Source organism: Leptospira licerasiae serovar Varillal str. VAR 010 (assembly GCF_000244755.1).
Lineage (GTDB): Bacteria > Spirochaetota > Leptospiria > Leptospirales > Leptospiraceae > Leptospira_B > Leptospira_B licerasiae.
Genome location: NZ_AHOO02000005.1, coordinates 1,492,189 through 1,607,500 on the forward strand (window position 1 = coordinate 1,492,189; position 115,312 = coordinate 1,607,500).

A 115,312-nucleotide genomic window follows, 5' to 3' on the forward strand; every position below is an offset into this window, starting at 1 on the left:
GGAATACCCTGGCTATAACCGCTAAGTTGATCAGAATATATCCGAGTATGATCGCTTTCGAAGCTTTAATCGGTCTGCCTGTATGGCCAAGAGAAACTCTTGTGATCATCCCATATACGAAAACACCTATCCCTCCTACGGTGAAGATGTGAAAAGCCGAAGAAGTAGGAAAAAAACCTAGATGCGAAAGCCCATAAGCTAAGAATCCGGAACACAACCAAAAATAACCGAAATGTAAGATCCAAAGGATAGGCACCTTTCTTGATTTCCAGGGTTCCCAGAAGAGCCAACGGGAGTAGTTTAACATTCCGAAAGCAAGACAATATAATCCCGCAAATGGAATAATCTGAGGAAGCCAGAACGCAAAAGTTTCTAACGCTAAAAACAGAAATCCTCCATATCTTATTATACTTTCCAGTTTCAGGAATCTTTTAGGATTCGACCCGGGAATGGCGGCAGATGAGAAGAAAGGCATAATCCTTCCGCCTATCAGGATCACAAATTGAAGAATTACAAAAAGAGAAAGATGAATGAAATGTAAACTCCATCCTTCCGGTAAAATACTTAGAAATGAAAATGCAGTCAGTACATGAAGTATGAAAAGAAGAAAGTAGGTTATCACTACAACACGATTATGTTCTTGTCCTTTTGAAAATAGGGGAGGAGCGAGATAGAATAGGACCAATAGATCGCAGTAAAGATCTGCAGTAAGCGCAATATAGGAAAGATACTGACTGGATAAGAACCCGAATCTTCCTAGAAACCAGAGCCCGAATAGAAGTGCTAAATATCCTTCTTTAGCTAGTACTTTTTTTGTCCAATTCTGACCTGCGGTAAAAAGGAATCCGATGATTGCCCCTCTTCCAAAACCGAAAACCATCTCATACGAATGGATCTGAATTCCTCCGGTTAAAAAAGGAGAGGGAATGATTGAAAACAAGATTAAGATCCACACAAGGACTGCAAATATCGCATGGAATGAACTAACTAAAAAAAATGGACGAAAGGCAACCGACCAGATCGCAGAACGAAAATCCAGAAGTGATTTCATCCTTCTTATGATAAACTAATTCGTTCTTTTGTCTTTGATCTGGATCAAAGATAGGGGATCAATTTACAGCTTGGAATAGACCATCGCTACAAATGCTGTTAGCAGCTGCGGGACTAACTGGATTTGATGAATTCGAATAAGTTGTTCGAGTTACAAATTCATAATTCCAAAAAGAAATAAATTTAAATGTAGTGCATCTTCCAGATACAGTGAGCCCCGGATTTCTTTGAGCACAGGTTTGTGTTGAACTCCAGGTGCCATCGCTATCATCACATATGTCTGCTGTCATAAGTGTACCAACAACATGATCAGTACAACCGTAATAGTCAAAAAGAGAACCAACGTTATTGCAGCTTCCTCCACCAGATACGGATGTGTTTTTTGCCTGGATTGTGAACGAAAGCGGAGGGGAACCGGCATTCGCAAGTAGAATTTCATAATCTCCAGTTACCTTAGGATAATGGATCGAATTCCTAGGGGCTATATAGTCTCCTCTACTCATGGCTTTATTTTTCATTAAATCAGATCCATTCGTATTTGGAGGATATAGAGAAGCATAAATATAATCTATCTTGTCCAAGGTAATGCCGACTATAAAATCTTTATATGTTGCTCCTACATTTAGTTTAAAAAGTTTTTCATCTGTCGCAGAATCGATTGAGCCGCTTAGAGCGGGGCCATTCATTACTAAAGAAGAAGCAATTGAATGAGTAATTACACTTTCCAAAGGTTTTGACTTGGCTATAATTTGATTATTTACCATAAGAGCAAATTGGTAATTCCCATAAGGCCAAGAAATGGAATTAAAGTAGCTAGTGAAATTTCCGATATCTTGAGTCTTGTACCAATTGTTTGAAGTATCACTCATTGATACGCAATATCCCGTACAATTATTAGAATCTGTAAGTATGAAATCGATTGGTCCTGTCCAATCTCCCGTTCCTACTTGAGAAATCTCATAATCGACAGTAACTAAATCTCCAGGCTTATAATTTTCCGGGCTTACGGAGAGAATTTGGATCTTTGGAGCTTCATTTGGTAGTTCGATTTGTTTGCCTGTAGAAGAAAAACTGGTGATCCCTGCAATTGTAGCAAGTTGTTCATATTGGGGATTGCCTGAAGATCGGAAACAGGATACGAATATTGCAAAAAGGAATATAAGAGAGATTAAAAGTTGATACATTATCCGAAATTCCAACAAACTTGCTTTTGACGTCTTTGAATATAGAATTTTTTGGGAGGTGTTGGGACAACAAAATTAAAATCTTCCGGAAGTGCGAAATAATCCAAATAGGTTATTACCGTCTCGATATGCCGGAATCGTTCAAGCGGATCCGTAACCTTCATGATAAGATCCACAAATGAATCGAAAACGATCTCTTTATTTACTCATTCTAATTATTTTAGTGGCTTTATTGGGTAGTCAGCTCTCTTATCCAGAAGAATATTTCAAAAACCAAATCCAAGAAAGCGTAAATTTTAATTACAACCTGCGAGTAGAGCTGGCCAAAGATCCTATGGATTTATCTCAAAGAGGGATACAAATGATCATCCCGAATGTACCGGCTCAGGATGAAATTCTGTTACAAGAAGAACTGGGAAGAGCGTTCGTTTCTTCCATGGACGGTTTTATTTGGATCTTGGATTTAAAACAAAACAAGGCAGAACCTTTTGTAAAAACTCCTTTAATGCCTGCAGGCATTGTGGCTCACCCAAAAAATCCTGATCTACTTTATTTTTGTATGTCTAGAGGGAGAAAGGAAGATCCTATTCATCCGAGCGGGCCCGGGATCTACGAATTAAAAATTTCGGACAAATCTATTCGTCAGATAAGTGTCCGTGTTCCGAAAACACCTTCGGATCAAAATATGAATACGATTAGTACATTAGGAAAACTTTATCCAACTCACAGACAGTCTGCCATTCATATTTCGGAGATGGACGATTCCAATAGCCGACATATAGAGAAGGCGGATGATCTTGCGATCAGTTCGGACGGAGAAAGGATCTATTTTACGGAACCATATGATCATCCCGGTGCAATTTTAGGAGTAAGCGATCAATCTAGAAACGAAGCCTTGAGTTTAGGAAAGAACGGGAATGTCTGGAAGATAGATCTAAAAAATAATACTACTTCTTTGGTTGCTCATAATTATTCTTATGTAGACGGTATCTTACTGGAATATTTGCCCGGACAAAAAGAAGAAGTTTCCATTTTGTTAAACGAAGTTTCTCGGTTCAGATTGATACGTATGCACCTATCCGGGAAAAATTCCGGAAAGGACGAAGTAGTGATCGATGGACTGCCTGGCTTTCCGGACGGAATGGATCGAGATCCTCAAGGAAGGGTTTGGGTGGCCTTGGTGATCGAAAGGTCCAAACTCGTTACTTGGTTACACAATCATCCGTTTTGGAAACGTTTAGTATTATATATTCCGCAAAAATTCCAACCTGTGTCAAAGAGAACTGGACTCCTTGTTCTTTCTAAAGATGGAAAAACTCCTTTGTATTACGGAATTCATGATGGATCAAAATTTTCCACTTTGATCGTAGTGATCCCTGGAAAAGAGAAAGTCTATTTGTCTATTTATGAGAAAGACTATAAAGGTATCAACGTTTTGCCTTATCCTATCTAAAACTCCTTTCAACTTTTCTTCTTGATCTCCATCTTTTTGTATGGAGAATCGTTCAGCTTGTCTCTTTGAGACAGGAAGGACGAGTTACAATCATAGATGGATTTTACAAGCAGAGGAATTCTATATCTATGGAATGGTCGTGTGATGTTTGCCACAAATTCCATGCAGACAGATTTTCACTCCCATTATGCTGCGACCTTAGCGATTTCCTTACAGGATAATATCCGTATCGAGACTGAAAAAGGAAAACAAGAATATCGTGTGGCATTGGTCGGGCCTAATACCTATCATAAGACTGTTTCTCCCGGAGTGGAGATGATCGCATTATTGATCGACCCGGAAACCTATGAATATTCATCCATCTCGGAGTTTGTAAAAGTAGGAGAAGTTAGAAAATTGGAAATTTCCACATTCCTACCTCTGATTGATAAACTATGGGATCTATATTACGGAAAGCTAAATGATAAGGAAGCCTGGGAATTACACCTCGATCTACTTAGGTCCGTATATCCGTTCCAAAAATTGGAAAAGGTAATGGATGATAGGATCATCCAGATAGCAAATATGATCCGTAACGAAATGCCGGACAGTATTCGGATGAAAGAGATAGGTAAGAATTTTTCCGTCTCGGAGGACAGGTTAATCCGCCTATTCAAGGAAAATTTAGGGATCCCGATGCGTAGATACTTATTATGGGTTCGGATCTTAGAGGCGGCAAAACTTTTGAAAGAAGGAAAAAGCCTTACGGAAGCCGCACATTATGCAGGTTTCTCCGACTCCGCTCATTTCACTCGGACCTTTAAGGAAAATTTCGGATTTGTGCCTTCTCTATTTTTCGGACATCTAAAAGCGATCGAAGTTCGATTTTGTGAATCTGGAGATCTGATCTAATTAAAATTCATATCCATACCGGAATCGTTCAAGCAGGACTCTCCGTTTTCTGTTACTCTTCTTTCATCCGAACTTAGAGAAACTAATATGCCAATAGAAAGAAGAAGAGGACTTTTGTCCAAACTCTCCTCCAAAATTTCCAGATACACTTCCAAATCGATCCATGCTCCTACCCAAGAAGAGAAGGAAGGCTTTTTAAAAGCACAAAGATTGGCCTACCAATGTGTTACCGAGACTGAAAAGGAAATGCAAGAAGGCTGGACCGAGCTCCAAGCAGTTAAACGAATGGAAACATTCTTAAAAGATCATGGAGTTAAAGTATTCCTGCATCGTCCGTTTGCTTGGTTCGGAGAACATGCGAGATTTGACGGCTACAAAAGATTCACTCAGTTCCATCCAAGTAAGAGAAGATTGCAGGCATCCGAATCTTTCATATTAGATGTTTCTCCTGTAGTGGACGGATATATAGGAGACATAGGATATTCTTCTTCTCTATTAAAAAATCCGGAGTTGGATAATGGGATGAGATATCTATTAAAACTAAGATCGGAACTCCCAAAATTGTTTTCTTCTTCTATGAGTTCGTCCGAGATCTGGCATAAGATAGATCAGGATTCCAAACGGAATGGATTTGATAATGTTCATTCTTTATATCCATTCGCAGTCCTCGGACATAGAGTATATAAAGTCCATCTGCCTAATATTTCATTTCCAATATTGCCGGTTAGCTTTGCGAGTTGGTTTAGCCTGCAAGGATCTTTCGAGTTTCTGAGCCATAAGGTGCTTCCCGAACTTTTGACACCCGACCATGAAGGAGAGAAGATCGGCCTTTGGGCAATCGAGCCACATTTGGGAAGAAGAAAGACCGGTTTTAAGTTCGAAGAGATCTTAGTGGTGGAAAAAGATAAAGCCTATTGGTTGGACGAAGAAGTCCCACACGTAAAAAAATACGGAAAATTATCGGAAGCGGTATGAATAAAAATTATAAAATCATAATATTATTTACTCTTTATTTTGTCGGAGCTTGTAATCCTTCCGGAATTAAAATAGGAGAAGCCTACAGATTTGGGGATGTGCCTTCTGCCATTTTGGAAGTGCAAGACAAACAGGACCCTTTTCTAAATGGGCTTAAAGTGGAGATGACGGATTTACCTGGTCATGACGATCTGATTTTCGATCCTGCGAAAGGATTCGGATACGCGTCTGGAATGGACGGTTGGATCTGGAGACTAAATTTTAAAATAGGAAAGGCGGAACAATGGGTGAAACCACCCGTTAATCCGGCAGGAATGCAATACAGCGACGAAAAAAAGGACAAAATATTGTTTTGCGCTTCCAGGCTCGGAGGGGAAATCTACGAAGAGAAAAATAAAGTAGGCCTTTACGAAGTTGATATAGAAACTAAAAAGATAGTTCCTATCATTTTAGATCTTCCTAAATTAGAAAAAGAAGAATTCGAAAAAGTATATTCTTTTTCCGATATGCCCACCTTATCCCTGCAAGATCTGGACTCTTCCAATTCGAGACCTTTCTCTTTATGCAATGATCTGGCGGTATCCGAGGACAAAGATCGTATCTATATCACTGAACCTTTTGAAAGAGGGGACGCAGCAATGGGGAGCGGTGCAGTCCCGGAAGCGATAGGTCTTTATCCACATGGAAAACTTTGGATGTTGGATCGAAAAAAGAATACGATCTCACTTGTGTTGAACGGATTTACTTTCGTGGATGGGATCCTTCTCGAAAAAGGCGCGGACGGAAAAGAAGAGTCGGTCGTATTTACGGAAACCACTAAGTTTAGGCTACTCCGAGCTTTTATATCCGGAAAGAATCGAGGGAGTTCCGAAATACTATTCGAAAATCTTCCAGGCCTTGCCGACGGATTGGAAAGAGATCAAAGCGGAAGGATCTGGACGGGAATTATCAAAAAAAGATCCGGTCTTGTTAATATTATACATCGGAATCCTTGGCTTAAGAAAGTGATCCTATCATTGCCTCAGAAAATTCTACCTATTTCTCATAATACCGGAATACTTTTGATCGATCAGAGCGGCAAAAAGCCTCTCTATTATTCTATGCATGATGGTTCTAAGGTTAGAGATATTTCAGTTTCTGTGCCTTTCGAGGACAGAGTATATTTTCCTTCTTTCGATAAAACTTCCAGAGGATTGTATTCTTTGCCTGTGTCCTCTTTCAAAATGAAAGAGTAACGCTGGATGATCCCTCGAGACTTTCGGGCCGGACTACTCCGGCTTTGTCCATCCGGAAACAATGGACTTCGTATCCGTATCACATTCTAAAAAATTAATGAACTTCCACTGCAAGAAGTGTGACGTCGTCTTGGAGCCCTCTCGGACCCACAAAAATTTGCAGTTCAGAGATCAGATCTTCCGCAACTTCCTGGATGCTTGTATTTCTACTCAAAATAGATAGGACTCGACTCTCTCCGAATTCTTCTTTTTCCTGATCGAATTCTTCGAAAATCCCGTCTGAAAAAAAGAAGATCCTATTCCCAGGAAGAAGAGGAACGGTAACGTTCTTATAAGTGGCTTCTTTTTTAAGACCTATGATAGGTCCTCTGGAATACAGATAATCCGCTCCTTCTTGTTTTTGTTTCAAGACCTGGGGAGGATGTCCTGCGGAAGAATAATACAGAACGTTATTATTCAAGTCTATATCAGCCAAAACCGCTGAGAAGATTATGTTGATACTTCTGTATTTTTGGCAACAAGCTTCATTTAATAATTCTAATATATGAGAAGGTTTGTCCTTTACGAATTTAATACTTTCGAATTCCGCCTTAATGGTCATTGTAAGAAGAGCAGCTTGCACCCCATGGCCTGTGGCATCCACTAGGAATAAACGGAAATAGCCGGGTTCCAATTCGAAAATGTCGTAGTAATCTCCTCCTATCTCGGACATAGGAAGATAATAAGGATGAATGGATACGTTCTTTCCGTTTAGATTTAGAGTGGGTAAGGTCTTCTGTTGTAACTTTTTCGCAAGAGAGAGGTCTCCTTTCAAAAGTTTTAAAGACTCGTTCAAATTTTCCGTTCTTTCGATTACGATCTGTTCCAGATTCACATTTAGTTTTTTGAGTTCTTCTCCAAGATCTTCCGCAAGAACGAAACCTTTCGAAAATCTAGAAGCAAGTAGTACGCATTGCGATAGAACAAGCGCCAAAACACCGTACGGGACCATGTAGAAAGAATCTATAAACTTATTCAAATATAGAACGTCATTTGCAACGGTGATCAGATTTACTACGAGACTAAAGAAGCAAATTCGCGCTCCTTCCACCTTTTTTACGGACATGAATGCTAATCTGAAAAATAAATAGGTCAAAATTCCCAACATCAGCATTTCTAATGAATTAATAAAAAAAGACATGGTATACAATTTTGTGGGGAAAAGAGCGGCAGAGAGAACTAAAAGAATACTTAAGTAAAATATAATATTAAATACTTTGTCCTTTTTAAATTGTTCTTTGAATATGGATTGGACATATAGGATTGTTCCAGGTAAAAGTAAAAATAGGAATAGTATCTCTCCTCTTACGGAAAATTCATAGTTCTGGAAAATCGGTAAGACATTGTAAAAGATCCTTTCTCCGTAAAACGCAACCCTAAGGGCTATGCACATGCAGAGCACCGCAAAGAATAATGCGGAAGGATCTCTTCTTCTCATTAAATAAAACGTAAAATGATATAATGACATCACGAACAATGTCCCGAATGTAATTGAATCCAGCATCGTGGCTCTTAATGAAATCCGCTGGATATCGGATGTGTTTCCTAATCGGATCGGATTCCAGATCCCGGAACCGTTCGAATATTTAAAATTCGAAACATGGATCAAGATTTCGAGCTCTGGTTTGTCGGAGATAAAACTAAAAACTCCCGGTTTATAGCCGGGGGAATATTCGGATTCTAATTTAGCTACATTTCCTCCTCTGGAGATCTCTTTTCCGTTAACGAACAACGTGTAAGAAGAGCTGATAGAGGAGATCTTAAGGCTAAGTTGTGTATTTGCTTCCGGCAATAATACTTTTGCCTTATAAGTCGCGAAGCCATGGCTCGGATATTTATGGGAGACGTTACGTCCTTTGTCCCATTTTGCGGGAACTTTTATATAAGAGATCGAGGAAGGCCGCGCTTTGGTTTTGTGATCGATAAGAAGCTCATTCCAATAAAATTCCCAGTCTCCATCTAGACTAATATTGCCGTCCGTTTGGAAATTCCATTGCCTTAAATCCAAGATCCCTTGTATGACTTTAGGGTTTTCCTTTCCTGGCTGGCAGCCCCAAAAAAAGAAGAATAGTATAGATCCAAAGAGCCAATGTGGTATTCTATTCTTGCCCAAAATCCGGATTTTCCTGTTGAGAAATTTCAATAGGCTTATGCTCGGTATAGATTTCTGATAGCTAAAAATAATCGGATCGGATTTTTTTTAGGAACAGAAACGCGGGTTAAACTCTTCGTTTTTCGTCGAATGCCTGATGCGATCCAGTATTTTAATTATAGAAGACAGGGAAGAAGAATACAAATGGATCCGAACTCTATTAGGAGGTATCGAATCCTTTACTCCTAACTGTGTCCGAGCCTTAGACTTTCGAGAGGCATTGGATAAGCTTAAGACCGAATTTTTTGGCGTTATATTATTCCAATTCAATTCCCAAAAAAATTTAGAAGTTCTGGAGAAGTCCAAGATACTTCCCCCTCTTATCGCCATTGCAGAAGATCGGGAAAGTAAGGAAGTCCTTAAAAAGTCTAAGATCCACTTTGCGGATCTGTTGCTGAAAGAGAATGTAAGCGCGGATCTTCTGGATCGATCTTTACGCCTAATACTACAAGCAAGAATAACGGAAGAAAATCTAAATCTTCTTAAGATAGGGATTGAAAAGTCCAAAGATATTTTTCTGATCACGGAAGCTTCTCCTATAGACGAACCCGGGCCGAAGATCGTATACGTGAATGGAGCTTTTGAAAGACTTACAGGGTATAAAAGAGAGGAGGTATTAGGAAAAACTCCTAGAATTCTACAAGGCCCTAAAACGGATCGAGTTGTCCTGGATCGTATCCGAAAAGCGATCTCTGAGGCAAAACCTTGTTTCGAAGAGATTATCAATTACGACAAAGACGGAAAAGAATATTGGATCGAGATGGATATCTTTCCCATCGTCAACGAGCAAGGAATCGTTACACATTTGATGGGGATAGAAAGAGATATTACGGAAAGGCGAAATTCCGAAGAAAGGATAAGGCATTCCCAAAAGATGGAGGCAGTGGGTCAGCTTGCAGGTGGAATGGCGCATGACTTTAATAATTTATTAAATGTAATATTAGCCAATCTGGATCTTCTCGAAATGAAGTTGAAAGATTCCGAAGATCTGATGAAAAGGGTTCGGTCCGCCCAAGACGCCATACAAAGAGGAGTAGAGGTCAACAAAAGACTTTTGGCTTTTTCCAGGAAACAGGCCTTAAATCCCGAATCGTGCGACGTAAACCGCGTATTGAGGGAATTTACTCCCATTCTAGATCGGATCAGGACTGATAAAATAGAAATAGAATACGAGATCTCCGACGAAAAAACGGTTTGCGACATAGAAAAGACCGGACTTGAGAACGCGGTGCTCAATCTTGCATTGAATGCAAGAGATGCTATGCCGGAAGGAGGTAAAATATTTATTTCTACCGGGTTTGTGAGTAACGGAGACACAAAAGGGCCTAAAATTTCCGGTTTGGAGGCAAAGGATTATTTTTTGGTTACCGTTACCGACACAGGGACTGGCATGGACGATGCTACCAAGGCACGCATTTTTGATCCTTTTTTTTCGACCAAGGGAGGAGGAAAAGGAACCGGTTTGGGATTGACCATGGTTTACGGTTTTGTAAAACAATCGAACGGTTTTTTAAAGGTTATCACCGCGCCGGAATACGGTTCCAGTTTTCTAATATTTCTGCCGGTACATGAGCAGGAAAAGAGCGAGCAACTTATCCCGGCCAAAAAGAAAATTTTGGTCATGGAAGAAAATCGGGAAACCGCTGAATTGGCCTCTGTATATTTGAGAGAACTTGGTTACGAACCTCATATGAGCTCGGATATGAAACGATTGGCAAAATTTTTCTCAGGCGACCCGGAGATCTCATTCGTATTGTTGGACCTCCAACTAGCGAATTCTAAGGGGATAGATCTGAAAAAAGAACTGGAAAGATTCGGCTCAGGAAAAATAATCGCTACCTCTTCGAGTCGGGGAGAAAGTTTAGAACTTCCTAATACTATTCCTCTGGTCCGAAAACCATATACAAAAACCTCATTGAAAGAAGCTGTTCGCAACATCGGAGAAATTCTTCCATGACGGATGTAAGAAATTCTAAAAAACTTCTGATCCTCGACGACGAAGAAGAGATCGCAAAAATCTTGGGAGAGATCGCAGCAGACTGCGGCTTCTCCGTTTCTTTATCTCATACAGCTCCCGATTTCTTGGACAAACTAGATCCGAGTTTCGATTGTGTTATCTTGGATCTTATGATCCCGGGTATGGATGGAGTAGACGTGATCCGCTTCTTGTCCGAAAAAGATGTTCATCCCGATGTGATCTTGATCTCAGGTGCAGACAGGAGAACTCTTCATAGTGCGGAAACATTAGCCGGAGAATACGGACTGCATATCGCAGCCGTCATGGAAAAACCCATCCGAGTTTCCGATATTAGAAATATATTATCTGCGATTGCCGAAAAAGAATCGGATATCTCTTCCCGAACTAAAACGGGTGGAAAGGGAAATTTGGGTCCTACATTCGAGAAGGAAGAAGTTTTAGAAGCGGTTCGTTCCGATCAGTTCATATTATTTTATCAGCCCAAGTTCGATCTCAAAACAGGAAGAGTGGATGGTTTCGAGGCACTAGTGAGATGGAACCATCCCAAATTAGGACTAGTATTCCCTGATTCCTTTTTGCCTTTGATGGAAAAGGAAACTTCTATCCTAAATCTAATGACGGAGAAGATTATAGATCTCGCATTAGATGAGACAAGGATCTGGCACGCAAACGGACGAAAGCTTCGTGTGGCAGTTAACGTGTCTCCCGTTACTTTGACTGAATTGGACTTTCCGGAAAGGATACTCGCTAAAATTACGAACAAAGGTATACCTCAAAGTCAATTCCAAATGGAGATCACCGAAACCGGATTTTTGGAGAACATCCGTTTTACTCAAGATATTTTGACCAGGCTTCGGATACGGGGGATCGGTCTTTCGATTGATGATTTTGGCACCGGTTATTCTTCCCTGAAACAATTACATAGATTTCCATTCACCGAACTGAAGATAGATAAATCCTTCGTTATGGATTCCCCAAGGGATAGGGAATCATTGTTTATTTGCCAGGCTTCGATCGATTTAGGGCATAAGTTAGGAATGAACGTCGTAGCAGAAGGAATCGAGACTGCCGAAGTGGAAAGATTGATGAAGGAAGCCGGTTGTGATGTAGGCCAGGGCTATTATTATTCTAGACCGATTCATCCGGAAAAAATCCCAGAAATTCTTTCCAAATTCGGTTAACAATAATACCCTTGGTAGAATGTCTTCGGGAAAGAGTAATAAACTATCGGAGCAAGGGGTTCCGGGACAAACTCCCGAAATAAACAAAGAAACAAACTTAGCATTAGATCATATTCCTGACGCGTTTATATTAGCTGACCTGGATTGGAACCTAACGTATGTAAATGAAAAAGCGGAAGAAGTTTTACGTAGACCGAAAGAATCCTTGATCGGTAAAAATATTCTTACGGATTTTCCGAGAACATTCGGAACGGATTTCGAAACACAATACAGAAAAGCAAAGGAAACGGGAAATCCGTGTATATTCGAGACGTTTTACGAACCGTTTAATTCTTGGATAGAAGCCAGGATCTATCCAAGGTCTGACGGATTCTTAGTTTATTACCTGGATATCACCCAAAGGAAAAAGAAAGAAATCTCCTGGGCAATCGGAGAAAGTTTACTCTGGGACATTTCCACCTCCGACACTTTAAGTTCCGCATTCGAAAAAGTTCTTAAAACATTAATTAAAAATACTGCATGGACTTACGGACAGATCTGGAGGTCCAAAGATAATGCGGTTTATATAAATGAGGAGGATCCGTACGTTTACGACTCCGATCTTCAACTTCTATTCAGAAAGGAATCCATAAACAGATTTTTCAGCACCAAAGAAGGAATACTAAAGAAAGTAAGCGAATCTGGAGAATTGTATTTTATTCCGGACCTGACGGTCGATACGGAACTTAAAAGAAGAGATGCAGCATTGGCGGCAGGTTTTCGCTCATGGTTGGGCATTCCCATACTCTCTCACGGAAGATTTTATGAGATAGAACTTCTTTCCGAAAGAGTTCTAAATCCGGAAGAAGCATACTTGGATCTGTTAGGCGTTGTTTCTAAAAGATTCGCAGAGATCGTTAGTAGAAGGGTAGCCGACGAGGAACGAAAGACCCTAATAGACCTTTCTTCCGAGATTATACTTAGTTTAGACTCAAATTACGTGATCCGAAAAACGAATTCCGCTTTCCAAAGGATCTTAGGTTACGAAAGAAAAAATATCAAAAACAAAAATTTGTTGGAGTTCCTACATCCGGACGATGTCGAGTTTACAAAACTAAAAATTTCCTCGGGTTCTAAAGAAGGATTCGAAAATCGTTATATAACGAAGGATAGGAAAGTCCGTTATATGAGATGGAATACCGTCCGACTTCCCGATTCTGAGACGATCTTTTGTATCGGAAGAGATATCACGGAAGAAAAAGAATGGAATGATTCTCTTAGACAACTCCAAAAAATGGAGGCGGTAGGCCAGCTCGCAGGAGGAATGGCCCATGACTTTAATAATCTACTAAATATCATTCTAGCTAATTTGGACCTTTTAGAATTAAATTTAAGAGAAACTCCAGAATTATTGAAGAGAGTATTCTCCGCCCAAGACGCTGTCAGGAGAGGCGCCGAACTCAATAGAAGATTATTGGCATTCGCACGTAAACAGGCATTAAATCCGGAGCAAGCGGACGTAAGTCATGTGATCTCGGATTTTGCGGACATACTCACTCGGATCAGAAATGATATTGTCAGCATAGAATTTTGTCTCGAAGAATTTCCGATGGTTTGTTCATTCGAGAAGAATGGCTTAGAAAACGCACTCTTAAATCTTTGTTTAAACTCGAGAGATGCGATGCCTCAAGGCGGGAGAATATTAGTAAGCACCGGATTTTCTCCGGCCGGGAAAGAACATAGATCCATGATCCCAGGATTTGTAGATATGGAAGACGCATGCGTCATTTCGGTTCGAGACGAAGGTTCGGGAATGGATGCAGGAGTATTAGAAAGACTATTCGAGCCGTTCTTTACGACAAAACAATCCGGAAAAGGGACCGGCCTTGGAATGCCTATGGTTTACGGATTTGTAAAGCAGTCTAACGGAATGGTTCATGTATACAGTGAAGTCGGTAAGGGAACCTGCGTGGAAATATTCCTTCCATTGAGCAGAAATCCTGAGATCGTCCATGAGGATAGAAACGAAAAGATCTTAGTATTAGAAAGGAATTTAAAAGATCAGACGTATTTAGTCGCTTTGTTAAAAAGATTAGGTTTTGAAATCTTACCCGTAAACGATCTGAAGGAAATAAAGACCATTTCAGAAAATTTTCCTGAAATGTATGCGATTATAGCAGAAGAAGAGATTTTATCCGAAAACTCCGAGTGGGAAAAGTTTAAGAATATGGATCGAATGATCGTAGTTTCAGAATGGAATTCTAAGACGGACTTTGGTCCTCGTCTGAAAGTTTTGAAAAGGCCTTATACTTTGACTAAGTTGAAAAAGTTAACTTAAAGAAAATATAAAGTATTTTAACTCCTGCCTTCAGACTTCCGACCAAGTTTCCGCTGATTTTGGACTTTCCACCGTTTCTTTTTCGATAATGAACCGGAACCTCTTTGATCTTAAATCCGTTCCGGACCGCTTTAATCTGCATTTCCAAGTTCCAACCCCAAGTAAGGTCTTGTAGGTTTAATTGTAATAAGGATTGCCATCTTAATATACGAAATGGACCTAGATCGGTGAATACTACTCCGTAAAAAGTTCGGATTAAAAAGCAAGATAGCCGGTTACCGAATTTTTGCAGGAAAGATAATGAGCCAGGTTCTGCATTTCCTAAAGTCCTGGAACCTATCACAAAATTCGTATTCGGATCTTGAGAGAATGCAAAGAATAAATCGTTTAAGTTTCCGAGGTCGTCCGAACCATCCGCATCCATGAATACGATAAATTCCGGAGAAATTTTTCTTTCCTGAAGATAACGGATGCCTGCTAAACACGCGGCGCCGTATCCTCTTGTCGGTTCTTGTATTAAGATCACTCCAGCATCGATTGCGATCTGCGGAGTGGAGTCTTTGGAACCGTTGTCTAAGATCAAAATTTGTCCAGGTAGGATACCGATGTCGAAAAGAGAATCCAAAACTTTAGGCAAGGATTCTTCTTCGTTCAAGGCAGGGATCAAAAATTTGGAATTTGCCCAGGGAGCTGACAAAGGGTTTATTCTCCTCTTCTGTTTTTAGAAATCCTGAAAAGTTCCTCTGGAGTATAGAACCTAGTTTTTCCGGAGAGTAAATCTACGTCTTCTTTATGGACTAAAGTGGAGAAAGGATAATATTTTTCTATTTCAGAGATCTTTTTGCGAAGATCCGGGTGAACATTCGCACTATTCTTTCTCATATGTTCCGCATTGGATTCTTTCAATCGAGTATGATAAATTTCGAATACGATCTTGGAATGCACTTTTTCGATCCCAATAAACCGGTCCTTCCAAATTTTGGTTTCTCCGGGAAGAATCCGAGTATCAGCAACTAGTTTTGCCTTAGGATACCATTCCCATTCTTGTCCAAATTTGATTTCCTTCGTTGCAAGATATTTTCCTTTAGGATCCAATAACGAAATTTTCAGAAGAAGGAACCTTTCCGGATCTCCCGTAGGAATATTGTGAGCCGCTTTTTCATTCGTAAAAGAAACAGAATATTCCAAATCGTTTCCTTTATTCTTTAATTGGAGCGGTTCGATTTTTAGCCCTGTTGTATATCCGCCAGAGATCTGTTTATCGTAGAGTTCGAACTTTTTCGGAATCCCGCCTCCGATAAAGGAATGTTTATGAGAAGTTCGTATGGGAGTATTCAATTCCGGTCTGACCAACTTGCGCGGCAATTCTCCCATATGGCAGGAACCGCAGGCGACGTTTCCATGTGAATTTCCTTTTTGCTCCAGTTCAATTCCTGTTTTGAAAGCGCATACCAATTGGTCGTCCAGGACGTAATTCGCATTGTGACAGTCCAGACATCTATTCCTAAGTTGGTCCGGAATGATTTTCACAGGATGAGGAGGTTTCGTGTTTCCGTTTGCACCTAATACGTAGGAGTTCCCATCCTTATCCAAACGAACATGACAAACAGCACAGGTAACTCCTTCCGCTTTCATCTTGGGATCAAAGTTAGGATTCGGTTCTTCTATTGGAGTTCTATAATCTCCGCTATTTAGATAGTTTACCAGGGTTTCTCTCTGGTTTGCAACCGGAGTATGACAGTTTAAACAAAGCCAACGAGGAGAGGAAGATTTGGAAAGTTCAGATTGGAACTGAAGATCCGAAAGTGCGTTTGCATGAGTGGAAGTTTTCCACTCCGCATAAATTTCCACATGGCATTTACCGCAATTTTCAGCGCGAACTTCTCCCACTCCTAAAAGAGGAGGCAGATGCGGTAAAGGTCTGGACCAGGGAGCCTGCGAAAAAACTTCGTCCACAGGGATCGGTCTATCTTTCGGTTTCTTAAAAATATAATAGGATAAAGTAACGGTTAAAAATAAGGAGAGGACCGCGAATATTAGACTTATTCTTTTATTTAATAACATTATAAAAATATTATCTAGTTACTAAGGGATGATTTTGATCCGATTTAGAGGACCATTCCCACATGGATCCCGCATAATTTTTTGCATTATAACCCAAGGAAACCAAAACGGATGTCATCCAACCGGATCTGACTCCACCTGTACAATAAGAGATTACCGTCTTATCTTTGGAAATCCCTAATTCATAGAGTTTAGAAACAATTTTAGACTCGCTTAATAGATATCCTTCCTTGTCCAAAAATTGTTTGTAATAGATCCATTTCGCTCCAGGAAGATGTCCTCCTCTGGATTCTCCATAAGGGGTTTGTCCTAAAAATTCTCTTTCTTCTCTAGTATCTATAAAAGCGAATTTTTTATCGGAAAGTCCCGATTGGATCAGTTTGGAATCTGCAGACCAATTTTTATTTTCCAAAGCAGAGGCATTTACTTTAGCCAGGATTTCAGGATGATTTGGAATAGGAGAGTTAGAAGCCTTCTGCAGAGCGTTTATCCCTCCATCTACGATAAAAGATTTAGAAAAACCTAATGTACGTAGTGACCATACGATCCTACCTTCTTCTCCCCATCCTCCAATAGGATCTCCGAATACTAATATGATCTTATCTAAATCCAATCCTTTTTTGCGTATTAGCTCTTTCGCTTGGGGAACCTGGACTAAATTTCCTTGGTTGGGAAATTCTTTTTGAGAGATCTCCTGCCAACCTAATTGAACAGATTTGGAGAATGTGGATAGTTTGATCCCCTCTCTTGCGTCTACGAGCACTGCGCCTTGTTGGTGTAAGTATAACGCTTCTGGCGCACTGATAAACCATCCCTTGATCCCGGAAAGTTTTTCGGAGGCAAAAAGAGAGGAAGAAATTAGAAAAACGAATGCAAAAGAAATTTGGAGTTTCATTTGCATTAACTTGGAAAGAAGGGTAGAATGCGTCAATAAATAATAAAATAATTCTCATATAACAGAATATTTTTAATATTACAGACGAAGGTCTCATATTTTTAATGACATTTAATGGGCAGAAGGGAATAAGCTTGGGATTAGAAGGGAATCAGAAAAGAGTAAGTCGGATTCTAAACCGGTCCGACCTGATTTGGATCCTAGCTTTTTTGGCTTATCTAGCCATCTTTCTATTCTGGGAGTCCAAGAACCGCGACAGAAGTTTAACAGGAAGTTTATATATTCTCGGTTTTTGCGGACTAAGCGTCGTATACGGATTTCTATTCTTTTCTAAAATATTCGAATCTTCCGGAAAACTAAGTTTTGTTTTAGGACTTCTTGTTCGCGGTGTTTTGCTCTTTGCGACTCCTATCTTCGAAGATGATTGGGCTCGTTATCTTTGGGATGGATGGATCAGTTCGGAAAGAGGAAGTCCTTATGGGATTACTCCGGAATCCTATTTTGGAGAATTGGATCCGACTAGGACCGAAATACTTTCCAGGATCAATCATCCGGACTGGCCAACCATCTATGGTCCGATACTTGAGATCTATTTTTATCTAATACATCTTATGTTTCCCTGGAAACTCTGGGCTATCAAACTTTTTCTTTTGGTCCCGGACATTCTTCTCTTCTTCTTGATCAAAACTAAATATGGGGTTCGATCTTCCGCTTTATACTTCTGGAATCCTATCCTTATCAAAGAGGTCTTTATAAATTCTCATCCTGATATTATTGGGATATTTCTTTTGTTTTATTCCTTTTATTTAGCGGGGAAGTATAGGTTTCGTTCGGCCTTTTTTATATGGGGATTGAGTTTAGTAGTAAAAGGATTCGGATTATTCCTTTTTCCTTTTCTATTAAGGTTACATTGGGATAAAAATCGTAATTCTAAGAAGGCGCTGATAGATGCGAGCTTTGCGGCTATGGGGATCGTTTTGGCGTATTCTCCTTTTCTCTTCTTTTCCAACGAAACTGATTTTACCGCTCTGAGCAGATTTATGGAAAGTTTTACATTCTTTCCTTTGGGTTATAATATTTTTTACACATTCTTCGAAGAATTCGCTCGAATTTTCTGGGTCCTGCCCTCGATTTTAAGTATATTATTCTTTTTGAATGAAAGATATTCTCATCAATTGAATACCGAGGAGAAGATAGGGATTACATTCTTCTTATTCTTCTACTTTTCTCCCGTCGTAAATGCTTGGTATCTGCTCTGGATGTTTCCGTTTTTACTCAAGTTTCCGAAGCCCTTTTGGCCTTCTTGGTTTTTTTTATTCTTAGGACAGGTCTCATATTTGAATTATGCAAACCTGGGAGATTGGAAATCCGTATTGGAAAAAGGTTACTATGCACATCCTAACTGGCTGTTGTTTCCGATCCGTTTGCTCTTCTGTCTCATTTTTCTTTTCCGGTTTCGAGTCCGATTTTCTTCAAAAATCATTCATTCCTCTGAAAAATCTTTCTTTTTAAGCTAAATAAGATTTTTTTCTCCTTTGAAAGAATTTTGATTGTTATTTTGGATACTATTTCTAATAAGTTGGATAAATTCTTATTATAACTGTTCGGAATAAATAGAGTTCCGGCTCAGTGGGGAGAACCAAGTATGCCAACGATCGATCCGATTGAAAGAGGTTTGATCCAATCTATTGGGACCTTGGTTCGCAAGAGAAGGCAAGAGTTGGGTCTTTCTCTTGGAAAACTTGCCGAATTATCTCAGGTAAGCCGAGGGATGTTAAGCCTTGTGGAATCCGGAAAGGCTGCACCTTCTATCGCTTTATTATGGAAAATTTCTAAGGCAATTCGTTTACCTTTGTCCAGTCTTATGGAATTTTCAAAGGAAGAATTTCCTAAAATTTATAGGAAAGAAGACTCTAACGGAAATTCCGTAGAAGAGAACCAGTTTGTGATCCGTCCTCTTCTTCATGAAGAAACTAGATTTCAAACTAGACTATTTGAGGTTAGACTTCTTCCCGGAGTTGCCAAAACATTTATTACAAAAGTGCAATCCAAACAAAGACAGAATTTGTTCCTACAGTCAGGAGCGCTTCGTTTGAAAGTAGGAGGCAAATGGTTCGACTTGCAAGAAGGAGATAGCATGACTTTTTTAGGAAAAGATCTGCAAGAACTTGCAAATTTAGGAGAGAAGGACTCTTATTTAATTTGGTCCTCGTCTCTTTCTGACGACTGAAATAGCCTTTGTCTCACCTTTTGTTAATTGCAATTCTTAAGGGGCTTTAGAGTATAATCCGTACTTTTCATATAATGAAAAGTATATGGTTAGATGGAAGCCCTCAGAAAAATCCAAGAATGTTTCTCTAAACGAAAAAAATTGGTTTTATCCTTACTGATAGGACTCGTATCCATTTTTTTCTTAAAGGAAGCTTCTTACTTTTTTGATCTTCTATTTCAACGGAATAGAATGGAATGAAAGAAGATTGGATACCGCTCAGTCTTTGGGTTTTGCGCGATGGTATTCTATGCATACGAAACATCTTTTGCTCACTTTAGTTTCCTTTTGGAATGGCTTGCTATTCTTGTTTCTTGAGAATCTAATACGTAAACATATCTCAATCCTGCTGGTGTGTTTTGGCGCGCTTTTTGTCACATTCTATACTGCAGACAGTACTAGGGTATTTTCCCACTTATTCTATCCGGCTTGGATAGCCCTCTGGCTCATCCGTTCTCGAAAAGGGTTTTCTAACCGGGAAAAATGGGTCTTAAGTTTTGGGTTGGTCTTGGGACTAGCGTATCTCTTGACATTTGATCCATTCTATAAATGGGGAGGGGATCTGATCCATTTAGGGCCTAGAGTCTATTTTTGAGTCAGACACTTTATAAAAAGGTAATTTTCGATTTTTGAATATTCTGCTTTAGCAGAATATAAAGTATTCTTTGGATTCACAAAATTCATTTTCACCATTCATTTTGTTTCCTATTTTTTAGAGTTTACTCCGTTTTGTTTAAAAAATTAGTCGCTTATTATAATATATTGTTCAATTAATTGGACAATATATTCGTTATATTGAAATATATTTGGTAAAAACGAAGCCTTATCTCGACTTTGTGCTTAGAGTCCGCAGTGGAATAAACATGAGGGAACCCCGTCCGGACCAGCAAAGGAGAATAAAATGAAAAATACGCTCATAAATTCGAGCCTCCTGGCAATTGCGCTGGGATTACTCGGGAATTGTGGAGAAGGCTCTTCGGATAGTTCCGCCGCAGCCTTGGCTGCTCTCGGAGGAGGAACCTCAAGTGTAAAAGTTGCAAGCGCTTCCGATCTGTCGATCGAATCTGCAGACGATTATAACGACAACCAATTCGGACTGATCACTGCGGCTACTTTGAGAACTTGGGTAAACGATTGGGCAAACAATAAGCCTGCAGGTATTACCGGAAATTTGGTGATCTTCCAAGCAAACAAAGTGGGAGCCGACTCGAACAAAAGTTTGATCCTTCCTACAACCGGAGTGAAAGTTTTTGTCTCCGTTGCCGGAAACAACACTGCACTTTATTCTTGGAAAACTTTTAGAGAGACCAGATACAACGGTTTGATCTCTATTCCTGGTGGAACTGCAACCACTGGTGGAAACGGTCTTTTAAGCGGAGCAAGCGTCGACGAATGGTTCCAAACTTATGGAGTAGATCCTACTAAGGACCTGATAGTATTCGCGAGCGGTAACGGAGACAACTACGGATCCATCGGTCACCAACATTATACATTAAGATATTGGGGTGTAGCTCACCAACATCTTGCTATCCTGAACGGAAGTATCAAAGGGCAATTTCCGGAAGCGGAATTAGGTAACGATACTGACGAGTCTGTTCCTCCTTTGAACGGGACTTTCTCAGTTAAACAACTGAAGAATGTAGATAACAGAATTCTAACATTAAGTATCGAGGATACGATAGAAGTAGCTAAGAACAACGGACATCATAGCGTTAAAGGACTTTCTTCTACCGTTTTAATATCCGACAACAGAACAGCGAACAATAACAACGATATCAGCGTGTATACCTCTAGTGCCGGATGGCAGGAGTATAACGGTGGAGAGAATACTACCGGAACTACTAAGTCCGGTGGAGGAGCTGTCGCTTTCGAAGGTCACTTGAAAGGTGCCGTTTTTGTTCCTCACTACAACCTAGTGGATCGTTCTTCGTTGGATAATACTTATGCGTATGGAGCTTCCGCTGCAGGAACTTTCAACACTGTAAAGTTCAAATCCAAAGCGGACGTTAAGGACATCTGGGACACTTACGGAACCACGGGTGGACCTAACTCTGGAGCTCCTGCATACGAAGAAGGTCAGACGATTCTTCAATACTGCAGAACCAATACAAGAACTCAAACAAGCGGTATTTCCACTCAGTTGATCTTGGGACGTCCTTCCGTGTTCTTAGAGGACGGATGGAGTATCTTCGGATTTTTAGCAGGGAATTTCCCGCCTGCGAACTTCAACGACGATGTGACTGCTGGAGCTTCTTCTTATCCTTCCGTTCCGGTTAAATTTGCCGCTGATGTTCAAGGTGCGATCGAGTCAGGTGTTAGAGGATCCGGAGATGGACCACATTACAACACGGGTGTGAAAAAATCCACTGTGGATTATTTTCAGATCAACTCTTCTGCGACTACAACCAAACAAGCATTCATAGAGGATTGGAATTACAAAAACCAATAACCGCTACATAACAACTGGGCGGGGAAATCCCGCCCTTTCAATTCTGTAACATAAAATAAAAAGAGGGAGTTACTGCTTTATGAAAATATTATATATCTACGCGCTCGTTGGCGCATTATTTTTCTCTTCTTTGGACATAGTTTTGGCCTCCGGTGGATTCGGCGGCGGCGGGGTGGCCGGCCAGGCGCTTCGTGGAAAAGAAAGGGAAAAGTTCAATCTAGGTAAGGCTATCTATAACGGAGAAGTCGCCTTAGATACAAAAAAAGACGATCTAACAAAATCCCAAAAAAACCGCTTGGAATACCTACAAGGCTCTTTGCCTAACTCTGAAAAAGGAAGGGTAAATCTGGAGGATTTAGCTGGAAAATTATCCGAAGAACAGATCTCAGCTTTGGAATTTTTCGTAAGTATCCGCTTCAACGTGAAGTTGGAGGAAAAGAAGGATTAATCAGGGAACTTCTATATAATGAAATTATTATTTAAGAAGGGAGTTTTTCTTTCCCTTCTATTTTTGGCCCAACCTTTTTTTATCGGAGAATTATTCTCTCAAACGGTTTGGGCTCCTTACCAAAGACAATTATGGGTTAGGACAACTGCAGTGAATTCTGTCTACGATTCAGCTTATGTGGGAAAATACCATACCACTTACGACGACGATGTTCGGATCAACGTAGGAGCTCTCGCTTTCGAGTATGGAGTTACGGATCGTCTTACTGTGGATTTGCAGACAGGTTTTGGTAAATTGGGAAGGACTCAGCTAATCGATCGTTATTTCGGGACCTTAACTTCTCCTGAGCAACCGGATAAGTATGGGATCATAGATTCTAGAGCGGGTCTACGTTATAAGGTCTTGGATGAGTATGATTATGATTCCATCTGGGTCCCTACGATCAGCGTAAGGATCGGTGGGATTAAAAAGGGAGACTATGATAGAAATCCTCAGGCTTTAGGAGACGGAGCAAACGGTGCGGAAGTAAATATCTACTTAGGCAAAGACTTCAACGTTTGGGGGCTTGGTGCTTTAGGCGAGTGGAGTTACAGAAGAAGAGAGAAACCTGTGCCTGATGATATTCTTTATTATGGAGCATTATACAAACGTTTCTTGGATTCATTCATTTTTATTGTCGGAAGTAGGGGGCAGATCGGCCAGGGAGGATATACGTTTACAGATCCAAGAGGAACTCCTCCTTTAAACTTGATCCAAGTAGATCCTCCTTCAATAGCTCCTTTCGGGCAGGATTGGTACAATTATTATCTAGAACATGAAAGACCGGCCTGGGGAAGAAAGGAAGTCTATCATAACTTGGAAGTGAGTTTAGGTTATACGGATAAATACGGGAATTATTATAACTTCTTCTATTCTCATACCTATTCCGGGTATAACACCGCAATCTTAAGGACTTTCGGGTTCCTGGTCAATTTTCCATTTAACTTATAGTCCGTTCCAAGACTTAAGTTATCGATATGTGTTTGATTCCGGGCTTCAATAGTCTGGAATTTTTGGGACAGACTCTAATAGATCGGAGGGAAATATGTTCGGTTTGAAAATTAAAAATTTAGGAATTCGTTTATTACTAATTCCTTTTTTAGGAGCCTGTGATGCACCGGAGTATCTTACTCCGTACCAAAAACTTGCGCTCGTCACTCCAGTGCAGGTATTTGAAACATCTCAACTTCTGTCGGTATCTAACGACGATTACAATAGTAATACCTATGGACTCGTTACCGCGTCTACTTTGGAATCTTGGAGGTCGAATTGGGCAGCGAACCATCCGTCCGCTATCGATGGAAGATTGATCATCTTTCAGATCAGCGGAGGATCACTTTCTGGGTCTTATGTAAGGCCGGAGACAGGCGTGAGAGTTTATGGGATTAGCGCTAGTTCGACCGATTATACTTTTTTCGGTCAGACTAGATTTAACGGTCTGATGGATACCGAAACAATCGTTCCGGAGGGCAAGAATATAGACGCATTCTTAAAACGTTTCGGCGTGAATCCTGCAACCGATCTGATCGTTCTGGCCCAGGATATTCCAAGCGACGGGAATCTAATGATGACTCTTCGTTCCTGGTATACACTGTATTATTGGGGAGTGGAAAAATCACATCTCGCAGTTTTGAACGGAGCAGTTTCCACTAAGATCGCCGCTTCTCAACTTACTGGGGGGTCTTCCTACACTGTTCCTACAAATAATGGTGCGGGTACTGTCGGAAGTTTATATAGGGATCATACGATCTTACAGGCGACTCTTGCGGATGTATTTAACGCTGTGCAAGGAATTACTGATCCGACTTTCACAGGTTCCACTCCTGCGCCCTCGGGCGGAAGTTTCATTTTAGATGCAAGATCCGTTTCGGAATATGATGGAACCGGAACTACAATAGGACCTTCCAATTATACCTGTGCGGATACTCCAAGTTGTTATACTTCTTTCGAAGGTCATATCAAGGGTGCAAAAAACATTTGGTTCGCGAATTTCATCAATGCGAATAAGGAGTTCTTACCAAAATCGGATCTCCAAAATTTACTCGCATCCAACGGATATACGGAAGGACAAACTGTTCTCACATATTGCAGAACGAATGTAAGATCTTCTATCACGGGGTTTGCTACGCTTGCAATCCTTGGATATCCTACCAGATTTTATGACGGCTCTTGGGTAGAATGGGGATCTCTTGCTTACGATTCAAACGGGGCCTGGTCCAACTTGAGTGCGGTATCTGCCTGGAGAACGGATCGTTCTTCCGTGACTGAATTAATTACATATAACGTTGGAAAGTCCGGCATAGATGCATCAAATATTTCTAATTTAGGGACTTATTTCACACCGGAACGCAGCTTTGCGAAAGATACGAACGATATCATAGACCAGGATAAAAAATATCTTTCAGGTTCTGCCTCTTCCGGTGCCGGGGGAGGTGGAGGCGGTTCAGGAGGAGGCGGAGGAGGGAATCCTTGCGGAGGATAAACTCCTCATTCTTCTTCGCGGCAATTTTTGCGGCGGCCTTCTTCTTATTATTTTGTAAAGGAGAAGGGTTTCACCAAAGGCATTGGGCATTCCCCCTCGAATCCCAAGGCTCGATTACAGTAGATCCGAACCCGGCCTCTTGCGGGAGCTGCCATTTACAACAGTTCGGTTCCTGGAAGTCGACTCTTCACTCCCGGGCCACCGGCCCGGGCTTTCTTTGGCAATTACCTCGGATCGGAAAGCACGGATCCGAAAATTGTATGAACTGTCATAGCCCGAATCCTGAGGTAAAAAGTTTGCTAATGTCACGCTTAGGTTGGGGAGAAGTTTCCGGCTCCGATTGGAAATCGGGTTCGGAAGAGAATGGAGTTCAGTGCGCAAGTTGTCATCTCCGAAAAGGAAAAGTATACGGGCCGTTCCCGAAAGATGGAGGCAACGGTAGAATATTTCAAAATTTGAATATTCCCCACCAAGGTTTTATCCCCAAAAAGGAATTCGAAGAATCCGAGTTTTGTAAAAACTGCCACCAATCACCGGAGACTTCGAAACAGGTGAATGGAAAATTCCTAATGGACACTTATGGACAATGGAGAAGATCCGAATTTGCAAGATCAAATGTACAATGCCAGAATTGCCATATGCCAGACAGAAAACATGAATGGAAAGGTATCTCCGATCCGGAAATGGTAAAACGCGGGGTCCAAACTTCTCTACAAGTTGTGACGAAAAAAGAGGAAGCCGAAATTATCGCAGAACTAAAAAATTCAGGAGTAGGGCATTCTTTCCCAAGTTATTCCGTTCCAAAAGTGTATTTGGAGATCTGGACAGAAACCATCAAAGGTGAGAAAAGGAAAATCTCCGAAAAGACTTTAGGCTGGATGCTGGATCTGGAATTGCAGAGAGAAATTTTTGATACTAGACTTCCTCAGGGAGGATCCGCTCTTCTGCAGGTTCATTTATCGAAGGAAGAGTTTTCCAAACTCAAACGAGTCGAGTTTATCGTAATAGTGGATCCAAAAGAATATTATAAAAGAATGTTCCAAGACAATTGGGATTATAGAGATAGTTTCCAAGAAGAAACAAAACCTTGGGTTCTTCCAAATCTCCGAAAAGCGCTCGAAGAAGCGAATTCCGCAAGGTATGAATTAGTTCGTAGTGAATGGAAAAATGTAGGAATTCCTACATCGAATCCATGAAATAATCCACTTGAATAGAATCAAATTTTGTGATAGCACCTTCCGGGTACCACCGCACCGGCCCCCACCCTGAGCGGGCGGGGAAAACTTAAATATACGATGGAACTCCTACATCGCGTTATCTACGCGCCTTAATCTCTCTCCACGTGCGAAAACCTTTGAGTCTAATCGCAAAAACTAGTTTCCTAATTCACAGTGGAGCCCCAAATTCATCCGAGTATGGGATCTTTATTAGAGGAACCGGAATTTCCTAAATTAATAAGCGCTTATAGAGAGGCCTTAAAAAGAAGATATTCCAAAAATAATCTTTCCCAATATCCTAAGTTCTCTTCCATCCCGGAGGAGAAAGTGGAACTTTTGGTTCGTTACTTTTTGGAACTACTCTATCCTGAATACGAGGGCAGAAAAAAATTGGACGGAGCATTCGAGTCTTTAGCAGGATTCGTGCATTCTCCTCCAAAAGTATTGGGGCTTTTAGGCCAATTGAGCTTAGCTGTATTCAAATTGGGCCGTCATTTAAGATCAGCATTCCAGGCGGGATTTGCAGCATTACATTCTTACATAACCGCTCATAGATTCGAAGAGATCATGTTCTCCAAAGCAAAAGAATTGTTAAACGAAGGTAAAGATCTCCAGAACAAATCCAATTTCAATCAGGTGCTTGCTTCGGTTTCCAAAAAAGACGCGGACCAGTTTAGAGAAGATATCTTAAAATTATTTGCGACACTTTCGGACAGGGAACTTCTTTCTAAGATCAAACAACTTATGGACGCGGTTGTTAAAACGATGAAGTCCAAACCTAAAACTTATACTCAAGAAGAAGTGGAAGGTATTATGCTCGGTGCAGGAATTCTTACAAAGGGAGAAGAACTATTTTCGGGAATGACTCGAGAAGAAATGGACCTGATCTTAGAAGCGATTGATCAAGTGGAGAAGGATTCGTTTGAAGAAGCGATTGCTTCTGTAGGTAAATAACCCTGCCGACGGTCGGAGTCGAACCGACACGAGGTTGCCCTCGCTGGATTTTGAATCCAGTGCGTCTACCAATTCCACCACATCGGCGGGTTTTATAATTCCGTATTGGATCAGGAATCGAGTTCGATGTACTTGCCCTTACCGCGGGCTACAATTTTACCGATCTCGTTCTCTATTTCGGCCCTGTTTTCGATCACTTTTTTGTTCTTTTTAACGAACCAGCCACGTAAATGCAGAGGTTGATTTACTTGTGCAGGCTGTAAGAAGCGGATCGTCAACTCGCCAGTTGTTGTTTTAAAATTCATCGCTTCATTGATTTTGGCCATAATTTCGTCCAAAATAGTTGCGATGATTCCGGGATGGATCACGTCCGGGGACCCTTGGAACTTTTCAGGAACCGTGTAGTCACCGTAAGCGGTTTTAGTGTCCTCATCAAAGGTGATCTTTAATTGAAGACCGTCCGGATTGTCAGGACTAGACCCGAAGCTCAGGTTTTCCCGAACCGTTGATTTCATATATGTCAAGTTATTACTTAACATTCATGGTGTCAATCCGAAAAAGCTACTGATTGCTGTTTAAGAACGATGTAATACTCTGTCGAAAATAATAGGTAAGAATCTTTTAAATGACTGCACTTCTTTTATTATTGGGACTTCTTTCTGCAGGAGCAGGAGCGTACACTTTATTCAGAGATCCGAATAGATCTTCCGGAAGTTCTGCGCCTTCTCCTGGTGGTGGGCGTTCCGGTGGAAGCGGCGGTCCAGGGTCGGGTGGAGGAGGTGCAGGAACTCCTGCTCCAGCTGATCGAGGAAAACTAGTCAACGTAGGAGACCAAGAACCTCCTAGTTCTTCTGCTCCTTCTCCATCTTCTTCACAGCCGCAAAAAGGCGGCGGGCAACCAACAGCAGAAAAGCCTAAGGAAGAATGGAGTCCTCCTTCTCCCGGCGGAGAAACTCCTAACTATCCCGGATTAAAGAAGAAGGATAAATTACAACTTCCTCATGCAACCGACGATATCATTCGGAATAACTCCCGTTATGCGCATCATAGAAGACCTCTTTTACATTCGGAAGCGTTAGTAGATAAGGAAAATTTCTTAGGTGCGTTGGAGATCTTAAAGAGAACTAACGCTAGGATCCCCGATTCGGATATTAATGAAAAAATTGATAATAATATCCAAGCGATAGAGGATCATATCAACTCTCCTCCTGAAGAAGAGACTTATACTCCAGATGATCCGAATTATACAGGGCCTCCCATTCCGATGGGAGACTTGGTCAAGGCTATCAAAGAGATCAGCCAAGCTCTTGGGAACAGTATGTCCCAAGGATTCTCAAATCCGATTCAGATCCAGGCTCCTCCCGGAACAGAGGCGCCTAAACTTCCTGCAGAACTTCCACCAGGACCAGTTTCTTATCAAATTATTTCTTATGCTCCTTCTTCCGGGCCAATACCCCCACCACCACCGGGCGCTCCTATTTCTTATAGTGCAGGTGTTCCTTCACCTCCAGGAGGATTTCCTCCTGGTCCGGGTGGTTCCCCTTCAAACGATGGGCCAGGTCCTGTAAGTCCGGAAGATTTTGCTCCTTCTGAACCTTCCCCCAAACCGAAAGACCAAGGACATCTTGATCCGAATGAGATGGATCTTCCTGAAGATACTTTTTTCACGGATGAATGGGATAAGTTTAAGGATCTTCCTCTCGTAGATAGAAGGACTGGAGAAGATCGTCGCTCCCAAGGAGAAAGAAGAGGAGGAGAAGGTTCCCGCAAGGACAGAAGAGGGGAAGACGACAGAAGGAAAGAGGATCTTTTCCAAGAGAGAGACGATTATCTCAAGAAGAAGGCGGAAGAAAAGCGCCAAGAAAGAGAAGAGCAAGCATTAGAGGAACCTTTACCTCAGGATTGGCCTAAACCTGAATATCCTCTTTCCGATCAGATCCCAGGTTATGCGGCACCTGTTCTTCCTCAGATAGATTTAGTTCCGATTCGTTTACCTGATCCGGAAGATAAAGTGTTGAGAGGAGAGCCAGAAGGAACTCCGCAAGCACCCGCACCGACTCCAAGCGGAGAAGCTGCCGCCGCTCCAGGTCCAGTAGAATTACCTAAAATAGATCTTCCTGATCCTGTGGATGAAACTAAGCAGGAAGAATACAAACCTGAAATTCCTCCGCTAGCAGGGCCAGGAGCTCCGGCCGGAGCTGCACCTTCTCCTATTCCGAATGCGGAAGAAGCTCCGGAGATAGAAGTACTGGATGGAGGTCTAGAACCTCTAGACCAAGATAGACCGGAAGGTCCAAGCGGAGGCGGAGAAGAAGAGCCTAAAATGATCCATGGTATTCTGGAGTTAAAACCTCCGGAAGTGGATGATGCTCCCTTCTTGACCTTGACCTATGATTTCGGGAAGATACCTCATTCTTTCAAACTTTCCAAGAATTACAGTATTATGGAATACTCATATTATAAGTATAAGCCAATGCTGATCAAGGCTCAGGAATTCGCTCGCCGCAAAATGTTGAAGAACGCTCTAAATTATTATCGTGTGATCAAATCCCAGAACATCCCTCCTGAACTCAGAAAGATGATTAACCGTAACATCAAGGACATCACTGAGTTCATGGAGAAATACCTAATGGCTAAAGGGTGAGTCGTAGAGTTTAGAGAGAGACACAGAGGTTTTCTCACACAGAGTCACAAAGTCACGCAGGGTATCACGCAGAGCCGCTAAGTCGCAGAGGGTTTTCGTAAGGTAGGAACTCTGAGTCCTGACTCCTCGCTGTGATTCGGCGTCTCTGCGCACCATATTGTTCTCCGCGTCTCCGAGTGAACCTGTCGTATCTGAAATTCTGACAGAAAAAGCGGTTTAGAAAAAAATCCCGGAATTTCCTAAAAAAGAAAAACTGCTTTCCATCCTGGCTGTCTAAATTTAGAATGATTCTAAATAGGAGAGAGCAAAATGCCTCAAGTTACTTCACTCGCACCGGACTTTAAAGCAGAAGCCGTAATCGGCCAGCAAATCAAGGAAATCAAACTTTCCGACTATAAAGGAAAGTGGGTTGTTCTATTCTTCTGGCCCCTCGACTTCACTTTCGTTTGTCCTACTGAAATCATCGAGTACGATGCAAAACTAGACGAATTCAAAAAAATCGGAGCGGAAGTTCTGGGAGTTTCCGTTGACAGCGCTTTTACTCACCTTGCTTGGAAGAACACTCCTCGTAAACAAGGCGGATTGGGTGATATCAAGTATCCTCTAATTGCTGACATAACCAAGTCGATCGCAAGAGATTACGGAGTTCTTTTAGAAGGCGGAGTCGCTCTAAGAGGAACCTTCGTGATCGATCCTGCCGGAGTGATCCGTCAGTCTACCATCAACGATCTTCCTGTAGGAAGAAACATAGATGAAGCGATCCGTTTGGTGAAAGCTTTCCAATACGTGGAAAAACACGGTGAAGTTTGTCCTGCAAACTGGGACGAAGGAAAGAAAACCATGAAAGCGGATCCGGAAAAGTCCAAAGAATATTTCTCTTCGGTAAACTAATCCATTCTCACGGAAATCCGGTCCTAGGGCCGGATTCTCCCATCTAATTTCTCCTGGTCACTCTCCTGACTCCTTACAACCTGGTTATATGGCCCTCAATCGGCCAAAACTCGCACTTAGTCATTTCGGAAAGGGTTGCATCTTTTCCGGATAAAGTCTAAGATATGGGAGAAGAATATTATGGCACAAGCACTTGAGATCATTTCAGACGAAGATAGATATTATCGTGCGGATAATTTTCCCAAAGGACTGACACGCAAAGTGGTGGAGTCCATCTCCCATATTAAGAATGAGCCTGCATGGCTGACTGAATTTCGTCTTGAGGCATTCAAAGTTTTTGAAAGTAAACCTATGCCCGGTTGGGGATTTTTTCCCAACTTCAAAGTGGATATAGACGAGTATGTACATTATATAGGCGCAAATCATAAAAAGAAAAAATCCTGGGACGAAGTTGATCCTGAAGTATTAAAAAGTTTTGAAAGACTTGGCATCCCCGAACACGAAAGAAAATACCTGGCAGGGATCGAAGCCATGGAAGATTCCGAGACTGTTTACGCTAACGTTAAAAAGGAACTTACAGATCTTGGGATTATTTTTTGCGACATTGACACTGCGATACGAGAGTATCCTGAGATCGTTCGCAAATATATCGGAACTGTCGTTTCTATCGGGGACAATAAATTCTCCGCATTGAACTCCGCTGTTTTTTCGGGAGGATCTTTCGCTTATGTTCCGAAAGGTGTCAAAACTCCAATGCCTTTACAGGCTTACTTCAAGGTGAGTGCTGCTTCTTCCGGCCAATACGAAAGGACACTTCTAATCGCAGAAGACGGAGCGGAGTTGGAATATTCGGAAGGATGTTCTTCCGTACAGGACAAAGGAACAAATTTCCATACCGCAGTGGTGGAGCTGATCGCTCATAAGAATTCCAAAATATTCTACACTACGATCCAAAACTGGAAAAAGAATATGTACAACTGGACAGTAAAGCGCGGTCTTTGTCATGAAGCGGCCCATATTACCTGGACGGATGTGAATATAGGTGCGAACACCATCAAGTATCCAGGTATCGTATTACAGGGAGATAATTCTACTGGAGATATTTTATCCTTGGCGTTTGCAGGTTCCGGTCAGATCCAAGATACTGGTGCAAGGATCATTCATGTAGGTAAAAACACCCGCAGTAATATTCTTGCAAAAGGAGTTTCTTTGGACGGCGGGATCAACTCATACAGAGGTCTTGTAAAATTCACGACAGGTTCTTCTAACGCATACAGCCACGTGAAATGTGACGGTCTCATGATGGATGATCGTTCTCAATCCCACGCTTATCCTTATAACGATGTGAGCGGGCAGAATGGAACCTTGAACTATGAAGCGACTGTTTCTCGGATCGACGAGGACCAATTGTTCTATCTTCAATCCAGAGGACTTTCGGAAGATGATGCAAAACTTCTGATCATCAACGGTTTCTGCGAAGGTGTGACTAAACACTTAAATGTGGAATATTCTGTAGAGATGACTCGGCTTATTAGAATGATCTTGGAAGATGGGAAAGTTATTTCCGAACATTCGGATTCGGCTGTTTCCTGACCGGAAAAAAGCTGGTATTCCTTTTAAAATCCGGTCATACAAATCGTATGCAGAGAGTATTGGGTATTTTTCTTGTGGTCGGTTTGATTCTGGCTGGGCTCCAGATCTTTTTTCCGGATGGGTCAGTTTCTTCTAACGAATCTGAACAAACAAGTTCTACTGCAACGCCAGAAGAACAGGAAGTAAAAACCGAAACTCCAAACGCGGCCTTTTTTTGGATCACAGCCACTATCGGTTCTTTTCTGGACCAATTGAAAAAAGAATCCGCAGATCGTAATGCCGATCCGGAATCTCTTACCGACCAGGAGTTGAAGGAACTTTTTCAACAAGGTTTAGATTCTTATAATGCTGCGGAATACGAAAATGCGATTTCCCAATATGATCGTTATCTCGCAGTGAATCCTAAAAATTCTTCCGCATTCTATAATCGTGGTTTAAGTAAATATTATCTGAATAGATACACCGAGGCCGAAACTGATTTTGATACCGCGTATTCTTTGGATGATAAGAATCTGGACGCGTTATATTATAGAGGTTTAAGTCGTTTCGGTTTGGAAAGAAAGGAAGAAGGTTTAGGAGACCTGAACAAGGCCATCGATTCCGGCCTAATAAAGTCGTATGCATTTGCGGAAAGGGCGATCCAACTAGGTATATTAGAAAAAACGAAAGAATCTTTGGCTGACGCCAAAAAAGCTGTACAATTGGAGCCGGAATATCCGAGAGCGATTTTTGCTTTGGGATTCGCATATTATGCATCTGGCAAATATAAGGAAAGTGTGGATTCTTATTCCAAAGTTTTGAGGATTTTGCCGGACGATTCGATATCATATTTCAATCGTGGATTGGGTTATGCTGCCCTAAAAAGAAAGACTGAGTCTTGTAAGGATTATAAAAAATCCTGGGATCTAGGATACACAAACGCAGAAAAACAATATAAGGATTCTTGCAAGTGAACGAAACCATTCCCGATACTGAAATCCTGGAGAATGGGACCGGAAAGATCCCGCTCAAGGGTCATACTCTGGCGGAACTCACTCAGATTATTTCCGAGTTGGGCGAAAAACCTTTTAGAGCGAAACAAATTTATAATGGATTATATGCGAATCGTTACGAGTCTTGGGAAGAATTTTCCACCATCGGCAAGGACTTAAAGGAAAAATTAAAGGAGAAGTTCAGCTTCTCCTCCATCAGCGTTGCTAAACATTTAAAATCTGTAGACGGTACCCAAAAATTCACATTCGAATCCGTCCCAGGAAGCGGGAAAGAATTCGAATCCGTCTGGATCCCTTCAGGAGACGGTGGAAGGAAAACGATCTGTATTTCTTCCCAAGTGGGTTGCACCTTAAATTGTAAATTCTGCGCTACTGCCAAACTTCCCTACATGGGAAATTTAAAGGCAGGAGAGATCATAGACCAGATCCTCCAGGTAGAAAAGATCGTAGGCGATCGCGCTACAAACATAGTGTTTATGGGAATGGGCGAACCCATGCATAATTACTTTAATGTAATGCGTGCAGCGGAACTTCTTCATGACCAAGAAGCATTGGGAATGGGTGCAAAAAGGATCACTATCTCCACTTCAGGGGTAGTGAACGGTATTCGTAGATTTATTGAAAATAAAGAGCCTTATAATCTTGCTATCTCTCTCAATCATCCGGATCCCAACGGAAGAAAAGAGATCATGGATATAGAAGAGAAGTTTGCTCTTCCCGAACTTTTGGATGCTGCCTTAGAATATACTAAAGTTCTAAAGCGCAGGATCACATTCGAATATGTAATGATCCCTGGCGTGAATATGAGTCCGGAAGACGCCAAAAAATTGGTAAAGATAGCAAGAAGACTGGATTGTAAAATAAACGTAATCCCTTTAAATACCGAGTTTTTCGGCTGGAGAAGGCCGACAGATCAGGAAATAAATGAGTTTTTGCGCCATTTGGAACCGGCGGGAGTTCCCATCTTGAACAGAAGGTCCCCTGGAAAAGACATCAATGGGGCCTGCGGAATGCTCGCCGCAAAAAGTTGACCTTAGATCCGTATCGAATATCTTAGCTGGAATGAGGCTGTCTCTTTTTTCGACCTTATTCTTATTTTCTTTTATTATGATCGGGTTCACCGATTGTAAAGATCCCTACCAACAAAAATGCCAAGAGATCTGCGGGTTTTTCACCTCTTGTGTGGAGAAACAATTTGCATCCAAGGGGCCAATGGACGCGTCCCAGAAAAGTTTCATGCAGATCGAATGTGAATCAGGATGTTTGAGAGAACAAGGATACGCAATGCCTTGTTACGAGTCCGAAAAAACATGTACCGGATTTACTCGTTGTCTTATGGAATCCGGTCTCATGGACTGATGTCCTCGTTTTTCTATTAAGTTTGGAGTATTATAAAAATATGAATTTCGTTCAAGATAGGAAAAACGTTCCGTTTTTGAAATGGTCTACCTGGTTTCTTTTGGTAGTCGCTGTGCTTCCCTTATTTCTTACTTTTCCCCTGGATGTGATCGATATTGATTCTTCCCAATACGCTGAGATCGGTAGGGAAATGACGGATAGCGGGAATTGGTTTTTTATCCGCGATAACGGTAGGAGATACCTGGACAAACCGATCCTGACTTTCTGGAAGATCAGCTCTTCTTTTACACTTTTCGGCCAGAATAATTACGCGTTTCGTTTGCCTGCCATTCTTATGACTTTGATCTCTCTTTGGGGAGTGTTCACGATCACCAAACTGTATTCAGGAAATATAAAGCGTGCCTGGATTTCCGTATTCTTGTACGCGTTGTCTCCCGGATTGTACGCGATGGTGGTGGATCCAAAGATAGATGTTTATGTAACTCCTTATATCATTTTAGTATTCGCTTTTTATTATTTAGGAACCAAAAAGAATTCTGCTTATTATTACGCGATGTATCTTGCTATGGGACTCGGCTTTATAACAAAAGGGCCGATCGCAGTTGTAATTCCAGGGATTGGGATAGGCGGAGATATTCTTTTTAGAAGGGATTGGAAAAGACTTCTGGGGATGAAACTTTTTCCCGGGGGAATTTTGGCGATCCTTCCTCCACTATTGTGGTCTATTCCTTTGTATTTGGAGTTCAATACTTACGGACCTTATTTTTTCCTATGGGTTCAATCCTTCGGTCGTTTTTATATTAAGATGTACGACCAAAAGTTCAATCCTCTATTCTTCTATTCCAATTTCTCTTGGGCATTCGGGATATTTATATTACCTTTCTTGGCTTGGATAGTTTCGAATTTAGTCGGATTCGTAAAGGAGAAGGGCAAAAACTTAATTTTGAATATTCGAAAAAATGAATGGAAGGAAAAGGACTTTGTTCCTGCGTTCTGGCTATTCTTATTTTTGTTTTTGATCAGTTTTTCCAAATACCAATTGCCTCAATATATTTACTGGTGTCTTCCAGCGGGAGCGATAGTAGGTTCCGGATTTTTACTTAAGCTGATCGAAGGTCCGGAAGGCTCACTTTCTTTTATTGGTAAAATTTTAGTTTACCTAACTAGCTTAGGGTTCGTATTTGCAGGGATCTTATTTCCGATCTTGGTCTTAGATGTTCCGGTTTCCTATTATGTTTGGGTGGCTGTTTATCTAGGAATTGCGGCGATCGTTCTACTGTATTTCAAAATCAACGCAGTGCTTGGGACTTTGGTGGTATCCGTTTCCTTCTTCTTTACTTTGGTGAGTTTATATGCATATCCATTGCTTGTTTCTTACCAACCTTCCAAAGAAGTGGGGGAGATTATACAAGAGGCGGAGCCCGGAAAAGAAAAGTTTCTAATGTTCGGGGTTCCTGCTTCTAAAAGATCTTATGCGTTTTACTCTAAACGTATAACTCGCACCTTATTCGATCCGGAAGTTCTTTTTGAGGCTCTTCAGAAGGACGGAGAAAGAATGATACTCATCTCTGAAAAATATCTGCCTCATTTCGACGAGTTCACTTCAAATCGAGTGGATCTGGATATTTTTGCCGAATATGAAAGTTATAAGGTGGCTACTCCTGAATTCGGTTTCTTCTTAAAGTCAAAGAGAGATTCTTTGACTACTAAGGTTTATCTAGGTAAGATCCGTTTTAAGCCGGGAAAGGAGACCACAACAGAGAATTCTAAATAATTCTTTTTTTCTAAATCTAAGAAAAAAAGTATAAGGGAAATTTTATAAATACACCGAATTCTTAAGTAGGCTTTGTTATGAGCCTGGTTTGGTTTTGGTCCCAGGGTCCTCCTGGGGCTACTTTTCCCTTCTTTTTGTAATTCTTTTTTTTCACACAGAGCTCACGGAGTCATTAAGTTCGTATAAAATCGTTGGTTCTTTTAAACATGAATCTCAGTGCTCTCTGTGGCCTCTGCGCAAAAATCCATAAGTATTTCTCGACTTTTGACCATTCTTCTTTTAGAAATGACGAATGGATTTTTCCCGTTCCTTGTTCCTCTGTGCGATCTTATTCCTGTTTCAATGTATTACTTCCCCTATTAAAAACATTCCTTTAAAGGAAGAAAATCATATCCTGCCTTGGGATAAAAGAGAAGCAGAAGCAGTTAAAATTCTTACCGATCTGATCCGGATCAAATCGGTAAGAGGGAATGAAAAACAAGCCGCAGAATATATCAGATCCATTTTCGAAAAAGAAGGCATTAAAACTAAATTCATCTACGAGCCTGGATTCCAAGAAAGAGTGAATTTGATTGCCGAGTTAGAGCCTGATACACCGAGTTCGGAAAAAGGTTTAATTTTAGGAAACCATTTGGATGTGGTCGAAGCGGATCCTAAAGAATGGACAGAAGATCCATTTTCCGGCATCGTCAAAGAAGGAAGAATTCACGGAAGAGGCGCCCTGGATTGTAAAGGCCTCATTGCAATGCAGATTGTTTCCTTTTTGGAACTGAAAAGATCCGCAATTCCACTTAAAAGAAAAATAATGTTCTTAAGCATGGCTGACGAAGAATCCGGAAGCGAAAGAGGCGCCAGATTCTTATTAAAGGATCACCCTGAATTATTCAAAGGTTACGGATACATGTTGAACGAAGGAAGTTTCGGGACCAAGGATGTTGCGATCCCCGGAAGTACTATCTTTAATATACAATACGCGGAAAAAGGAAATCTTTGGTTGAATGTAAGGGCAAAAGGAGAGCAAGGACATGGTAGCACTCCCAGCCAAAATTACCCTAGTCTTAGGCTTCTGGGATTTTTAACGGAAGTTTTGGAATATGATACGGACATTCGTATCTCCAAGGAGACACAAGGATTTTTCTATCAGTTGGGAAGTATCAGTTCTTTTCCTAAATCATTCATATTAAAAAATTCAAATATTCCGATTTTGAGAAGATTATTGTATGGGCCAATCCGTGCGAGCAGGCAGCTTAGCGCGATCACCCGAAATACTAAGGCGATTTCCGGTCTGAAAACGGATGAAGGCAAAGGTCATAATGTACTTTCTTCCTTATCCGAGGCGAAATTGGATGTGAGACTCCTTCCAGGATTTGATCCTTTGGAATATCTAAAAGAGATCCAAAAGATCGCGGTAAAATACGAAGTGGAAGTGGAGCCAGCCGCAACTGTGCCTTCGGATATTTCTACTCTGGATTCGCTTTTATTCCAGAGGCTTGCTTCTGTTTCAACTCGCAAAATTCCCGGAAGTATAGCTACTCCATTTATTTCACCCGGTAAAACGGATAATGCATATTTTCGTCAGATAGGTATGGAATGTTACGGGTTGATCCCGGTTCTTCTTAACGAAAAAGAACTCACGATGCTTCACGGTAAGAATGAGAGTATCAGTCTGGAAAATTTAAAAATGGGAACGCAGATATTATTTGAACTATTATATCAAATGAACTGATGTTCGTTCTGTGGAATATATAAAACATTTGTGTTGAAGCACATTTATACCAAAGCTTTCTTTTGCTTGTCAAACAAACTGGACCGAATCCTTATGTTCGAAAAACAAGAATTGGATCTACTTTGGTTCGCTATATAATTCCCTATTTCTTTTTATACTTATTTTATTTGCCGTTCAGAATTCTTCCTTATAGAGCCTGTTTAATTTACGGAAGATTTTTAGTATGTCTTCTTTACCCGCTCGCTAAAAAACATCGTAAGATCGCTTATGATAATATTTCTTATGCGTTCCCGGATTATTCGGAAGAAAAGAAGAAACAACTCGTATGGAAAAGTTTTCTTCATATAGGTGACCTTCTTGCCGGTACCTTATTTGCTCCTCGTTTAAATCGTAAATGGATGGATAAGTATCTGGTTTACGATGCTGAGTCTTTGGCAATCGAACAAAAAACGATACAAGAAGGAGTGGGGGTTGTTCTGATCTCTGGACATTTTGGTACTTGGGAAATTCTTGTTCAGTTCATGGGAATTAGAATGAAAGGAGGAGGGATCTATAAAAAAGTAAGAAATCCTTTCGTGGATAAGCTTATCTATAAATTGAGAAGTAAGAATGGGATCAGATTAGTATCCACAGAAGAATCTAGCCAAGTCACTAAGATGTTAAAACAAGGTTACTGGGTCGGATTCGGTTCCGATCAGAACGCGGGCAAGGTGGGGATCTTTGTGGACTTCTTCAATAGAAAAGCTTCCACGTACCAAGGTCCCGCTTTAATGGCGTACTTAACCGGGGCTAAAATGTTACTCTATTCGGTTTTATGTGGTGAAAAAGGTAAGGTCATGGTCCGGGTCAAGGATCTTGGGTTCGTAGACAAGGCCGCATTCTCGGATAGGGAAGCTGCCATCCGCCATTACACTGAGGTTTGGACAAAAGCTTTGGAAGAAGAAGTGAAACTGTATCCGGAGCAATATTTTTGGGTACATAGAAGATGGAGAACCAAACCGGGAGATTTCCCGGGTCAAATATAATCATGATGGTTCCTACGATCCCGATCATATCCGTCACGATTTGCATCTTTTCCGCATTTCTGATCTTCACCAAAAGACCTAGATACTCTTTCGATTCTATTTATTCCGTATTTACTATCTTTCTTGCGGCTCCTCATCTGGGACATTTGTTCGTACATAGATTCGAATGGGGACCTGAGTTTCTGGATTTCACGATCCTTTTTCCTTATACCTTTGGCCCATTATTATTACTTTATATTCGAAATTTAACTACGGAAGGCAAAAGTTTTAGAAAGACAGACCTTTTTCATTTTGTTCCGTTTGCCGTATTGTTATGTATATTTATATACAGATTATTCTTTCTTCGACCTCCTGAAGACGAGTTTGATCCTCACGATTGGCATAGACCGAGTAAAGGATTTCATCCCAACGGGGGCTTATTAGTCACATCTATGTTGGTGTATTCCGTTTGGATATTCCTACTTCTGAACAAACATAAGAAGAATATTGTAAATCACTTTTCTAATATAGATAGCATTAAGGATTTACGATGGATGTATTGGAGTTTGATATTATTCGTAATATCTACAGGCGTTCATTTTTTGTTGGAAGGTTTACTATTCACGGATCTCTCTCCCGAGACCTACGAGCCTAGATTAGTCAGGGGAGGAGCAGTATTGGCATTTTCCGTTTTCTTTTGCTGGTTCGGTGTAAGACAAACTGTAGTTTATACTCATAGGGAATTACATGCGTTTAAAGAAAAAACTTTAAATGAAGAAGAGGAAGTGGAAGAAGAACGCAAAAAATACGAAAAGTCCGGACTGAGAGAAGATATGATCCCAGAATATCTTTCTAAGATCCGAAATTATATGGAGTCCGAAAAACCTTACAAAGATTCAGAATTTTCCATCGATCTACTTTCTGAAAATACGGAAGTTCCAAGGTTCTATATAACTCAGATATTAAGCGAAACTTTGGAAACAAATTTCTATAATTTTGTAAACGAGTATAGGATTAAAGATATCATCTTTGCTTTGAAGAGTATTTCAGAGGAGCGCCCGAATTTTTTGAGATTAGCCCTTGAGTATGGTTTTAATTCTAAGTCTACTTTTAATACTTCTTTTAAAAAAGTCACAGGAAAAACACCAACCCAATATCTGGAAGAAATTTCCAAAGTGAGTTCCGCCTAAAGTCCTAAAAATATGGTTCGAGCCGATTGGGACGGTCGAATTCATCCGAAAGATTTCGTAGATTATACCTAACTAACAAGTTTGGAGTAGTTATGCTTCGTTTACGATCTATTCTATTGATAGCTGTTGCGGCCTTTATTTGGAACTGCGACAGCTCCGGAGGAACTGATCTTTCTTCCGCTGCGGTTTTATTATCCGCTTCTCAATGTACACCTACGACCACCACCACAATGTCTACGACTCTTACGGACAATACTTCCTGTCCAGGCGCTATCAACAATGCGACGGATGATCTTGGCTTTGGAGGACCTACTTGCGTAACTAGTATTGCTGCAGAGGCACCTTGTTGGATGAAAACCAACTTTCACTGCGTTACAGTAACGGTAGTTGGCTCCAATTATGTGATTACTACAAATGATAAGCCTCCTCATAAAAGTGCGTATTATTCAGTGGCTTCCGGCTATAATGAAGCGATGGACACTGCAGGCGGCTTCCATACGAATCCGAATACCATTCTGTCCCAGAATATTACTATGACCATTCCGACCACTCCTACTGTTACTGATTGTTCTCAATCCAATGCGGGAACGGATTCAATCGGAATTACTACACTTGGCGTTGTGATCTTCAATAACCAAGCAGCTCCAGGAGATTCTTTTTCCACTGAATATTACACTATGGATCAATCCCAAGGCCACCCTCAAAATACTGGAAAATACCATTATCATACGGAACCTTATAAAATCACAAACGACGATGGTAATATGGTAGGACTTATGCTGGATGGTTTCCCGATTTACGGAAAGAAAAATCAATCAGGTTCTTATCCTACATTGGATTCTACCACTCACACGACTTCCTGCACTCCTACAGAATTCCCGGATGGAACTTATTGTTATCATGTAGAGAACAATACTGGATATAACGGATACATTATCGGAAGTTACTTCAAAGGAACTCCAGGTTCCGTAGACTAATCAGAGGTCAGATTGAAGTTCTATTTACTTTCGATTTGTTTTCTCCTAGTCGCCTGCGATCCTACTCGGGTCGCAAGTAACGATCCTTCTATCACTCGAAACGGAAGGGTTGTTTTTTATAGAGGAGAAAAGTTCCACGGACTTTTGGAATCAAAGATAGAAGAATTGGGAGTCTTTCGGGTGACGTCCTATAAGAACGGTTTGCCTGATGGGATGGAAAAAGATGTGTATTCTAACGGTCAGATTTTGGCTGAAAGAGAATTTTCTGCGGGGAAGAAAGTAGGCACTCATCTAGGTTGGTTTCCCGACGGAAAAAAACGATTTCATAATGAATATTCAGAAGGCCAGTTCCATGGGGCCCAATGGGAATGGAGAAATTCCGGCTCATTGTATTCTTATGCAAAATTCGATCAAGGAAAAGTGATCGGAAAGAAGATGTGGAGAGAGAACGGTCAGATCTATATGAATTTTGTGATCCACAATGGACGAGCGTATGGAATGACCGGCGGAAAATTATGCAGCCAGGTCCGAGGAGACGAAAATGGGAATACGATCCTATTCTAAAATATTATTCTGTAGTTTAGTCTTAGCCTCACTTTTAGTCGCTTGTTCTAAAGATCCGAAAGAAGAATATTCAGAAGAGATCACAGACTTCTCTCTGCCTCAAAAAGATAAACTTCCTCTGTATTTTGGAAAGGATTTACAACCCGTTTGGGAAAATAAATCTTCTAAGCCGCGAGAAATTTCCAAATTTATAATGAAGGATCAGGAAAATCAGAATATCTCGGAAGGCCATTGTAAGGGAAAAATTACCGTGGTTTCCTTCTTCTTTACTAAATGTGCAGGGATTTGTCCGACTATTACAAACAATTTGAGCTTGGTCCAAAAGGAATTTGAGGCCGATCCAAACATCCAAATTTTGTCATTCTCCGCCACACCTGATCTGGATTCTCCTCAAGTCCTAAAAGACTACGGATCTAAACGAAAGATCCGTTATGAAAAATGGAAACTTCTCACAGGAAACCAAAAAGAAATCTATGCGTTAGCAAGAGATTCTTTCAATGCGGATACGGCGATCCCTAAGGAGAACGCCAAAAAGAAACTCACCGAAAACGATTTCCTTCATTCCGATCATGTCTATCTTTTAGATTCACAACTTAGATTGCGTGGAATTTACAATGGAAAGATGAGATCTTCTATCCAAGAATTGAACTCTGATATAGAAGTTTTGAAACGAGAACTTTGATTCCGCTGTATGCGTAAGACATCTCGAGTTCGCGTTAGCTACCAAATATGAGTGTAACGCGAACTTGGAACCAATATTCCGCTAACAGAATATGAATTGAGATCATTCTGGTTGACGAAGAAAAAAATCGAAAACATCCTTGGGTCATGAAAACGACAGAAACAGGACTCAAATATCAATTTCCTTTGGTAGGTTTTGAACAAGAAAAACCTAAAACGAAAAACCAAATTCCGGCTAATAAAGTTGGAAAACCTAAAAAGAGAAAACTGGGCATCTTAAAAGGAAAAGCCTCCTTTAAGATCTCCGATGATTTCAAAATGACAGAGGAGGAATTTCTGAATCTGTGAATTATCTATTAGATACACATGCGATCTTATGGGTTTTATTTCAGCCGGAGAATTTATCCTATAAAGTAGAGTCAGAAATTCTAAATCATAGGAATCGGATCTTTATTAGCAGCATTTCTTTGTGGGAAATTTCCCTGAAATTTTCTTTAAGAAAGATAGATTTGCAGGGGATTACTCCTGAACAATTGCCTAGAAAGATACGAGAAGCTGGATTCGAATTTATAGAAGATTCTCCTGAAATATTTGCGAATTATTTTAAGCTGCCGACTGGAAAACATACGGATCCATTTGACCGATTTCTGGTCTGGCAGGCAGTAAGTTTCAAATTTGTGTTCATTACGAAAGATAGATATTTAAAGGAATATAATCCTCTGGGTTTAAGACTGTTTTGGTAAAATAAAAATGCAACGACATTGGCACCTCTATCTTATCTAACGTCCTGTATATATCTCCGGTGCAGGATGTTGGATATTTTTTAAATCTTGTATTACAATCCTCTATCTCTCTAAAAGTAAATAGGCACTTATAGGACAATGATCGGAAAGGCCTTTTTCTGCACTTGGGTTCCCGTCAAAATTTCCATCATCTGATTCAAACTTGGTTTGGACAAAACTTCCTTGTTGCCAATCCATATTCGTGATCAGATAATCTATGAATCCATCATGGTGCTGCCAACAATCAGACTTTTGTTTGTAGTTTGCTACTTTAAGCTTAAGGTTTCTTTGCAGGATTTTCAAAAGATCTACTCTTCTTTCCAGGACCTCGTTAAAATCGCCTAATAGAACGAATTTTCCGAGAGAGGGGAGTATGTCCTTCAGTGCAAGTAACTGCTCCTTTCTTTCCTTCTTGTCTTTAGGAGAATGGCCTGCTTTTAAATGAACAACAAGCACGGAAATTTTCCCGCCATCAATTGTAAACTCCGCAAGTAGCCCTTTTCTGAGTCCTGGACGAATAGAAAGTTGCTCCAATTCGCTGATATTCGGCTTGCCTAACTCTTTCTTCCAACAAAGACCTAATTCTTGAGAGTAACCTGGAGTAATGGTTGCTGTGCAGTCATATTCATTTATTATAATATGATGAAGTGCGGTTTCGTTCTCTATCTCTTGGAATCCGATTATGTCCGGATGATTTAATAAGATTATCTTTTTGATCTTATTAAAATCTTCTTCCGTTCTATGTTTTCTATCTTTGGGGAATTTATGCGAGTCTCCTATCTCATCATATAAAAAGTAGGAATTGAAGCTTGTTACTTTGAGTTTTTTTATAGGACCTTTCGCAATAGTGGAGATTGTTATTAGGAAAGCGAAGGGAATTCCCAGAAATAGGATCAGTGGGCGGTGCATCATTCTTTCCAAATTAGATTTTTGAATTCATATTTTAATGAAGTAAGAAAGTAAAATCCATAAATTTTCTTAGAGTTAAGAACGATCGTTCTGATCATATCCATCATAAACTTAGGTTTTGTATTCAAGGTCTTTGATCTTCTAAAATAGAGCTTATTAAGTAAGAATCTTATCCATTTAATTGATACTAAGTCTCATATAAAAATGCAAGAAATCGCCAAACCAATCGCGTTTTTACGCGTTTACTTGCAATTTTAACCGAAGCCAAAATCCTTGTTCCCAAACCTTATTTTGGAACCCACGGGACTTCTCACGAATGAATAAGAAAGCTTTGAAACTTTCGGTTCCGCTTATTGCTATTGCAGCAGTGGCTTACCTGATTTTTTCTCCCTCCAAATATGTAGGCTACTCTCCGGATCAGCCTATACCTTTTAACCACAAGATTCACGCAGGTGATAATAAGATAGATTGTCGTTATTGTCACACTGGTGTAGAAACAAGCGCGCACGCAACGGTTCCGAATACTTCCACTTGTATGAACTGTCACTCGCTTGTTGCAAAGAACAGCCCAGATATAAAATTTTTGAGCGAAAGTTACTCGAACAAGAAACCGATCGAGTGGGTGAAAATCCACGACCTTCCGGATCATGTTCAGTTCAATCACTCTCGCCATATCTCAAGAGGCGTGGATTGTTCGCAATGCCACGGCAATGTAGCTGAAATGGTCAAGGTCAAGCAGGTAGCATCCCTGAATATGGGATACTGCATCAATTGCCACCGGGAGAACAACGCTCCTACCGACTGTTCCACCTGTCACAGATAATCAGGAGATAGCATAACAGATGGATAAAAAGAATTTCCAGAAAGAAAAGAAAGCTCACTGGCTCTCCCTCGAACTGAAAGATAACGAAAAAGAAACGAAGGATCTGGCGCGCTCTGAATTTTTCACTTCTCCGGATCCAGTCATCGCAAGGATCAAGTCAGGGGAGTTCGATCGTAAGACCTTCCTTAAATTGATGGGTGCGGGAGTCGCTATGACTTCCTTAAACTGCGTTCGTAAGCCTGTCGAAAAAATCGTTCCTTATGTGGATCTAAAAACCGACGAAGGTAATTTCGATTTCGTAAAACACGGACAAGCTTATTACTACGCTACCGCATTCAATGGAACCGGTTATTTAGTAAGATCTAAAGACGGCCGTCCTCTAAAATTAGAAGGAAACGATGATCACCCTGTTTCTCAAGGTGCTCTTGGAGCTTCCGGTCAAGCTGCTATCTTTGATCTATATGATCCAGACAGAGCACAAGGTCCGGCAGCTATTTCCGGCGGAAAAGTGGAAAACATCCAATGGTCCGCTTTGGATTCCAAAGTTCAGGAAGCTCTTTCTAAGAACAAAGGTAACACTGTAATCGTAACGAGACCTCTTGATTCTCCTTCCACCAAAGCGATCATCGCTGACTTCTTAAAAGCGGTAGGTGGAGGACAACATTTAGAGATCTCGATCACTTCTCCGGAAGATGCGATCTCCAAAGCTCAGGCTGCTTCTTACGGAAAGGCACTCGTTCCTAACTATAATTTCGAATTGGCGAACACTATTTTGTCCATCGATTGCGACTTTATGGGTGGATGGTTGTCTCCTGAGGAACACCAAAAGGATTTTGCGAAACGCAGAAACCTGAGAGACGGAGCAAAAGATCTTAACTATTTCATCGCTGCCGAATCCATTCCTACTATGTCCGGATCCAATGCGGATCTTAGACTTCCGATTCGTCCTGGGGACCAGTCTAAACTGGCTCTTGCAATCGCTGCGGGTCTCGGAGAATTAGGAGCAAACACTAAGGATGTTACCGGAACTTCTACTGTAGAAAGTCTCGCGAGCGAACTCGGAGTAACTGCAGAGGGTATCCGCAAAACGGCAAAAGCTCTTTGGTCGAACAAAGGCAGATCACTCGTAGTTGCGGGCGGTCTTTCTGCTTCTACCAAAGAAGCCGTGGATCTACAGATCCTTGTGAACTTCTTAAACTCTACCTTAGACAACGATGGTAAGACTGTTGATTACGCTTCTCCTAAAAAAGAAGGTTTAGCGGATTATTCCGGTAACTTAAACAAACTTACTGAAGCATTAAAACAAACTAAAGTAGGAGTTCTATTCCTCTACGATACCAACTTGGTTTACCAAGCTGGCGATTCTTGGAAGGACCTTCTTCATAGAGCGGCTTTGACCGTAAGTATTGCAGACAGAGCGGATGAGACTGCACTTGCTTCCAACTATCTAGCTTCCACTACTCATTTCTTAGAGTCTTGGGGAGATTCGGAAGGAACTAAGGGTATATTCTCCATCCAGCAACCTGCGATCCGTCCTCTATTCAACACTCGTTCTTTCGAGGACAGCTTGATCGCTTTCGCAGGCGGATCTTTAGGTGGAGAAAAATCATTTTACGAATACGTAAAGAACTCTTGGACCAAAAAACTGGGTTCCAAACAGAAATGGGAAGATCTTCTCAGAGTTGGAACTACTGTAAGAGCTAAGGACCGCAGAAAAACTGCAAGCGCTACTCGCGGCTTCAATAAGGCTGCGCTTAAAAAGCCTGCAAGTTATCCTGCCGGGATCCGTCTGGCTCTTTATGAGACAAGCTCCATCGGAGATGGTAGAGCGGCGAATAACTCTCTATTACAAGAACTTCCTGATCCTGTTACCAAGGTTACTTGGGACAACTATGTAATCCTTTCACCAGGACTTGCAAAAGAAAAAGGGATCCAATCCAACGATGTGGTTTCCGTTAAAACTACCAAAGGTTCTATCGAACTTCCTGCTCAGGTCCAGCCTGGAATGCACAAGGATACGATCGGGATCGCGGTTGGTTACGGTAGAACAGCAGCAGGTAAAGTAGGAAACGAAGTAGGTAAAAACGCGTATGTTCTGGCGGAAGATGGAGTATTCTCCGGAATTTCCGTTACTTCTCTCGAGAAGACAGGTAAAACTTACAAGCTTGCTTGCACCCAGCACCACCACGTTTTATCTCCAGGTTTCGGATACGAAGATCGTCCTCTGGTCCAATCTACTTCTTTGGAAGAATGGAAAAAGAATCCAGCTTCCGGAGTGAAAGAGTCCGAAATTCCTAAAATTAAAAAAGACGGTAAGATGGTCTACGCAACCGGAGCAAACCCGGTTCATGAATACCCTGGTTACAAATGGGGTATGGCTATCGATTTGACTGCTTGTACCGGTTGCGGTTCTTGCGTCATCTCTTGCCAAGTAGAGAATAATATTCCGGTAGTAGGAAGAGACGAAGTTAGAGTGGGTCGCGAGATGCATTGGCTTCGTATCGACCGCTACTATATCGGTGACCCTGAAAAACCGGAAGATCTACAGATCGCTCACCAGCCTATGCTTTGCCAACAGTGTGATAACGCTCCTTGTGAGACTGTTTGCCCTGTTATGGCGACTGTTCATAGTTCTGAAGGGATCAACGATATGGTTTATAACCGTTGCGTTGGAACTCGTTACTGCTCTAACAACTGCCCTTACAAAGTTCGTCGTTATAACTGGGCTCAACACTGGTATAACGAGACTGGAGCCGAAAAAGGATCCAGAACTCCTAGATATCTCGGACTCAATCCGGATGTTACGGTTCGTGGAAGAGGGGTTATGGAAAAATGTAACTTCTGTTCTTCTCGTATCGCGGAGAAAAAGATCCAGGCCAAGAACGAAGGTCGTACTTTGAAAGACGGAGAACTGAAGACTGCCTGCCAACAAAGTTGTGCGGCTGATGCCATCAGTTTCGGAAACACGAACGATAAAACTTCTACGGTATCCAAACTCAGTGCGGATCCTAGATCTTTCAGAGTTCTTGAGTATTTAAATGTCGGTCCCGCGGTCGCTTATCTGACCAGGGTAAGAGCTTAATCCGGAGTAATTAAAGCGCTATGTCTATACCTAACGCAATCAAAGAAGCCCTGGATATCCAACCCTTAGTCACTGGCGGCAAGTCCGTCCGTGACGTTACCGAGGATATCCTCAAGCCGGTCGAAGCTTTCCCCACTTCTCTGTGGTGGAAGGCTTTCATTCTGGCTCTTACCATTACCGTAATCGATTTAGGTATCATCGGATACTTGGTATACGAAGGTCTTTACATCCTCGGGATCAACAATCCTGTAGGTTGGGGATTTTTCATCGTAAACTTCGTATTCTGGATCGGTATCGGTCACGCAGGAACTCTGATCTCCGCGGTTCTTTATTTGTTCCGCCAAGAGTGGAGAACCGGTATTAACCGTGCCGCAGAAGCGATGACCATCTTTGCGGTATTAACTGCTGCATCCACATTGATTATCCATATCGGACGTCCTTGGATGGGATTTTGGTTATTCCCTTATCCAAACGAAAGAGGACCTCTTTGGGTGAACTTCAGATCTCCTCTGATCTGGGATACTTTCGCGGTTTCGACTTACTTGAGTATCTCTCTTGTTTTCTGGTATATCGGTTTGATCCCTGATATCGCAGCTGTAAGAGACAGGGCTACTACACCTCTTCGTAGAAAAGTTTATGATATTCTTTCCTTCGGATGGGTCGGATCCAATAAAGCATGGTCTCACTTAGAGACTGTTGCGATGATCCTCGCGGCATTGTCCACACCTCTGGTTCTTTCGGTGCACACGATCGTATCCTTCGACTTCGCGGTTTCCATCGTTCCTGGATGGCACACTACGATCTTCCCTCCTTACTTCGTTGCCGGTGCGATCTTCTCCGGATTTGCGATGGTGGTTACTTTAATGGTAATCGCAAGGGAAGTCTTCCAACTGAAAGATTATATCACCATGAAACACTTGGAAAACATGAACAAGGTGATCATGGTTACCGGTTTGATCGTGGGTCTTGCTTACTCCACTGAGTTCTTCATGGCTTGGTATTCCGGAAACGAATACGAAGGATTTACCTTCGTGAACAGAGCATTCGGACCTTACGGATGGGCATACTTCATCATGTTCAGCTGTAACGTGTTCGCTCCTCAGGTATTCTGGTCTAAAAAACTTAGAAACAGCATCCCTGTGATGTTCATCGTTTCCATCATCGTAAACATCGGTATGTGGTTCGAACGTTTCGTGATCGTAATGACATTACACGCCGACTTCCTACCTTCCAGTTGGGATAAATACATTCCAACGGTTTACGACTTCATGATGTTACTCGGAACCTTCGGTATCTTCTTCACTATGTTCCTTCTCTTCTGTAGATTACTTCCTGTAATTGCGATCGCGGAAGTGAAAACAGTAATGCCTCATAAAGATGGAGGTCATCATTAATGTATACTCCTAAGAAAGAACAGTTTCATACTTTCGAAGAAACAGAGCATGGAGTTTTCGGATTATTCGATACTCCTGCTCAGATCATAGATGCGGCTCAAAAAACAAAGGAGAAGGGTTACACCAACTTCGATTGTTTTACTCCGTATCCTGTACACGGACTGGATGACGCAATGGGTCTTCCTCGATCCGGACTTCCTTGGGTGACTTTTTTCATGGGAATTTTTGGATGCACAGTCGGCTTTGGAATGCAGTATTTAACTCATAAATACGACTGGCCGATCAATATTTCCGGAAAAAGTTTCAACGCTTGGTTTGCTTATATTCCAATCACATTCGAGTTTACAGTGTTCATGGCTGGGCTTTCCACAGCTGCAGCTTTGTTCTTCCTGGCTAAACTTCCAAGAACCGGTCGTAAGGTTTTACATCCGGATATCACTACCGACAAATTTGCACTTTGGATCCCTTCCAACTCAGCGAATTATTCAGAAGGTTCAGTGACCGACTTTATCAAAGGCCTCGGCTCTAAACATGTCGAGACGGTGAAATAGGAGAATTTTGATGATTTCACTGCAAAGAATTTTTGCTCTTTCTCTCGCAGGTTTGATACTTTGGAACTGCGAGTCTAAGACTCCTCCTATGGAGTACATGCCTGATATGGCAGATTCTCCAGCAAGAGAAGCTCAGGAAGCGGACTCTAATTTTCCGAACAATACTTCCTTACGTCTTCCTCCTGCAGGGGCAGTTCCTCAGGGATATTTCCCTTACGAGTATGCTGGTTGGACTCAAAGCTTGGACGCTCTTCCGAACAAAGGACTTGCAAATCCGATCAAAGGAGATCTGGCTACTCTTCAAAAAGGGGAGATCAAATACCAAACGTATTGTAGCCCTTGCCACGGTGTTAGAGGACAAGGAAACGGAACCGTAGTAGGTCCTGCTCCACGTTTGAATATGGCTCAATCTGACGGAAGCCCGATGGCTGCATTAACATCTGCAACCGCTAAAGGTTATTCCGATGGACAGATCTACCATATCATCACCGAAGGAAAAGGAGCTATGAAAAGTTATGCTTCTCAAGTTCCTTCCGAGGATCGTTGGAAAATCATATTATATGTTCGTAAATTACAAGAATACGACAACAGAACGGCTGGTAAATAATGGAAGTTAAAGTAGAACAAAACTTAATCAACTTTAAGTTGGATTCCAAAACCAGAAACGCTCTGGTAGGAATGATCTTAATAGGATTAGCAAGCATTGGTCTTGCGGCTTTCGGTCTTGGGCATCCGGAACTTCGTCATGAAGGCGGTCATTCCAATCCGGCTTGGTCCGCATACTTAGTAGGTGTATTCTTTATCTTAGGAATTACACTTGCAGGGATCTTCTTTACCTCTTTGGCACATATTACTGGCGCTCATTGGCCTGTAACTCTTCGCAGAATTTCCGAAACTTACGGATTATTCGTCCCTGTTGCGGCGGTCCTTCTTCTTATCCTGATCGCGGGGGCTCATGATCTATACGAGTGGACTCACGCAGAAGCGGTAGAAGCCGACAAACTACTTAAACACAAAAAACCACTCTTGAACATCGGATTTTTCTCCGTGATGGTGGTTGTTTTAGGAGCCGCTTGGTCTACATTCGGATATCTTTTCTACAAGAGATCCGTTTCGCAAGATACTGACAAAGACGTTAAACACACTCAGTTCAATGCAAAGTTAGCCGGAGGATATATCATATTCTTCGCACTTTCCTTCTCTTTAGTTTCCATCATGTTGGTAATGTCTCTTACCCCGCACTGGTTCTCCACCATGTTCGGAGTTTACTGCTTTGCAGGAGCGTATCAGGCAGGACTTTCTTCTTTCGTGATCATGGCGTATTACCTAAAGAAGAGAGGATTTTTAGGAAACTTGGTGAACGAAAACCATATCCATGACTTAGGAAAATTCATACTCGGTTTCACAGTATTCTGGGCGTATGTTGGTTTCTCTCAGTTCATGTTGATCTGGTATGCTTCCATTCCGGAAGAAACTTTCTTTTATGAGCAAAGGCTGACTGGCGGATGGGAATATCTGACTTTAGCATTGCCTGCAATCAAGTTTGCAGTTCCTTTTATGCTCTTATTGAATCGTCCGAACAAAAGAGATATCGATTTCTTAATGAAAGTTTCTCTTTGGGTCATCTTCACACAAGCTACTGAAATTTTCTGGCTGGTTTATCCTGCTAATTTCGTGGACTTCTCCTTTGGAGGATACCTTGTATCGTTGGGATCCGTAGTAGGAGTGATCGGATTATTCGGTCTGGTAGTTCTGAAAAGATTGGAAAAAGCTCCTTTGATCCCTGTGGGAGATCCGAGATTGGAAGAAGCTTTACACCATCACCAATAAGGAAAAGGATCATGAAAAAATTAGCATTAAATATTACGATCCTCGGAATTGCAGCTCTCGCTTTGGGAGCTTGCTCCAATACCGCTCAAGTCGTAGGGAATATTAATTGCCCTACATTAGAAAAAGATAAATTGGACCCTAAAGTTGGGATTCTTTCCGACGACCAGTCTAATCCTGTTCCTGTAGAATTCCTTCCTGTTGGAACTGTGGTAAAGGTGTATGATTACAGAAACCATTACTACATCGCGAAAAAATTGGTCCGCATCAAGACCGAGAAAAACGAAGGTTGGGTAGACCCGGCTTGTTTGGTAGTCGCTCAGAATCCTGACGATTCCGTTTTTAAATGGGGATATCGTTCCGATTATAAACCTTTCTTGAACAGAGAGGACAGAGACAGATACAATTATAAAAACGATCCTAATGCAGGACCTGATTCAAAAGGAAGATCTGCAGATGGATTCGAATATGATATCTACAAGAACCTTCCAAAAGACAAGGTTCCTCTGGCAGATCTGGCACCTGAGCTGAAAAAGTAAAAGAAGAACGTTCTTTTATCCGTTTCAAAATTCACAAAGCCCCCTCCGAATTTGATTCGTTGGGGGATTTTTTTTTTGCAATATGAAAAGAAAGAGAAGATCCCATGAATAATAAGATACTGATCAGAAAATTCGCTGCAGGTTTACTCCTTCTATTCTTTTCCTGTTCTATTATTTTTCATACGATTATCATATCGGGTGCGGTACCTTTTTCGATAGTTTGGGGAGGAAGGTTAGAAACATGGGAGCAGATGATCGTATTCGAATCAATTTCCATCCTTCTAAATTTTTTCTTTTTGATAGTGATTGCGCTTGATTCCAAGTATATCAAACTCCCTATTCCGGCGCGGATCGTTCGGGTCGCAATTTGGATCATGTTTGCCGTCTTTTCCTTGAATACTCTAGGAAATATATTCTCATTGAATTCTACCGAAACGACTGTGTTCACTCCGGTCACTTTAGTGATCGCTCTATGTTGCTTTACTTTGGCATTGATCCCTTCTAAAAAAGAAGTTTGAGAATTTAATAGCAAAACGAAGTTCATTTTTTACTGGAATCTTGCCTAAAACTCGTTTAGGGTTTCCAAATGCGTTTACTTGTCCTTTCTATCTTCTTTATATTTTTATCCAATTCCTGCGCTTCCAGATACTCTCTAACCCAAAGCGCCGATGTAGGAACTACTACAAAACAACCTACTAAAAAGTTCAGGATCGCGTATTTAGGATTTAATACGTTCAAATCCACAAAATTAAAGAATCCGGATGGGACAGTTGACTTCGAGGCTCTTTCCGATCCATATTCCCGCACCATCAAAGAACCTATCGGAGGAAGTTTTCCTATCCCAGGAGAGAATAAACCGAATGGAATTAGAAAGGACCTGTCTCAGGAGAAGGTTGCGAAATTCGTAAAATCTTTCTTGGAGGTAACGGGGCCGACAGGCATCAAAGAATTGGAAAAGTTCTTAGAGATCTTGAAAACTGGTGAGAATTATACGTATTCTTTCAAAAATCTTCCCTACGATTATTATATAATGGGATTACATTATCCTGTTTTTGAAAAATCAAGGAATGTTGGTCTAAATTTTGTAACGATCTTCTCAAGTCTGTTTAGTGTAGCGACCTTAGGTCTTCTGCCTTCATACGAGGCTTACTCTGCAAATACTAAAGTCTTAGTATATGATAAAAATTTAAATTTGATCAAAGAACTTGAATACGATAATAATTATTCCGTGTGGAGGGCATTATGGATCTCTCCGAATCCTAAGGAATGCGGGATAGGGAGTCTGGAATGTCTCGGAATGTTCAGCCCAACATTGGGGACGAATCCCCCTATGGTATTCGAAGCAAGTTCACCTAAGATCAGTTCCGATTTGAATGATTTTATAAATACTTTAAAGTAAGAAAAGAATCCCGGGGTGAGTTCCCCGGGATTAGAAGCTATTTAGCGAGAAGGGATGCAAGTAGACTTTTTTTATCGATAGGGGATTCGAAAATAGAAACGGAACAAACTTTATAATTAGCGGCCGAAGGACAACTTGACGTTCCTCCGATCTTACAGCCTGATCTCTCACATTTTTTACGACTATCGGAAGTATCCGAGCCCGAATAACTGCAATAATCCCTACAATTGGAATTAGAACCTGAACCGCAGATATAACATCCATCCGCATAGAGACCAAGTTTAGAATGAGCCGAAAGGATAAGTATGAGAAGCTGGGCGATAAGTAGATTTTTCATATACTTCCCGAATTAAAAATTTAATTAATAATTTATTTCCAAATTTAAGTTAGTCAATCGATTAATTTCGAGAAATATATTCTTTAAGTAAGATTAGTTCTTAGCAAAATTATAAAAGTTAGATCATGGGAACCTAACTAAAATTCATTTTTTCGCGGATTTTCCCACTCTTTTCAAGCACTCCCTATATCGAGGGATACGTTAACCGGACCCTCTGTCCTCTAACGGATAAAACTTGGTAAAATTTTTTTTTCCAAAAGAAGGCGATTTTACCTAAAAAAATCGAAAACGGAAGACATTCCAAGGATAAATTGTGAGTCGGTTAATTCGGAAAGAATCAATTCGCTTATTAAGTGAAGTATAGTCGGATTATGCAATATTTTGAAAAGAATTCCAGAGCTTTAGATTATATCGTTTCCAAAGATCAGAAAAAGCACGTTATTCTGAAATATCTCTTAGACCAGGAACTTTCTCTTAAGATCTATCCTTTTGATCAAAAGGCAATTATCAAAAAGTATTTAGAAGAGGATGAAAAAATCCTGATCCGTATGCCTGAGGACTGGGAAGAGGCTGCTGAAAAGAAGGTCTCCTTGTTCAAGATACTTGCTAAGTATATAGAAATTGACTGCCAATTTCTTCAAAAAGTCGAGAAGGGGCTCTACCTTCTGAAGGTAGAAAGACTCGCAATTGCTAAATTGAATCGGGAAAGTGCAAGGGTCCAAGTTACAAACGGTAAAGCGGTCGTTACAAACTTAATCACTCCTAAAACGGTGATCGATGCGAATATGTTCAATATTCCGACTTTGATAAAAGTGAATTTAGAGGATTACAAGAACCGTCTCAAAAAGAATAGCACTGATAATATAGTAATCGAGACTTTTAAGCCCGGTTTGGATAGGAAGTTCGAGATCGTAAAACGCACTCAGAGATCTTTATTGTTGGAAGATGCACAAAATATTAATTCTTACTCTGGATCAGGACCTGATCGTTTAGATTATTCCAAAGATATTGATGATGATATAGGGAGTGTCATACGCAAATTTAAGGATCAAAAAATTGTTTCTGAGCTCATACGTCCTATCATTTACAAAAACCATTCCGACCAATCTATCCCTATAGGCTATATCTGGATTCAGAGTAAGGATAAAAAACTTACTTCGGATTATTTAGAAGAACTGGGAAAACTTTCTGATGAGGTTGTAGGGCGGATCAAGGAATCGAATACGATCAAAACTACGGAAAAATTCAGGGTTTTAGACGCTTCTCCAAAAGGGCTTAAGGTGAAGATCCATGATCCTAATTTGATAGATACCTTACCTAAACAGGAGGGTTTTATATTGGATGTTTTGTTCAAAATGCAGGCCCCTTTAACCGTTTCTGCAGCCATCAGATGGTGGGGAAAGGACGAGGATGGGCATTTGACTATGGGCTTGGAGTTTAAGAGTAAATCCGATCATCCGGGAGAAAGGGATAAATATATTAAGAATTTAGAATTGATGCAAAAGGGCGTTCTTTAACTTAAAAATCGAATTTTCCCTGGGGATCTATTAGGGAATCAAAATCCTTAAAAGAAGCGAATTCCGCCCAGACTTCTCTAAAAACCCCTACTAACATTTTTCTATAATATTCTTTATCGAAACCTGTCTTTTTGATCTTGTTCGGATAGAGTTGTAATTCTTCTTCCGGCATGTACCTTCTATCCTTAGTTTTTGATTTTTGGTTCAATACTAAGTATTTTATTTTTTCTCCCGCTTGCACATCCATTCCAAAATTTTTAAGTTTCATCATAGAAAGCGCTGTGGCCCCCATCACTTCGTATTCTTCCAATTCCCTGGAACTGGATTTGAGAAGTAACAGATCTTCGGGGGAGATTCGATTTTGCCGGATCATGGAATCGTATGTGTGATAAATGGATAAAATTTCGGCTTCCGACTCTTTTAGATCCTGGATCGTAACTTTGGTTTTCATCCATTCTAACATTTCACTTTGTGCACTTGTGATAAAGTGGGGAAGGTCCTTTCTTCTGGCTCCTATCCCTCTGCATTTCAATTTTCCGGATTGGAATCTTCCCATATATCTATTAGCGACGGGCATTTCAGAATCTTGGCTGGAAGGTGGAAAAAGTAGCCAAGTATAGATCCCATCTACTTCCATTCTGATCCCTGTGCGTTTTTGTATTTCTAAACACAAGGAGTCCAGTTCGGATGCGCTTAAGGGAGAAGAATTATGGTTTTTAATAAATATACTGTCGGTGATCGCATGGATGAACTCGTAACCGAATTCTTCTGCAGTTTCTTTTGCGAGTAGTAGTTTTTCTCTTCCGAATGCATTTACACTCTCATGGCTTTCCAATCTTCCGAATTTTGCATTTCTATAACCTAAGTATCCGAATGAAGTGACCAACATCCATTTTAAGCTGGCTTGTTTCGCTTCATAGTTCGCCAATTGTTTTCCGGAAGTGACTTTGGATCTTTTTTTGTAATATGCTCTTCTTTCCAGCACATGTTCCAAGGCTTCTGAAACGACTCCTTTACGTTTATTGCAGATACGATATCCTATATCCGGCGCCTTAGGAACAGTTTCGTCGTTAGCACAACATAGGCAGTTTACACATTCCGGAGAGATATTATGCATTGCCATGATACTCGGATACATCTGAGCAAAATCCAATTGAGCAACATTCTCCGCTGTTTTCCCTTCACTGACATTCGGTTGGAAAACCAAACCACCTTTGTCCGCTTCCAATAATTGGAGAGCGGTTTTAGGAGCTTCTACTGCACTCTTTTGCCAAGGCACTAAGTAACCTCTTCGCAATGCCACGTCCGTTTCTATATAAGTGAGCGCCTTGCCTGTGGATGCTCTTGCCATTTTTTGCATAGGAAGTCTGGATAATCTTGCAAGTTCCACAACTCCCATTAGGTCGGCTTCCTTATACACAAAACTGTTTTTAGAATCTATATGCCATCTTCCGAATAAAGGATAAGAGGGTGCACGAAATACTATATTTCCATATGTAAAATAACTGGTTCCTTTGGTGCTGATATTTCTTCGGATGGGAGTTGTTCTATCTCTATCCAATGCAGGAAGAAATCCTTGTCTCTGTGATTGGTAGAACAAATAGGGCAGAATGACCTGATCTCCGTATTTGGTCAGAAGAATGTCCGGATCTTCTTCCCTTAAAAGTATATCTAGTTTTTCTAATAATATTCTTGGATTTGTTCCGGACAATTCATGGTAATCTGTGTCCGTTCTGACTATTAAAGGATTGTTTTCTATATTGATCCTATGGCTTTTTTTGAGATCCAAATACATGATCTTGAATTTAGGGACCTCGTAATCCATTTCGGAGGGAGAGTCTTCGGTCCTGACATTTACGACCCTTTTTGCTCCTGGATCCTCGGTATAATCGATCTCCATTTTACATAATGGGAATAGACCTTTTTGGAACATATAACTAGTGGGAAGATCCAGGTCCGAATGATAAATCTCGAATTTTCCATACAGAGCATATAATTTGCGGCTGATCTTAGGGAGGATAGAAGGTTTGGTGATGATTATTTTTAGGACCGGAACTGTTTTATTTTCGTAGAATAGGTTTCTATTTTCGTAAACTGGAATATCTACGATGGCATCCAGCTCGAAAAGACGTTTTACTAATTTTTTAAGTAGATCGGTTTCTCCTCTTGCATATATGACCGGGTTAAATTTATCCAAGAAAAGTTGAGACTCTCCTTCTTCATTTTTTAGCCAAAGATATACTATGTCCTCCGCATGATAAACGTCGAACAAATATCCTTTCGCTGTTTTGAGATTCATTCCGATTCCCGAAGAACTTCTATCTCATTTTTTAATCTAAGTATCTCTTTTTTCAGATCGATCATCATCGTAAGAAGCATAATATCGATCGGATAAGGAGAAGATGCCATCACGCCTGCTTGCACTTGCAGTTTTGCGGTTCGGATCAATTCGTCAAAAATTTCCTGGTCCGGTTTACGAAGTCCTCTTCTGTATTGTCCTAGACTGGACTCGATATACTGCATTTGTCTGGAATATGGAATGACCGTCCTACCCATAAATAAACTCCTGTTTGGAATTCGGATCTGTTCCGATCTCGTATATAGATTTCGCTTTTCTGATCTTTAAATAAGAATGACCCTCCACTACGTTTAATTCCCAAAGATCTTCGGAAAGATCGACTAACTTAGGAAAAATTTTTTGAAAGTTGGGATGAGTGTATTTTGTGGATTCCACAAGTACAATCGGGATCTGTTTGGCGCGCATACGCTCTAATAGTAATACCAATTTTTCCAAAAGGAAAAGACCCTCGTCGTCCTGAACATCTCCATCGAAGAATTGTTTGCAAGGAGCTAAAATGAAATAGATCGTATTCTCTTTTGTAGAAGAGTAGATCTCCCCTAAGGAGTCCAAGATTTGATAAGGAGTGAACGCTCTTTGCACCAGGATCTTTTCCAAAAGAGCTTCGGGAGAAACTCTTCTCTTTCTGGTCTCTTCCGTAATCGTGAATACGTCGAAACGAATGGCACAATCCAAATTAAAGACCTGGAAGCCGGACACCGCAAATGCGTATTCCCAGCGCAGCGCCAGTGTATAGATTCCCTGTCTTCCTGTTAAAAGCCCGACATTGTCCCTGCTCCAGCCTAGGACAGGGTGAAACAATTGGTCTTGGAAACCTTCCAGGGGACCTAAATACATATATACTATATAAATGATATGTTAAAAAATGTAAAGATATTTGGGATGTAGGAATTCCAAAAAGAGGGTTTTAGGCTCCGGGCTAGAATGATTTATGTCTTGTCTAAAAAAATTTTCCAAAATCCTTGGAGCTATGGAATCAGATCATTTCAAAACGGTCCGCGCTCGTTCTGCCGTAGATTATCTTTTTAGGACCGTTCACCAGCATCATTCTCAACTCAGCCAAATGGCGGACCAAAAAGCGAACATTCTGATCGCTGCATCTTTCGTAATACTTTCGCTCTCCTTGGGATATGTCCAAAGACCTGTATATAGAACAGGTTTACTGACTTTGATGGTATTCATCGTGATTGCCGCAATTTTAGCAATCCTTGCAGTGATGCCTACGTTCAAACAAAAAAAGAACGGCAAAGAAAACCCATTGTTTTTCGGGCATTTTGCTCCAATGAGCGAAAAGGAATTTATGGTTAAGATGGAAGAGATCGCTTTGGAAGATTCTTCTTTGTATGAGGCCTTGACTAGGGATCTATATCATTTAGGAAAATCACTCTATTTTACAAAATATAGATATTTAAGATGGAGTTATCGCTGTCTTTTAGTGGGAGTTACTTCTTCCATGATCTTAATATTCCTGGAAATTAGCGGGATTATCTAATATAATTCCATGAAAGTATCTAAGATCTCCTTACAAGTTGTAAACTATGGAGATCTGAAAACTTTAGAGGAAAACATAAAACTCAGTTCGGAACCATTGTTTCGTTTTTCTTTTTCTTCATTTTTTTGACTAAGTAATCTCTTAGAGCTAAGAAAGGTCTTTCAGTTATGTAGAAGATGGGGATGCAGATGATAAAGCAGACTAAAATTGTAAAACTTTCCGATAACAGAAAAGTCACCCAATTATATGGGCGTGTTTCTCCCCTGAACATGATTCCAGTCGCTATTTGAATTCCCAAACCATGCCATAAATACATCGTATAGCTAATTCTTGAGGAAGGCCTAAAAATGGAGAGGCTGAAAAACTGATTTACTAAGCTTTTATCAAATAAGCATAATATAAATAAAGTAGAATATCCGATGTGGAAATAAGTATAATTTAAGATTGCACCGACTCCAATTTTGTCCGTAAGAAAACCCAATCCTAGGAAAAGAATAGAAATAAAAGCTATCAAATGAGAGTGAAAAGGTTTTCGATTTTCACTCTTGAAAAATTCAGGTTTCCAATGCACCAATTCTGCAATTAACATTCCACTTACTATCGTATCAAACCTGGTCTCGGTATGGAGTTCGATCGTTCTCGCCTTCAAGCCGAACGCTATATAAGAAATTCTTAATAAAATGGGGATTATGAATATTGCTAATACGAAAATTCTACGATTGTCATCTTTTAACTTAAAAAGTAGAAGCAGACACAAGCTAGGGATCACTAGATAGAATTGTTCTTCAATAGATAGCGACCAGCCGTGTTGAAATAATCGATGATAAAAGTAATTGGAGATATAAAGGGCATCGGTCCAGGAGCCTGCAATATCGTTTGAAAGTCGGCTCATAACGGCCGCCTGTTCTCCCGTAGGATTCGGTATATGGATATAAAGATTTAGTTGAGCTTTTGCATAGAATAATGAGAACAATAAGAATAAATAATATCCGGGCATAATTCTCAGAGTTCTCTTAATATAAAAAAGTTTTAAATCTAAGGTACCGGTCCTTTTGCTTTCGTTTAGTAAGCCTCCATAGATCAAAAAACCACTTAGAATAAAGAAAAGGTCCACCCCACTTCTACAATTGGAAAGAAATTGGTAGATAAATTGATTTGGATAACTAAGTAGATGGAATTTTTCTGCCCCTTGCCAAAAATGAAAAATAATTACTAAAAGTATCGAAATGGATCTAAGTCCATTTAGTGCAGGTATTTCCGATTCGTTTTTGGAAAATAGATATTTCAATGGGCGATTTCCTCTTCCTCTTCGATTGATTTAAAGTGAATTCATAGTAAAAAGGGACTTCCTATCATGAAAACTAATTTCCTTGCGAATTTCAGACTTCTATTCGGATTCTCCCTGCTGGAAAGGAAACAATCACTACTTGATCTGGATCGGAACAAATCGATTCAAGATCTCCCTAACGGATCGATTGAGCCTGGGCTTTCCTTCCGCTTCCATTAGGATCCAATAGGCATAATCGAGACTAAACATATCTTTGATATTCTTTCCGACCTTTACCCATTGTTGTTCTATTCTTTTTTTAGCTTCCGAGGTTAGGTTCGGATTCCTTTGGAAGTTTTCCAGATAGGAAAAATATTCCGAGGTGAGAGAAACAGGGATGGGGTCCTTCCATTTTCTACCTCTTAATGTCCTTTCGGTCTCCCAACGAAATTCCCCCAGAGTTTTAGTGACTACTAACGTGGCATTCTCGGTCATTACAAGAGGAAATAGCAATCTGCTGTAATCTTGATTGCCTACGCTTGTATCTTGCCAAAGAACTCCTCTGTTGCCGCTATATGGAAGAAGGATACAATCCGCGAAAAATTCCTTTCTATACAAATCGGTTTGACTCGGATTAGTGTTAGAAACAGCGCTTACTTCTCTGCGAAAAATGCTTGTGTCTATCTTTAAAACTCTTTCCGCGTTTGATAGGATCTTATCAGGAAAGGTCAGATTGGATTCTGTAGCTCCGTAAAATTGGTCTTCAGAAAGGATCGGATAAGCAAAATTCGGGTTTAAAGAGACTCCTAAGAGCCCCATATAAAGAATATTTTCTAATTCCCAGTCCAGAATATGCAAAAGATATTCCTTATTCATTATATTTTTCGCTTCCGCTTCTTGGTTCCAACGCAGATTTGATTTTTGTATCTGATCGTAGGTTTGTCCCAGATGATTTTGAGAAGGATTCTTTTTGCCTGCGAGTATCAAATTCAACCAATCGGGCAAAAGGTGAACGGAAAGTTTTACTTCCTGGTACTGGCGGTCGTTGACAGAAGATCTTAGAGCGGGGATTGCGAGTTCAAGATCCTGCAATCTTTTTGGAGATACTAAACCTTCGTCCAAAAAGAAAAAATGTATAAATAGAAGGACAGGTTTGGGCACACTTGTTGTTTGGGAGCGAAATTTTAAAAAACAAACTTTGTACAATCGTATTAAAATTTTATAATCTTCTTGTCTGTGGCTCCTCCTCGTTAATCCAGGGTGCTCTTTATACGCAGTTACAAGTCGAGTGATCTCTTCGCAAATACTTGGATTCAATCCTGAATATTCCAAAATTTGGGCAAGACTGTTTATATATTCGTCGGGTATTGTGCCAGGAAGGGTCGCGCTAGCCGGATTGGTTCTCGCAGTTTCGATCCATTCCTCACTTTTTTTCTCATCCAGTTCCGGAATTGTTTTGATCTGTAAGGTTAGATTTGTTCCTTCTTGAGAGATCAATATTGCTTCAGATTTGAGCCATTGTTTGTTCTCGTTCGGAATTAGGATCTGTATTCTTTCGTATCTGGTAAGAGAGAATGTAGCTCCGATTTTTTTCGTATAGATCCTAGCCCTGATTGCTCTATTTAAGGAATTCTCGTCCAGTTCTTGGATGCCTAATAAGGCAGGGAATCTTTCCTCGGAGTCCGTTTCTAAGATGGCGGTGATAAAGTTTTTTGCAATGGCTTTATGATCTTCTATCAAACGATCTAACGTATGCACTATCAATATATCTTTCCATGCGGGAAGATTGCTTTGCTCTGCAAGGAACTGTAAGAACTCAGGAAGGAAATATTTTCGATACCAGGAAGGATCTTCTGCCAATCGTTTTAGATCGGCGTTATCTACTTGGTCCAAAAAAGTATGAAAAAGATTTGTGTCTCTGGAATTAAAATGATTGAGCTTTAGTTTGGATACGATCTTGGTCCTGTATTCAAACGTAAGGCGGTTTTGTCTGCGCAGATAACGTTGCAGTAAATAGATAACGGTGAGCAGAAGGACTAAAAAGATCCCTCCGCTAATAACTGGAGTCCAAGAGAACTCTGGCCAAATCAGGATAGGGCTTCCGGGATCCTGACCTAATATAAGCATGCAAAAACAGTAAATAGAACGATAAACTCGTCAAGATGTTTACTTAGTTGGAGGTGGGGTAGGGAGAAGAATTCGGGGGAGGATGGATGACTTCTCCGGAATTTCCCCCGGAGAAGTTTGTAAATTTTAATCCAATCTAAAATTGGTCATTGGGAATTGTTGGGTGATCTCTTTTACACCGTGTCTGACTTTTTCCTTAGTTTTTTCGTCGTCCGGATTGTCCAAGAAATCGCAGATCAAATTTCCTACTTTTTCTATATCGGAAGGCTTGAGTCCTCTGGTAGTAAGTGCAGGAGTTCCTAAACGAATTCCGGAAGCGACAGCAGGAGGATTTTTGTCGAATGGGATCGCGTTTTTATTCACAGTAACTCCCACTTCGTCAAGTCCGTCCGCAGCTTTCGCGCCTGTTAAACCTTTTACGGAAACGTCGAGTAGGACCAAGTGATTGTCCGTCCCACCGCTCACTACTCTGAATCCTCTTTTTACGAAAACTTCCGCCAAAACTTTCGCGTTTGCGAGCACTGTTTCGATGTATTTTTTATAATCAGGAGTTAAAGCTTCTCCGAATGCTACCGCTTTTGCTGCGATCACATGCATAAGAGGTCCGCCTTGGATTCCGGGGAATACTCTGGAATTCAGAACTTTCTCATTTTCTAATTTAGAAAGAATTAATCCTCCTCTCGGCCCTCTGAGAGTTTTGTGGGTGGTGGTAGTAACATAATCAAAACTATCGATTGGAGAAGGATGATATCCGGTGGCAACTAACCCGGAAATATGTGCGATATCCGCCATAAGTTTTGCACCTACCGATCTTGCGATCTCTGCAAACTTATCAAAATCGATCGTTCTGGAATACGCAGAAGCACCTGCGACAATCAATTTAGGCTTATGCTCTTTTGCAAGAGACGCAAGGGCATCATAGTCGATTGTCTCCGTTTTAGGATCTACGCCGTAAGGGATCGGTTTGTAATATTTCCCGCTGATATTCACCGGAGAACCATGAGTCAAATGTCCTCCATGAGCCAGATTCATTCCTAAAAAGGAATCTCCCGGTTCCATGGTAGCCAAGAAGACCGCCATATTTGCCTGCGCCCCCGAGTGAGGCTGAACGTTTGCATATTCTGCTTTGAAGATCTTTTTGGCTCTTTCGATCGCTATGGACTCGACTGCGTCAGCGTTTACACATCCGTTATAATATCTTTTTCCGGGATATCCTTCCGCATATTTATTAGTAAGCGTGGAAGTATAGGCTTCCAAAACGGATCTGGACACGAAGTTTTCGGAAGCGATCATTTCCAGGTTTTGTTCCTGTCTTTGGTCTTCCGCTTGTAAGGCTTTAAAAATTTCGGGGTCTTGTTGGGGAAGGTATTTCATTTTTTCCTCGGTGGTCTTGAGAGAATCATTCTCCCAGAATATAGCCTAGATCTGAATATTTTTCCTGAAACAGCCGATCTGCCACTTTGCGAACGTTTCGAAAGAAGGAAGGATCCGCTTCGGTACCTAGGATTTCAACCCCCAGATAATCCGCAAATAAAAGGGAAAGGTCTTGTTTGAATTTTCCGGGAGAAAATGTGCCCGGTAAGGAGGTCACAAATTCATTATGACTTCTGCCTTTTCTGTATTCAGGCTCCTCCGGAGGGTGAGGAAGGAGGTCCGACACCAATGGGATCAGCCTTGGATCGAGAATCAAGGTCCCATGTTGTACTATGCAGTTCTTTTTTCTGAACTGAGCGTTACCTGAAATTTTTTTCCATATATCCGGAGAAAGTTCCAAAGCCAGATCGGATTTACCTTTACATCTTGTTTTCAGCCCTTGCTTGTTCAAAGCAGAAGATATCAAGCCTAAGAATATATTATAAGAATTGGAGACAGGATACAGTTCCGGTTTTGTTTCTAAGGAAACAAAAAGACTAAAGTTTAGATTCCATCCCGGTTCATGAACAACTGTCCCGCCGCCGCTTGCTCTTCTGGCTAAATATACCGGATCTGTTGTAGAAGGTTTTTTAGGCCTTTGTCTTTTTCGGAATGTCGTCAGGAATCTTTCTATGTTCTCCTTTCCTGCACTTAGTTCAGGTTTCTCCGAGAGACCCATTATGATCGACCTGGGTCCTTCCCAAAACCGAACCCCGCCGGAATATCCTCCGGACACTAGTTGGACTGCGAGAGCTTCTTCCAAAGCTAGATTATAATAAGGTGTCCTGATGGATTTTTGATCTAGTATAAAAGTTCTCACTTCGAGACCAGGGTATAGCTGCCTATAGTTTTCGTCCATGGGTTTTACTACTGACTGTAGTCCGAATTGGCGTATTTGAACATAGGTCCTAAACAAATTTCTCTCTTTTCTCGCTTTGGAATTAATTTCAACACTTTGTATTAGCAAAAATGAACCAGGTTCCATATGTATTATTAAAACATAATATTAAAGTCCACTTTAAGTTTTGTTGAACTCCGGTCACCGTTACTTGATTTTTGGGAAAATTGGAACATTATCCTTCGTTCTCTTGTCCTAATTTATAGAGCATTATGAAAAATGAATATAATTTATTTCTTAGAGAAGTTGAGACTTCTTTTTTCCCCTTCGGAAACCAAGGAAGTTTTTAATAGGTTTTTAATTTTTATTCTGACTGTGCCCCTTTTTTTAGGGGCATGTATACAGCATCAGGATATCCAATCTAAAGAATCAAAATTGTACAAACCTAGCTTTGCTCTTTTCGGGGATAGTATCTCCGCATTCTGGCCTGTAGAGGAACAGTTTCCGGAATTCGAGACTTATAAGAAGGCGTTTCCCGGTAGAAGGACCTATGAGATCCAAGAGGCGGCTAAAAATGAAACAGGGAGATATAGATCCTGCATGTTGAACGGAGGTGTAAATGATTTCCTAAATAATTTCGAGCCTACTTGGGAAGAGGTCGACTCAACTGTTCAGCGTCAACTCAAGACCCTGGAAATATTGAACGACCATTGCGACTATATCATCGTTCTGAATGTGTGGACTGTCCAGCTTCCGTGGCCTGTAAAAGCGGCGTCTATGATCAATTTGGAAATGAAAAAAAGAGTGAACTTCGTTCCAAGGATTGATCCTGAAGATCTGATCCACAGTGAAATGTTATTGGACGGCGGTCATCTAACCGACGAAGGATACGGAATTCTTTCCCAGAGAGTGAGAGAATATTTAAGAGCATCTTTGCCAGAGTTCTGGTTACAATATCTATGAGATATCGATTCTTGATCCTTCTGATATTCATAAGTCCTCTGGCGGAAATTTTAGGATCGGATAAGACTCCTATACCTTATCCAGTATGGGGTCAGTCTGTCGGAGTATATAATATTTTCATAATTAGTGCAGGCGCAAAAGAATATCGGAATTCCAAGGATTATGATCGGAATCGCAACGTTTCTTTGGATGGAGAGTTTAAGTTAGGAGATCATTTTTCAGTTTCTGCGGGTTACGGATATATAGATCAATATGCTACAAGAACTACTCCTTGGAGCGGTTGGGATAGATGGAAAGCAGGTCTAAAAACGTTTTTCACCTTCGGGATATTTTCGTTAGGAGGGGGAGTAAACGTTTACGGACCTTCTGCATCTGAACCCTGGATCGGAGAAAGAAATCCGGATCTTCTTTTGGTTCGCCCATATATAGGTTTTGTGTTGGATTTTGGTAGAACAAAATTCCAGGCATTCGGCTTATATGAAAGGGAAACCGATTCCAAGTTTGGAGATCCCGTCCAAGATAAATATTATCGTTATATGGAAGCGGGCGCTACTTTGTCTTACGAAACAAATTCGAATTGGATCCTTCTTTTGGAAACTACCTATCGTATGGCGGTGGAAGATACGATTGCAACTTCTCGTTCCGATTCATTCAATCTTCATCCGGGGGTTCAATATAAAGTGGGAGAGGGAGGGAGAGTCTTTTTTAGCGGTTTATATGGAATGAGAAAGGATAATACATACAACCAAGGTTTTAAGGTCGGTTATCAGCAGTTGATTTCATTTGAGTAGGCGGCAAAATTAATCTTCTGCCTTATAATACTTGCTCGAAGCTTCTTTCAGGAATTTTTTCTCTTTTTTATTCAGAGAATTCATTCCTTCTTTCGAAATTTTTTCTAAGAGACGATCTACTTCTTCTTTTGCTTCTTCTCTTGTTTTCATCTCTTCTTGCCAGCGGACCATTTTTCTTTTTTGTCGCCATCTGGAAAAAGAGAAGCTAGGAAATTTAATCCCAAATCTATATTTTACTTTAGTATAATATAGAAAATAAAGTCCACCTGCTGCAAATCCGCCCAGTCCGTTGGCGATCGGAGTTCCTGCTTGTAGTCCTAAAATTACCAAAACTGCCAGGATGATGATGGCCAAATACTTTGCTTTGATAGGGAATATTCCCCAAAACAAAAGTTCTCTATTCGGCCAAATCAATGCGTAAGCCGTGATTAGCCCGTATAGAACCGCGGAAATCCCTAATACTGTCCCTTGCTGGAATCCTAGCATGGATGCGAGTACTGTGGCGACTCCTCCCCCGAAGATACAGAACATAAAATAACGTAAAAAATTCCTGGTTCCCCAATGGGACTCTAACGCGGACCCGAACATCCAAAATGCGAACATTTCGAATAAAAATCCGATGAGCATATTAGGGGAATGGAAGAAGCTGTAAGTCAGTAGCTGCCAGCCGAAAAACTTTTCTAAGACCAGGCCGGGAGTCAGACCGAATAATCCCAGGATGGCCAAAAGAATAGATGGGGCCACCAGGCTTAGAATAAACTCTATGCCGAAAATGGCAATATTTAAGATCAAAAGTTTACGAACGAGGGGAGAGGTTGAGACACCGAATCCGCTAGAGAAAGACGCCATTGCCTTCCTAGTTTTCTTTTTTCCTTTCGAACGACAACCTAAATCCGGATTTTGTTTCCTTTGACAGTTTGGGCCAAATATAGTAAATGTTCCTAAGATGGAAATCTTCTTGTACGGAGTCCGGGGATCTATTCCTGCCCCCTTATCGAATGAGGAATACAGGGAGAAAGTAATTTCCATATTGAGGCTTGTCGCCAAGTCCGAGGGAAAAGCGTTCTCTTCTCCCGAAGAATGGTTCGATCAGTTGCCGGAACCTCTGAACTATGTGGTCGGCGGAAATACTACCTGCGTTCGGATCCTAGGTTCTTCCGGGGTGGAACTGATTGTGGACCTTGGAACCGGAGCAAGAATTTTGGGAGAGGAACTAGTCCGAGATAAATTCGGGCAAGGAAAGGGAGAAGCTTCCGTATTTTTCACTCATACCCACTGGGATCATATCCATGGGATCCCTTTTTTCAAACCGATGTACATTCCCGGTAATAAATTTACCTTCTATTCTCCCTTAGAAGATCTTCCGGAAAGATTAAAATACCAACAGGAGCCCAGATTTTTTCCGATCCATTTCGATCATTTCGGTTCAGAAAGAAATTTCCATAGGCTCCAAAAGGGAGAAGTCCTGGAAATCGGCGGTGTCAAAGTGGAATGGCTTGCCCTTAAACATCCGGGAGGCTCCATCGCCTATAAATTCACAGAAAATGGGAAAAGTTTTATTTTTGCCACCGACGCAGAATATAATGGAGAGGATTTTCCCCTCATTCAGGAGCAAAAACCGTTCTTTAAAGGTGCAGATCTTTTGATTTTGGACGCCCAATACACTCTGGATGAATCTTTTCAAAAATTCGATTGGGGCCATACTTCTTATACTATGGCAGTCAATTGTGCTTCTTCCTGGGAGATCAAAAAACTGGCTTTGACCCACCATGAACCCGCCTATTCGGACGAAATTTTAGCCATCATCTTGGATGACGCCAGAACCCATGCTGAAAATCTTGGAGCTAAGGACCTATCCATTGTACTGGCTAGAGAAGGAATGAAATTCAAACTCGTATGAATCTATTTAGCGAAGGAATTCACAGAGCGACAAAAACACTTTTGGTCTTAGCCTTGCTGGGCGGTCTGTTTTTCGGATACATTATCGCAGAAGTGGACGAGGGAGGAGAGCTTGCCATCCTTGCTTCGTACCAACCGACTACTCCTACTCGTTTGTATGATATCAACGGCGTAGTGTATGCAGAGTTGTATCGCCATAAACAACAACTTCTTAAATACCAAGATATTCCTCCTCATGTGGTCCAAGCGTTCCTTTCCGTAGAGGATAATAACTTTTTCAATCACTTTGGGATAGACTTCTCTGCAATCCTTCGCGCAGCGGCAGTCAACGTGATCTCAGGAAGGATCAAACAGGGTGGTTCCACTCTGACTCAGCAGCTTGCTAAAACCGTTCTGAATAATCGAAAAAAATCCTTTATCCGTAAATTTGTAGAAGCTCTGTTTACTCTTCAGATAGAACAGGAATATTCTAAAGAAGAAATATTAGAAATTTATTTTAACTTAATATACCTAGGTCATGGGACTACAGGACTTGCTTCTGCGGCGGATGTGTATTTCCATAAGGATGTTTCGGATCTGGATGTGGCAGAAGCTGCACTTCTTGCAAGACTTCCTAAGGCGCCTGTGGATTATTCTCCTTATAAAAATCCTGCCGCTTCTAAAAGGGCTCACCTGGAAGTGCTAAAACTTATGGCTTCCCAGGGATTTGTTCCGAACGATAAGGTCCAGACTATCCATGACGAATTTTGGGAAAAATACTGGCCCATCGTAATTACTCAGTCCCCTTCTCAATCCACCTGGGGAACCAAGTTGAATAGAGCCCCCCATTTTACCGAGTTCGTAAGACAGAGGTTGTTAAAAGAATTGGGAGAAGATAGGATCTACAGCGGTGGTCTCAAAATTTACACTACTTTGGATATCCGCAAACAAGAGATCGCTCAAGACGAACTTCGCAAGGCTCTTAAAAAACACGATGATCTTGTTTCCGGAGTTACCGTAAACTATGCAGGTGGCGCGGATAGAGGTCTTGTTGGACTTTATAATTTTCTCGGTTCCTTATTCCCAGTGGCTCCTCCTTTTGTCAGTCGTTTAGATGATAAAGCGAACTTCAGGGTCGCGCTGGAAAAAGAACTGATAGATTCCGCAGATGTTTTAAGTTTACTTCTGCCTGCCGATAACGAATCGGCTGCTTTCACTGAATTTCAGAAAAGATCCGCAGTATTCGGTAAAAACCTTCACGTAGAAGGCGCTGCTATTACGATAGATCATACAAACGGCTATATAGAAACTATGGTCGGAGGTTATGAATTCACTCCTAAAAACCAGTTCAATCGCGCGGTGCAGGCGAGAAGGCAGACAGGCTCTTCTTTCAAACCTTTTGTATACGGTGCTGCAATCGCCGAACGTATCGTAGGTTCCGGAACCGGGATCATGGATGCACCTTTGACCACTTTGACGGAAGAAGGAGAAGGTTGGTCTCCTCAGGATTTTGACGGGGATTTCCAAGGAATGGTCCCTCTGTCCAGAGCACTTTCCATGTCCTTAAATATCGTTTCTGTGCAAGTGTTCTTGCGTACAGGTGCGGATGCGGTCATCGATTTTGCTTCTCGCTTAACAAAGGCTGATAAGAGCAGATTTATGCCAAGCCCTGCGCTTGCTTTGGGAATTGCGGAGCTATCTCCTTATGAAATGGCGGTGGGATATTCTATCATCGCAAATAAGGGAAGAAATGTGATCCCACTTTCTGTTCGGTATGTGATCGATCAGTCGGGAAATGTAATTTATAACGAAGAATTAAAAGTCCGAGAAGAATTGGACAAAGAAGCGGAAGACGGTTCCATTCAGATCATCAGCGAAGGTACAGCCTACATTCTTCGCAAAATGTTGACCATGGTTGCCATGGGAGGAACTGCAGCAAACGGACTCCATTCTCCTGACCAAGGAAATTACAAAGGGATCGCTGCGGGAAAGACCGGATCCACTTCTTCTTTTACAAACGCTTGGTACTGTGGATTCGATCCTAAATTGACCACCGTCATTTGGCTCGGATTCGATAAGAGTTCTATTTCACTCGGAAGAGGTCAGGCAGCTGGAGTTCTTGCAGTTCCTATTTGGGGAAAAATGTATCGTCGTTTCTATAACGGTGAGAATTATCCGACTTTTGAGGATGAGCACGGTCTGGATCCACAACCGGAAGAAGTGCAAAGTGGAGGGACCTGCGCGTATAATGGATTGTCTCCTAAGCCGGGAGTATGTCCTGTAACCCAGAACCTTACCTTAAAGCCGATTACTGTAGCAGGAGTGACAAAAGCTGTCCAGGCAAACCGCCAATGCGACGGAGATCGGGACCATCATAAGTCAATAGATTTCAGAGAATTCCTGCAATTGGAATACCAGATCAGTGACGAAGAGATCGGTAAAACGGAACGTAAGTTTAAACCGCAAGCGGACTAAAAACTGAGTGCGATTTCGGGAAAATTCATCCAAAACACCGATTTGACAAGAACGGCTTTACAGAATTTTTCCGCTTTCCGAAAGTGAAATGGAGGCGGTCCCGGAACGGGACGTATACACCGACCTCCGTAGGATCAAGATGTCGATAGAGATCAAGGTTCCCGAAATGGGTGAATCCATTACGGAAGCAACAATAGCAAACTGGGTAAAAAAAGAAGGCGAACGAGTAGAACAGGACGAGATCCTGGTGGAATTGGAAACCGACAAGGTGACCATGGAGGTACCAGCCCCCTCGGCGGGAGTTCTCCAAAAAATTAACAAGAAACCGGGGGAGACGGTCAAGATCAAAGAAGTGATCGGAATCATAGACCCGTCTGCCTCTGCAAAAAGCACTCCTACTACAAGCACTCCTTCCCCAACAAATACAGCACAAACTAACACGACTAACGCAGCGCAGAATGATACACTTCCTCCTGCAGTTCGCAAATTGATAGATGATAATGGACTAAATCCTGCTTCTATCTCTGGTTCCGGCAAGAACGGACAGATCACAAAAGAAGACGTGTTAAACGCAATTGCAAATAAACAGTCGGCCCCTGCGGCTGCAGTTTCTGCAGCACCAGCAGCAGCCAAGTCTGCTCCTTCTCCTGAAATTCCTAAAGCAGTTCCTGCAGCTTCTCGTAGTAATCTTCCGAGAGAAAACGTAGTTCCAATGACTAAACTTCGCCAGACGATCGCAAATCGTTTGGTTGCGGCTCAACATAACGCGGCTCTTCTCACTACTTTTAATGAAGTGGATATGAGTGCTGTGATGGATCTTCGCGCTAAGTACAAGGACAAGTTCAAAGACGCACATAATATCAATTTAGGATTTATGAGTTTCTTTACTAAGGCAGTGATCGGAGCTTTAAAATTTGTTCCTGCAATCAACGCAGAAATTCGTGGTACGGATCTGGTTTATAAAAACTATTTCGATATCGGTGTTGCTGTTGGAGGTCCAAAAGGTCTGGTAGTTCCGATCGTTCGTGACGCTGATCTTTTGAGTTTCGCTCAGGTAGAATCCGAGATCGCTCGCCTTGCGAACAAGGTGAAAGATGGAAAAATCGATCTATCCGATATGGAAGGTGGAACATTCACCATTTCCAACGGAGGGATCTACGGTTCCATGATGTCCACTCCTATCCTGAACCCACCGCAAAGTGGAATTTTAGGACTTCATAATATCGTAAAACGTGCGGTAGTAGTGAACGATCAGATAGTGATCCGACCTATGATGTATGTTGCCCTTTCTTATGACCATAGGGTTGTAGACGGAAAAGAAGCGGTAACCTTCCTCGTAAAAGTAAAAGAAGCGATCGAAGATCCGACCCGCCTTCTTTTAGAAGTCTAAGGAATAGAAGGAATCATGGCGGAACAATACGACGTATTAGTAATCGGATCCGGACCCGGAGGTTATGTGGGTGCGATCCGAGCGGCTCAACTCGGGCTCAAGACCGGGATCATCGAAAAAAGAAAAACCTTGGGCGGGACCTGCTTGAACGTGGGCTGTATCCCCTCCAAGGCGCTTTTGGATTCTTCTGAAGAATATCATAAAGTATTACATAAGACTGATGTCCATGGGATCGGAGTAGGTAAAGTCACTCTGGACCTAAACAAACTCATGGAGCGCAAGAACACGATCGTCAAAGAAGTTACAGACGGTGTGGACTACTTGATGAAAAAGAACAAGATCACTCGTTATGAGGGTTTTGGAAAATTGCTCGGAGGCGGCCAGGTAGAAGTCGCTTCTCCTGATGGCAAAAAAGAAGTTTTAAGCGCGAAACATATCGTTCTGGCAACAGGTTCTGTTCCAATCGATATTCCTAGCCTTCCTGTGGACGGAAAGACGATCATCACTTCCGATCATGCTATCGATCTAAGATCAGTTCCTAAAAAACTGGTAGTGATCGGAGCGGGAGTCATCGGCTTGGAACTCGGTTCCGTATGGGGAAGACTAGGTGCGGAAGTCACAGTGGTGGAACTCCTACCGGGACTTCTACCTACGGTGGACCGATCTTTCGGTAGTTTATTGCAAAGAAGTTTAGAGTCCCAAGGTTTTAATTTCTTATTTGAACATAAGGTATTAGGCGCTACTGCTTCCAAATCTGGTGCTAAAGTAAAGATTGCAGCACCTGATGGAAAAGAATCCGAACTAGATGCGGACGTTGTGCTTGTTGCGGTAGGCCGCAGACCTTTCATCGAAGGGATCGGATTAGAAACAGCAGGGGTCCAATTAACGGAAAGAAAAAGGATTAAGGTAGATCCTCATTTCCAAACTAGCGCACCAGGTATCTACGCAATTGGAGACGTGATTGACGGACCTATGCTTGCTCATAAGGCGGAAGAAGAAGGTGTTGCACTTGCGGAATTACTCGCGGGTCAATCCGGACACGTTAATTATGCTGCGGTTCCAAGCATTATCTATACTTGGCCTGAAATGGCTTGGGTTGGAAAAGGTGAAGAAGAACTTAAGAGCGCCGGTGTAGAATACAAAGTTGGTAAGTCATTATTCAAGCCCAATGCGAGAGCTAAGGCTATGAACGAAGCGGAAGGCCAAGTCAAAATTTTAGCGGATAAAAAAACGGATAAGGTATTGGGAGCGTTTGTGTTCGGGCCTAGGGCTTCGGATATGATCGCTGAACTTGCAGTTGCGGTAGAGTTCGGCGCTTCTTCGGAAGATATAGCCCGTTCTTTCCACGCACATCCTACATTGTCCGAAGTCGTAAAAGAGGCCGCCATGGCCGTAGACAAGTGGGCAATTCACGCTTAGGGGAGATCCGATCATGAAAATCGAACAATTGATGGCATTATACGGAGAGAACGGAGCATTACTCGAAGAACTCTACGAAAAGTTTAAGAAGGATCCGAACTCTCTAGACAAAGAATGGTCTCTGTTCTTTCAAGAAGTAGAGACTAACGGAGTATATCCTCAGAACGGTTCCAACGGAAACGGGAATGGTAACGGAAAGCCGGCAGTTGCCACTTCTTTTACCGATGCACAAGCAGGGTCCATCCGAGAGATGGGGATTATCAACCTGTTGAACGCTTATCGCAGACAGGGACATTTAGCTGCAAATGTGGATCCTCTTGGGATCTCTCAGCCGAACCGCAAGTTCATCGAATCCAAATTGGGAAATCTAACTGCTGCGGATCTGGATACGGTAGTCGACACACAGAATCCTTCTCTCGGTCGCGCAAAACTGAAAGATGTTATAGCTTGGTTTGAAAAAGCTTACTGTAGTACCGTAGGTTACGAACAATATTATCTAGTGAACGACGAAGAAAGAGAATGGCTCCAGAATCAAATCGAATCTGCAGAATATCACGCTCCTCTTCCTAAAAGTACACGCCTGAGACTGTTCGAAAAATTATTCCAAGCGGATCATTTGGAAACATTCTTAGCTAAAAAATACGTGGGTAAAAAACGTTTCTCCTTGGAAGGAGGAGAAAGTATGATCCCTATGCTAGACACGATCATAGAAGAAGCCGGACGTTTTAAAATGGACGGACTAGTGATCGGTATGGCGCATAGAGGACGTTTGAACGTACTCGTAAATGTGATCGAAAAACCTGCTTCTCTAGTATTCGCTGAATTCGAAGAGAAGGCGGATGCAAGCGCTCAAAATTATGCGGACGTTAAGTATCACTTAGGATATTCTAATAGCAAAATGACTTCGAGCGGAAAGGAAGTAAAACTTTCTCTCGCATTCAACCCAAGTCACTTGGAAGCAGTAAACCCTGTTGTTACCGGTTCTGTTCGTGCTCGCCAAGAACAGTATGGAGATGCGGATCGTTCTAAATTTATGCCGATCACCATCCATGGGGATGCGGCGTTCGCAGGTCAGGGTGTGGTGGCAGAAACCATCAACCTGATGAACCTGGACGGTTATACTACTGGCGGGACTTTTCATATAGTGATCAATAACCAGATCGGATTCACTACTTTGCCGAACGAATCTAGATCCACGTTATATGCAACAGACTTGGCAAAAGGTTACCAAATCCCGATCGTTCACGTAAACGGAGACGATCCGGAAGCGGTATACCGAGTGACCAAACTCGGAATGGAATACCGCCAAAAGTTCAAAAAAGACTTTATCATAGATTTGATCTGTTACCGCAGATTAGGTCATAACGAAACGGATGAGCCTGCATTCACTCAGCCTAAGATGTATTCTATCATCAAAAATCATCTTCCTACCGCTCAGCTATATGAGAAAAAGTTGATAAATGACGGAGACATCACCGGAGAAGAGTTGGATTTCATTAAGAACGGCTCCGCTCAAGGTTTGGAAGATTCTTTTCAAAGAGCGAAAGAACAAGATATCAAGATGAAAGTGGATACTATGCAAGGTGTTTGGGCAAAATATTCCAAAGAACCTTTGGATAGCGGTACTGCTACTTCTTTACTTGCGGAACAAATCGATCGTATCGTAAAAGCGATCACTACCGTTCCGGAAGGTTTCACTCCGAACCCTAAACTAGTAAAACTTCTACAAAGCCGTAAGGAAATGGCGGAAGGAAAAGTTTCTCTGGATTATGGGATGGCGGAAGCTCTTTCTTTCGGTTCCATTTTAGAAAACGGATTTAGAGTTCGTCTTTCCGGTCAGGATAGCCAGCGTGGAACGTTCTCTCATAGACATGCAGTGTTGGTAGATATTAACACCGGAGAGAAATACGTAGGTCTGAATCATATCTCCGAAAAACAAGCCAAGGCGGAGGTTGTGAACTCCTCCTTGTCCGAATTTTCCGTTTTAGGTTTTGAATACGGTTATTCTCTTTCCGACCCGAGCGCGTTAGTTCTTTGGGAAGCTCAGTTCGGTGACTTTGCAAATAATACGCAGGTGATCTTCGACCAATTCCTTTCCAGCTCCGAAGTGAAATGGCAAAGGATGTCCGGTCTTGTGGTCCTTCTCCCTCACGGATATGAAGGACAAGGACCTGAACATAGTTCCGGTAGGATAGAAAGATTCCTGCAACTATGCGCGGACAATAATATGCAAGTAGCAAACTGTACGAATGCTGCTCAGTATTTCCATTTGCTTCGTAGACAAATTTTGCGTAATTTCCGTAAACCTCTGATCATTTTCACCCCTAAGTCTTTGTTACGTTTCCCTGGAGCACTTTCTCCTATAGACGATCTATTAAAAGGTGCGTTTAGAGAAGTTCTTCCGGACCAAGCCGAGATCAAAGCGGATAAAGTGGAGAAGGTAGTATTCAGCTTCGGAAAAGTATATTATGATCTTCTAAAATATAGAGAAGAAAATAAGGTGCAAAACACCGCTCTGATCCGAGTAGAACAGGTATATCCTTTCCCTGCGAAAGAGATCCAAGAAGTACTTAAAACTTACAAAAACGCTAAAACTTTTGTTTGGTGCCAAGAAGAGCCTAAGAACCAAGGCGCTTGGACATTTGTAAGGGATAGATTCGAAGATCTTCTTCCTAACGGAACAAAACTCAAGTATGCAGGAAGAAAAGAATCCGCAAGCCCTGCTGCCGGACATATGAAAGTCCATACAAAAGAGCAGGAGCAACTAGTTTCAGACGCTTACTCGATCTGAAATTTAGGTGTCAAATAATAACGTGGGAGAACCTGTCCTATTAGCATTAGTCTTTGCGGACCGGGTCATCTCGGAAGACAACGGGAAAAAAGGTATCATAGGGACTTTTACAAAGTTCTTTACCGGACAGTTTCCCGTAGTCTTTCCTCCCTGGGGAATATACGTATGTGTCACGAATCTTTCCCCAGGTGACCATGAATTTTCTTTAGAATTAGAACATGCAGATTCAGGTGAAAAAGTAATAGGGGTCGGAGGAAATATCCGCGTCAATAACGGCTCCGAACCTGTGGAAATCGGGATCCCGATCCCTCATGCGGTCTTTCCTAAAGAAGGAAGGTATATTTTACTTTTTAAAGTAGGAAAAGAGATCGTGGGAAGTCGTCCTCTTTGGGTAGATAAACTAAATCCAGCCTAATCCTGTCTTTTAGAAATTCCTAAACTTCTTACCGAGTCCTTCGTTTTCTTGTACGAACTAAAAATAAATTCTTTCCAATATTAATCTACGCTTGCTTTGCAAAATTTTTCAAAGTATTCTTCCTATCTCTAATATACGAATTTGTTATAGTCCGTTCCATGATATAGATTATTAATTAGTATCCGGTTGCGGGCTCCGAGAGTCTGGACCTCTGGGACAGGCTCTTATATACTATGGCCACGCCTACAGAAAAAGACATCACATTAGATAAGGCCCTTAAGGATGCAAAACTGATCGAGGCCAAGTTTAAAGGACTTCTGGAATCTTTACCCGATTCTATCGTAATGGTAAACGATTCTGGAAGTATCGTTTTTGTGAACGAACAAGCCCTTAAAATGTTCGACTACAAGCTAAACGAACTTTTGGGACAACCTATCGAGATACTTCTTCCTGATAGGTTCAGAAAAAACCATATTTCTCATCGTGATAAATATTTCACCCAACCTAGGACAAGATCCATGGGAGTAGGTTCGGAACTTTTTGGTAGGAAGTCCAACGGAGCTGAATTCCCTGTAGAGATCAGTTTAAGTCCTTATCACACAGAGGACACAACATTAGTACTGAGCGCCATTCGAGATATTCGAGAAAGGATCAAAGCAGAAGCAAAGTTTAGAGGTCTTTTAGAATCCGCACCCGATGCAGTTGTGATAGTAAATCGTGAAGGGAATATAGTTTTGATCAATTCCCAGGCGGAGAAGTTATTCGGATATCCTAGAGAAGAATTACTACATAAGCCCGTGGAGGTCTTAATACCGGAAAGGTTCAGATCCAATCATACCGGGAATAGGATCGGTTTTTTCAAAGACCCGAAGGTAAGGGGAATGGGAAGCGGATTGGAATTGTACGGACTTAAGAAAAACGGATTGGAATTCCCTGTCGAGATCAGTCTGAGTCCGTTGGAAACGGAAGAAGGGATGTTGGTTTCCAGTTCGATTCGCGATATCACCGAAAGAAAACAACAAGAGGAATTTAGAAGAGCCGCATTAGAAGAACAAAACGAAAGAATGAAAGAGACAGCCAGATTAAAAAGCGAATTCCTAGCAAACATGTCCCATGAGTTAAGGACTCCTTTGAACGGTATCATCGGTTTTTCAGAATTACTATCCGATGAAAGACCAGGGCCCTTGAACGGAAAGCAGAAAGAATACTTAACAGATATATTAAATAGTGCCAACCATCTTTTAAAATTGATCAATGACGTTTTGGATCTTGCCAAGGTGGAATCAGGGAAGATGGAATTATTTTTGGAAACATTTTCCTTATCTACTGCGATCAAAGAAGTTTCTTCTATCATTCGTCCATTATTAGGAAAGAAGAAGATCAATTTTTTTATAAAAGTAGAAGATTCTATAGATGAGGTAATATTGGATCCTCAAAAGATAAAACAGATCTTGTACAATCTTTTGTCCAATGCTGTGAAGTTCAGTCATGAAAGTGGAAACATCAGAGTGAATATGGAAGCCGGAAGCAACGATAGCATCCGGATGAGATTCGAAGACGACGGGATTGGTATAGGAGAAAAGGACCTCACTAGGATTTTCGAGGAATTCCAGCAAATAGATAGCGGCGCTAATAGACAATTCCAGGGAACAGGGTTAGGGCTTGCATTGACAAAAAGGATCGTGGAATTGATGAACGGGACAATAACCGTAGAAAGTGAGTTGGGCAAAGGATCGGTTTTCACTATAATATTACCTAGAAAAATCTCGAACGGTAAATAAGATATGCCTCCTAAGGTTTTGGTAGTAGATGATAATATCGTAAATCTTAAATTGATCTGCGAATTATTAGAGTTAGACGAATATGAAGTTTTAAAAGCCGGAAATGCGGAGGAAGCGCTTCAGGTTATAGAGAATTTTCCTTTAGATCTGATCCTAATGGATATAGAATTACCCGGAGTTGACGGACTTACTCTTACTAGACAATTAAAAGAAAAGGAGAATACCAAAAATATACCTATTATAGCGGTTACCGCTTTTGCGATGAAAGGGGATGCGCAGAAGGCATACGGAGCTGGTTGCGACGGTTATATTACAAAGCCGATCGATACCAGGAAATTTACGGAGCAAATTAACGGTTTTATTAAGGGATTGAATCCATGATCCAAGAGTTTTTTTTCGTCCCTTATGAATACAGAGTCCTATTCCGGGCTTAAATTTTATGGTCATTCTAGTCGTAGACGACAGTTACCAAAATCGCAAATTAATTTCCGCTCAGTTGGAAAATGGGAATAGAAAAATTTACACCGCTTCCAACGGCATAGAAGCATTAGAGATCCTGGAAAATACCGAGGTAGATCTGATCATTTCGGATATTCTTATGCCTCAAATGGACGGATACCAATTTTGTTCTCAAGTAAGACAGAATGAGAAGTTCAAACATATTCCGTTTATTGTATATACCGCCACTTATACCTCGGATTCGGATGAAAAACTTTCTTTCGATCTTGGTGCGGACGCATTTTTGAAAAAGCCTGCGGGATTGAGATTACTGGAAGAGACAGTTGCCAAAGTCCTTCATGCTCCAAGATCGGAGCGTAATGTTAAAAGATTGGTGATAGATTCCGCGCCTCTTCGCCAATACAATCATAGGCTTGTGGAAAAGTTAGAAGAGAAAAATTTCGAACTTCTGAAAAGAAGCGAAGAGTTAGGCTACGAGATAGAGGAACGAAGAAGAGCGGAAAGGCTAAACCGGGAAGGTGAAGAACTATTCAAAGAACTCACAGATGCAATCCATGAAGTGTTTTGGATGACCAGTCTTTCTAAAAACGAGATCGTTTATATCAGCCAAGGCTACGAGCAGATTTGGGGAAGATCAAGACAAAGTCTCATAGAAAATCCGATTTCCTGGTTGGAATGTATCCATCCGGAGGATAGAGACCGAGTTTTTGATAGTGCAAAGACAAAACAAGTAACAGGAGAATATAAAGAAGAATATCGGATCATTCGCCCTGATGGAGAGATCAGATGGATCAGAGATAAAGCGTTTCCCGTTAAGAACGAAAAGGGAGATACGATCCGAGTCGCCGGAGTCGCGGAGGATATCACCGAACGTAAACTGAAAGAATCCCAATTAAAAGAAGTGGAGAAAAGAAGAGCGGAATTAGAGGAACAATTGATCCAAGCCCAAAAATTGGAAAGTTTAGGTACCTTGGCAAGCGGAATCGCTCACGATTTTAATAACATACTTTCTATCATTATGGGGCATACTTCGGTAATAGAGAATAATCGGAATAATCCTGAAAAATTTTCCCAGCATGTATCCGCGTTACACATGGCTACTCAAAGAGGAGCCTCTTTGGTTAGGCAACTACTTACGTTTGCCAGAAAAACCGAATTTAATCTGGAGCTTGCGCAAATAAACGATATTGCATTAGAGATCAGTAAATTAATATCCCAGACATTTCCTAAAAACATCCGACTTTTTACGGACTTTCAGGAAGGTCTTCCTTTGGTCAAAGTAGACGCCAATCAGATCCATCAGGTTTTATTAAACTTATGTGTAAATGCTCGAGATGCAATGCAAGATGGAGGGATTCTGCGTATAGAGACCTTCTTAACAGACTCTGAAAATTTAAAGGCAGGCTATTCCATAAATCTGGCCGAAAAATACGTGATACTCAGGATTTCCGACTCTGGAAGCGGGATGAGTGAAAAAACTAAACAGAGGATTTTCGAACCGTTTTTCACCACTAAGGATATAGGTAAAGGAACCGGATTAGGTTTAGCATTGGCTTATAGCGTAATCGATAAACATAAAGGTTGGATAGAAGTAGACTCCGAATTAGGAAAGGGGGCCACATTCTTAGTATATTTACCTGTTCCTAAAGAAAAATCGGAAATGAATACAAAGCCGGTCTATTCGGAATCCGAATCTTCAGGAGGTAAAGAAAGTATACTTATCATCGAGGACGAGGAACTTCTTAGGAATATGTTGTCGGATCTTTTGGAATCGAAAGGATACAGAGTATATTTAGCCGCAGATGGAGAAGACGGCGTGGAACAATTTCTTTTGAGACATTCCGAGATCCAATTGGTGCTGACGGATTTGGGACTACCAAAGTTTGGAGGAGGAGAAGTCATAAAGAGGATAAGGGCCATTCATAGTTCCGTAAAAATCCTTCTTGCAAGCGGATTTATGGAGCCAGAATTAAAACTTTCCTTAAAAGATTTCGGTGTGAGTTATTTTATCCAAAAGCCGTATTTGGGTACCGAGATCCTTTCCTGCATTCGTTCCGCTTTGGATCAAAAGTGAAATTTCCTTAAAGCCGTTAGGCGTCTTCTATCTCAGTTTCATCTTACGAATTTCTTCTGCTACCGGGATATTTTGGTATTCTATCCTTTCTTTTCCGTAGTATAGTAGCGCTTCTACGAAGTTTGTTTTCGGGAAAAATTTTCGGATCTCTGTTAGCGGAATACGGATCGAATCCGAACTTGGGCTTTTATCGAAAAATTCGGTATTCTCCGCTCTTAATATGAGTTGTAGCTCCTTGGGTTCGAATGTTTTGACCTTTTCGGATTTTATGATATTTTCGGTAAGTGTTTCTTCTTCTCTCTTCTTGGAAATAGTGCGGAATGGGATTGTCGTCCATTCTAAGAGCGCTCCTATATCCGCAAACATTCCTAGGATGTATCGATTCCAAGGTTTATCGTCCGTGTCCAGTTGTCTGTATCCGTCCGTCTTCTTATAGTCGTAATGTACGATTTTAGTTTCTAAAGTTTTCCTTTTTTCTAATGTTTCCCTAAAGGAAGCTCCTTCTATTTTTAGGACTAGCTCGAAGTTTTGGAATTCGTAGTCTATTTTTCCTCGGTTTGAAATGATTACTTCTTCTTTTCTATCCAGTAAACGAGAGTCGACTGTTTCTTGTTTATAAGGAAAAACCGTAAAACAGTTTAGAAAACTGGAATAGACCAAGACTAAAGCGGCAAAATGTCCGAAAGATAAATATCTTTTCACTGAAATAGAGGAACCATTCCGTAGGCGGCCTCGAACGCATCTGCCTGTTCTTCGCAGGCCCAAAGTTCCAGACTTTTATCGTAGTTTTGGTTTGTAACCAAAGTGAATATCGTCTGATTTTTTCGGATCTGGCATTTTACGGTTTCGATCAATCCTTGTCTGTTCCGATTGCATGCACTCGCGATCCTTAAAATTGCGGAAAGTTTTTCGACCGTTTCTTGCTCTTTGGGACCTACTCTTTGGAATTCTCTATGCTTGGATTTAGGAGAACTTTTACGATGATATCTTGCGGTGAGTGCGATGATCTCTATTTCTCCCCAAGTAAAACCTAACATTGCCTCGGAGTTTCGAATCAGATAATAACTGTGTTTATGATAAGCGGAATGTGAAATGAATAGTCCTACTTCATGCAGCAAAGAAGAGGCTTCCAGATATTCTCTTTCTTCTTTCCCTAATCGATGTACCGATTGTAATTGATCGAATATATCGAGTGAAAGTTTGGCAACATGGCGGGCATATTCCTGGTCCCTTGTGTATGATACTAAAAGATTTAAGATGGATTTTTGGCGAATATCATCCAGATGTTTGGAGTGTTCCAAATCTTGAAAATGTTCCCATTTTCGGATTGTATCGTAGATAATCCCTTCTCTAAGTGCGAACTCAGAAACAGTCATATCCGGGAGATCCAATAACTGGAATAATTCGTCTAGGATAAGCATCCCACCCACAATGATATCGGAACGTTTGGAATCGAAGCCAGGGATTTTACCTCTCTTTTTAGAAGTGTCCGCTTCTAAGATCATATTCCTTGCTTTTTTGAATTCTGAAGAATGGAATGTGTAATGGTTTAGCGGTCTTTCTTCCGTTTCTCCTTCGAAGGCGCGAATGATCCCGGCAGTTGCCTGGACAGTGCCGGATGAACCGATGATCATTTCTGGTTTTAGATCTCGGATGATCTTTCGGAAAGGAAGAATGATCTCTTCCACATAAAGTTTACATTTTCGTATCTGAGAAGAATCCAGGGTTTCAGATCTCAGGAATTTTTCGGTGAGTCGGATCGCTCCCAATTTGAAACTTTTTGAGAATAAAATATCCCCTCTGTAGCCAACTAAAACTTCGGTACTTCCTCCGCCTATATCCACAAGTAATACCTTTTTGTCGAATACTGGAAGCCCTTGTAGGACCCCGAAATAGATGAGTCGGGCCTCTTCATATCCGCTAATCACATCTATTTTAATGCCTGCTTCCTTTAAAGCAGCAGCCTGGAATTCGGCACGATTGGAAGCTTCCCTCATTGCGGATGTGGCGACCGCTCTGATCTCTGCTTTCGAGTTATCCGCGAGCATCTTAAAACGCTTTAAACACTCGATTGCACGCCTAAATGCGGGAGGATCGATTTCTCCTCCTTCTTCCAAGCCGCTTCCGAGACGAACGTTCTCCTTCTCTCTGGCGATAGCTTCAAAGGTCCCGTTTTCTCGGACCCGAACGATGATCATATGAAAGGAGTTTGTGCCTAGATCGATGGCAGCTAGGGTGTTTTCCCGGACCATAAGTTCCCCAATATTATGGAGGTCGCGATGGGTTCCAATTTGTTTTTCGTTTTTTTTGTTTTGGAATTGCCCGTAAGGATCGGGCAGGAAATATTGAATTGGATCGCGACCGTAAAATCCTAGAGATTTTCACCGATTCTGCAGATAATAAATAAGATCAACCAGCCTTCTGGCAGCAAAGGATAGAAATGATATTCGATAAGCTATACGGATTATTTTCCAACGATATGGGAATCGACCTCGGAACCGCAAACACTCTCGTCCATGTAAAAGGGCAAGGTATCGTTCTTTCCGAGCCTTCCGTAGTAGCGGTCCACGCGGCTACGGGCAAAGTGCTCGCAGTAGGCCAGGAAGCTAAGAGAATGTTGGGACGTACTCCCGGCGAGATCGTAGCGATCCGTCCTATGAAAGACGGGGTGATCGCGGACTTCGAAACTGTCGAAAAAATGATCCGCTACTTCATTGCGAAAGTACATAATAGAACTACTTTCGTAAAACCTAGAATTGTGATCGGAGTTCCTTCCGGGATCACCGAGGTGGAAAGACGTGCGGTCCGTGAGTCCGCAGAACAGGCAGGTGCGCGAGAGATCTTCTTGATCGACGAGGCATTGGCTGCTGCGATCGGCGCAAATATTCCAATCAACGAACCTGCCGGTAATATGATCGTGGATATAGGCGGTGGAACTACTGAGATCGCTGTGATCTCACTTGGCGGTATGGTAATCGCCGAGTCTATCAGAACTGGTGGTGATGAGTTCGACGATGCAATTATCAAATATCTCAGAAACCAATACAATCTGGTTGTTGGGGAAAGAACTGCAGAAGATATCAAACTGACTATCGGTAACGCTTACCCTGAAAAGAAAACCGAGACCATGGAAGTGAAAGGTAGGGACGCAATTTCCGGATTACCTCGTACTCTGGAATTAGAATCCAATGAGATCCGCAAGGCTCTTAAAGAGCCAACCGACGAAATTTTAGACGGAATTAAAAGAGTTCTGGAAAGAACTCCTCCTGAACTTGCTTCGGATATCGTAGAAAGAGGGATTGTTCTTACCGGAGGAGGATGTCTTCTTCGCGGATTAGAGACTTATCTTTCTAAAGAAACCGGTGTGCCTGTATTCAGAGCGGAAAACCCTCTGACCTGCGTGGTACTTGGGACAGGAAAATTCTTGGACGAAGTTAAGTATCTGAAACCAGGGATCCGTTAATTCGGGTCTCGGTCTCCGGCCTGATCGCCGTAGTCCGAAACGGAAATTTTTATGCTTTGGCTTCAAGTTAATAAAAGTAAGGAAACTGTTTCCCTTTTATTCTGTATCGTATTCTCTCTTCTTTCCCTGACTTTTAAGAGTAATGTTTTAGTCAGAGGGATTGCAAGTTTCCAGAGAGTAGGGGATTCCGTTTCCGGCTCGATCGACGGAGTAGGTTCCTTTTTTAAAGGCGCTTATACTAAATTAGAATCTTTTGAAGCGGTTCGTCAGGAAAGAGATGCCTGCGTTGCCGCTATAGACGATTATAAACTTCTTCCCCAAGATTTGGAAAGAGTAAGCAGAGAAAACGAAAGTCTCAGAAGGGAATTACGTTTTAATACTAAACAAAAATATTCTACAGTCAAAGCGGAAGTTCTTTCCGTTCGTTTGAATTCCATCTATCGTACTATCATTATAGACAAAGGTTCCGAAGCGGGGATCAAACCTTATATGCCTGTCACTGCAAGAGCTGTGAACCAAAAAGGTGAGATTATAGAAGCACTCGTCGGAAAGGTGATCGCGGTCACAGGCGGTTCCGCGGTGGTCCAACCTATCATCAATTCCAATTATAATATGGGTGTTTCCATTCCGGAAAGTAATCTTTGGGCTACTCTTTCCGGAAACTCAGGAAGAGGCATGGAAGCATTGATGAATTATATTGATAGCGGTATCATTATTGATCCTAGGATTTTCGGAGATTATCCGATGGGTCCAAGCGAGATGATCCAATACACCGAATCTTTGAGTAAGATCGGTAAACCAGTATATAGTTCCGGTTCTTCCGGAATGTTCCCGCCTGGAATTCCTGTGGGTATAATTACGGAGGAAGGCCCGCGCAATGGAAGTTTTAAAACTGCATTCTTAAAACCTTTTGTTCGTTTCGATATGTTGGAATCCGTTACGATCCTAATGAAACTTCCTGAAAAATGGGCGGAGACTTGGCCGGAAGGACAGAATATCAATATCGAAAATCCTTATTTCGGTGAATTAAATTATCCTAAAGAAGAAAGAGAGCCTAAGGTCCCAACTCCAGCCGGAAATAAACCTGTGGAGACTCCTAAGCCTCAAAAGCCCGAAGGGAATGGATCCGGATTCTCCGAAGAGGAAACGAACTGATGATCTTAGAATATATAGTCATTGGCGCCGGGATCTTGATCTCTCACTTCTTGAACGGGACAAACCTATTCGAGATTTCCGGGTTTAAACCGGACTTTATGGTGATCTTTGTTCTATTTTTTGCTCTTCGCAGGGGAACGATGGCAGGTATCTGGATCGGATTTTTCGGCGGATTGCTTTCCGATTCAGGTTTAGGCGGAGAAATTGTAGGAAACGTAGTCACTTACAAAATAGGACTTCACTCACTTACTTTCTGCATCATGGGTTATCTGGTAGGAAAGTTCGCGAGGCCTGCGTATCACGAAAATCAGATTTCCATAATGTTGTATTCTTTGGTAGTGACTTTGGTCTCCAGGATAGCGTCTTATTTCCTATTCTCCTTATTCTTTCATGAAAATTTAAACTACTCCATCGTCAGTACCTCGATCTTTAACGCGGCAATCGCTCCAATATTCTTCTGGGTCCTGGGAAAATTATACAGATTGGAGCAGGCGGAAGGTTAAAATGTTGGGGGGAGGAGGATCTTCTTCAGCCACAGAATTTAGACTGGAACGTAGTTTCAGGCTAAGGCTATACATGTTCTCCGGGTTGGTTGCATTTGCATTAATCGCCTTCGTCATCCAGTTATTTAATCTTCAGATCGTGCAAGGGACGGATAATTCTTTAAAGGCGGAGAAGTTCGTCCGAAAGAGTGAAACTATTCCGGCTGCCAGGGGGGAAATGTTCGATCGGAACTTTCTTACTCCTGAAACATCCATGGCATTGGTTTCCAATTATTCCAGCTTGGATGCAGTATTGAATACTTCTCTACTCAAATACGATCCGGTTAAGGTTAAGAATTTCCTGCAGGAATTCGCAAGAACTCTTTCTATTCCGATGTCTTATTACGAAGAGGATTTGCTCGAGCCTAAATTCTCCAAAAAGATCAAGACCAAAAAGCCTTTCGTACTTTTGGAGGCTATTTCCAAAGCCCAACAGGAACGTATATCAGTTTTTGATAATATATCTAAATATGTTATCTTGGTGCCTTCTCCGAGAAGGATCTATAAGATGGGGCCGGCGCTTGCACATGTGACCGGATATATTGGTAAGCCTAGTAAAACGGACCTTCTTACCCGTGAGATCAAGTCTTACCAATGGCTCGGAAAAGACGGGTTGGAGCTCCAATACGATTCAAGACTTCGGGGAACGGACGGATTCCGGATCCAAAAAAGAAGTTCAGAAGGAAACATCGAGGAAGAAAGGGTGGTGGAACATTCCACTCCCGGGAATAACCTGGTTCTCACGATAGACAAAGACATCCAACTTGCCGCGTATAAGGCGCTAAAAGGAGCCAGAGGAACTGCGATTGCGATGCGTCCTTCCACCGGAGAAATTTTGGCAATGGCTTCCAATCCAAGCTACGATCCGAATGTTCTTTCCGGAAAAAGTAGATCGGAAAGGACCGCACATTATAAGAGAGTGGATGCGAACGGTGGATTTTTGAATCTTGCGATCCAATCCAAATTTCCTCCGGCTTCCACATACAAAACGTTAGTTGCTCTTGCTGCGTTAGAAAGCGGTCATAAGGTGGATTATACTCCTGAAACAAGTTATCACTGCAATGGTAGTTATACTTTAAAATCCACTTTCGCAGGAGTTCCCGACCAAGTGTTTTATTGTTGGGAGAAGGGCGGTCATGGTACGAATGACCTGGCTCACGCTCTTCAAAAGTCATGTTCCGTATATTTTTATAATTTAGGTTATAAACTGGGTTCCGATCCTATCCTGACTTATTCTCGTTTATTCTTATTGGACCAAAAATCCAAAGTAGATCTTCCTGGAGAAATTGCAGGTCAGGTACCTTCTCCGGCTTGGAAAAAAAGGATTTATGGAACCAGATGGTTCGACGGGGATACGATCAATCTTTCCATCGGACAAGGATTCATGTCCGTTACTCCTCTTGCCATGACTCTGTTCTATGCGGGACTATTGAACAAAGGACAAATATACCAACCTTATCTGGTTAACGAGATCAGAGATCCATTGGACAATTCCATTATCAACAGAACGGATCCTCAAAGGTTGAGCGATATTCCGATCCAATCTTCTACGGTAGAAGCGATCAAAGTGGGTCTCAGGTTGGTTGTGAAAAATGGAACTGCGGCATTCGTATTAAATAAACCTGGCCTTCCGGATATCGCAGGAAAAACAGGGACCGCTCAAACAAGAAGAAGGGGATCTTCAGGATCCAACCATGCTTGGTTTATCGGATATGCACCGGCGAGTGCGCCTGTCAGCGAACAAGTATTAGTTGCGGTGTTCGTGGAATATGGAGTAGGTGGAGCGGCTGGAGCGGCCCCTGTTGCAAGAGAAATGTTTAGAGCCGCTTTTCCACCTGGAAGTTTCAAAAGAACCGCGGAGATACCTGAAACTGCTCCTGCAATACCGGAGAATGTACAATGATGTCGGATCGTTCCATAGATAGGATTGACTACTTTTTAGTAGGTTCGGTCATCATAGTAGTGATCTGTAGTGTTCTCACTTTATACTCTCAGGAGTATAATTTTGACGATCCGAGCGTCGGGCTCATGAGCCATAAATGGTTCAAACAACTTTTATTCTTTCTGGGCGGCTTAGTGATCATGTGGTTCGTATCTCGGATCAATTACCAATTGATCGGAGCTTACGCATTATTCGTGTATGGATTCGCTATTTTACTATTGGCTCTTACGCTCGTGAAATGGATCGGATATCTTCCTTCCAGCCGCGGTGCGAGATCCTGGATCAAGATCGGACCGTTTCTTTTGCAGGCGTCTGAGTTCGCAAAACTTGCCACAGTGATCCTACTCGGCCAGTATCTAGTATTAAAAGAAAAAGAAATGAAGAAGCTTGTGGTTTTGGTCATCCCGTTCGGGATCGTTCTATTACCAATGGCTTTGATACTTTTACAGCCTGATTTTGGAACAGCAGTATCCTTCTTACCGATCTTGTTCACAATGTTGTTCTTAGGGGGAGCCGATTATTTCCACATCGGTTCTTTTATCACATTTGGAGGGATCTCACTCGTTCTTCCGATGTATGTGGAATATTCTAAACTTACATTATTAAACGACATCCTCGCATTCTTACAAAGAACCGGAAAAACGGACCTTCTGTCCGTAGTAAACAGACTAGGCGGAAAAACCTGGCAAGTATTGGATGGGAAAGAAGTAGCCGGGGCCAATCTTACTCCTAAAACCATCGCTGCATTAAGAGAAGTATTCGATCAGGTAATCGATTTAGAAGGAAGTTTTATATTTAAACTACTTTCTAATCAGGGATTGCTGATTGGAGTAGGCGCGACACTTATCATATTCAGTATTATCATGATCTTACTCAGGATCGCTAGAGGAAGTAAAACATTACGTTCTTATTATATTCCTCTGGGAATCTTGGGGATTAGTTTGATCTCGGCGGTAGTCGTGATGAAAACAGTTCCATTTCGCGAGAACCAGGTCATCCGATTGACCGCATTTTTGAACCCTGACGAATTCAAACAGGATGCAGGATATCAGCTCAGAGCATCAAAGCCTGCGGTAGGTTCCGGAAAATTAGTCGGAAAAGGATTTTTAAATGCGGAGATGACGGAAGGAAAAATCCCTCACGTTCCTGAATCCAGCACGGACTTCATCTTCGCTTCCTGGGCGGAACAAACCGGGTTTATAGGTTCCGTATTTTTACTCTTCTTCTTATTCTCTATTCCGCTTAGAGGGCTACAGATCAGTTATGAAAGTAAGGACAGATTCGGGTCCTTACTTGCGTCCGGGATCGTGGCGATGTTATTCTATCATATGGCAATTAATATAGGCATCGTGCTAGGATTATTGCCGGTAACAGGGATCCCACTTTCGTTTATGAGTTACGGTGGTTCCCACTTACTTATGTCCATGGCAGCGGTCGGTATCATTCTCTCCATCAAGATGAGAAAACACGCAAACTAAAATTCGGATACGTAAAATGGCTGACTTTGCAAAAAGTCATGCCGATATTCTATCTAAGCCGGCATGGAAAGAGTAAAAGATTCCAGATTTCTATTCGATCTGAAAAGAAAGTTCCGCTATATCTTGGAAGAAGTGGAGAAGAACACGTACGACCAAGATTCGGAAGTCAGAGAATTAGAAACGCTCTGGGAAGAAATGTTCGATGTGGCCTCCCGCAATGATACTCCCTATTTCAAAGCCAGACTTTCCAATCTAAAAAGACAGTTGGACGGTTTTGTTAGGAACAAAGCATACGAAAAACAGGAATTCGATCGTATCTATAGACAACTAGAAAAGATCCGCAAAGACGATACAGTGGAATTTTTGGACGAGTCTATGCGTTCCACCTTAGGAAGGATCGCGGAAAATACAAATCGAGTTGCAGCTAACGTATCCGGTTTGGGGATCGAGCCCGGTTCCTTGGGCGGTATACCTCTACTTCTCACTTTCAGATGTGGCACGGTCCATTTTATAGTAAAATCCGGACCTAAAAAGATATTCAAGAACGTGCATAGGAATAAGGACAAAGTACTCTACGAAGGGAAAAAATATCCTATCTTTCCAAGCAGGTCCATTTATTTTTCCTGGGAAGGAGAAGGTAGATCTTGGGAAACGGAACCAGGCTCTTTGCTCATGATCCGTTATCCGGAAGGGAATAGATTTTTTAGATGCGACGCTCTTGGCGACACATTCCGTATTCCGGAAGATACTTTTAAGAGAAGATTACAACCTACTGATAAACAATCCTCGGAGATCAGATACTATTTCCGCAAAGCCGGAGTTAGATATTATTATATCCCCCAAAAAGGAGAGTGATTCCACCTAACATAAATTTTACGTAATTTAGGTTGCAATTTTTCCCCTCGGTGCGAAAATCCGAGGCCTTTACGATGCAATACAATACTTCCTTCTGGGACAATTGGACATTCGAAAGCCTTTTCGACCTATATTCCAAAGGGCCTGACTTTTCGAGTTCCAGAGAATTAAAAATAAATAAAGAGACGAATTCTTACGACTGGACGGAAGTCCCCACTGCCTGCGTCCAAATAGAAAGTCTATTCCATCTGATCAATGAGCTTGTCCTAAGAGAAAAAATATTCTATGACCAAAAATTCTCGGAAGGTTGGAATTCCTTCGAAAGCCTGGATTCATTGGATGGGAGTCTTTTAGTCTCAGTGGATATACCCACAGACGAACCGGAAGTAAAAGATTCCAGGAACGAGGCTTTAAAATTATTATGCGCTACGGATCTGATGAAAAAACATCAGGAAGAAAATCTAAAAGGTTATCGAGAGAATAAACAATCTCCACATGAATATTTCAGCCAAGTGGTTTGGGGAGCCGCAGGTAATCTAGGGAGAAGCACATTTTTAGGAGCACATTATGTGGCTCATCCGATACGCGCCTCCTTGCTTGAACAAGTGCCTTTGTTTAAACCGAGTGCGGATATCAATTCCGAAGTTAAAGAATGGATAGACGAAGAAAGAGTGAAGGTGTTCACGAGCCTCACTCCAGTGGGAAGGATGAATAATTTCCAGCTCATCCTTCCTCCGTTGGTGACCGAAGTGATAGAATCTTCTTCTTCTCTTTCCGAGATCATACCTGCTACAATCGAGACCAGGGAAAAATATAAAAAGATCCGGGAATGGATCGGAGAATACCAAACCGCTTTGGAGAGCGAAAACCCGACTAAGATCTCTAAGTTTAGAAAAACATTATATAATATAAGTCAAGATCTGGAAAAAATGAGAAAGCCTGGAGAACTGGGAGATACTAAAGTCGGAATGTCTTTTATCGGACTGAGTCTTCCGACCCCTAAAATCCCGGACCTTAGGAAGTTTTTTGGGATTAGAAGTGCGCTCAATAAACTTCTGCTAAACCCGAAAGGAGAGAAGGCGTTATTAAAACTACTGAAATGGTTTGGATGTGAAAAGGGGGAAGAACTGGAGACGATCCGGAAATACTTTCTATTATAAGACTGTGATATAAGAGAGGAGCCCGAAGGCGGAGAGATTACTCTCCGTCCTCGAGTAGATTGTTCAAACTATCCAGAAGAACATCCACCTCTACACCGTAACCCATACAAACTTGCTCGATAGTTTCGAGTTCGTTGATAGAACAATGAGAGCATCCGCCCAAATGATAGCTGGAGAATACCAATCCTGCTTCAGGATGAAGACCGATCGCTTCGCCTACCGTCATTTCTTTAAAAAATCTTGGCTTGACCGCTTCCGACATGGGGAAAATCTCCTAAGTACTGGTTTAAGTTCCAGTATATAGACTCCCTAGGCCAAAGTCAATTCCATGTTTTTTCAAGAAACCGGCAAATTCTATATTCGTATCGAGGAAAGGTTCGAATCTTCACATTATCTTTATAAATACTTCCCCGACGGCTCGGATGAGCCGATCCACGGCCATTCCTTTAAGGTAGAAGTCTATCTTTCCGGCCAAAAGAATATTGGAGAAGACGGGATCAGCTTCGACTTTTTGACCTCGAAACGTAAGCTTAAAGAGTTAGTTGCTGAGTTAGACCATATTCTGATCAACGATCATACGGATTTTAAGAAGACAAATCCAACTTCTGAAAACATGGCTCGTTGGTTTTACCATGGCTTAAAGGATAGTGTGGCCGAGGCCAAAGGTAAGGTGGACAGGATCGTGATCCACGAAGGCCCGGAGAACTTGGCTTATTACGAACCAAGTCCATGATCATGTTGGAGTTCCAACATTGCATTTCAGAATCCACGTAGGAGTTCCAACAAATGCGATTTCTACTGAGTCAAATCTTACCGTACGTAAAAAGGAAAACCAGATTCGCTACCGCATAAGAGATCGTGAAATAAAAACCGACACGTAAAGGGCGGGGAAGTTTCATCACTCCGCAAAGAACAAAATGGACCGCTAAAAAACAAAGTGCCAAAGTGTTGGTCCAAAGAACCGCCTTCACCGGTTCCGAGTCCGCTCCATATAAAAGAAGAAGTACAGTAGGCAATAGTCCCAGAAAACTCATGAATCCACCTGTTGCGATCCAAAGCATTAGGATCACTCTGGACTGTCTTTCGTCAGGATGTTGGAAGACAGAGATAGCGCCTCCCACCACTAACTGGTGCAGAAAACCGTGGAATGCATAGACTAAACTTACGCATAAAAATAGGATCGTAGGCAGGTTGAGATGATTTAGGTCTGACAAATGGAAAACTCCGGACTTCTTTTCGACTCACAAATCTTACGGAAAGGCTTCCACTTCACAACTAATTTACTGTTGACCTTCGGTTGAAAAAAACGAAGATAACAGGCCGGACATGAATCAAACCCTTTGGACTCCCAGTCCCGAACTTATCCAAAACTCAAGACTTACAGAATTTCAAAATTTTGCCGAACAAAAGCTCGGTAAAAAATTTCAGAACTATAGAGAGCTACATTCCTGGTCGGTGGAATTCCTCGAAGAATTTTGGGGACTGATATGGGAATTTGCTCCGGTCATATATTCCAAAACTTACGACGAAGTCATCCTGCCTGGCAAAACTTTTAAAGAAGCCAGGTTCTTTCCTGGCGCAAAGCTGAACTTTGCCCAAAACTTACTTCGTAAAAAAGACGATACAGTCGCCATTTTTTACCGGGGAGAGAGTGGAGCGGAGAAGAGCCTGACCTATTCAGAACTATACAAAAAAGTGGGAGCGCTCGCTGCATACTTAAGGTCGGAAGGTGTGGAGCCTGGTGATAGGATTGCAGGATTGATGCCGAATGTTCCGGATACGGTTCTTGCGATGCTCGCGGCTACAAGTATCGGAGCGGTTTGGACATCTTGTTCTCCTGATTTCGGAGTCAAGGGGGTATTAGATCGATTCGGGCAGATCAAGCCTAAAATCCTGATCACTACGGATAGATACGAATTTAAAGGAAAATCACTTCCACTCGCGGGCATCGTGCAAGAGATCTCTTCTCAGCTTCCGGATCTGAAAAAGATCTTAATTTCCGAATATCCTAGTTTAGGAACAAAAGATCGCAAGAATGTCATGGAAGGATTTCCTACTAACTCGATTCCATTAGAAGAATCTTATGAATCTTTTCTGGGACAGGACCCTGAATTTTATCAAACATCTTTCGATCATCCAGTTTATATTATGTATTCTTCCGGGACAACCGGGCTTCCAAAATGTATGGTCCAAGGCTCCGGAGTTTTTCTAAATCATTGGAAAGAACTAGCATTACATACCGATTTAAGAGAAGGAGACGGGATCTTTTATTACACCACTTGCGGGTGGATGATGTGGAACTGGCTTGTGAGTTCTCTTTCTATCGGAGCTACAGTGCATCTATTCGATGGGAATCCGTTCCATCCTGATCCCGGAGTATTATTCAGATATGCGTCCGATCGTAAGGTAAAAATATTCGGAGTAGGAGCTAAGTATATTCTTAGTTTGGAAAAGGAAAAATATAAACCGAATGTAGATCTATCATCCATGCAGGCGGTATTATCCACAGGGTCTCCATTGCCGGGGTATGGATTCGATTACGTCTATGGATCTTGGAAAAAGGACCTAAGACTTTCCTCTATTTCCGGAGGGACCGACTTGAACGGATGTTTTGCATTAGGAAATCCTAATTTACCTGTACATTCCGGAGAATTACAATCGTTAGGACTTGGAATGTCAGTCCAAATTTTTGATGATTCCGGAAAGCCAGTCCAAGGACAAAAAGGAGAGTTGGTTTGTACGAAACCGTTTCCTTCTATGCCTTTAGAATTCTGGAATGATCCGGACGGGAAAAAATACCTAGGAGCTTATTTCGATACCTATCCGAATATATGGAGACATGGGGATTTTGCGGAGATTCTCCCAAACGGAGGAATGGTTGTTTATGGGAGATCGGATGCAACTTTAAATCCAGGAGGAGTTCGTATCGGTACTGCTGACTTATATAGCTTGCTTGAAACTATCTCCGAAATTGCGGATTCGGTCGTAATCGGGCAAGAATGGAAGGATGATGTAAGAGTGATCTTGTTCTTAAAGATGGCTCCCGGCGCAGTTTTAGATCCCGCCTTTGAATCTAAGATCAAAAAGGAAATTAAGGATAAGGTTTCTCCTCGCCATGTTCCGTCTAAGATCATCCAAATTGAGGATATTCCTTATACTAGAAACATGAAGAAGGTGGAGATCGCAGTTAAAAAAACAGTACAAGGAGAAGCTGTTACCAACCAGGATGCACTGATTAATCCGGAGTCGTTAGAATATTATAAAAATATTCCGCAGTTACAAACGGATTGATTCCGGTATTGGGGAACCTCTTTACATTTACGAGCCTTCTTTTTAATTTTTGGCGATCAGAAATAAAACTCGTTTGGGGGTATATTTATCTTTCTGAAAAAGAAGTTTCTATGATTAGGTCCGTATCTTCCCATATGTATTCCGTTTCGATGGGAGAAGCCAAATATTCCGCAGAGTTTTGCGATTTGGAATAATAGTCTTCGGACTTTTGTATGCTGCGTACATAGAAAGTTGCAAGACCGGCTAAACCTAAAAGTAGAGCCGCTGCTAAAGCCGGCCATAGGAACTTTTTATCGGAAGCTTCTTGGGTTTCTGCCTTGGAGATTACCTTTCCTGCAATTCTTTTGGCGAGATCGGGATCTTTGAGTAGGGACCCAATTTTTCGGTCTAGATCGGAATCGTTATAAGGACTTTTCATTTATCTTCTCTTCCTTTTCGATTCGAATTTGCGAATCTGGACAACCATTCTTTTGCTCTGGAGATCCTGGACTTGACGGTTCCTTCGGAGATATCCAGTTTCTTAGCGATCGATTCCATCTTCTCGCCATCCAACCTTAGTATCATAGTTTCTTTATATGGAGATGGCAAGAGATTAATTTGAGACTCCATCCATTTACGCTGATCGGGATCAGGTTCGATAGCAGCCATATCCGGTTCTTTTTTTTCGGAAACTTTTATCTCCGTTTGTAATTTTGAATAAGCTCTTCCTTCTCTATTCCATTTTCGAATCGCTCTTCTGCATTCGTTCCTGGCGGCGACATATAACCAACGATTTGCATCTTGAAGGTTTAGAGAAGGTTTGTTCTTGAATTTGAGATAATATCTTAGATATGTATCTTGGACAAGGTCCTCAACTAAAGACGCCATCCCCGGCAAAATATGCCTACGGATGGACTTTAGGACTGTCTCCTTGCTGGATTCTATGATCCGGATTAATTCTGGTTCCGTCATTTTATCTATTTACAGTCTCTGTCTCCCGGAGGAGGACCGTGGTGATGAGGCGGAAACTCCCGTCTTTCCTTGATCCTATTCAGTCTTTCTTTATGGAGTTGGTTCAGCTTTTGTTTTTGCTCCGGACTTAGGATGGATTCGAATTCTAATCTACCCTTTATATGCAGAAATCTTAATTCAAGTTGAATATCGCTGATCTCTTTTAGTTTGGATTTTACCGCAATAAGATCTACTTTAGGAGATTCTAGTAGCTTGCGTAAGGATTCGTGAAGTGAAGGTAACTTTTCTCCAATACTACGGCTCAGGTTCAATCTTTTGTCGGTTGCCGCTTTTGCTTTTTCTATCTGTTCAGGACTCAAAGAAAGTTCTTTGGAGAATCTTTCAAAGTTTCTATCTTCTTTTTCCCTTGGGCCAGGACCTCCTCCCGGTATAAAAAAGTCGAAAAGTTCCGGGCCGAATGGAGGCGGTGGGGGAGGGGGTTCTGCAAATAAGGAATTGCCTGATCCTAAGATCAGTAGAAAAAGAACGAAAAACTTTAATTTATCGAAATCCAAAACGATCACCTGCTATTTCTAAAGAATTATTTCTTATTGTGTGGAACTAGTGCTGGAAGAACTTCCCGAAGAAATCGTACTACTTGTACAATTCACTTCTCCTTTGATACTTACGGAAGGACCTGAAACATTTTGTGTATTATAACAGGTCTCACCATCCTGGGTATAACACATACTTGTAGATGTTGCGGAGGTACAATTTATATTATCTACAGTATAACATTGAGTAAGAGAGAGTGCGACACTTCCGCTAGAGATTGCAGTGCCCACCAAATCCAAATCGACAGTAAGATAAGAAAGAGCCTGGGAACTGGAAACGCTTGTATCTACAGGCACGCCGCTTCCTCCCCAATAAATTTTTCCGTAATTCGAAACTACTGCTGAAGTTCCAATTCCTCCCGAATAAGAAAAGCCTTGAGTCGAATCGATCGATCCTTGGTTTTGAGTGGCATCGTATAAGAACTTGAGATAGAGATACTCTCCGGACTTGAAATACAATCTGGTAATTACCGTATAAAGATTCGTAGTGCTCGTACTTGTCGTAGTGTTAGTAGTTGTGCTTGTGCTGGAAGAACTATAAGGAGTTGCGGTTCCACAACTTGCGGTTTTATCCATGTCCAACTCTCCATCTATATTGAACGCGACCCCGTCCCCGAAAACGGTTAAACTTACCTTATCCGCATCTCTATTCTCGCAGGTTAAAAAACAAAATAAGAAAAATACCAGATAGGTCGGAGGACTTTGCGGTTTGATTCGGATGAAAGGATTCAAAATAAGATTCCAGGATTTTTTTGTAGTTCGCTATTCGGGCTTCACGAGCCTCGACCTTTAGGGGCCAACGCTCTTATATAAGTAAACCCGAATGGGGAAAAACGTTCCCTCATTCTTACGAAAAAAATATATTTATCCGCTCGACTATAGTATGACAGATTCTTGTTTTTTACCTTGATCCATAAGGGCTCATGAAATATAAAAGAACGGTGCTTCGAAAGTTCGGACTCTTATTCTCGTTTTTGACACTCGCTCCCGTATTCGCGCAAAACATCTCCGGTTCTCGTTTGGATGAGATCCAAAAAAGGGGAGAATTGAGGGTCACAGGAAATCGTAATTTCGATCCATTCTATATCTCCGATCCAAAGGACGGTTTTCCCGGATTCGACGCCGAACTTGGAAAAAAATACGCAGAGTTTTTGGGAGTAAAATATACATTTACAAACCGTCCAGAATTCGAGGATTACGCAGAAGCGATCAAGAGCGGAGAAGCGGACATTGCATTTTCGGGTTTAAGTTCTACATTAGAAAGATCTAAAAAAGGAAGTTTCAGTTCTCCTTATTTGGTCTCTACAACCGGTGCATTAGTAAATAAGAATGCACTTCCTCCTCCTCCCGAAGGAAATATCATCTCTACGGTATATTTTAGAAGTGTAAAAGATCTGGATAGCGTGAGCGGGCTCAGTTTTTCCGTCAGGGCATTTTCCGCCAGTCATGAATATCTTCTGAGTATTTTTCCGAATTCCAGAATATTCACATACGGTTCAATGGAAAGCGCTTGGAATTCAGTGAAAGAAGGTCAGGCAAATTGTTTTGTAGGTGATTCTCTTTATATAAAGGGACTTCTTCTTAAACAAAGAAATATTTTATCCAATTTTAGGGCGCTAATCGAACCCGTTCAGGAAAATCATGTAAGCGCTTTACTTCCCAAGGGGGATATCTACTTCTCCCGTAATTTCGAATTTTTTCTGTCCGAACTCAAACGAACCGGAGAATTAAAAAGTCTTGAGGATAAGTATTTTAACAGAAGCGATTGGGTGAAATAAAGAAACAGTCTAACACATATGGCGACTTTGGCAAAAAGAAAGGCCCAAAATATTCCGGGACAGATCTATGTGGATTCCAGTTGTATAGATTGTGAGACCTGCAGGATCTTGGCTTCGAACATTTTTGGCGAAGACCAATCCGGTTCCTTCGTCAAAAAACAACCGGGAACAGAATCTGAAAAATTACAAGCCTTACGAGCGTTAGTTGCCTGCCCCACAGCTTCCATCGGAACAGAAGATAGAATCGATCTCGCGGAGGCGAAAGCATCTTTTCCAAGGCAGATCCAAGACGAAGTTTATCATTGCGGTTTCCACTCCAAGGATTCGTTCGGAGCCTTCTCTTACTTAATTTTACGGAAAGAGGGTAACGTGCTCGTGGATTCTCCCAGATACATCCCTTCACTTTCTGAAAAAATAAAAAATCTGGGTGGGATCAAATATCATTTCCTAACACATAGGGACGACGTTGCGGATCATGAAAAATTCCATACTGATTTCGGGACACAAAGGATCATACATGAAGGAGATCTATCCTCAGTTCCGAATGCGGAGATAGTGATCCAAGGAAAGGAGCCATTTTCACTTAGCGACGATCTTTTGGTGATACCGGGACCTGGGCATACGAGAGGGCATTCCACTTTATTATATAAACATAAATTTCTTTTTTCGGGGGACCATTTGGCTTTCGACCCTAAGAGAGAAAGGCTGATCGCTTTTAAAGGCGCTTGTTGGTATTCTTGGGAAGAGCAAACCAAGTCCATGCAGCATTTGGAAAATTACGATTTTGAGTGGGTTTTACCAGGCCACGGGCATCCCGCTCACACGGATCGGAAACATATGAGCGAGATGCTTAGGTCCTGCGTTCTATGGATGCAAAAACGTTAGAATGATTCCCTGCTTCCTAAATATTCTTCCTGTCCTGAAAACACGCTCTCTGCGTAGGCAGGAACTCCTCCCCATTTTTTAACCGCTCCCGGGCCTGCATTATAAGCAAGAAGCGCCTGACGGATATTCCCTTCATGGGTTTCCAATAAATGGTTCAGATAGGAGACTCCTAGGTGAATATTTGTCTCCGGCTCGAAAAGATCCTGCTTTTTGATTTGTTTTCCTTCCCAAGACGCGATCCAGGAACCGGTTCCCGGCATGATCTGCATGAGTCCGAGTGCATTCTTTTTGGATCTTGCTTTCCGGTAGAATTCAGATTCCGTTTTGATGATCCCAAGAAGTAGCCCTGCTTTCTCCCCTTTTTGGCAATAAACCCCGCAAGCGCTATTATTGATCCTTTCTGATTCTTTTTCTACGGTTAAGGAGAGAAGTTCCAGCTCGGATTCGGTTAGGCTTGGTCTCTCGGAGCGAATGTATTCTTTGATTTGGCTTACTTCTGGTAGGGAGTTCCTACCAGAAGTGCTCTTTCCGATCAAGGAACCCGCGATTGGGGCTACCAGGGACTGGTAGAGCAGGGGTAATGAGGCGATGAATATGTATCTTTTTCGGATTTTAGGCTGGAGCATTCTCCTTGCCTCCTCTTATGGTGCAATGCACCATCTATGACCAGTCTTTTTGCGGCGCACTACGGGCCAAGCAAAAAAGGTCCCGGTTTTTGGGGTATAGGAAAAAAAATCGAATTTTGGGGATGAAACTGGCCCTTAAGAAATTGGAAACAGACCAATGGAGAAGCATCGGAAACAATTTTCATTTTGGAAATTTATTTCCAAAATTTTAGCACTCATTCCTTCGCTTTAGTTTTTTCTCTCTTCCTTATCCCTACTTGAATTACTTGCGAGGTCTTCTCAAATAGAGGAGCTTAGAAAGAAATTTCCAGATAGAAAATAAATCTTTCGGTATAAAGAAATTTAAAATATAGATCGGAACGTTTAGAAAAAATTTTGAAATAAATTTACTAACCTGAAGTGAGTATATTTATTTGCGTCCGCTTCTCAAAAAGATTCTCATGCTGAAATAAATATAACATTCGATTTATTTAATATAATTTTCTGAAAATAAAATTTTTGGTGCAAATTTCTGTAACTGCTTCGTCATAATGTTTAGAACCGGGGATTTGTTGAGCAAACAAACCCAAATAAAAAAGAAAAAACTCCCTCGCGATGATCGATCCCGCGATAGAGAAAATTTAAAGATACATTACAAAAAGCTAATTCTTTGTTCGTCGGATCCGTTTTCAAAAAACAAAAACTCTGAAATCGGATATTTTCTGGGGAAAAATAATGAGGGTATCTTTAGCTCTATCCGTACTATGCCTTGTCATATTTTCACAATGTGCCCAAATGGGAAATCCATCCAGCGATCTCACTTGGGAGGAAAAACAACTTCTCTGGATCGCGTACGGAGAAGAGATGAAAGGCGGACTTCAACTTACAAAATCGGCCGCTCAAAAATGGGGTCTTGGCATAGATGTGTATCCTGCCAAAACCAGAGTGGATAGAATGAGAAACACGATCGCATTTACTGAATCAGGTAAATGCCATGTAGAAGGTATTTCTCAAAAGAATGTAAAAAACTGCCAGCTATTCTCTTCCAATCCGTTTTATCTTGCGGCTTGTTCTATTAGCGCAACTACTAATATCGAAAACAGTGTCATTTTTATTTTTAAAGATAGGATCAAGGCAACTGCGGACGCGATGAGGCTGGAAGGTAGTACTATCGACATAAAAGAATATATCATTGCAACTGTTGCTCATGAAGTTGGGCATTGTCTTGGATTACAACATTCTCAAGACCCAAAAGATCTAATGTTTCCTATGTTGACCGGAAGTGTATTCGAACCAAGCAGAACCGAAATGCATGCAGCACAAGCATTGTATGATACATCTTTACCGCCCGGTTCCATAGACGATTCCAATCTGTATACAAAACAATCGGACTTTACTTACTTAAAACAATATACCGTGCCTTCGTTTGCGGTATTCGGAAATATAAATATGGAAGAGGAAGACCGGTAACCCCAGAACGGTAGAAACCGATCGGTCTTTCTATGGTGCGGATCGAAGATTGCCGGGGATTAAACTCCCCGGTTTTTTTCTAACTTTTCAGCCAAGTCAACAAGTAGTCTCACGCCGTATCCACTCGGTCCATTTCCGATTTGGGTTCCGGATGCTTTCTTTCGCCAAGCGGTTCCTGCAATATCAATATGGGCCCAGTCGATTTCCGGATCCACAAAACGTTCCAGGTATTTAGCTGCGGAAAGGCTTCCGCCGGGGCGTCCTGCAATATTACGTAAATCTGCTATATCGCTCTTTAGATCTTCGCCGTATTCTTCCCATAAAGGCAGGTTCCAGGTCCTTTCGTCGGAAGAAGCGGAAGCTTCATCCAAAAGCCCTCGCAGTTTATCGGAGTTACTCATCACTCCTGCAGCCTCATGGCCCAAGGAGATGATGATTGCTCCCGTTAAAGTAGCAAGATCCACCATATAATCCGGTTTGTATTTTTTTCCAATATAAGAAAGAACATCTCCTAATACGAGGCGACCTTCTGCGTCTGTGTTTTGGACTTCTACGGTGAGTCCATTATGGGCGGTATAAACATCTCCGGGTTTTAGAGCGGCTGCATCCGGCATATTCTCCGCTACCCCGATAGCTGCAATTACCGGAACAGAAATACCTAATTCTGCAATCGCACCGATTGCATGGATCACTGCAGCAGCTCCGCACATATCGTATTTCATTTCGTGCATGTCTTGTGCAGGTTTGATGCTGATGCCGCCAGAATCGAATGTAAGGCCTTTACCGATTAAAGCTAATTTCTTTTTGGATTTTGTTTTAGGAGGATTATATTCCAAAACAATCATCTTAGGTTTTTTGTCCGAACCTTGAGAGACGGCTAATATTCCGCCCATCTTTTCTTTTTTAAGTTGGGGTTCGTCCATTACTGTGATCTTTAGTCCTGCTTCTTTTGCGATCTCTTTGGAACGAGAAACGAATTCTTCAGGAGTGAAATGATTTGCAGGAAGGTGCGCGATAAATCTGGCGCCGTTCACATATTTACTGACTGCTCTTGATTTATCCAAACCGACTTTAGCTGACTTTTCCGCATTAGGATCTTCTAATACAAAACTTACATTCCCGAACTTACCTTTTTTTTCTTTATAATCTTTTGCTAAAGCGTTGATTGGAAATGCGCCAAGATCTATCGAGTTTGCGATCTGATATACTAGGGAAGAGGGGGAAAGAGTTTTGGTCAAAAATCTGGTGAGCTTGATCTCTAAGCCCACTGAGTCCCATTTACGCAGTTTTTCTCCGATCCCTAGGAATACCTGAGCTACGGAACGGATACTTACTTTGTTGGAATTCCCTAGCCCCAAGTAGATGATCCTTTCCGATTCGTCTATGAAACTTTGTCCGGATTCCGCGGAGAATATCCCGGAGCGGATCTGGTCTGAAAATTTGGACTCTAATTCTTTAGGTAGATTGTCTTTTACAACGGGGATTACTTTATAAATATTTTTGGAAGTGTTCTTCCCGATGCTAAAATTGATTTTCGATCTTTCTATCTTCATTTTTTACCCAACGCCTTGATATCGCCTAGTATCTCATCTACGTGGCCTTTCACGCTTACCTTAGGATATACTTTTAAAATTTTAAGATCCGTTCCGATCAGGAATGTGGTCCTGAGAATTCCCATAAATTCTCTTCCCATAAACTTTTTCAACTGCCAGACCCCGTACGCCTCGCAGATACTTCCGTCCTCGTCGGAGAGAAGAGTAAAATTGAGTTCTTGTTTTTCGATGAATTTTTGGTGGGACTTAACCGAATCCTTGGAGACTCCTACTACATTATAGCCTTCTTTTTTGAGTCTCGCGAAATTATCCCTAAAATCGCAAGCCTCGGTAGTACAACCCGGGGTTTGATCCTTGGGATAAAAATATAATACTAAACCTTTTTTTCCGGCCAGATCCTTGAGAGAGACCTTTTCCCCGTCTTGGTTCAGGGTGGTAAAACTAGGGGCCTTGGACCCCGCTTTTAAAGTGCTCATACAAAGACAAATGATGGGGAACTCGGCTACTATACAAGATTTTTTGTTTCGTTTCCGTTTTCAGAATGAAAGAAGAAGGTAAAAAGCCTTGCGAAATCCAAAAACCTGACGATAGTAAAAGTATGGACCCTAAAGAAAGAATGGAACTGATCCGTCAGGGAAACCAGGCCTTTAACGACGGAGATATTCGAAAAGCCAGGGAATGTTTTCTGAAAACGGAATACAAAGACGGGCTCATTCGTTTGGGTGACCATTTTATGTTCGATAAAAAGCTTCCGATACTTGCTTACGGATATTATAAGAAAGCGGGTTATCAGAGAAGGATTGACGAAATTTTCCAAAGAATGTTATGGGCCCTTTCTCAGTGGATCGGACCCGATAAGTTTAAAAATCCGGAACCGGAAAGAAAAGCTCCGGATCCCGAAGATTTTGTGGTCCATCCGATCCTAAGACAAACCGCCTTGGACATACTCAAGAAAAACGGAATGTCTATTTAAGGCTGATCCATTTTGTAAGGATCAGTTTCTCCCTTTAAAGTTTTCCATAGTTCTATAAACCCCGAAAATTTTATCCGCAATCCAGTCAAAAACGGGTAAAGGAAGTATTCCTCTTAATGCGTTGGAAAGATATATTGTCCAAGGTAAAAGTAGTCTAGGTTTTCCTTCTTTCATCGCTTTCCAAACTTTCGAGGTCACATATTCGGGAGAAAGTATGGGAGTGAACAACATTCCTTTAACTCCCTCGAACATTCCCGTAGAAATATAGGCAGGGTTTACCGTAGTAACTTTGATATGTCCATAACCTGATTGGAGCAATTCCAATCGTAAGGAGTCGCTCCATCCTGTTTCTGCCCACTTGGAGGCGCAATAAACACTCATTTTAGGATTCGAGAGTAAACCGGCTGCAGAAGAAATGTTTACGATCCTAAAATCTCCGGATCTATCGGATAACATTTTAGGGAGCAGAAATCTCGTTATATACATCGGACCTAAAGCGTTAACCGACATAGTAGCTTCTATATCGGATTCAGGGTCATGTTCCCAGAAATACTTTCCTCTTACGATACCCGCGTTATTTATGATTATATCTACACCTCCCAGTTGGGACTCGATCTTGGAGGCGGCCTTTCGGATCTTTTCACGATCGGACACATCCACAACTTCCGTATAAATTTTAGTAGTGTCCGATTTTAGATCTTTTTCGGTAACACTTAGAGCTTTCGAGTCTAGATCCCAAAGAACTAACGAAGCGGCCTTTTCTTGTACGGAAAGTGCGGCGTATATTTTTCCCATTCCCATTGCGGCGCCGGTGATTAATATTCTCTTTCCCTTTACGGTTTTCATATTATCTCCTCGGAAATCGTAAGTCTGTATTGGATAGTCTCTTTCAAACTCGTTTCGTCTTCACATTTTAAGAATGACGTATCTGAGAAATATCAACGATTATTAATATTTTCGAAAAGATTCGAATCATTGACAAAACCGTATTTAAGGTTCTCTTCTATACAGTGGTAGGTAGATTTATGTACTGGTCGATTCTTCCGTTCTTTCTGATGTTAGTGGGTGTTTCGGTTTACGCACAGGGAGGGGGTTCCGGTAAGCCTAGAATGGGAGGTCCTGGAAGTCCTTGCTTTGAAGATAAGCAAAAATTCTGTAACGATATCCCGAAAGGTCAGGGAAGGATCAGAGATTGTTTGATGGAAAATTCCGATAAACTATCTCCGGAATGTAAGGAACATCTGGATAAGAGATGGGGACAAAAAAAGTCCTGAATTAAAGGTACAAAGGAGACAAAAGAGGATTAAAACCGTTCTTTTTGAAAAGAATTTTTCTATCTCATTTCGGAGGATTCGGGATCTTGTCATTGTAGAATCCTCCGAAATGCTCTCGAACAAAATCATATATCCATTACTTCTTTTGTTGATTTCTCTGATTCTGCCTGCTTGTTTTTTTTCCGGAAACGACAGGAAGAATGACGCAAGTCCGCAAACACCACCGCCTGTCGAAAGGCTGTATGCTTCCACCTGGTCCCAAGATTTTTATGCAATGATGAAGTATGTTCATCTCTACGATGAGATACATCCGTTTCTATATAATCTCGAAGGCGGACGCAGTAACACTGGTCGCATACTTTCCGTCTGGAAGAAGGACGAGATTGACGAAAGGATCCGTTGGTTAAGGCTAATGTCTCCGAGAACATTGATCATTCCTACCATCTTTCGTTGGGAAAACGATTTCGAAAAAGTCTCGGATGCGATCGGACTGAATGGGAATACTAAGGTTAGAGATCTTCACATCCAAAACATACTTAAGGAAATAGATACCTACGGATATGATGGAATAGACATAGACTACGAAGGAATGACCTGCGAGAAGAAGGAAGTATTTCAGGAATTTTTAATACTTCTTCGCGACGAACTTCACAAAAAGGGAAAGATCCTATCTGTTGCCATTCATCCTAAGACAGTCGCTGAAAAATCTTCCGTATATCCCTGCAAAGGTTTGAAGTCTCCGATCCAAGTCGATTTTTACGAGGCTTACCGAGGACAATTGACCCATGACTACGAGTTTTTGGGAAAGGTCGCAGACAAGGTCAAAATTATGGCCTATGAGCTCCATCCTCGCAAACAAGGTTTTCCCGGTCCAGGGCCTCAGGCTCCGGATTGGTGGATAGATAAAATTTTGGAATACGCAGTTGCTCGTATTCCTAACGAAAAACTATACATGGCAATCCCGACTTACGGATACGATTGGGCATTACATTGCCAAGCCGAGACAAAATCCGTCTACTATTCCAGGGCGAAATGGATCAGGGACAAAATGGCCCCGAGAAAAGAAGAGCCGACAGACGTATTAGAAATTTTTAAAACACAGCCTAAGGCAGCGGATTGGACCTATCTCAGGCCCTACTTATATAGACACCAAGGTCATGTATATTCCGATCCTTCACTCTGGTATAGGATGGGAGGTTGTGACCGCGTCGCATTCTATATGAACAGAAGCGCTTTCGAGAAAAAAATGAAAATATTGGATAAGTATAAGATCCGCGGATTTTCTTTTTGGCAATTAATCGAGGATAACGATCCCGAGATCCATAAATATTTGGAAGAAAAATTGGGACCCGAACTTTCGGAAGTACATTAAGATTCTTTCATGATGCTTCCGGATATGATCAATTTTTGGATCTCGCTTGTTCCTCCGCCAATCTCTCCTAAGCGTGTGTCTCTGTATAAACGGGAAACTTTGTATTCATCCATATAGCCTGCGCCGCCGTGGATTTGGACCGCCAGATTCGTAACTTCTCTCGCTGCGGTGGTTGCGAATAATTTACATGCAGCGCATTTCCCCGAAAGACTCATGCTCGGTTTTCCTTCCGATTCTATTTTTTCCATTTCCCAAGCGGTGTTATAAGTGAGCCATTTTGCCGCCTCATATTTGGAATAAATTTCCGCGAGCATGAAGGCAACACCTTGGTGTTGGTAAATGGATTTGCCGAAACTTTTGCGGGATGCGGAAAAAGATTTAGATTCGTCTAAACAAGCCTTCATAACTCCCAAGGAATATGCTGCCAACGACAGTCTTTCCGCATTGAAGGTCTGCATGGTTTGCCTAAAACCTTTTCCTAGTTTACCTAGAATATTTTCTTCCGGAACTTCTACATCTTCAAAGAATAATGCGCCTGTCGGAGATGCTTTTAGACCCATTTTATCCATCGCGGCGGATCTGGAGACACCCTCGGAATGAAGATCGACGATAAAATGAGTGAGTCCTTTTTCTTTTCCGGATTCGTCTTGAGTTCTGGCGAGGACCAAGCAATAATCCGCGTTAGGCGCATTGGTTATATAGGTTTTCTGACCGGAAAGAAGATAACGATCTTTTCCGGATTTCTTAGCAAGAGAGGAAAGTCCGGAAACATCAGAACCTCCGTCAGGCTCGGTTACTCCCAAGGAGCCGATGGTCTTTCCGGAAATAATGTCCGGAAGATATTTTTTCTTTTGTTCGGGGGTCCCGAAATGTTTAATAGGAAGTCCGAATAAACCCGCGGAAGCTCCAGCACTGAAAAAAGTAGAACCGCAGTATTCGGAAACAATTTCCATAGCCAAGGTGCTTAAAAAAACACCCGCACCTTGTCCCCCGAATTCTTCTTCATGTAAAAGACCTAAATAGCCTGCTTCTCCCAGTTTGATATAATGAGATCTGGGAAGTTCCTTTGTTTTGTCGGCTTCTTCTGCAAAAGGATGGATCTCCTTTTTACAAAAATTACGAAACGATTCTGTGAACTCTTGTTCATCGGAACTTAGGCTAAAATCCATTTTTGATCCCTCGGATCTTGCTAAACTCGAAGAAACATGCACGAAGGCAAGTAGAATTCGTTATGTCCGAATATCGTTCGTTAAAAGTGCAAACTAAAAATATATCTTATGCCAAACTACTATATTCGGAAAATTTAAAATACTATTTTCCTTTGAAAACAGCGGTTCTTTTTTCCAATAAAGAACGGATACCTTCTTGACCGTCCTCCGATTTTAAACAATCGGTTACCAAAGATACAAGATCGTCTATTGCCTCTAAGTCTCCCACTTCAATTGCCTTTCGTGCGTTTGTTAGAACTGCGTCTATAGCTTTCGGGGCTTGCGCGGATATTTTTTCTGCAAGTTCGATTGCTCTAGATAATAATTCCTTTTTAGATAAAACTTCCTGTACGAGTCCGATCCGATAAGCCTCAGAAGCATCGAAAGTATCTCCCGTTAGGATATATTTCATTGCATTTCCCCAACCGGAAGTTCTTACGAATCGAATCGTTGCTCCACCGAAAGGTAAAATCCCTCTTTGCACTTCCATTTGGGCGAACATTGTCTTTTCTGCGGCGAGTGCAATGTCTGAAGCCAACATTAATTCGATCCCTAAAGTGAGGCAAAAACCGTGAACAGCGGTGATCAAAGGTTTTTTTCGAACTCTACCTGTTCCTCCCGTATCCCAAGGATTGATATTTCCCTTTTGGAAAAAACTTCTACCTCGATCGATGATCGATTTTGCAACATCTTCCAATTCCAGACCGAAAGTGAAATGAAGACCGTTCGCATATAAAACCGCACATCTGGAACTTGGATCGTCTTCATAAACGGTAAGAGCATCGCTTAATTCCATGATCATTTCTGTATTCATAGCGTTTCTGGCATCAGGACGGTTAAGCGCGATACAAAACACAGGGCCTTTCTTTTCGGTTTGGATATAAGTATACGATTTCATAAAATCCTCCAGATCGGGTAGACCATATAGTCTACTTTTCGGATTCTATGTCTTTTGTTTTTCTAAATTTGATGTCAAACTTTATGCTTTTTTAAGAATAGCTTGTCTCAGAGTCTGAGCGACCTGTTTAGCGAACTTGCGTTCGGAATCGTATTAGAATTTCACTTGTTGGAGGTCCTACAGAAGGTTGACAACCGGCAAGGATAGTGGATAAAGCCTTGGATGCCTAATATTCAGATTCAATTTCCGGATCAAGTTTCTCAATTTCCGGTCTTCTGGATCTTAGTTTCTTTTGCTATTTTTGGGACGTATCTAGGAGGCTTGCTGTGTGTAGGACAGAATATTCTAGAAAAAAAGACCGCTCTCAATCGTTTACTTTCTTTATTGTTCGTATGCTTGGGTTTACTCCAAGGAACTTGTTTAGTTTATGTATTCGGGCTTTCTTCTTCTTTTCCTAGGATCGTTCTACTTCATATTCCTGTTTTAGGTACTATAGGCCCGATCCTATACGGCATTCATAAGATCATCCAGAATTCTGAATTTGAAAAATCAGCGTTAGGTTTAAGTCCCAAACATTCCATTCTGCCAGGTATTATTTGGATTTTGTATTTTATAAGTTTTGTGCCTGATTCGCATACGATTTTCGAAGGTATCAGAACATTCTCGGAGACACGAAGCGTATTCGATCTATTTTTTATGATCCCGCTACTAATACTCGCTGCTTATATCGCAGGATTATTGAGAGGGAGTCGAATATTATTTAAACCGAATGTTTTGAAAGAAGAATGGACTGCAAGAGTGCTTCTCTATATCATTCTTGCCACAATCGCAAATCATTCGGTAGGTGCATTTTTTCTGATAGATAAGGAGCCTCTTTTTCTGTTGATCAGTGCTTCTATGATGGCCTTAAGTCTTTGTGTTTCTTATCTAATCGGTAGAAGATACCCTGCTTATTTCCAAAATCTGCAAGAGGTCGCAAGGGTCACTTTCCAAAAATATTCCCGTTCCTTATTGCAGGGAATGGATATCGCCACTCTCAGGGAAAATTTGTTACAATCTATGGAAGTTGAAAAACTATACAAAGACGAAGACTTAAGTTTGGCAAGTCTTGCGGACGAGTTAGGGCTTTCTTCTCACCAGCTTTCGGAATTGATCAACCAAGAGATGGGCAAAAATTTTTCCGCATTTGTGAATGAGTATAGGATCCGGGAGGCCTGCGAACTACTTTCCAAAAACAAGGATTCTTCCATCCTGGACATCGCTTACGAGGTGGGATTTAGGAGCAAAACTTCCTTTCATAGGGCGTTTCAGAAAGAAGTTGGAGTTCCTCCATCCGAATTTAGGGAGAAAAATTCTTAAATAACGGTCCCATCCTATCAATTGAAACCGATCCTGCGGTTTCGGTTTATAGAATGGAACGACGGATCTGAGATCATGGGTATAATTCCACTTATCAGTTACAGCGGAGTGGATATGAGTTCCTTGACCCTTGAGCGAAAAAACATTTCGGATCGATTTACCGAAAAAGAAAAAACTAAACGTATCATTAAATGGATCCGTCGTTCGGATTCTAAACTCAGAAAACGTTTCTCTTTCTTGAAATACCAAAATACGATCGGATTCGGGATCACCATAGGTTCTGCCTCGGGAATGATCCTATTGGGAAGTTTATATGTTATGGATGTCATTCCATTCTGGGCTTGTATTATCGGGAACGGGATCTTGGCTTCCTTTCTTCATGAGATGGAGCATGACCTGATCCATAGTATTTATTTTAAAGAAAATCCGAAGATGCAGAATTTTCTGTTTTGGATCGTTTGGCTATTCCGTGCGAATACAGTCAATCCTTGGTTCAGAAAAGAGATCCATCTTCTTCATCATAAACTTTCTGGGAACATAGAAGATATAGAAGAAAGGTTTATCAGTAATGGAATGCCTTGGGGGATCAAACGAATACTTGTGATGATCGATCCTATCATGGCTGTCGTTTTGCAGGGACCTAAGATCAGAAAGGACGCGATCCGTTATCTTGCAAAAATAAAAGCCAAACCGATCAAGGGACCTTATCGTTTAGTATATCTTCTCCTTTGGTACTCTTTTTTGATCTGGGGAATGATCTCTTTGATCAATTGGGCATTAGGAAGTCCAATACAAGAGGCCGGAACGACAGCTTATATTCATAATTTCTTAAATACTGCAGCAGTAGTATATTTGATACCTTGTTGGCTCAGGCAATCCGCAATACAGATCGTTTCTTCTAATATGCATTATTACGGAGATGTGAAGAGTTTATATCAGCAGACCCAGGTATTGGACTCATGGTGGATATTACCTCTACATTTGTTCTGTTTTAACTTCGGAGCAACTCATGGGATCCATCATTTTGTGGTAACACAGCCGTTCTATCTACGACAAGCGGTAGCTCCTAAAGTAAAACCGTTCTTAAAAAAATATGGAATTCGTTTTAACGACTTTGAAAGTATGACAAGGGCGAATCGTTACCAAAAAGAAGAATTGGATGGTATTGCGATTCCGGCCTAGTACATTGAAGTCGGAAATAGCATGCAAAATTTAAAAGAATCTGAAAGACCACAAGGCCAATTTATTCGATCCTTAGACCAAGCGGAGGCAAATTTCTGGTTATATGACCGTGCCTCCTCTATGAACTTTTGCGTAATGGCGGAAGGAGAAGGTTCTTTCTCCGAAGAAAGTTTGAGAAAAGCTCTGGACCTTATCCAAAACAAACATGCGTTAGCTAAGGTTCAGATCTTGAAGCAAGCAGGACAAGATTCTCATTTATACTTTGCAACCTCGGATAAAAAAATCCCGATCCAAAAAGATTATTATTCTCCTGACTGGAAATCCAAATTGGCCAAAGAAACTATCCGACTTTTCGAATTAGGAGATTCTCCTTTAATCAGAACTATCTTATACACTTCCGGAAATTCTAAATTTGCGATCGGAGTCATCTTTCATCATAGTATCGGAGACGGAAGATCAGGTTGCAGATTTCTTTTAGATGTACTTAGAGCAAGTACGGGGGAAACCGATGGAATCGAAGAAGGTTCCGAATATTCCTCTCTAATGGAATTATATCCGGCGGAAGAATTGTACAAAGGTGAGCCTAAACCGGAAAAACCGCTTACTATCGCTCAATTCTCTCGTAAAAAAGAGGAGCAAGATCCAGAGATCATCAGTTTCTATTTGGAAGAAGAAGATGTTGATTCCCTCCTAAAAACTTCTAAACAAAAAAGGATTTCCTTTCACGGGATCTTGGGTGCAGCTCAGGTAACGGCACTTGCGGATTTTTTCGACAAAGGGCAAGAGGGAGTATTATATCTTTCTACACCGGCGGATCTAAGACCCCATTTAAGTCATCCTGTGCCTGATTCTGCATTAGGGCTCTATATTTCTCTATTCACTACTCCAGTAAATATCAGAGATCCTTTTGATATAAAGGCAAAAGCCATCATGAACGATGTGAGAGCCCGAATAGGAAGAAGAGAAGGGAGAGCATTTTACGAATTACTTCCTCCTTCGGAACAATTTTTGGAAAAAGAAGACGGGCTAAAACTTTTTCAATTGTTGATGAACCGAAATCCTCAATCTAGCTTGCTGAGTAACGTCGGAGTTATTCCTGTTTTGGCATCGGATGAAATAAAGGTAAAAGAGCTTTCCTTTACGGTCCATCCGGCTTTGACCCAAACGGTATTTACAACTGTGACAACTTACGAAAATAGAATGGCGATCAATATAAACTACGACAAGAATCGTTGGAAGGAAGCGGACATCTCTCAGTTTGCATATTCTTTCCGTAAGAATATACTTTCTAATTCATAAAAATTACTAAACTCTAAAGATTGGAATGGACAGGATCAAAAAGGAAGAATTCTTTTTCTGTTCTTGAAAACCTTTCTTCCGAGGATCCATCCACAGAATAAGAGACCGCAGCCTAAATAGGAGATCAGGTTCGGGATTAAAAGAATTTTCACTTCTGCAAGTACTGGTACCTGCATCATTAAACCTGCGAGCATTAAGATGGTATGAATTTCCGCTACTCTTGCTTTTTTCTCATCCAAATATTTCCCTAAACCTCCTCCTGTGATAAATGCAAGAACTCCGAAGATAGCCCCGGTTCTTCCGATATTCGCAGAAAAGTATTCAAAATTTTGAATATCAGGAAATTGGAATAGAATAATAAAAGGACGAAAAAATAGAAAACTTAAGGAAAAGATTCCTAAATATCTATGAAGCCTAAGTTTGTTTTTGGGAGAAAGTTCCAAGGCGGAAACTTAAGCGGGATCACCGCTGCCTACCGGGACAGGTTCGTTCTCAGGAAGTAAACTTAAGCCGCCGGCTTCCAACTCCGGTTCGGAAATGGCGTCGAATGGGACCGGTTGAGATTTTTTAGAAAGTTTGAAATAATAATATAATGGAACGGAAAATAGGGTGAACCCAAATCCCCAAAGAGCTTCTGCACTTTTATTATATAGTAAAGTTGCAATGATTAGAATATTAGAAAGAATGTAAAGATAGGTTGAATAAGGATAACCTGGGATCTTAAATTCGTTCTTTAAATGTCTCTTCTCGAAAATAATCGGTGTATAAGCAGTGATCGTTGCTAACAATAGGGTCGAGCATGTTATCAGATATAAAAGGGATTCGATCTCTTTTACAAAACAGAAAAGACAAGCATACAAAAATTGAAAGATCAAAGATTTGTAAGGGCTATGATATTTAGGATGTAATTTTGCCATGCTCGGAAAAAAGAACCCATCTCTCGCCATTGCAAAATAGATCCTGGAGCCACCGATGATATAGGCGGAAATTCCACCTAAAAAGACCCAACAAATAAACGCTGTGATCAGGATATTTACTCCGTTTCCGAATAAGAATCCGGAAGCGGTTACGCCGATCTTTTCGTCCCCTGCCAAAAATTGAACAGGGGCAGAACTTAAGTATAAAAAATTAATGAGAACATAAAGAAGAGTAACCAAAGTGCAGGAGACGAATACCGATTTGTAAATATTTTTTTCAGGATCTTTTACTTCCTCTGCGACGTAGGTGATCATATTCCAGCCCAAATAGGAGAAAGTGACCGGTATGGCGCCTGCAAGTAAAAGATTCCATCCATGAAGGTCGGAGGGGATCAGGGAAAAAGATTCAAAATTTTGAATATTATAATTTCCTATAGTAAAACCCAGTGTCACAAAGGCTACCAGGCCTAAAATTTTGAAAGTGGTGAAAAAATTCTGTATACGGGAGGCGAGCCCGATCCCGAAAAAGTTCACAATAGTGAAAAATAAGATCGTAGAGATCCCCAGAATCTGAGCCACCCCCAACGAGAATGTGATTCCCAGGAACTTGGATTCTAAGAAATAAATGTCCCAACTAGGACTGAACAAAGTCAAAAACGATTTGGAGAATGCTATCGCAGAAAGAGAGATAGAGGCCGAAAAATTTACCGACAAAGATAACCACCCACTTGAGAACGCGACGATAGGGGAGTAGGCCTCCTTTAGATAAACGTAATCTCCCCCCGCATATGGAAAGATGCTTGCCGATTTCGCATAACTCATAGCCCCCGCGATAGCCAAGAATCCGCCCAAGATCCAACAAAGAAGCGTCCAATTCGGATTAGCGGTTTGGGTCAGTATATAGCCAGTAGTAATGAACACACCCGGTCCCACCATAGAGCTGAACATGAGAGAAATGGAATCGTAAAGATTAAGAGAGCGGCGAAGTTTCATTTAGAGTTTTGGTCAAAATAGCCTTTTTACTTTCGCTCACAAGACATTTTCAGAACCACTTTAAATCACTCCATTGTAGGAGTTCCCACGCTTGTTTGTTGGAACTCCTACGGATGATTTGGGCGGCTCCGAGCAAAGCTCGGATCGGGCTACTACGGGTTCGCGCATTCGCGCTCATCCGGCAAGGCCGGACTAACGCCCTTCGTATCCCTGCCGCAGCGACCCATAGGGAGCGAGGCAACGACCGCGAAGCGAGTCGGTGGCCAGAGGCCAAGCGAGTGAATTGGTTTAATCAAAACTAAGAATTTGAATCGAAAATATAGCTAAGACCAATACACTGAATTTGACCGCAGCGAC

At 41.5% G+C, this 115,312-nt stretch carries 104 protein-coding genes and 1 tRNA gene (1 of these 105 cut by a window edge); 71 read left to right on the forward strand and 34 right to left on the reverse strand.

The genetic code is table 11. The features are described from left to right. Positions 1-1,051: the 5' portion of an NnrS family protein gene (locus LEP1GSC185_RS07525; RefSeq protein WP_008596492.1), read on the reverse strand. 128 nt of this gene lie to the left of the window's left edge; only the first 1,051 of its 1,179 coding nucleotides appear in the window; its start codon is at positions 1,049-1,051; the stop codon falls past the left edge of the window. Positions 1,052-1,109: 58 nt separating this feature from the next. Then, the gene (locus tag LEP1GSC185_RS07530) at positions 1,110-2,234 is read right to left on the reverse strand and encodes a hypothetical protein (protein ID WP_008593664.1); all 1,125 of its coding nucleotides are present in this window, start codon (positions 2,232-2,234) and stop codon (positions 1,110-1,112) included. A gap of 178 nt (positions 2,235-2,412) precedes the next feature. Here LEP1GSC185_RS07530 and LEP1GSC185_RS07535 point away from each other — a divergent pair, with 178 nt between their 5' ends. From LEP1GSC185_RS07535 to LEP1GSC185_RS07550, 4 genes are all read left to right on the forward strand, one after another. Then, positions 2,413-3,687, forward strand: coding sequence for an SMP-30/gluconolactonase/LRE family protein (locus LEP1GSC185_RS07535; RefSeq protein ID WP_008595346.1), 1,275 nt, complete (start codon positions 2,413-2,415; stop codon positions 3,685-3,687). A gap of 144 nt (positions 3,688-3,831) precedes the next feature. Then, positions 3,832-4,578 carry a helix-turn-helix transcriptional regulator gene (locus LEP1GSC185_RS07540; RefSeq protein WP_008594194.1) on the forward strand — a complete coding sequence of 249 codons (747 nt, stop codon included), beginning with the start codon at positions 3,832-3,834 and terminating at the stop codon, positions 4,576-4,578. 87 nt (positions 4,579-4,665) lie between these two features. Then, complete coding sequence (locus tag LEP1GSC185_RS07545; RefSeq protein ID WP_008594507.1) at positions 4,666-5,553, forward strand: M24 family metallopeptidase; 888 nt, start codon at positions 4,666-4,668, stop codon at positions 5,551-5,553. After that, positions 5,550-6,788, forward strand: coding sequence for an SMP-30/gluconolactonase/LRE family protein (locus tag LEP1GSC185_RS07550; RefSeq protein WP_008595626.1), 1,239 nt, complete (start codon positions 5,550-5,552; stop codon positions 6,786-6,788). Before LEP1GSC185_RS07545 ends, LEP1GSC185_RS07550 begins: the two co-directional genes overlap by 4 nt. 94 nt (positions 6,789-6,882) lie before the next feature. Here LEP1GSC185_RS07550 and LEP1GSC185_RS07555 read toward each other — a convergent pair whose 3' ends face one another. After that, entirely contained in the window at positions 6,883-8,940 is a 2,058-nt protein-coding gene (locus LEP1GSC185_RS07555) for a PP2C family protein-serine/threonine phosphatase (RefSeq protein ID WP_008594792.1), read from the reverse strand. Between the two features lie 136 nt (positions 8,941-9,076). Here LEP1GSC185_RS07555 and LEP1GSC185_RS07560 point away from each other — a divergent pair, with 136 nt between their 5' ends. Genes LEP1GSC185_RS07560 through LEP1GSC185_RS07570 form a run of 3 tightly spaced genes read left to right on the forward strand, consistent with a single transcriptional unit; the run spans position 9,077 to position 14,455 of the window. Next, entirely contained in the window at positions 9,077-10,936 is a 1,860-nt protein-coding gene (locus tag LEP1GSC185_RS07560) for a PAS domain S-box protein (RefSeq protein WP_008593925.1), read from the forward strand. After that, positions 10,933-12,138: an EAL domain-containing response regulator gene (locus tag LEP1GSC185_RS07565; RefSeq protein WP_008595102.1), complete on the forward strand. Its 1,206-nt coding sequence runs from the start codon at positions 10,933-10,935 to the stop codon at positions 12,136-12,138. Before LEP1GSC185_RS07560 ends, LEP1GSC185_RS07565 begins: the two co-directional genes overlap by 4 nt. Before the next feature lie 19 nt (positions 12,139-12,157). Then, positions 12,158-14,455, forward strand: a complete 2,298-nt coding sequence (locus tag LEP1GSC185_RS07570) for a PAS domain S-box protein (RefSeq protein ID WP_008595813.1) — start codon at positions 12,158-12,160, stop codon at positions 14,453-14,455. On the opposite strand, the gene LEP1GSC185_RS07575 is transcribed toward LEP1GSC185_RS07570, so the two are convergent. Genes LEP1GSC185_RS07575 through LEP1GSC185_RS07585 form a run of 3 tightly spaced genes read right to left on the reverse strand, consistent with a single transcriptional unit; the run spans position 14,433 to position 17,414 of the window. Then, positions 14,433-15,152 carry a glycosyltransferase family 2 protein gene (locus tag LEP1GSC185_RS07575; protein ID WP_008593824.1) on the reverse strand — a complete coding sequence of 240 codons (720 nt, stop codon included), beginning with the start codon at positions 15,150-15,152 and terminating at the stop codon, positions 14,433-14,435. The two genes, LEP1GSC185_RS07570 and LEP1GSC185_RS07575, sit on opposite strands and share 23 nt — an antisense overlap. 5 nt (positions 15,153-15,157) lie before the next feature. Beyond that, positions 15,158-16,519 carry a multiheme c-type cytochrome gene (locus LEP1GSC185_RS07580; protein WP_008593772.1) on the reverse strand — a complete coding sequence of 454 codons (1,362 nt, stop codon included), beginning with the start codon at positions 16,517-16,519 and terminating at the stop codon, positions 15,158-15,160. A gap of 10 nt (positions 16,520-16,529) precedes the next feature. Further along, a complete protein-coding gene (locus LEP1GSC185_RS07585) occupies positions 16,530-17,414 on the reverse strand; it encodes a sulfurtransferase (RefSeq protein ID WP_010513455.1) in 885 nt (294 codons plus the stop codon). Between the two features lie 209 nt (positions 17,415-17,623). Between LEP1GSC185_RS07585 and LEP1GSC185_RS07590 the strand changes: the two genes are divergently transcribed. The 9 genes from LEP1GSC185_RS07590 to LEP1GSC185_RS07630 all read left to right on the forward strand — a co-directional run bounded on the left by LEP1GSC185_RS07590 (position 17,624) and on the right by LEP1GSC185_RS07630 (position 27,272). Beyond that, the gene (locus LEP1GSC185_RS07590) at positions 17,624-18,931 is read left to right on the forward strand and encodes a hypothetical protein (protein WP_232298500.1); all 1,308 of its coding nucleotides are present in this window, start codon (positions 17,624-17,626) and stop codon (positions 18,929-18,931) included. 128 nt (positions 18,932-19,059) lie between these two features. Then, entirely contained in the window at positions 19,060-19,644 is a 585-nt protein-coding gene (locus LEP1GSC185_RS07595; protein WP_008594058.1) for a helix-turn-helix domain-containing protein, read from the forward strand. Between the two features lie 205 nt (positions 19,645-19,849). After that, on the forward strand, positions 19,850-20,278 hold the full coding sequence (locus tag LEP1GSC185_RS07600; protein WP_008594579.1) for a hypothetical protein: 429 nt from the start codon (positions 19,850-19,852) through the stop codon (positions 20,276-20,278). Between the two features lie 306 nt (positions 20,279-20,584). Then, on the forward strand, positions 20,585-22,132 hold the full coding sequence (locus tag LEP1GSC185_RS07605) for a hypothetical protein (protein ID WP_008595847.1): 1,548 nt from the start codon (positions 20,585-20,587) through the stop codon (positions 22,130-22,132). 79 nt (positions 22,133-22,211) lie between these two features. Then, positions 22,212-22,580, forward strand: a complete 369-nt coding sequence (locus LEP1GSC185_RS07610) for a hypothetical protein (protein ID WP_008593598.1) — start codon at positions 22,212-22,214, stop codon at positions 22,578-22,580. Between the two features lie 18 nt (positions 22,581-22,598). Further along, positions 22,599-23,570: a hypothetical protein gene (locus tag LEP1GSC185_RS07615; RefSeq protein ID WP_008595038.1), complete on the forward strand. Its 972-nt coding sequence runs from the start codon at positions 22,599-22,601 to the stop codon at positions 23,568-23,570. A 94-nt stretch (positions 23,571-23,664) separates the two neighbouring features. Continuing rightward, positions 23,665-25,101, forward strand: coding sequence for a sulfurtransferase (locus tag LEP1GSC185_RS07620; RefSeq protein ID WP_008594773.1), 1,437 nt, complete (start codon positions 23,665-23,667; stop codon positions 25,099-25,101). Between the two features lie 260 nt (positions 25,102-25,361). Next, positions 25,362-26,297 carry a cytochrome C554 and C-prime gene (locus LEP1GSC185_RS07625; RefSeq protein WP_332306304.1) on the forward strand — a complete coding sequence of 312 codons (936 nt, stop codon included), beginning with the start codon at positions 25,362-25,364 and terminating at the stop codon, positions 26,295-26,297. Positions 26,298-26,516: 219 nt separating this feature from the next. Beyond that, positions 26,517-27,272 carry a hypothetical protein gene (locus LEP1GSC185_RS07630; protein WP_008595155.1) on the forward strand — a complete coding sequence of 252 codons (756 nt, stop codon included), beginning with the start codon at positions 26,517-26,519 and terminating at the stop codon, positions 27,270-27,272. A gap of 3 nt (positions 27,273-27,275) precedes the next feature. On the opposite strand, the gene LEP1GSC185_RS07635 is transcribed toward LEP1GSC185_RS07630, so the two are convergent. After that, positions 27,276-27,359, reverse strand: a tRNA-Leu gene (locus tag LEP1GSC185_RS07635). 23 nt (positions 27,360-27,382) lie between these two features. Beyond that, on the reverse strand, positions 27,383-27,787 hold the full coding sequence (locus tag LEP1GSC185_RS07640) for a PaaI family thioesterase (RefSeq protein ID WP_008595600.1): 405 nt from the start codon (positions 27,785-27,787) through the stop codon (positions 27,383-27,385). Between the two features lie 110 nt (positions 27,788-27,897). On the opposite strand from LEP1GSC185_RS07640, the gene LEP1GSC185_RS07645 reads away from it, so the two are divergent. The 15 genes from LEP1GSC185_RS07645 (at position 27,898) to LEP1GSC185_RS07715 (ending at position 43,410) form a co-directional block, all read left to right on the forward strand. After that, the gene (locus tag LEP1GSC185_RS07645; protein WP_008595608.1) at positions 27,898-29,916 is read left to right on the forward strand and encodes a hypothetical protein; all 2,019 of its coding nucleotides are present in this window, start codon (positions 27,898-27,900) and stop codon (positions 29,914-29,916) included. A gap of 309 nt (positions 29,917-30,225) precedes the next feature. Continuing rightward, the gene (locus LEP1GSC185_RS07650; RefSeq protein ID WP_008594180.1) at positions 30,226-30,807 is read left to right on the forward strand and encodes a peroxiredoxin; all 582 of its coding nucleotides are present in this window, start codon (positions 30,226-30,228) and stop codon (positions 30,805-30,807) included. A 180-nt stretch (positions 30,808-30,987) separates the two neighbouring features. Further along, entirely contained in the window at positions 30,988-32,400 is a 1,413-nt protein-coding gene (gene sufB / locus LEP1GSC185_RS07655) for a Fe-S cluster assembly protein SufB (RefSeq protein WP_008595733.1), read from the forward strand. Between the two features lie 47 nt (positions 32,401-32,447). Then, a complete protein-coding gene (locus LEP1GSC185_RS07660; RefSeq protein WP_008594610.1) occupies positions 32,448-33,353 on the forward strand; it encodes a tetratricopeptide repeat protein in 906 nt (301 codons plus the stop codon). Then, positions 33,350-34,423: a dual-specificity RNA methyltransferase RlmN gene (gene rlmN, locus LEP1GSC185_RS07665; RefSeq protein ID WP_008593681.1), complete on the forward strand. Its 1,074-nt coding sequence runs from the start codon at positions 33,350-33,352 to the stop codon at positions 34,421-34,423. Before LEP1GSC185_RS07660 ends, rlmN begins: the two co-directional genes overlap by 4 nt. A gap of 31 nt (positions 34,424-34,454) precedes the next feature. Next, positions 34,455-34,751 carry a Cys-rich protein gene (locus LEP1GSC185_RS07670; RefSeq protein ID WP_008595313.1) on the forward strand — a complete coding sequence of 99 codons (297 nt, stop codon included), beginning with the start codon at positions 34,455-34,457 and terminating at the stop codon, positions 34,749-34,751. A gap of 40 nt (positions 34,752-34,791) precedes the next feature. Further along, complete coding sequence (locus LEP1GSC185_RS07675; RefSeq protein ID WP_008595398.1) at positions 34,792-36,525, forward strand: ArnT family glycosyltransferase; 1,734 nt, start codon at positions 34,792-34,794, stop codon at positions 36,523-36,525. Positions 36,526-36,817: 292 nt separating this feature from the next. After that, on the forward strand, positions 36,818-38,251 hold the full coding sequence (locus tag LEP1GSC185_RS07680; RefSeq protein ID WP_008594317.1) for a M20/M25/M40 family metallo-hydrolase: 1,434 nt from the start codon (positions 36,818-36,820) through the stop codon (positions 38,249-38,251). A gap of 122 nt (positions 38,252-38,373) precedes the next feature. Further along, the gene (locus tag LEP1GSC185_RS07685) at positions 38,374-39,276 is read left to right on the forward strand and encodes a lysophospholipid acyltransferase family protein (protein ID WP_008594309.1); all 903 of its coding nucleotides are present in this window, start codon (positions 38,374-38,376) and stop codon (positions 39,274-39,276) included. Between the two features lie 2 nt (positions 39,277-39,278). Further along, entirely contained in the window at positions 39,279-40,445 is a 1,167-nt protein-coding gene (locus tag LEP1GSC185_RS07690; RefSeq protein ID WP_010514056.1) for a helix-turn-helix domain-containing protein, read from the forward strand. 92 nt (positions 40,446-40,537) lie between these two features. Further along, entirely contained in the window at positions 40,538-41,422 is an 885-nt protein-coding gene (locus LEP1GSC185_RS07695) for a YHYH protein (RefSeq protein WP_008594575.1), read from the forward strand. A 12-nt stretch (positions 41,423-41,434) separates the two neighbouring features. Then, positions 41,435-41,986, forward strand: a complete 552-nt coding sequence (locus LEP1GSC185_RS07700) for a toxin-antitoxin system YwqK family antitoxin (RefSeq protein ID WP_008595050.1) — start codon at positions 41,435-41,437, stop codon at positions 41,984-41,986. Beyond that, the gene (locus LEP1GSC185_RS07705; RefSeq protein WP_008594187.1) at positions 41,964-42,668 is read left to right on the forward strand and encodes an SCO family protein; all 705 of its coding nucleotides are present in this window, start codon (positions 41,964-41,966) and stop codon (positions 42,666-42,668) included. The genes LEP1GSC185_RS07700 and LEP1GSC185_RS07705 overlap by 23 nt, the downstream gene beginning before the upstream one ends. Before the next feature lie 146 nt (positions 42,669-42,814). Then, positions 42,815-43,015: a hypothetical protein gene (locus LEP1GSC185_RS07710; protein WP_008595321.1), complete on the forward strand. Its 201-nt coding sequence runs from the start codon at positions 42,815-42,817 to the stop codon at positions 43,013-43,015. Beyond that, on the forward strand, positions 43,012-43,410 hold the full coding sequence (locus LEP1GSC185_RS07715; RefSeq protein ID WP_008595786.1) for a type II toxin-antitoxin system VapC family toxin: 399 nt from the start codon (positions 43,012-43,014) through the stop codon (positions 43,408-43,410). The genes LEP1GSC185_RS07710 and LEP1GSC185_RS07715 overlap by 4 nt, the downstream gene beginning before the upstream one ends. A 102-nt stretch (positions 43,411-43,512) precedes the next feature. Here the strand turns inward: LEP1GSC185_RS07715 and LEP1GSC185_RS07720 are convergent, their stop codons facing one another. Continuing rightward, positions 43,513-44,361 carry an endonuclease/exonuclease/phosphatase family protein gene (locus LEP1GSC185_RS07720; RefSeq protein ID WP_232298501.1) on the reverse strand — a complete coding sequence of 283 codons (849 nt, stop codon included), beginning with the start codon at positions 44,359-44,361 and terminating at the stop codon, positions 43,513-43,515. 313 nt (positions 44,362-44,674) lie between these two features. Here LEP1GSC185_RS07720 and LEP1GSC185_RS07725 point away from each other — a divergent pair, with 313 nt between their 5' ends. The 9 genes from LEP1GSC185_RS07725 to LEP1GSC185_RS07765 all read left to right on the forward strand — a co-directional run bounded on the left by LEP1GSC185_RS07725 (position 44,675) and on the right by LEP1GSC185_RS07765 (position 53,973). Next, positions 44,675-45,181, forward strand: coding sequence for a cytochrome c3 family protein (locus tag LEP1GSC185_RS07725; RefSeq protein WP_008594443.1), 507 nt, complete (start codon positions 44,675-44,677; stop codon positions 45,179-45,181). Between the two features lie 19 nt (positions 45,182-45,200). Continuing rightward, entirely contained in the window at positions 45,201-48,263 is a 3,063-nt protein-coding gene (locus tag LEP1GSC185_RS07730; RefSeq protein ID WP_008595295.1) for a TAT-variant-translocated molybdopterin oxidoreductase, read from the forward strand. A gap of 26 nt (positions 48,264-48,289) precedes the next feature. Further along, on the forward strand, positions 48,290-49,657 hold the full coding sequence (nrfD, locus tag LEP1GSC185_RS07735; protein ID WP_024863936.1) for an NrfD/PsrC family molybdoenzyme membrane anchor subunit: 1,368 nt from the start codon (positions 48,290-48,292) through the stop codon (positions 49,655-49,657). Then, positions 49,657-50,208: a DUF3341 domain-containing protein gene (locus tag LEP1GSC185_RS07740; RefSeq protein WP_008594153.1), complete on the forward strand. Its 552-nt coding sequence runs from the start codon at positions 49,657-49,659 to the stop codon at positions 50,206-50,208. The genes nrfD and LEP1GSC185_RS07740 overlap by 1 nt, the downstream gene beginning before the upstream one ends. 10 nt (positions 50,209-50,218) lie before the next feature. Continuing rightward, positions 50,219-50,815: a c-type cytochrome gene (locus LEP1GSC185_RS07745; RefSeq protein WP_008595553.1), complete on the forward strand. Its 597-nt coding sequence runs from the start codon at positions 50,219-50,221 to the stop codon at positions 50,813-50,815. Next, positions 50,815-52,038, forward strand: coding sequence for a membrane protein (locus LEP1GSC185_RS07750; protein ID WP_008594684.1), 1,224 nt, complete (start codon positions 50,815-50,817; stop codon positions 52,036-52,038). Before LEP1GSC185_RS07745 ends, LEP1GSC185_RS07750 begins: the two co-directional genes overlap by 1 nt. Before the next feature lie 11 nt (positions 52,039-52,049). Beyond that, the gene (locus LEP1GSC185_RS07755) at positions 52,050-52,574 is read left to right on the forward strand and encodes an Lsa16 family lipoprotein adhesin (protein ID WP_008595052.1); all 525 of its coding nucleotides are present in this window, start codon (positions 52,050-52,052) and stop codon (positions 52,572-52,574) included. A 104-nt stretch (positions 52,575-52,678) separates the two neighbouring features. Beyond that, entirely contained in the window at positions 52,679-53,092 is a 414-nt protein-coding gene (locus tag LEP1GSC185_RS07760) for a hypothetical protein (protein WP_008594695.1), read from the forward strand. Between the two features lie 68 nt (positions 53,093-53,160). Then, on the forward strand, positions 53,161-53,973 hold the full coding sequence (locus LEP1GSC185_RS07765) for an Lp29 family lipoprotein (RefSeq protein ID WP_008595874.1): 813 nt from the start codon (positions 53,161-53,163) through the stop codon (positions 53,971-53,973). A gap of 37 nt (positions 53,974-54,010) precedes the next feature. Here LEP1GSC185_RS07765 and LEP1GSC185_RS07770 read toward each other — a convergent pair whose 3' ends face one another. Beyond that, on the reverse strand, positions 54,011-54,310 hold the full coding sequence (locus LEP1GSC185_RS07770) for a hypothetical protein (protein ID WP_008594264.1): 300 nt from the start codon (positions 54,308-54,310) through the stop codon (positions 54,011-54,013). Between the two features lie 371 nt (positions 54,311-54,681). Here LEP1GSC185_RS07770 and LEP1GSC185_RS07775 point away from each other — a divergent pair, with 371 nt between their 5' ends. Then, positions 54,682-55,827, forward strand: a complete 1,146-nt coding sequence (locus LEP1GSC185_RS07775; RefSeq protein WP_008595684.1) for a DUF1577 domain-containing protein — start codon at positions 54,682-54,684, stop codon at positions 55,825-55,827. 1 nt (position 55,828) lies between these two features. On the opposite strand, the gene LEP1GSC185_RS07780 is transcribed toward LEP1GSC185_RS07775, so the two are convergent. Genes LEP1GSC185_RS07780 through LEP1GSC185_RS07790 form a run of 3 tightly spaced genes read right to left on the reverse strand, consistent with a single transcriptional unit; the run spans position 55,829 to position 59,023 of the window. After that, a complete protein-coding gene (locus LEP1GSC185_RS07780) occupies positions 55,829-58,126 on the reverse strand; it encodes a DNA polymerase domain-containing protein (RefSeq protein WP_008594063.1) in 2,298 nt (765 codons plus the stop codon). Then, complete coding sequence (locus LEP1GSC185_RS07785) at positions 58,123-58,383, reverse strand: DUF8156 family protein (RefSeq protein WP_008595587.1); 261 nt, start codon at positions 58,381-58,383, stop codon at positions 58,123-58,125. Before LEP1GSC185_RS07785 ends, LEP1GSC185_RS07780 begins: the two co-directional genes overlap by 4 nt. After that, entirely contained in the window at positions 58,376-59,023 is a 648-nt protein-coding gene (locus LEP1GSC185_RS07790; protein ID WP_008593805.1) for a hypothetical protein, read from the reverse strand. The genes LEP1GSC185_RS07785 and LEP1GSC185_RS07790 overlap by 8 nt, the downstream gene beginning before the upstream one ends. Before the next feature lie 133 nt (positions 59,024-59,156). Between LEP1GSC185_RS07790 and LEP1GSC185_RS07795 the strand changes: the two genes are divergently transcribed. After that, entirely contained in the window at positions 59,157-59,678 is a 522-nt protein-coding gene (locus LEP1GSC185_RS07795) for a Pycsar system effector family protein (protein ID WP_232298502.1), read from the forward strand. An 82-nt stretch (positions 59,679-59,760) separates the two neighbouring features. Here LEP1GSC185_RS07795 and LEP1GSC185_RS07800 read toward each other — a convergent pair whose 3' ends face one another. The 4 genes from LEP1GSC185_RS07800 to LEP1GSC185_RS07815 form a co-directional block, all read right to left on the reverse strand. After that, positions 59,761-60,966, reverse strand: a complete 1,206-nt coding sequence (locus LEP1GSC185_RS07800) for an acyltransferase family protein (RefSeq protein ID WP_008595480.1) — start codon at positions 60,964-60,966, stop codon at positions 59,761-59,763. Positions 60,967-61,101: 135 nt separating this feature from the next. Further along, positions 61,102-63,072 (reverse strand): hypothetical protein, encoded by a 1,971-nt coding sequence (locus LEP1GSC185_RS07805; protein WP_008594139.1) that lies wholly within the window; start codon positions 63,070-63,072, stop codon positions 61,102-61,104. A gap of 126 nt (positions 63,073-63,198) precedes the next feature. Next, the gene (gene glyA / locus LEP1GSC185_RS07810; protein WP_008595570.1) at positions 63,199-64,446 is read right to left on the reverse strand and encodes a serine hydroxymethyltransferase; all 1,248 of its coding nucleotides are present in this window, start codon (positions 64,444-64,446) and stop codon (positions 63,199-63,201) included. A gap of 25 nt (positions 64,447-64,471) precedes the next feature. Beyond that, positions 64,472-65,305, reverse strand: coding sequence for a lipoate--protein ligase family protein (locus LEP1GSC185_RS07815; RefSeq protein ID WP_024863938.1), 834 nt, complete (start codon positions 65,303-65,305; stop codon positions 64,472-64,474). A gap of 297 nt (positions 65,306-65,602) precedes the next feature. On the opposite strand from LEP1GSC185_RS07815, the gene LEP1GSC185_RS07820 reads away from it, so the two are divergent. Both LEP1GSC185_RS07820 and LEP1GSC185_RS07825 read left to right on the forward strand, forming a co-directional pair. Next, complete coding sequence (locus LEP1GSC185_RS07820; protein WP_008595704.1) at positions 65,603-66,286, forward strand: SGNH/GDSL hydrolase family protein; 684 nt, start codon at positions 65,603-65,605, stop codon at positions 66,284-66,286. Beyond that, positions 66,283-67,077: a hypothetical protein gene (locus LEP1GSC185_RS07825; protein WP_008593785.1), complete on the forward strand. Its 795-nt coding sequence runs from the start codon at positions 66,283-66,285 to the stop codon at positions 67,075-67,077. The genes LEP1GSC185_RS07820 and LEP1GSC185_RS07825 overlap by 4 nt, the downstream gene beginning before the upstream one ends. A 9-nt stretch (positions 67,078-67,086) precedes the next feature. Here the strand turns inward: LEP1GSC185_RS07825 and LEP1GSC185_RS07830 are convergent, their stop codons facing one another. Further along, positions 67,087-67,926 (reverse strand): rhomboid family intramembrane serine protease, encoded by an 840-nt coding sequence (locus LEP1GSC185_RS07830; protein WP_008595308.1) that lies wholly within the window; start codon positions 67,924-67,926, stop codon positions 67,087-67,089. 97 nt (positions 67,927-68,023) lie between these two features. Here LEP1GSC185_RS07830 and LEP1GSC185_RS07835 point away from each other — a divergent pair, with 97 nt between their 5' ends. From LEP1GSC185_RS07835 to LEP1GSC185_RS07875, 9 genes are all read left to right on the forward strand, one after another. Continuing rightward, the gene (locus LEP1GSC185_RS07835; RefSeq protein ID WP_008593544.1) at positions 68,024-68,977 is read left to right on the forward strand and encodes an MBL fold metallo-hydrolase; all 954 of its coding nucleotides are present in this window, start codon (positions 68,024-68,026) and stop codon (positions 68,975-68,977) included. After that, positions 68,974-71,430, forward strand: coding sequence for a penicillin-binding protein 1A (locus LEP1GSC185_RS07840; protein ID WP_008594133.1), 2,457 nt, complete (start codon positions 68,974-68,976; stop codon positions 71,428-71,430). The genes LEP1GSC185_RS07835 and LEP1GSC185_RS07840 overlap by 4 nt, the downstream gene beginning before the upstream one ends. Before the next feature lie 139 nt (positions 71,431-71,569). Further along, entirely contained in the window at positions 71,570-72,820 is a 1,251-nt protein-coding gene (gene odhB / locus LEP1GSC185_RS07845; RefSeq protein WP_010514076.1) for a 2-oxoglutarate dehydrogenase complex dihydrolipoyllysine-residue succinyltransferase, read from the forward strand. 15 nt (positions 72,821-72,835) lie between these two features. After that, positions 72,836-74,239 (forward strand): dihydrolipoyl dehydrogenase, encoded by a 1,404-nt coding sequence (gene lpdA / locus LEP1GSC185_RS07850; RefSeq protein ID WP_008594704.1) that lies wholly within the window; start codon positions 72,836-72,838, stop codon positions 74,237-74,239. 13 nt (positions 74,240-74,252) lie between these two features. Beyond that, complete coding sequence (locus tag LEP1GSC185_RS07855) at positions 74,253-77,030, forward strand: 2-oxoglutarate dehydrogenase E1 component (RefSeq protein ID WP_008595902.1); 2,778 nt, start codon at positions 74,253-74,255, stop codon at positions 77,028-77,030. Between the two features lie 22 nt (positions 77,031-77,052). Then, positions 77,053-77,445 carry a DUF6941 family protein gene (locus LEP1GSC185_RS07860; RefSeq protein ID WP_008594546.1) on the forward strand — a complete coding sequence of 131 codons (393 nt, stop codon included), beginning with the start codon at positions 77,053-77,055 and terminating at the stop codon, positions 77,443-77,445. Between the two features lie 233 nt (positions 77,446-77,678). Continuing rightward, positions 77,679-79,226: a PAS domain S-box protein gene (locus LEP1GSC185_RS07865; protein ID WP_008595572.1), complete on the forward strand. Its 1,548-nt coding sequence runs from the start codon at positions 77,679-77,681 to the stop codon at positions 79,224-79,226. Positions 79,227-79,229: 3 nt separating this feature from the next. Then, positions 79,230-79,607, forward strand: a complete 378-nt coding sequence (locus tag LEP1GSC185_RS07870) for a response regulator (protein ID WP_008595282.1) — start codon at positions 79,230-79,232, stop codon at positions 79,605-79,607. A gap of 58 nt (positions 79,608-79,665) precedes the next feature. Then, on the forward strand, positions 79,666-81,759 hold the full coding sequence (locus tag LEP1GSC185_RS07875) for an ATP-binding response regulator (protein ID WP_008595840.1): 2,094 nt from the start codon (positions 79,666-79,668) through the stop codon (positions 81,757-81,759). 27 nt (positions 81,760-81,786) lie between these two features. On the opposite strand, the gene LEP1GSC185_RS07880 is transcribed toward LEP1GSC185_RS07875, so the two are convergent. Beyond that, positions 81,787-82,461 carry a hypothetical protein gene (locus tag LEP1GSC185_RS07880; RefSeq protein WP_008595039.1) on the reverse strand — a complete coding sequence of 225 codons (675 nt, stop codon included), beginning with the start codon at positions 82,459-82,461 and terminating at the stop codon, positions 81,787-81,789. Beyond that, entirely contained in the window at positions 82,458-84,011 is a 1,554-nt protein-coding gene (locus LEP1GSC185_RS07885) for a Ppx/GppA phosphatase family protein (RefSeq protein ID WP_008593960.1), read from the reverse strand. Before LEP1GSC185_RS07885 ends, LEP1GSC185_RS07880 begins: the two co-directional genes overlap by 4 nt. Positions 84,012-84,199: 188 nt before the next feature. Here LEP1GSC185_RS07885 and LEP1GSC185_RS07890 point away from each other — a divergent pair, with 188 nt between their 5' ends. The 7 genes from LEP1GSC185_RS07890 (at position 84,200) to LEP1GSC185_RS07920 (ending at position 92,354) form a co-directional block, all read left to right on the forward strand. Then, complete coding sequence (locus tag LEP1GSC185_RS07890; protein WP_008595388.1) at positions 84,200-85,222, forward strand: rod shape-determining protein; 1,023 nt, start codon at positions 84,200-84,202, stop codon at positions 85,220-85,222. A 51-nt stretch (positions 85,223-85,273) separates the two neighbouring features. Then, positions 85,274-86,377: a rod shape-determining protein MreC gene (mreC, locus tag LEP1GSC185_RS07895; RefSeq protein WP_008594219.1), complete on the forward strand. Its 1,104-nt coding sequence runs from the start codon at positions 85,274-85,276 to the stop codon at positions 86,375-86,377. Continuing rightward, a complete protein-coding gene (gene mreD, locus LEP1GSC185_RS07900) occupies positions 86,377-86,880 on the forward strand; it encodes a rod shape-determining protein MreD (protein WP_008594020.1) in 504 nt (167 codons plus the stop codon). The genes mreC and mreD overlap by 1 nt, the downstream gene beginning before the upstream one ends. 1 nt (position 86,881) lies before the next feature. After that, a complete protein-coding gene (gene mrdA / locus LEP1GSC185_RS07905; protein ID WP_008593658.1) occupies positions 86,882-88,822 on the forward strand; it encodes a penicillin-binding protein 2 in 1,941 nt (646 codons plus the stop codon). Continuing rightward, a complete protein-coding gene (rodA, locus tag LEP1GSC185_RS07910) occupies positions 88,819-90,339 on the forward strand; it encodes a rod shape-determining protein RodA (protein ID WP_024863939.1) in 1,521 nt (506 codons plus the stop codon). The genes mrdA and rodA overlap by 4 nt, the downstream gene beginning before the upstream one ends. A gap of 63 nt (positions 90,340-90,402) precedes the next feature. Then, entirely contained in the window at positions 90,403-91,194 is a 792-nt protein-coding gene (locus LEP1GSC185_RS07915) for a hypothetical protein (RefSeq protein WP_008593969.1), read from the forward strand. A gap of 74 nt (positions 91,195-91,268) precedes the next feature. Then, positions 91,269-92,354 (forward strand): hypothetical protein, encoded by a 1,086-nt coding sequence (locus LEP1GSC185_RS07920; protein ID WP_008595209.1) that lies wholly within the window; start codon positions 91,269-91,271, stop codon positions 92,352-92,354. A gap of 37 nt (positions 92,355-92,391) precedes the next feature. On the opposite strand, the gene LEP1GSC185_RS07925 is transcribed toward LEP1GSC185_RS07920, so the two are convergent. Continuing rightward, positions 92,392-92,616, reverse strand: coding sequence for a DUF1858 domain-containing protein (locus LEP1GSC185_RS07925; RefSeq protein WP_008593840.1), 225 nt, complete (start codon positions 92,614-92,616; stop codon positions 92,392-92,394). 66 nt (positions 92,617-92,682) lie between these two features. Here LEP1GSC185_RS07925 and LEP1GSC185_RS07930 point away from each other — a divergent pair, with 66 nt between their 5' ends. After that, complete coding sequence (locus LEP1GSC185_RS07930; protein ID WP_008595760.1) at positions 92,683-93,087, forward strand: 6-carboxytetrahydropterin synthase; 405 nt, start codon at positions 92,683-92,685, stop codon at positions 93,085-93,087. A 70-nt stretch (positions 93,088-93,157) separates the two neighbouring features. Here LEP1GSC185_RS07930 and LEP1GSC185_RS07935 read toward each other — a convergent pair whose 3' ends face one another. Beyond that, the gene (locus tag LEP1GSC185_RS07935; protein WP_008594131.1) at positions 93,158-93,568 is read right to left on the reverse strand and encodes a hypothetical protein; all 411 of its coding nucleotides are present in this window, start codon (positions 93,566-93,568) and stop codon (positions 93,158-93,160) included. 112 nt (positions 93,569-93,680) lie between these two features. Between LEP1GSC185_RS07935 and LEP1GSC185_RS07940 the strand changes: the two genes are divergently transcribed. Then, positions 93,681-95,645, forward strand: a complete 1,965-nt coding sequence (locus tag LEP1GSC185_RS07940) for an acetoacetate--CoA ligase (protein ID WP_008593632.1) — start codon at positions 93,681-93,683, stop codon at positions 95,643-95,645. Between the two features lie 85 nt (positions 95,646-95,730). On the opposite strand, the gene LEP1GSC185_RS07945 is transcribed toward LEP1GSC185_RS07940, so the two are convergent. From LEP1GSC185_RS07945 to LEP1GSC185_RS07960, 4 genes are read right to left on the reverse strand one after another with little or no spacing between them, the layout of a single operon-like run. Further along, a complete protein-coding gene (locus LEP1GSC185_RS07945) occupies positions 95,731-96,063 on the reverse strand; it encodes a hypothetical protein (protein ID WP_008594718.1) in 333 nt (110 codons plus the stop codon). Beyond that, positions 96,060-96,596 (reverse strand): RNA polymerase sigma factor, encoded by a 537-nt coding sequence (locus tag LEP1GSC185_RS07950; protein WP_008593990.1) that lies wholly within the window; start codon positions 96,594-96,596, stop codon positions 96,060-96,062. The genes LEP1GSC185_RS07945 and LEP1GSC185_RS07950 overlap by 4 nt, the downstream gene beginning before the upstream one ends. A gap of 5 nt (positions 96,597-96,601) precedes the next feature. Beyond that, complete coding sequence (locus tag LEP1GSC185_RS07955; RefSeq protein ID WP_008595315.1) at positions 96,602-97,159, reverse strand: Spy/CpxP family protein refolding chaperone; 558 nt, start codon at positions 97,157-97,159, stop codon at positions 96,602-96,604. A 24-nt stretch (positions 97,160-97,183) separates the two neighbouring features. Next, complete coding sequence (locus tag LEP1GSC185_RS07960) at positions 97,184-97,921, reverse strand: LIC10920 family plasminogen-binding lipoprotein (protein ID WP_008595900.1); 738 nt, start codon at positions 97,919-97,921, stop codon at positions 97,184-97,186. 191 nt (positions 97,922-98,112) lie between these two features. On the opposite strand from LEP1GSC185_RS07960, the gene LEP1GSC185_RS07965 reads away from it, so the two are divergent. Beyond that, entirely contained in the window at positions 98,113-98,967 is an 855-nt protein-coding gene (locus tag LEP1GSC185_RS07965) for a substrate-binding periplasmic protein (protein ID WP_008594501.1), read from the forward strand. An 18-nt stretch (positions 98,968-98,985) separates the two neighbouring features. Continuing rightward, on the forward strand, positions 98,986-99,852 hold the full coding sequence (locus LEP1GSC185_RS07970) for an MBL fold metallo-hydrolase (protein WP_008595565.1): 867 nt from the start codon (positions 98,986-98,988) through the stop codon (positions 99,850-99,852). On the opposite strand, the gene LEP1GSC185_RS07975 is transcribed toward LEP1GSC185_RS07970, so the two are convergent. Continuing rightward, positions 99,849-100,478 carry a lytic transglycosylase domain-containing protein gene (locus LEP1GSC185_RS07975; RefSeq protein ID WP_008593992.1) on the reverse strand — a complete coding sequence of 210 codons (630 nt, stop codon included), beginning with the start codon at positions 100,476-100,478 and terminating at the stop codon, positions 99,849-99,851. The two genes, LEP1GSC185_RS07970 and LEP1GSC185_RS07975, sit on opposite strands and share 4 nt — an antisense overlap. Positions 100,479-101,192: 714 nt before the next feature. Between LEP1GSC185_RS07975 and LEP1GSC185_RS07980 the strand changes: the two genes are divergently transcribed. Continuing rightward, positions 101,193-101,927 (forward strand): matrixin family metalloprotease, encoded by a 735-nt coding sequence (locus LEP1GSC185_RS07980; protein WP_232298503.1) that lies wholly within the window; start codon positions 101,193-101,195, stop codon positions 101,925-101,927. A 59-nt stretch (positions 101,928-101,986) separates the two neighbouring features. Here the strand turns inward: LEP1GSC185_RS07980 and LEP1GSC185_RS07985 are convergent, their stop codons facing one another. Beyond that, on the reverse strand, positions 101,987-103,480 hold the full coding sequence (locus LEP1GSC185_RS07985; RefSeq protein ID WP_008594524.1) for a leucyl aminopeptidase: 1,494 nt from the start codon (positions 103,478-103,480) through the stop codon (positions 101,987-101,989). Beyond that, positions 103,477-103,956 (reverse strand): thioredoxin-dependent thiol peroxidase, encoded by a 480-nt coding sequence (gene bcp, locus LEP1GSC185_RS07990; protein ID WP_008593784.1) that lies wholly within the window; start codon positions 103,954-103,956, stop codon positions 103,477-103,479. The genes LEP1GSC185_RS07985 and bcp overlap by 4 nt, the downstream gene beginning before the upstream one ends. A 65-nt stretch (positions 103,957-104,021) precedes the next feature. On the opposite strand from bcp, the gene LEP1GSC185_RS07995 reads away from it, so the two are divergent. Continuing rightward, positions 104,022-104,453, forward strand: coding sequence for a hypothetical protein (locus LEP1GSC185_RS07995; RefSeq protein WP_008594228.1), 432 nt, complete (start codon positions 104,022-104,024; stop codon positions 104,451-104,453). Between the two features lie 21 nt (positions 104,454-104,474). On the opposite strand, the gene LEP1GSC185_RS08000 is transcribed toward LEP1GSC185_RS07995, so the two are convergent. Continuing rightward, positions 104,475-105,299 (reverse strand): SDR family oxidoreductase, encoded by an 825-nt coding sequence (locus LEP1GSC185_RS08000; RefSeq protein ID WP_008594217.1) that lies wholly within the window; start codon positions 105,297-105,299, stop codon positions 104,475-104,477. Between the two features lie 179 nt (positions 105,300-105,478). Here LEP1GSC185_RS08000 and LEP1GSC185_RS08005 point away from each other — a divergent pair, with 179 nt between their 5' ends. Both LEP1GSC185_RS08005 and LEP1GSC185_RS08010 read left to right on the forward strand, forming a co-directional pair. Beyond that, positions 105,479-105,727 carry a cysteine rich repeat-containing protein gene (locus tag LEP1GSC185_RS08005; protein ID WP_008595613.1) on the forward strand — a complete coding sequence of 83 codons (249 nt, stop codon included), beginning with the start codon at positions 105,479-105,481 and terminating at the stop codon, positions 105,725-105,727. Between the two features lie 109 nt (positions 105,728-105,836). Beyond that, positions 105,837-107,099 carry a glycosyl hydrolase family 18 protein gene (locus tag LEP1GSC185_RS08010; protein ID WP_008594523.1) on the forward strand — a complete coding sequence of 421 codons (1,263 nt, stop codon included), beginning with the start codon at positions 105,837-105,839 and terminating at the stop codon, positions 107,097-107,099. Here the strand turns inward: LEP1GSC185_RS08010 and LEP1GSC185_RS08015 are convergent. Continuing rightward, positions 107,096-108,268 (reverse strand): acyl-CoA dehydrogenase family protein, encoded by a 1,173-nt coding sequence (locus LEP1GSC185_RS08015; RefSeq protein WP_008594613.1) that lies wholly within the window; start codon positions 108,266-108,268, stop codon positions 107,096-107,098. The two genes, LEP1GSC185_RS08010 and LEP1GSC185_RS08015, sit on opposite strands and share 4 nt — an antisense overlap. A 142-nt stretch (positions 108,269-108,410) precedes the next feature. Next, positions 108,411-109,205, reverse strand: a complete 795-nt coding sequence (locus tag LEP1GSC185_RS08020; protein ID WP_008595797.1) for a crotonase/enoyl-CoA hydratase family protein — start codon at positions 109,203-109,205, stop codon at positions 108,411-108,413. A 222-nt stretch (positions 109,206-109,427) separates the two neighbouring features. On the opposite strand from LEP1GSC185_RS08020, the gene LEP1GSC185_RS08025 reads away from it, so the two are divergent. The 3 genes from LEP1GSC185_RS08025 (at position 109,428) to LEP1GSC185_RS08035 (ending at position 113,045) form a co-directional block, all read left to right on the forward strand. Beyond that, a complete protein-coding gene (locus LEP1GSC185_RS08025; RefSeq protein WP_008593488.1) occupies positions 109,428-110,564 on the forward strand; it encodes a helix-turn-helix domain-containing protein in 1,137 nt (378 codons plus the stop codon). A 114-nt stretch (positions 110,565-110,678) separates the two neighbouring features. Then, complete coding sequence (locus LEP1GSC185_RS08030) at positions 110,679-111,746, forward strand: fatty acid desaturase (RefSeq protein WP_024863941.1); 1,068 nt, start codon at positions 110,679-110,681, stop codon at positions 111,744-111,746. Between the two features lie 21 nt (positions 111,747-111,767). Beyond that, a complete protein-coding gene (locus LEP1GSC185_RS08035; protein WP_008594310.1) occupies positions 111,768-113,045 on the forward strand; it encodes a phthiocerol/phthiodiolone dimycocerosyl transferase family protein in 1,278 nt (425 codons plus the stop codon). A 35-nt stretch (positions 113,046-113,080) separates the two neighbouring features. Here the strand turns inward: LEP1GSC185_RS08035 and LEP1GSC185_RS08040 are convergent, their stop codons facing one another. Next, complete coding sequence (locus LEP1GSC185_RS08040; RefSeq protein ID WP_008595452.1) at positions 113,081-113,488, reverse strand: hypothetical protein; 408 nt, start codon at positions 113,486-113,488, stop codon at positions 113,081-113,083. 9 nt (positions 113,489-113,497) lie between these two features. Beyond that, positions 113,498-114,955 (reverse strand): APC family permease, encoded by a 1,458-nt coding sequence (locus LEP1GSC185_RS08045; protein WP_008594719.1) that lies wholly within the window; start codon positions 114,953-114,955, stop codon positions 113,498-113,500. Positions 114,956-115,312 lie beyond the last annotated feature (357 nt).

Excerpts from the sequence above, each read along its gene's own strand:
- LEP1GSC185_RS07530 (WP_008593664.1), bottom strand. The coding sequence starts at position 2,234 with ATGTATCAACTTTTAATCTCTCTTATATTCCTTTTTGCAATATTCGTA.
- LEP1GSC185_RS07535 (WP_008595346.1), top strand. The coding sequence starts at position 2,413 with ATGAATCGAAAACGATCTCTTTATTTACTCATTCTAATTATTTTAGTG.
- LEP1GSC185_RS07540 (WP_008594194.1), top strand. The coding sequence starts at position 3,832 with ATGTTTGCCACAAATTCCATGCAGACAGATTTTCACTCCCATTATGCT.
- LEP1GSC185_RS07545 (WP_008594507.1), top strand. The coding sequence starts at position 4,666 with ATGCCAATAGAAAGAAGAAGAGGACTTTTGTCCAAACTCTCCTCCAAA.
- LEP1GSC185_RS07550 (WP_008595626.1), top strand. The coding sequence starts at position 5,550 with ATGAATAAAAATTATAAAATCATAATATTATTTACTCTTTATTTTGTC.
- LEP1GSC185_RS07560 (WP_008593925.1), top strand. The coding sequence starts at position 9,077 with ATGCGATCCAGTATTTTAATTATAGAAGACAGGGAAGAAGAATACAAA.
- LEP1GSC185_RS07565 (WP_008595102.1), top strand. The coding sequence starts at position 10,933 with ATGACGGATGTAAGAAATTCTAAAAAACTTCTGATCCTCGACGACGAA.
- LEP1GSC185_RS07570 (WP_008595813.1), top strand. The coding sequence starts at position 12,158 with ATGTCTTCGGGAAAGAGTAATAAACTATCGGAGCAAGGGGTTCCGGGA.
- LEP1GSC185_RS07580 (WP_008593772.1), bottom strand. The coding sequence starts at position 16,519 with ATGTTATTAAATAAAAGAATAAGTCTAATATTCGCGGTCCTCTCCTTA.
- LEP1GSC185_RS07585 (WP_010513455.1), bottom strand. The coding sequence starts at position 17,414 with ATGAAACTCCAAATTTCTTTTGCATTCGTTTTTCTAATTTCTTCCTCT.
- LEP1GSC185_RS07595 (WP_008594058.1), top strand. The coding sequence starts at position 19,060 with ATGCCAACGATCGATCCGATTGAAAGAGGTTTGATCCAATCTATTGGG.
- LEP1GSC185_RS07605 (WP_008595847.1), top strand. The coding sequence starts at position 20,585 with ATGAAAAATACGCTCATAAATTCGAGCCTCCTGGCAATTGCGCTGGGA.
- LEP1GSC185_RS07610 (WP_008593598.1), top strand. The coding sequence starts at position 22,212 with ATGAAAATATTATATATCTACGCGCTCGTTGGCGCATTATTTTTCTCT.
- LEP1GSC185_RS07615 (WP_008595038.1), top strand. The coding sequence starts at position 22,599 with ATGAAATTATTATTTAAGAAGGGAGTTTTTCTTTCCCTTCTATTTTTG.
- LEP1GSC185_RS07620 (WP_008594773.1), top strand. The coding sequence starts at position 23,665 with ATGTTCGGTTTGAAAATTAAAAATTTAGGAATTCGTTTATTACTAATT.
- LEP1GSC185_RS07625 (WP_332306304.1), top strand. The coding sequence starts at position 25,362 with ATGAACTGTCATAGCCCGAATCCTGAGGTAAAAAGTTTGCTAATGTCA.
- LEP1GSC185_RS07630 (WP_008595155.1), top strand. The coding sequence starts at position 26,517 with ATGGGATCTTTATTAGAGGAACCGGAATTTCCTAAATTAATAAGCGCT.
- LEP1GSC185_RS07640 (WP_008595600.1), bottom strand. The coding sequence starts at position 27,787 with ATGAAATCAACGGTTCGGGAAAACCTGAGCTTCGGGTCTAGTCCTGAC.
- LEP1GSC185_RS07645 (WP_008595608.1), top strand. The coding sequence starts at position 27,898 with ATGACTGCACTTCTTTTATTATTGGGACTTCTTTCTGCAGGAGCAGGA.
- LEP1GSC185_RS07650 (WP_008594180.1), top strand. The coding sequence starts at position 30,226 with ATGCCTCAAGTTACTTCACTCGCACCGGACTTTAAAGCAGAAGCCGTA.
- sufB (WP_008595733.1), top strand. The coding sequence starts at position 30,988 with ATGGCACAAGCACTTGAGATCATTTCAGACGAAGATAGATATTATCGT.
- LEP1GSC185_RS07660 (WP_008594610.1), top strand. The coding sequence starts at position 32,448 with ATGCAGAGAGTATTGGGTATTTTTCTTGTGGTCGGTTTGATTCTGGCT.
- LEP1GSC185_RS07670 (WP_008595313.1), top strand. The coding sequence starts at position 34,455 with ATGAGGCTGTCTCTTTTTTCGACCTTATTCTTATTTTCTTTTATTATG.
- LEP1GSC185_RS07675 (WP_008595398.1), top strand. The coding sequence starts at position 34,792 with ATGAATTTCGTTCAAGATAGGAAAAACGTTCCGTTTTTGAAATGGTCT.
- LEP1GSC185_RS07680 (WP_008594317.1), top strand. The coding sequence starts at position 36,818 with ATGGATTTTTCCCGTTCCTTGTTCCTCTGTGCGATCTTATTCCTGTTT.
- LEP1GSC185_RS07690 (WP_010514056.1), top strand. The coding sequence starts at position 39,279 with ATGATGGTTCCTACGATCCCGATCATATCCGTCACGATTTGCATCTTT.
- LEP1GSC185_RS07695 (WP_008594575.1), top strand. The coding sequence starts at position 40,538 with ATGCTTCGTTTACGATCTATTCTATTGATAGCTGTTGCGGCCTTTATT.
- LEP1GSC185_RS07705 (WP_008594187.1), top strand. The coding sequence starts at position 41,964 with ATGGGAATACGATCCTATTCTAAAATATTATTCTGTAGTTTAGTCTTA.
- LEP1GSC185_RS07710 (WP_008595321.1), top strand. The coding sequence starts at position 42,815 with ATGAAAACGACAGAAACAGGACTCAAATATCAATTTCCTTTGGTAGGT.
- LEP1GSC185_RS07720 (WP_232298501.1), bottom strand. The coding sequence starts at position 44,361 with ATGATGCACCGCCCACTGATCCTATTTCTGGGAATTCCCTTCGCTTTC.
- LEP1GSC185_RS07725 (WP_008594443.1), top strand. The coding sequence starts at position 44,675 with ATGAATAAGAAAGCTTTGAAACTTTCGGTTCCGCTTATTGCTATTGCA.
- LEP1GSC185_RS07730 (WP_008595295.1), top strand. The coding sequence starts at position 45,201 with ATGGATAAAAAGAATTTCCAGAAAGAAAAGAAAGCTCACTGGCTCTCC.
- LEP1GSC185_RS07740 (WP_008594153.1), top strand. The coding sequence starts at position 49,657 with ATGTATACTCCTAAGAAAGAACAGTTTCATACTTTCGAAGAAACAGAG.
- LEP1GSC185_RS07745 (WP_008595553.1), top strand. The coding sequence starts at position 50,219 with ATGATTTCACTGCAAAGAATTTTTGCTCTTTCTCTCGCAGGTTTGATA.
- LEP1GSC185_RS07750 (WP_008594684.1), top strand. The coding sequence starts at position 50,815 with ATGGAAGTTAAAGTAGAACAAAACTTAATCAACTTTAAGTTGGATTCC.
- LEP1GSC185_RS07755 (WP_008595052.1), top strand. The coding sequence starts at position 52,050 with ATGAAAAAATTAGCATTAAATATTACGATCCTCGGAATTGCAGCTCTC.
- LEP1GSC185_RS07760 (WP_008594695.1), top strand. The coding sequence starts at position 52,679 with ATGAATAATAAGATACTGATCAGAAAATTCGCTGCAGGTTTACTCCTT.
- LEP1GSC185_RS07765 (WP_008595874.1), top strand. The coding sequence starts at position 53,161 with ATGCGTTTACTTGTCCTTTCTATCTTCTTTATATTTTTATCCAATTCC.
- LEP1GSC185_RS07770 (WP_008594264.1), bottom strand. The coding sequence starts at position 54,310 with ATGAAAAATCTACTTATCGCCCAGCTTCTCATACTTATCCTTTCGGCT.
- LEP1GSC185_RS07775 (WP_008595684.1), top strand. The coding sequence starts at position 54,682 with ATGCAATATTTTGAAAAGAATTCCAGAGCTTTAGATTATATCGTTTCC.
- LEP1GSC185_RS07780 (WP_008594063.1), bottom strand. The coding sequence starts at position 58,126 with ATGAATCTCAAAACAGCGAAAGGATATTTGTTCGACGTTTATCATGCG.
- LEP1GSC185_RS07785 (WP_008595587.1), bottom strand. The coding sequence starts at position 58,383 with ATGGGTAGGACGGTCATTCCATATTCCAGACAAATGCAGTATATCGAG.
- LEP1GSC185_RS07790 (WP_008593805.1), bottom strand. The coding sequence starts at position 59,023 with ATGTATTTAGGTCCCCTGGAAGGTTTCCAAGACCAATTGTTTCACCCT.
- LEP1GSC185_RS07795 (WP_232298502.1), top strand. The coding sequence starts at position 59,157 with ATGGAATCAGATCATTTCAAAACGGTCCGCGCTCGTTCTGCCGTAGAT.
- LEP1GSC185_RS07805 (WP_008594139.1), bottom strand. The coding sequence starts at position 63,072 with ATGCTTATATTAGGTCAGGATCCCGGAAGCCCTATCCTGATTTGGCCA.
- glyA (WP_008595570.1), bottom strand. The coding sequence starts at position 64,446 with ATGAAATACCTTCCCCAACAAGACCCCGAAATTTTTAAAGCCTTACAA.
- LEP1GSC185_RS07820 (WP_008595704.1), top strand. The coding sequence starts at position 65,603 with ATGAATATAATTTATTTCTTAGAGAAGTTGAGACTTCTTTTTTCCCCT.
- LEP1GSC185_RS07825 (WP_008593785.1), top strand. The coding sequence starts at position 66,283 with ATGAGATATCGATTCTTGATCCTTCTGATATTCATAAGTCCTCTGGCG.
- LEP1GSC185_RS07830 (WP_008595308.1), bottom strand. The coding sequence starts at position 67,926 with ATGGCGTCTTTCTCTAGCGGATTCGGTGTCTCAACCTCTCCCCTCGTT.
- LEP1GSC185_RS07835 (WP_008593544.1), top strand. The coding sequence starts at position 68,024 with ATGGAAATCTTCTTGTACGGAGTCCGGGGATCTATTCCTGCCCCCTTA.
- LEP1GSC185_RS07840 (WP_008594133.1), top strand. The coding sequence starts at position 68,974 with ATGAATCTATTTAGCGAAGGAATTCACAGAGCGACAAAAACACTTTTG.
- odhB (WP_010514076.1), top strand. The coding sequence starts at position 71,570 with ATGTCGATAGAGATCAAGGTTCCCGAAATGGGTGAATCCATTACGGAA.
- lpdA (WP_008594704.1), top strand. The coding sequence starts at position 72,836 with ATGGCGGAACAATACGACGTATTAGTAATCGGATCCGGACCCGGAGGT.
- LEP1GSC185_RS07855 (WP_008595902.1), top strand. The coding sequence starts at position 74,253 with ATGAAAATCGAACAATTGATGGCATTATACGGAGAGAACGGAGCATTA.
- LEP1GSC185_RS07865 (WP_008595572.1), top strand. The coding sequence starts at position 77,679 with ATGGCCACGCCTACAGAAAAAGACATCACATTAGATAAGGCCCTTAAG.
- LEP1GSC185_RS07870 (WP_008595282.1), top strand. The coding sequence starts at position 79,230 with ATGCCTCCTAAGGTTTTGGTAGTAGATGATAATATCGTAAATCTTAAA.
- LEP1GSC185_RS07875 (WP_008595840.1), top strand. The coding sequence starts at position 79,666 with ATGGTCATTCTAGTCGTAGACGACAGTTACCAAAATCGCAAATTAATT.
- LEP1GSC185_RS07885 (WP_008593960.1), bottom strand. The coding sequence starts at position 84,011 with ATGGTCCGGGAAAACACCCTAGCTGCCATCGATCTAGGCACAAACTCC.
- LEP1GSC185_RS07890 (WP_008595388.1), top strand. The coding sequence starts at position 84,200 with ATGATATTCGATAAGCTATACGGATTATTTTCCAACGATATGGGAATC.
- mreC (WP_008594219.1), top strand. The coding sequence starts at position 85,274 with ATGCTTTGGCTTCAAGTTAATAAAAGTAAGGAAACTGTTTCCCTTTTA.
- mreD (WP_008594020.1), top strand. The coding sequence starts at position 86,377 with ATGATCTTAGAATATATAGTCATTGGCGCCGGGATCTTGATCTCTCAC.
- mrdA (WP_008593658.1), top strand. The coding sequence starts at position 86,882 with ATGTTGGGGGGAGGAGGATCTTCTTCAGCCACAGAATTTAGACTGGAA.
- rodA (WP_024863939.1), top strand. The coding sequence starts at position 88,819 with ATGATGTCGGATCGTTCCATAGATAGGATTGACTACTTTTTAGTAGGT.
- LEP1GSC185_RS07915 (WP_008593969.1), top strand. The coding sequence starts at position 90,403 with ATGGAAAGAGTAAAAGATTCCAGATTTCTATTCGATCTGAAAAGAAAG.
- LEP1GSC185_RS07920 (WP_008595209.1), top strand. The coding sequence starts at position 91,269 with ATGCAATACAATACTTCCTTCTGGGACAATTGGACATTCGAAAGCCTT.
- LEP1GSC185_RS07925 (WP_008593840.1), bottom strand. The coding sequence starts at position 92,616 with ATGTCGGAAGCGGTCAAGCCAAGATTTTTTAAAGAAATGACGGTAGGC.
- LEP1GSC185_RS07930 (WP_008595760.1), top strand. The coding sequence starts at position 92,683 with ATGTTTTTTCAAGAAACCGGCAAATTCTATATTCGTATCGAGGAAAGG.
- LEP1GSC185_RS07940 (WP_008593632.1), top strand. The coding sequence starts at position 93,681 with ATGAATCAAACCCTTTGGACTCCCAGTCCCGAACTTATCCAAAACTCA.
- LEP1GSC185_RS07945 (WP_008594718.1), bottom strand. The coding sequence starts at position 96,063 with ATGAAAAGTCCTTATAACGATTCCGATCTAGACCGAAAAATTGGGTCC.
- LEP1GSC185_RS07950 (WP_008593990.1), bottom strand. The coding sequence starts at position 96,596 with ATGACGGAACCAGAATTAATCCGGATCATAGAATCCAGCAAGGAGACA.
- LEP1GSC185_RS07965 (WP_008594501.1), top strand. The coding sequence starts at position 98,113 with ATGAAATATAAAAGAACGGTGCTTCGAAAGTTCGGACTCTTATTCTCG.
- LEP1GSC185_RS07970 (WP_008595565.1), top strand. The coding sequence starts at position 98,986 with ATGGCGACTTTGGCAAAAAGAAAGGCCCAAAATATTCCGGGACAGATC.
- LEP1GSC185_RS07975 (WP_008593992.1), bottom strand. The coding sequence starts at position 100,478 with ATGCTCCAGCCTAAAATCCGAAAAAGATACATATTCATCGCCTCATTA.
- LEP1GSC185_RS07980 (WP_232298503.1), top strand. The coding sequence starts at position 101,193 with ATGAGGGTATCTTTAGCTCTATCCGTACTATGCCTTGTCATATTTTCA.
- LEP1GSC185_RS07985 (WP_008594524.1), bottom strand. The coding sequence starts at position 103,480 with ATGAAGATAGAAAGATCGAAAATCAATTTTAGCATCGGGAAGAACACT.
- bcp (WP_008593784.1), bottom strand. The coding sequence starts at position 103,956 with ATGAGCACTTTAAAAGCGGGGTCCAAGGCCCCTAGTTTTACCACCCTG.
- LEP1GSC185_RS07995 (WP_008594228.1), top strand. The coding sequence starts at position 104,022 with ATGAAAGAAGAAGGTAAAAAGCCTTGCGAAATCCAAAAACCTGACGAT.
- LEP1GSC185_RS08000 (WP_008594217.1), bottom strand. The coding sequence starts at position 105,299 with ATGAAAACCGTAAAGGGAAAGAGAATATTAATCACCGGCGCCGCAATG.
- LEP1GSC185_RS08005 (WP_008595613.1), top strand. The coding sequence starts at position 105,479 with ATGTACTGGTCGATTCTTCCGTTCTTTCTGATGTTAGTGGGTGTTTCG.
- LEP1GSC185_RS08010 (WP_008594523.1), top strand. The coding sequence starts at position 105,837 with ATGCTCTCGAACAAAATCATATATCCATTACTTCTTTTGTTGATTTCT.
- LEP1GSC185_RS08015 (WP_008594613.1), bottom strand. The coding sequence starts at position 108,268 with ATGGATTTTAGCCTAAGTTCCGATGAACAAGAGTTCACAGAATCGTTT.
- LEP1GSC185_RS08020 (WP_008595797.1), bottom strand. The coding sequence starts at position 109,205 with ATGAAATCGTATACTTATATCCAAACCGAAAAGAAAGGCCCTGTGTTT.
- LEP1GSC185_RS08025 (WP_008593488.1), top strand. The coding sequence starts at position 109,428 with ATGCCTAATATTCAGATTCAATTTCCGGATCAAGTTTCTCAATTTCCG.
- LEP1GSC185_RS08030 (WP_024863941.1), top strand. The coding sequence starts at position 110,679 with ATGAGTTCCTTGACCCTTGAGCGAAAAAACATTTCGGATCGATTTACC.
- LEP1GSC185_RS08035 (WP_008594310.1), top strand. The coding sequence starts at position 111,768 with ATGCAAAATTTAAAAGAATCTGAAAGACCACAAGGCCAATTTATTCGA.
- LEP1GSC185_RS08045 (WP_008594719.1), bottom strand. The coding sequence starts at position 114,955 with ATGAAACTTCGCCGCTCTCTTAATCTTTACGATTCCATTTCTCTCATG.